Annotated in this window: 104 protein-coding genes and 1 tRNA gene; 30 read left to right on the top strand and 75 right to left on the bottom strand. The window is 66.1% G+C overall.

Annotation, left to right across the window (positions count from 1 at the left end; genetic code table 11):
• The first annotated feature begins 54 nt into the window (after positions 1-54).
• From KHZ24_00775 to KHZ24_00720, 12 genes are all read left to right on the top strand, one after another.
• Entirely contained in the window at positions 55-1,350 is a 1,296-nt protein-coding gene (locus KHZ24_00775; GenBank protein MBS5449739.1) for a phenylacetate--CoA ligase, read from the top strand.
• Between the two features lie 5 nt (positions 1,351-1,355).
• Positions 1,356-1,799: an amino acid-binding protein gene (locus KHZ24_00770; GenBank protein ID MBS5449738.1), complete on the top strand. Its 444-nt coding sequence runs from the start codon at positions 1,356-1,358 to the stop codon at positions 1,797-1,799.
• Positions 1,800-1,803: 4 nt separating this feature from the next.
• Positions 1,804-3,114: a D-alanyl-D-alanine carboxypeptidase gene (locus KHZ24_00765; protein ID MBS5449737.1), complete on the top strand. Its 1,311-nt coding sequence runs from the start codon at positions 1,804-1,806 to the stop codon at positions 3,112-3,114.
• 159 nt (positions 3,115-3,273) lie between these two features.
• Positions 3,274-3,681 (top strand): FHA domain-containing protein, encoded by a 408-nt coding sequence (locus KHZ24_00760; GenBank protein ID MBS5449736.1) that lies wholly within the window; start codon positions 3,274-3,276, stop codon positions 3,679-3,681.
• Positions 3,682-3,687: 6 nt separating this feature from the next.
• Complete coding sequence (locus KHZ24_00755; GenBank protein ID MBS5449735.1) at positions 3,688-4,437, top strand: MerR family transcriptional regulator; 750 nt, start codon at positions 3,688-3,690, stop codon at positions 4,435-4,437.
• Positions 4,438-4,643: 206 nt separating this feature from the next.
• On the top strand, positions 4,644-5,768 hold the full coding sequence (locus KHZ24_00750; protein MBS5449734.1) for a C40 family peptidase: 1,125 nt from the start codon (positions 4,644-4,646) through the stop codon (positions 5,766-5,768).
• Positions 5,769-5,834: 66 nt separating this feature from the next.
• Positions 5,835-7,223 carry a C40 family peptidase gene (locus KHZ24_00745; GenBank protein MBS5449733.1) on the top strand — a complete coding sequence of 463 codons (1,389 nt, stop codon included), beginning with the start codon at positions 5,835-5,837 and terminating at the stop codon, positions 7,221-7,223.
• A 73-nt stretch (positions 7,224-7,296) separates the two neighbouring features.
• Positions 7,297-8,472 (top strand): C40 family peptidase, encoded by a 1,176-nt coding sequence (locus KHZ24_00740; protein MBS5449732.1) that lies wholly within the window; start codon positions 7,297-7,299, stop codon positions 8,470-8,472.
• A gap of 102 nt (positions 8,473-8,574) precedes the next feature.
• Positions 8,575-10,443: an indolepyruvate ferredoxin oxidoreductase subunit alpha gene (locus tag KHZ24_00735; GenBank protein ID MBS5449731.1), complete on the top strand. Its 1,869-nt coding sequence runs from the start codon at positions 8,575-8,577 to the stop codon at positions 10,441-10,443.
• Between the two features lie 6 nt (positions 10,444-10,449).
• Entirely contained in the window at positions 10,450-11,073 is a 624-nt protein-coding gene (locus KHZ24_00730) for an indolepyruvate oxidoreductase subunit beta (GenBank protein MBS5449730.1), read from the top strand.
• An 11-nt stretch (positions 11,074-11,084) separates the two neighbouring features.
• Entirely contained in the window at positions 11,085-11,525 is a 441-nt protein-coding gene (locus KHZ24_00725) for an amino acid-binding protein (protein MBS5449729.1), read from the top strand.
• Between the two features lie 46 nt (positions 11,526-11,571).
• Positions 11,572-12,876 carry a phenylacetate--CoA ligase gene (locus tag KHZ24_00720; GenBank protein MBS5449728.1) on the top strand — a complete coding sequence of 435 codons (1,305 nt, stop codon included), beginning with the start codon at positions 11,572-11,574 and terminating at the stop codon, positions 12,874-12,876.
• Positions 12,877-13,006: 130 nt separating this feature from the next.
• Here the strand turns inward: KHZ24_00720 and KHZ24_00715 are convergent, their stop codons facing one another.
• Positions 13,007-14,911 carry a DHA2 family efflux MFS transporter permease subunit gene (locus tag KHZ24_00715; GenBank protein MBS5449727.1) on the bottom strand — a complete coding sequence of 635 codons (1,905 nt, stop codon included), beginning with the start codon at positions 14,909-14,911 and terminating at the stop codon, positions 13,007-13,009.
• Between the two features lie 150 nt (positions 14,912-15,061).
• Here KHZ24_00715 and KHZ24_00710 point away from each other — a divergent pair, with 150 nt between their 5' ends.
• Both KHZ24_00710 and KHZ24_00705 read left to right on the top strand, forming a co-directional pair.
• Positions 15,062-15,610, top strand: coding sequence for a MarR family transcriptional regulator (locus KHZ24_00710; GenBank protein MBS5449726.1), 549 nt, complete (start codon positions 15,062-15,064; stop codon positions 15,608-15,610).
• A 426-nt stretch (positions 15,611-16,036) separates the two neighbouring features.
• Positions 16,037-16,309, top strand: coding sequence for a hypothetical protein (locus KHZ24_00705; protein ID MBS5449725.1), 273 nt, complete (start codon positions 16,037-16,039; stop codon positions 16,307-16,309).
• Between the two features lie 152 nt (positions 16,310-16,461).
• On the opposite strand, the gene guaA is transcribed toward KHZ24_00705, so the two are convergent.
• The gene (guaA, locus tag KHZ24_00700) at positions 16,462-17,445 is read right to left on the bottom strand and encodes a glutamine-hydrolyzing GMP synthase (protein MBS5449724.1); all 984 of its coding nucleotides are present in this window, start codon (positions 17,443-17,445) and stop codon (positions 16,462-16,464) included.
• A gap of 229 nt (positions 17,446-17,674) precedes the next feature.
• Between guaA and KHZ24_00695 the strand changes: the two genes are divergently transcribed.
• The gene (locus KHZ24_00695; protein ID MBS5449723.1) at positions 17,675-18,454 is read left to right on the top strand and encodes a TVP38/TMEM64 family protein; all 780 of its coding nucleotides are present in this window, start codon (positions 17,675-17,677) and stop codon (positions 18,452-18,454) included.
• Positions 18,455-18,497: 43 nt separating this feature from the next.
• Positions 18,498-18,809: a type II toxin-antitoxin system Phd/YefM family antitoxin gene (locus KHZ24_00690; GenBank protein ID MBS5449722.1), complete on the top strand. Its 312-nt coding sequence runs from the start codon at positions 18,498-18,500 to the stop codon at positions 18,807-18,809.
• A 126-nt stretch (positions 18,810-18,935) separates the two neighbouring features.
• Here the strand turns inward: KHZ24_00690 and KHZ24_00685 are convergent, their stop codons facing one another.
• Positions 18,936-20,477, bottom strand: a complete 1,542-nt coding sequence (locus tag KHZ24_00685) for an FAD-dependent oxidoreductase (protein ID MBS5449721.1) — start codon at positions 20,475-20,477, stop codon at positions 18,936-18,938.
• A 282-nt stretch (positions 20,478-20,759) separates the two neighbouring features.
• Between KHZ24_00685 and KHZ24_00680 the strand changes: the two genes are divergently transcribed.
• The 3 genes from KHZ24_00680 to KHZ24_00670 all read left to right on the top strand — a co-directional run bounded on the left by KHZ24_00680 (position 20,760) and on the right by KHZ24_00670 (position 22,667).
• The gene (locus KHZ24_00680) at positions 20,760-21,731 is read left to right on the top strand and encodes a LysR family transcriptional regulator (protein ID MBS5449720.1); all 972 of its coding nucleotides are present in this window, start codon (positions 20,760-20,762) and stop codon (positions 21,729-21,731) included.
• A gap of 142 nt (positions 21,732-21,873) precedes the next feature.
• The gene (locus KHZ24_00675) at positions 21,874-22,254 is read left to right on the top strand and encodes a winged helix-turn-helix transcriptional regulator (protein MBS5449719.1); all 381 of its coding nucleotides are present in this window, start codon (positions 21,874-21,876) and stop codon (positions 22,252-22,254) included.
• Between the two features lie 50 nt (positions 22,255-22,304).
• Positions 22,305-22,667: a NifB/NifX family molybdenum-iron cluster-binding protein gene (locus KHZ24_00670; GenBank protein ID MBS5449718.1), complete on the top strand. Its 363-nt coding sequence runs from the start codon at positions 22,305-22,307 to the stop codon at positions 22,665-22,667.
• A 696-nt stretch (positions 22,668-23,363) separates the two neighbouring features.
• On the opposite strand, the gene KHZ24_00665 is transcribed toward KHZ24_00670, so the two are convergent.
• Positions 23,364-24,695 carry an IS30 family transposase gene (locus tag KHZ24_00665; protein ID MBS5449717.1) on the bottom strand — a complete coding sequence of 444 codons (1,332 nt, stop codon included), beginning with the start codon at positions 24,693-24,695 and terminating at the stop codon, positions 23,364-23,366.
• A 533-nt stretch (positions 24,696-25,228) separates the two neighbouring features.
• On the opposite strand from KHZ24_00665, the gene KHZ24_00660 reads away from it, so the two are divergent.
• The 5 genes from KHZ24_00660 (at position 25,229) to KHZ24_00640 (ending at position 30,052) form a co-directional block, all read left to right on the top strand.
• The gene (locus KHZ24_00660) at positions 25,229-26,014 is read left to right on the top strand and encodes a hypothetical protein (protein ID MBS5449716.1); all 786 of its coding nucleotides are present in this window, start codon (positions 25,229-25,231) and stop codon (positions 26,012-26,014) included.
• Between the two features lie 21 nt (positions 26,015-26,035).
• The gene (locus tag KHZ24_00655; protein MBS5449715.1) at positions 26,036-27,163 is read left to right on the top strand and encodes an ATP-binding cassette domain-containing protein; all 1,128 of its coding nucleotides are present in this window, start codon (positions 26,036-26,038) and stop codon (positions 27,161-27,163) included.
• 4 nt (positions 27,164-27,167) lie between these two features.
• A complete protein-coding gene (locus KHZ24_00650; GenBank protein ID MBS5449714.1) occupies positions 27,168-27,731 on the top strand; it encodes a sugar ABC transporter permease in 564 nt (187 codons plus the stop codon).
• Between the two features lie 58 nt (positions 27,732-27,789).
• Positions 27,790-28,620 (top strand): carbohydrate ABC transporter permease, encoded by an 831-nt coding sequence (locus KHZ24_00645; GenBank protein ID MBS5449713.1) that lies wholly within the window; start codon positions 27,790-27,792, stop codon positions 28,618-28,620.
• 100 nt (positions 28,621-28,720) lie between these two features.
• A complete protein-coding gene (locus tag KHZ24_00640; GenBank protein MBS5449712.1) occupies positions 28,721-30,052 on the top strand; it encodes an ABC transporter substrate-binding protein in 1,332 nt (443 codons plus the stop codon).
• Between the two features lie 317 nt (positions 30,053-30,369).
• Here the strand turns inward: KHZ24_00640 and KHZ24_00635 are convergent, their stop codons facing one another.
• The 5 genes from KHZ24_00635 to KHZ24_00615 form a co-directional block, all read right to left on the bottom strand.
• On the bottom strand, positions 30,370-31,320 hold the full coding sequence (locus KHZ24_00635; GenBank protein ID MBS5449711.1) for an FAD-dependent oxidoreductase: 951 nt from the start codon (positions 31,318-31,320) through the stop codon (positions 30,370-30,372).
• A 91-nt stretch (positions 31,321-31,411) separates the two neighbouring features.
• Positions 31,412-31,855 (bottom strand): dUTP diphosphatase, encoded by a 444-nt coding sequence (gene dut / locus KHZ24_00630; GenBank protein MBS5449710.1) that lies wholly within the window; start codon positions 31,853-31,855, stop codon positions 31,412-31,414.
• Positions 31,856-31,883: 28 nt separating this feature from the next.
• Positions 31,884-32,345, bottom strand: a complete 462-nt coding sequence (gene nrdR / locus KHZ24_00625) for a transcriptional regulator NrdR (protein MBS5449709.1) — start codon at positions 32,343-32,345, stop codon at positions 31,884-31,886.
• 151 nt (positions 32,346-32,496) lie between these two features.
• Complete coding sequence (locus KHZ24_00620) at positions 32,497-33,681, bottom strand: C40 family peptidase (protein MBS5449708.1); 1,185 nt, start codon at positions 33,679-33,681, stop codon at positions 32,497-32,499.
• Between the two features lie 262 nt (positions 33,682-33,943).
• Positions 33,944-34,438, bottom strand: coding sequence for a LysM peptidoglycan-binding domain-containing protein (locus KHZ24_00615; protein ID MBS5449707.1), 495 nt, complete (start codon positions 34,436-34,438; stop codon positions 33,944-33,946).
• A gap of 213 nt (positions 34,439-34,651) precedes the next feature.
• Between KHZ24_00615 and lexA the strand changes: the two genes are divergently transcribed.
• Positions 34,652-35,314: a transcriptional repressor LexA gene (lexA, locus tag KHZ24_00610; GenBank protein ID MBS5449706.1), complete on the top strand. Its 663-nt coding sequence runs from the start codon at positions 34,652-34,654 to the stop codon at positions 35,312-35,314.
• 169 nt (positions 35,315-35,483) lie between these two features.
• Here lexA and hflX read toward each other — a convergent pair whose 3' ends face one another.
• The 52 genes from hflX to rplS all read right to left on the bottom strand — a co-directional run bounded on the left by hflX (position 35,484) and on the right by rplS (position 93,748).
• Positions 35,484-36,845 carry a GTPase HflX gene (gene hflX, locus KHZ24_00605; protein MBS5449705.1) on the bottom strand — a complete coding sequence of 454 codons (1,362 nt, stop codon included), beginning with the start codon at positions 36,843-36,845 and terminating at the stop codon, positions 35,484-35,486.
• A gap of 63 nt (positions 36,846-36,908) precedes the next feature.
• On the bottom strand, positions 36,909-37,856 hold the full coding sequence (gene miaA / locus KHZ24_00600; protein ID MBS5449704.1) for a tRNA (adenosine(37)-N6)-dimethylallyltransferase MiaA: 948 nt from the start codon (positions 37,854-37,856) through the stop codon (positions 36,909-36,911).
• A gap of 46 nt (positions 37,857-37,902) precedes the next feature.
• Complete coding sequence (gene miaB / locus KHZ24_00595) at positions 37,903-39,285, bottom strand: tRNA (N6-isopentenyl adenosine(37)-C2)-methylthiotransferase MiaB (GenBank protein ID MBS5449703.1); 1,383 nt, start codon at positions 39,283-39,285, stop codon at positions 37,903-37,905.
• Positions 39,286-39,297: 12 nt separating this feature from the next.
• Entirely contained in the window at positions 39,298-39,678 is a 381-nt protein-coding gene (locus tag KHZ24_00590) for a stage V sporulation protein S (protein MBS5449702.1), read from the bottom strand.
• A gap of 87 nt (positions 39,679-39,765) precedes the next feature.
• Positions 39,766-40,836, bottom strand: coding sequence for an ATP-binding protein (locus KHZ24_00585; protein ID MBS5449701.1), 1,071 nt, complete (start codon positions 40,834-40,836; stop codon positions 39,766-39,768).
• Positions 40,837-40,900: 64 nt separating this feature from the next.
• Positions 40,901-42,472, bottom strand: coding sequence for a ribonuclease Y (gene rny, locus KHZ24_00580; protein MBS5449700.1), 1,572 nt, complete (start codon positions 42,470-42,472; stop codon positions 40,901-40,903).
• A 271-nt stretch (positions 42,473-42,743) separates the two neighbouring features.
• A complete protein-coding gene (locus KHZ24_00575) occupies positions 42,744-43,460 on the bottom strand; it encodes a hypothetical protein (GenBank protein ID MBS5449699.1) in 717 nt (238 codons plus the stop codon).
• A gap of 66 nt (positions 43,461-43,526) precedes the next feature.
• Positions 43,527-44,345 carry a Nif3-like dinuclear metal center hexameric protein gene (locus KHZ24_00570; protein ID MBS5449698.1) on the bottom strand — a complete coding sequence of 273 codons (819 nt, stop codon included), beginning with the start codon at positions 44,343-44,345 and terminating at the stop codon, positions 43,527-43,529.
• Positions 44,342-45,151: a PHP domain-containing protein gene (locus tag KHZ24_00565; GenBank protein MBS5449697.1), complete on the bottom strand. Its 810-nt coding sequence runs from the start codon at positions 45,149-45,151 to the stop codon at positions 44,342-44,344. Before KHZ24_00565 ends, KHZ24_00570 begins: the two co-directional genes overlap by 4 nt.
• A 3-nt stretch (positions 45,152-45,154) precedes the next feature.
• Positions 45,155-46,339 carry a cysteine desulfurase gene (locus KHZ24_00560; GenBank protein ID MBS5449696.1) on the bottom strand — a complete coding sequence of 395 codons (1,185 nt, stop codon included), beginning with the start codon at positions 46,337-46,339 and terminating at the stop codon, positions 45,155-45,157.
• Positions 46,340-46,359: 20 nt separating this feature from the next.
• A complete protein-coding gene (rpe, locus tag KHZ24_00555; protein ID MBS5449695.1) occupies positions 46,360-47,049 on the bottom strand; it encodes a ribulose-phosphate 3-epimerase in 690 nt (229 codons plus the stop codon).
• Positions 47,050-47,109: 60 nt separating this feature from the next.
• The gene (locus tag KHZ24_00550; protein MBS5449694.1) at positions 47,110-48,126 is read right to left on the bottom strand and encodes an NAD(P)-dependent glycerol-3-phosphate dehydrogenase; all 1,017 of its coding nucleotides are present in this window, start codon (positions 48,124-48,126) and stop codon (positions 47,110-47,112) included.
• Between the two features lie 92 nt (positions 48,127-48,218).
• Positions 48,219-48,926, bottom strand: coding sequence for a glycerol-3-phosphate 1-O-acyltransferase PlsY (gene plsY / locus KHZ24_00545; GenBank protein MBS5449693.1), 708 nt, complete (start codon positions 48,924-48,926; stop codon positions 48,219-48,221).
• Between the two features lie 6 nt (positions 48,927-48,932).
• Positions 48,933-50,243 carry a ribosome biogenesis GTPase Der gene (gene der / locus KHZ24_00540; protein MBS5449692.1) on the bottom strand — a complete coding sequence of 437 codons (1,311 nt, stop codon included), beginning with the start codon at positions 50,241-50,243 and terminating at the stop codon, positions 48,933-48,935.
• A 174-nt stretch (positions 50,244-50,417) separates the two neighbouring features.
• The gene (locus tag KHZ24_00535; protein MBS5449691.1) at positions 50,418-51,911 is read right to left on the bottom strand and encodes a DUF512 domain-containing protein; all 1,494 of its coding nucleotides are present in this window, start codon (positions 51,909-51,911) and stop codon (positions 50,418-50,420) included.
• 13 nt (positions 51,912-51,924) lie between these two features.
• Positions 51,925-52,794 (bottom strand): 4-hydroxy-3-methylbut-2-enyl diphosphate reductase, encoded by an 870-nt coding sequence (gene ispH, locus KHZ24_00530; protein ID MBS5449690.1) that lies wholly within the window; start codon positions 52,792-52,794, stop codon positions 51,925-51,927.
• A gap of 68 nt (positions 52,795-52,862) precedes the next feature.
• The gene (locus KHZ24_00525) at positions 52,863-53,669 is read right to left on the bottom strand and encodes a 1-acyl-sn-glycerol-3-phosphate acyltransferase (protein ID MBS5449689.1); all 807 of its coding nucleotides are present in this window, start codon (positions 53,667-53,669) and stop codon (positions 52,863-52,865) included.
• A 7-nt stretch (positions 53,670-53,676) separates the two neighbouring features.
• Positions 53,677-54,387: a (d)CMP kinase gene (locus KHZ24_00520; protein MBS5449688.1), complete on the bottom strand. Its 711-nt coding sequence runs from the start codon at positions 54,385-54,387 to the stop codon at positions 53,677-53,679.
• Positions 54,388-54,444: 57 nt separating this feature from the next.
• Entirely contained in the window at positions 54,445-55,233 is a 789-nt protein-coding gene (locus KHZ24_00515) for an rRNA pseudouridine synthase (protein MBS5449687.1), read from the bottom strand.
• A gap of 83 nt (positions 55,234-55,316) precedes the next feature.
• Positions 55,317-56,027 carry an SMC-Scp complex subunit ScpB gene (gene scpB, locus KHZ24_00510; protein MBS5449686.1) on the bottom strand — a complete coding sequence of 237 codons (711 nt, stop codon included), beginning with the start codon at positions 56,025-56,027 and terminating at the stop codon, positions 55,317-55,319.
• Positions 56,027-56,902, bottom strand: coding sequence for a segregation/condensation protein A (locus KHZ24_00505; protein ID MBS5449685.1), 876 nt, complete (start codon positions 56,900-56,902; stop codon positions 56,027-56,029). The genes scpB and KHZ24_00505 overlap by 1 nt, the downstream gene beginning before the upstream one ends.
• 69 nt (positions 56,903-56,971) lie before the next feature.
• A complete protein-coding gene (locus tag KHZ24_00500) occupies positions 56,972-57,622 on the bottom strand; it encodes a site-2 protease family protein (GenBank protein MBS5449684.1) in 651 nt (216 codons plus the stop codon).
• Between the two features lie 26 nt (positions 57,623-57,648).
• Positions 57,649-57,942 carry a hypothetical protein gene (locus KHZ24_00495; protein ID MBS5449683.1) on the bottom strand — a complete coding sequence of 98 codons (294 nt, stop codon included), beginning with the start codon at positions 57,940-57,942 and terminating at the stop codon, positions 57,649-57,651.
• Positions 57,939-59,957, bottom strand: a complete 2,019-nt coding sequence (locus KHZ24_00490) for an ABC-F family ATP-binding cassette domain-containing protein (GenBank protein MBS5449682.1) — start codon at positions 59,955-59,957, stop codon at positions 57,939-57,941. Before KHZ24_00490 ends, KHZ24_00495 begins: the two co-directional genes overlap by 4 nt.
• A 71-nt stretch (positions 59,958-60,028) precedes the next feature.
• A tRNA-Ile gene (locus KHZ24_00485) sits at positions 60,029-60,104 on the bottom strand.
• Positions 60,105-60,217: 113 nt separating this feature from the next.
• The gene (locus KHZ24_00480) at positions 60,218-61,021 is read right to left on the bottom strand and encodes a response regulator (GenBank protein ID MBS5449681.1); all 804 of its coding nucleotides are present in this window, start codon (positions 61,019-61,021) and stop codon (positions 60,218-60,220) included.
• A gap of 54 nt (positions 61,022-61,075) precedes the next feature.
• Positions 61,076-62,542, bottom strand: coding sequence for a radical SAM protein (locus KHZ24_00475; GenBank protein MBS5449680.1), 1,467 nt, complete (start codon positions 62,540-62,542; stop codon positions 61,076-61,078).
• A gap of 190 nt (positions 62,543-62,732) precedes the next feature.
• Positions 62,733-65,729: a DUF4135 domain-containing protein gene (locus KHZ24_00470; GenBank protein ID MBS5449679.1), complete on the bottom strand. Its 2,997-nt coding sequence runs from the start codon at positions 65,727-65,729 to the stop codon at positions 62,733-62,735.
• A gap of 33 nt (positions 65,730-65,762) precedes the next feature.
• A complete protein-coding gene (locus KHZ24_00465) occupies positions 65,763-66,101 on the bottom strand; it encodes a hypothetical protein (GenBank protein ID MBS5449678.1) in 339 nt (112 codons plus the stop codon).
• A 33-nt stretch (positions 66,102-66,134) separates the two neighbouring features.
• Positions 66,135-68,384 carry a hypothetical protein gene (locus tag KHZ24_00460; GenBank protein MBS5449677.1) on the bottom strand — a complete coding sequence of 750 codons (2,250 nt, stop codon included), beginning with the start codon at positions 68,382-68,384 and terminating at the stop codon, positions 66,135-66,137.
• A gap of 210 nt (positions 68,385-68,594) precedes the next feature.
• On the bottom strand, positions 68,595-69,527 hold the full coding sequence (locus tag KHZ24_00455) for a hypothetical protein (GenBank protein ID MBS5449676.1): 933 nt from the start codon (positions 69,525-69,527) through the stop codon (positions 68,595-68,597).
• A 28-nt stretch (positions 69,528-69,555) separates the two neighbouring features.
• Positions 69,556-70,815, bottom strand: coding sequence for a hypothetical protein (locus KHZ24_00450; GenBank protein ID MBS5449675.1), 1,260 nt, complete (start codon positions 70,813-70,815; stop codon positions 69,556-69,558).
• A gap of 88 nt (positions 70,816-70,903) precedes the next feature.
• A complete protein-coding gene (locus tag KHZ24_00445) occupies positions 70,904-73,030 on the bottom strand; it encodes a M13 family metallopeptidase (GenBank protein MBS5449674.1) in 2,127 nt (708 codons plus the stop codon).
• Positions 73,031-73,560: 530 nt separating this feature from the next.
• On the bottom strand, positions 73,561-74,628 hold the full coding sequence (locus KHZ24_00440) for a histidine kinase (protein MBS5449673.1): 1,068 nt from the start codon (positions 74,626-74,628) through the stop codon (positions 73,561-73,563).
• 126 nt (positions 74,629-74,754) lie between these two features.
• The gene (locus KHZ24_00435) at positions 74,755-75,852 is read right to left on the bottom strand and encodes an alpha-hydroxy-acid oxidizing protein (protein ID MBS5449672.1); all 1,098 of its coding nucleotides are present in this window, start codon (positions 75,850-75,852) and stop codon (positions 74,755-74,757) included.
• A 130-nt stretch (positions 75,853-75,982) separates the two neighbouring features.
• On the bottom strand, positions 75,983-77,683 hold the full coding sequence (locus KHZ24_00430; protein ID MBS5449671.1) for a proline--tRNA ligase: 1,701 nt from the start codon (positions 77,681-77,683) through the stop codon (positions 75,983-75,985).
• A 92-nt stretch (positions 77,684-77,775) separates the two neighbouring features.
• Positions 77,776-78,891 carry a flavodoxin-dependent (E)-4-hydroxy-3-methylbut-2-enyl-diphosphate synthase gene (gene ispG / locus KHZ24_00425; protein MBS5449670.1) on the bottom strand — a complete coding sequence of 372 codons (1,116 nt, stop codon included), beginning with the start codon at positions 78,889-78,891 and terminating at the stop codon, positions 77,776-77,778.
• Between the two features lies 1 nt (position 78,892).
• Positions 78,893-80,257 carry a site-2 protease family protein gene (locus KHZ24_00420; GenBank protein MBS5449669.1) on the bottom strand — a complete coding sequence of 455 codons (1,365 nt, stop codon included), beginning with the start codon at positions 80,255-80,257 and terminating at the stop codon, positions 78,893-78,895.
• A 12-nt stretch (positions 80,258-80,269) separates the two neighbouring features.
• The gene (gene dxr / locus KHZ24_00415) at positions 80,270-81,514 is read right to left on the bottom strand and encodes a 1-deoxy-D-xylulose-5-phosphate reductoisomerase (protein ID MBS5449668.1); all 1,245 of its coding nucleotides are present in this window, start codon (positions 81,512-81,514) and stop codon (positions 80,270-80,272) included.
• Between the two features lie 13 nt (positions 81,515-81,527).
• Complete coding sequence (locus KHZ24_00410) at positions 81,528-82,340, bottom strand: phosphatidate cytidylyltransferase (protein MBS5449667.1); 813 nt, start codon at positions 82,338-82,340, stop codon at positions 81,528-81,530.
• A 235-nt stretch (positions 82,341-82,575) separates the two neighbouring features.
• A complete protein-coding gene (locus KHZ24_00405) occupies positions 82,576-83,364 on the bottom strand; it encodes an isoprenyl transferase (protein ID MBS5449666.1) in 789 nt (262 codons plus the stop codon).
• Entirely contained in the window at positions 83,365-83,922 is a 558-nt protein-coding gene (gene frr / locus KHZ24_00400; GenBank protein ID MBS5449665.1) for a ribosome recycling factor, read from the bottom strand.
• Positions 83,919-84,650, bottom strand: coding sequence for a UMP kinase (gene pyrH / locus KHZ24_00395; protein MBS5449664.1), 732 nt, complete (start codon positions 84,648-84,650; stop codon positions 83,919-83,921). The genes frr and pyrH overlap by 4 nt, the downstream gene beginning before the upstream one ends.
• Before the next feature lie 165 nt (positions 84,651-84,815).
• The gene (locus tag KHZ24_00390; protein ID MBS5449663.1) at positions 84,816-85,694 is read right to left on the bottom strand and encodes an elongation factor Ts; all 879 of its coding nucleotides are present in this window, start codon (positions 85,692-85,694) and stop codon (positions 84,816-84,818) included.
• 97 nt (positions 85,695-85,791) lie between these two features.
• Positions 85,792-86,622 (bottom strand): 30S ribosomal protein S2, encoded by an 831-nt coding sequence (gene rpsB / locus KHZ24_00385; GenBank protein ID MBS5449662.1) that lies wholly within the window; start codon positions 86,620-86,622, stop codon positions 85,792-85,794.
• Positions 86,623-86,890: 268 nt separating this feature from the next.
• On the bottom strand, positions 86,891-87,850 hold the full coding sequence (locus tag KHZ24_00380; GenBank protein ID MBS5449661.1) for a tyrosine recombinase: 960 nt from the start codon (positions 87,848-87,850) through the stop codon (positions 86,891-86,893).
• Positions 87,847-89,202 (bottom strand): methylenetetrahydrofolate--tRNA-(uracil(54)-C(5))-methyltransferase (FADH(2)-oxidizing) TrmFO, encoded by a 1,356-nt coding sequence (gene trmFO / locus KHZ24_00375; protein MBS5449660.1) that lies wholly within the window; start codon positions 89,200-89,202, stop codon positions 87,847-87,849. Before trmFO ends, KHZ24_00380 begins: the two co-directional genes overlap by 4 nt.
• Entirely contained in the window at positions 89,199-90,179 is a 981-nt protein-coding gene (locus KHZ24_00370) for a DNA-processing protein DprA (protein ID MBS5449659.1), read from the bottom strand. Before KHZ24_00370 ends, trmFO begins: the two co-directional genes overlap by 4 nt.
• A complete protein-coding gene (locus KHZ24_00365; GenBank protein ID MBS5449658.1) occupies positions 90,176-91,750 on the bottom strand; it encodes a YifB family Mg chelatase-like AAA ATPase in 1,575 nt (524 codons plus the stop codon). Before KHZ24_00365 ends, KHZ24_00370 begins: the two co-directional genes overlap by 4 nt.
• On the bottom strand, positions 91,750-92,166 hold the full coding sequence (locus KHZ24_00360; protein MBS5449657.1) for a YraN family protein: 417 nt from the start codon (positions 92,164-92,166) through the stop codon (positions 91,750-91,752). Before KHZ24_00360 ends, KHZ24_00365 begins: the two co-directional genes overlap by 1 nt.
• A gap of 222 nt (positions 92,167-92,388) precedes the next feature.
• Entirely contained in the window at positions 92,389-93,243 is an 855-nt protein-coding gene (locus KHZ24_00355; protein MBS5449656.1) for a ribonuclease HII, read from the bottom strand.
• A gap of 163 nt (positions 93,244-93,406) precedes the next feature.
• Complete coding sequence (gene rplS, locus KHZ24_00350; protein ID MBS5449655.1) at positions 93,407-93,748, bottom strand: 50S ribosomal protein L19; 342 nt, start codon at positions 93,746-93,748, stop codon at positions 93,407-93,409.
• Between the two features lie 268 nt (positions 93,749-94,016).
• Between rplS and KHZ24_00345 the strand changes: the two genes are divergently transcribed.
• The gene (locus KHZ24_00345; GenBank protein MBS5449654.1) at positions 94,017-95,072 is read left to right on the top strand and encodes a hypothetical protein; all 1,056 of its coding nucleotides are present in this window, start codon (positions 94,017-94,019) and stop codon (positions 95,070-95,072) included.
• 218 nt (positions 95,073-95,290) lie between these two features.
• Here the strand turns inward: KHZ24_00345 and ppdK are convergent, their stop codons facing one another.
• From ppdK to rpsP, 9 genes are all read right to left on the bottom strand, one after another.
• Complete coding sequence (gene ppdK / locus KHZ24_00340) at positions 95,291-98,017, bottom strand: pyruvate, phosphate dikinase (GenBank protein ID MBS5449653.1); 2,727 nt, start codon at positions 98,015-98,017, stop codon at positions 95,291-95,293.
• 326 nt (positions 98,018-98,343) lie between these two features.
• On the bottom strand, positions 98,344-99,264 hold the full coding sequence (locus KHZ24_00335; protein ID MBS5449652.1) for a kinase/pyrophosphorylase: 921 nt from the start codon (positions 99,262-99,264) through the stop codon (positions 98,344-98,346).
• A gap of 90 nt (positions 99,265-99,354) precedes the next feature.
• On the bottom strand, positions 99,355-101,466 hold the full coding sequence (glyS, locus tag KHZ24_00330; protein ID MBS5449651.1) for a glycine--tRNA ligase subunit beta: 2,112 nt from the start codon (positions 101,464-101,466) through the stop codon (positions 99,355-99,357).
• Between the two features lies 1 nt (position 101,467).
• Positions 101,468-102,376 carry a glycine--tRNA ligase subunit alpha gene (glyQ, locus tag KHZ24_00325; protein ID MBS5449650.1) on the bottom strand — a complete coding sequence of 303 codons (909 nt, stop codon included), beginning with the start codon at positions 102,374-102,376 and terminating at the stop codon, positions 101,468-101,470.
• 80 nt (positions 102,377-102,456) lie between these two features.
• Positions 102,457-103,239, bottom strand: a complete 783-nt coding sequence (lepB, locus tag KHZ24_00320; protein MBS5449649.1) for a signal peptidase I — start codon at positions 103,237-103,239, stop codon at positions 102,457-102,459.
• A 7-nt stretch (positions 103,240-103,246) separates the two neighbouring features.
• Positions 103,247-104,122 (bottom strand): tRNA (guanosine(37)-N1)-methyltransferase TrmD, encoded by an 876-nt coding sequence (gene trmD / locus KHZ24_00315; GenBank protein ID MBS5449648.1) that lies wholly within the window; start codon positions 104,120-104,122, stop codon positions 103,247-103,249.
• 8 nt (positions 104,123-104,130) lie between these two features.
• Positions 104,131-104,673, bottom strand: coding sequence for a 16S rRNA processing protein RimM (locus KHZ24_00310; GenBank protein ID MBS5449647.1), 543 nt, complete (start codon positions 104,671-104,673; stop codon positions 104,131-104,133).
• A 3-nt stretch (positions 104,674-104,676) separates the two neighbouring features.
• Complete coding sequence (locus KHZ24_00305; protein ID MBS5449646.1) at positions 104,677-104,985, bottom strand: KH domain-containing protein; 309 nt, start codon at positions 104,983-104,985, stop codon at positions 104,677-104,679.
• 2 nt (positions 104,986-104,987) lie between these two features.
• Positions 104,988-105,311, bottom strand: a complete 324-nt coding sequence (gene rpsP, locus KHZ24_00300) for a 30S ribosomal protein S16 (protein MBS5449645.1) — start codon at positions 105,309-105,311, stop codon at positions 104,988-104,990.
• Between the two features lie 279 nt (positions 105,312-105,590).
• Between rpsP and KHZ24_00295 the strand changes: the two genes are divergently transcribed.
• The 3 genes from KHZ24_00295 (at position 105,591) to dinB (ending at position 108,957) form a co-directional block, all read left to right on the top strand.
• Positions 105,591-106,286, top strand: coding sequence for a response regulator transcription factor (locus tag KHZ24_00295; protein ID MBS5449644.1), 696 nt, complete (start codon positions 105,591-105,593; stop codon positions 106,284-106,286).
• An 81-nt stretch (positions 106,287-106,367) separates the two neighbouring features.
• A complete protein-coding gene (locus tag KHZ24_00290; protein MBS5449643.1) occupies positions 106,368-107,642 on the top strand; it encodes a HAMP domain-containing histidine kinase in 1,275 nt (424 codons plus the stop codon).
• A 49-nt stretch (positions 107,643-107,691) separates the two neighbouring features.
• On the top strand, positions 107,692-108,957 hold the full coding sequence (gene dinB / locus KHZ24_00285; protein ID MBS5449642.1) for a DNA polymerase IV: 1,266 nt from the start codon (positions 107,692-107,694) through the stop codon (positions 108,955-108,957).
• 19 nt (positions 108,958-108,976) lie between these two features.
• On the opposite strand, the gene KHZ24_00280 is transcribed toward dinB, so the two are convergent.
• Positions 108,977-109,897: a LysR family transcriptional regulator gene (locus KHZ24_00280; protein MBS5449641.1), complete on the bottom strand. Its 921-nt coding sequence runs from the start codon at positions 109,895-109,897 to the stop codon at positions 108,977-108,979.
• A 181-nt stretch (positions 109,898-110,078) separates the two neighbouring features.
• On the opposite strand from KHZ24_00280, the gene KHZ24_00275 reads away from it, so the two are divergent.
• Positions 110,079-111,740, top strand: coding sequence for an FAD-binding protein (locus tag KHZ24_00275; protein ID MBS5449640.1), 1,662 nt, complete (start codon positions 110,079-110,081; stop codon positions 111,738-111,740).
• Positions 111,741-111,867: 127 nt separating this feature from the next.
• On the opposite strand, the gene rsfS is transcribed toward KHZ24_00275, so the two are convergent.
• The 4 genes from rsfS to KHZ24_00255 all read right to left on the bottom strand — a co-directional run bounded on the left by rsfS (position 111,868) and on the right by KHZ24_00255 (position 115,221).
• Positions 111,868-112,308: a ribosome silencing factor gene (gene rsfS, locus KHZ24_00270; protein ID MBS5449639.1), complete on the bottom strand. Its 441-nt coding sequence runs from the start codon at positions 112,306-112,308 to the stop codon at positions 111,868-111,870.
• A gap of 136 nt (positions 112,309-112,444) precedes the next feature.
• Positions 112,445-113,230: a bis(5'-nucleosyl)-tetraphosphatase (symmetrical) YqeK gene (yqeK, locus tag KHZ24_00265; GenBank protein ID MBS5449638.1), complete on the bottom strand. Its 786-nt coding sequence runs from the start codon at positions 113,228-113,230 to the stop codon at positions 112,445-112,447.
• Positions 113,231-113,253: 23 nt separating this feature from the next.
• Positions 113,254-113,952, bottom strand: coding sequence for a nicotinate-nucleotide adenylyltransferase (gene nadD / locus KHZ24_00260; protein MBS5449637.1), 699 nt, complete (start codon positions 113,950-113,952; stop codon positions 113,254-113,256).
• On the bottom strand, positions 113,953-115,221 hold the full coding sequence (locus tag KHZ24_00255; GenBank protein ID MBS5449636.1) for a glutamate-5-semialdehyde dehydrogenase: 1,269 nt from the start codon (positions 115,219-115,221) through the stop codon (positions 113,953-113,955).
• Positions 115,222-115,343 lie beyond the last annotated feature (122 nt).

Here is a 115,343-nt window from a genome sequence, read left to right as displayed (position 1 = left end):
ACATCGGACCCGCAACCCCCGTAGCGAAAGGCAGAAAACCGCACTATGGACACGATGTACCAGCCTGAACTGGAGGCCATGCCCCGCGAGCAGCGCGACGAGCTGCAGCTGGAGCGTCTCAAGAAGCTCGTGCGCTACGTGTACGACCGCATCCCGTTCTACAAGAAGAGCTTTGACGAGGCCGGGTTCGATCCGGACACGCTGACGAGCCTCGACGACCTCGAGCGCATCCCGTTCACGTGCAAGCAGGACATGCGCGACGCCTACCCGTTCGGCATGTTCGCCGTGCCGCAGCACGACGCCGTGCGCATCCACGCCTCGTCGGGCACGACTGGCACGGCGACCGTCGTGGGCTACACGCAGCACGACATCGACATCTGGGGCGAGTGCGTCGCTCGCGCCCTCGTCGAGGCAGGCGTCTCCGCCGACGACGTGCTGCAGGTCTCGTACGGCTACGGCCTGTTCACCGGCGGCCTGGGCGCCCACTACGGCGGCGAGAAGCTCGGCTGCACCGTGCTCCCCATGTCGACGGGCAACACGGCACGCCAGATCAAGCTCATGCAGGACTTCGGCAGCGGCGCCATCTGCTGCACCCCGTCCTACCTGCTCTACATGGCCGAGCAGATGGAGAAGATGGGTGTCGACCCCCGCACGCTCAAGATGCACAGCGCCGTGTGCGGCGCCGAGCCCATGTCGCACGAGATGCGCCAGGAGCTCGAGAAGCGCCTCGGCTTCCACGTGTACGACATCTACGGCCTGTCCGAGGTCATGGGCCCTGGCGTGTCGTCGGAGTGCCGCGAGCAGCACGGCACGCACGTGTGCGAGGATCACTTCATCGTCGAGATCATCGACCCGGTCACCGGCAAGCGCCTGCCTGACGGCGAGTGGGGCGAGGTCGTGTTTACGACGCTGTCCAAGGAGTGCTCGCCGCTCGTGCGCTATCGCACGCGCGACATCTCCCGCATCATCCCCGAGCCGTGCCCCTGCGGGCGCACGGAGCGCCGCCTGGACAAGTTCCGCGGCCGCAGCGACGACATGCTCATCATCCGCGGCGTCAACGTGTTCCCGAGCCAGGTCGAGGGCGTGCTTGCCGGCTTTGACGAGCTCACGCCGTACTACCAGATCGTGCTCACGAAGAAGGGCCCGCTCGACGTCGCCACGCTCGAGGTCGAGGTCAAGGAGGACTTCCCCATCGACGAGGTGCGCCGCATCGAGAACCTGCGCGAGCGCATCGCCCACGAGCTGAAGGGCAACCTGCAGATCGCCGTCGTCGTGAAGATCGTCGAGCCCCACACGCTCGAGCGCTCAGAGGGCAAGGCCAAGCACGTCATCGACAAGCGAGGGGAGTAGTCGCCATGATCAACCAGCTCACCGTCTTCCTCGAGAACAAGCCCGGCCGCCTGCTGTCCCTGTGCAGCACGCTCGGCGACGCCGGCATCAACATGCGCGCACTCATGGTGGCGGACACGACGGAGTTCGGCATCGTGCGTATCGTGTGCGACGCCCCCGACCGCGCCCGCGAGCTGCTGCGCGCCCAGGGATACTCCGCCAGCATCACGAAGGTGCTCGCCGTTCAGGTGCCCGACGAGCCCGGAGCCCTCGCCGACATCCTGCGCGCGGCTGACGAGCTCGGCGCCAACATCGAGTACGCCTACTGCTTCCTCGAGCCGACGCGCGGCAGTGCCGTCGACGTGTTCAAGGTCGGCGCCGACGAGGGGGAGAAGGCGGAGCAAGCGCTTCGTGCGGCTGGCTTCGTGACGATCGAGCCCGCCGACATCTATCCCTCTGAGGTCGCGTAGTTCCATGTCGCTGCTGAGCCGCCGCATGCGCGTCACGCCTGCCTCCGCCCCTGCCTTCCCGTCACCCTGCACGATGGGAAGGCAGGGCGTCAGCACGTTTGCGCATGCGGCGCGCACCGCTCTCATTGCGCTCGCGTGCACGCTTGCCGTGCTCATCGGCACCCTGCTCCAGCCGACCCCCGCCTTTGCGGCCGACTGGTCGGCCTACGGAGAGGCAGACGCCCCCGCGCTCAACGCGACGGAGGCCATCGTGGAGGACGGCGACGGAACGGTCCTGTTCACGCGCGACGCGTCGACGTCCATGCCCATGGCGTCGACGACGAAGGTCATGACGGCCGTCGTCGCTCTGGAGAGCGGCGTCTCGCTCGACACGACGTTTCCCATCAGCGAGTATGCCGTCTCCAACCAGGGCACGGTCGCCGGCTTCGTCGCCGGCGAGCAGCACACGCTCTACGACCTGCTGCGCGTCCTGCTCGTGCACTCCGCCGGCGACGCGGCTGTTGCCATCGCCGAGGGCGTCGCCGGCTCCGAGGCCGCGTTCGTCGACATGATGAACGCGAAGGCGGCGGAGCTCGGCCTGACGGGCACGCACTACACGAGCCCGGACGGGCTGTCGGACACCGACCACTACTCCACGCCGTCCGACCTCGTCACGCTGGCCCGCCACGCCATGGGGATAGACCAGTTCCGCAGCATCGTGGGCACGAAGTCCATCACGATCAGCGTGAACGGCGTACCCACGACGTTCACGAACACGAGCCCCATCCTCAACGCCTACCCGGGCGCGCAGGGCATCAAGACAGGCTTCACGTACGGGGCAGGCCGCGCCTTCGTCGGCGTCGTGTCTCGCGGCGACGTCGAGATCTGGTTCAGCATCCTGGGGTGCGAGTCCGAGGAGGCTCGCCGTGCCGACCTGTGGAGCCTGCTCGACTGGGCGTACGGCAAGTACCCCGCCACAACGCTCGTGACGGCCTCGACGCCCGTGCTCGGCTACGTGAACTGCGGTTACCGCTTCGGTCGCATGCTGGGCTCCACGACGTCCGTCGACGCTTCGCTGCGCTCGAGCGCGTCAACGGGCATGACGACGACGCTGATAGCCAACGACGGTGTCGCGTTCGCCATGCCGGGAGAGCGCCTCGGCTCGCTGACGTGGGTGCGCGCCGGCCTTGCCGTGCAGAACCGCGTCGTCACAGCAGACTGGTACTCGTGCCCCGTCCACACGTACGGCCCGTTCGTGTCGCAGCTCTTCTACGAGCTCGACCTCGCCGTACGTCGCGCCCAGCTCAACATGCCTGACGCTCCCGTGCTCCCATAGTCGTACGTCACCATGTCCTTTTAGCGGACAGTCCGCACAATGCGTGCCATAGCGTATATCATGGTCTGATTGAGCGTCTCGTGTCTGTCGTGGGTATCATGACGACATCTGACCACTCCTCGGCTTCATGCCTTCTGACCAGTGAGGTGACATTTCGCTATGACAGACGTTTCCGGTTCGCCCCTGCCGGGCGACGGCGATAAGACGCAGGCGTTCAGCCTCGTCAGCGCCGACGCGACCATACCCAACATCAGCCTCGACGACCGCGGCGGCCTGGCCGAGCTCATCATCGTGCGCGGCCCGCAGGCCGGCGAGGTCTTCGTGCTCGACATCCCCGAGATCACGATCGGCCGTGACCCGAGCTGCGAGGTCTTCCTCAACGACCGCACGGTCTCCCGTCGCCATGCCCACCTGTCGCTGCGCGACGGGCGCGCGTTCGTCGAGGATCTCGGCTCGCTCAACGGCACGTGGGTCGACGGTGCCATCGTCTCGTCCGGCGAGCTCAAGAGCGGCTCGAGCCTGCAGATCGGCACGTTCAAGATGGTCCTGAACATCCACAAGGGGTAAGCCCGTATGGCATCGGCAGACACGTACACCATCGGCAAGGTCGTCAAGCGGCTGCAGCCCGCCTTTCCCGACCTCACGGTCTCGAAGGTCCGCTTCCTCGAGACCGAAGGCCTCGTGAAGCCCAAGCGCACGAAGAGCGGCTACCGCGTCTACACAGAGCGCGACATCCAGCGCCTCGAGGCGGTCCTGCGCCTGCAGAGTACCTGCTTCTACCCCCTGCAGGTCATCAAGGAGAAGCTTGACGCCGCAGACGAGGGCGCGGCCCTGCCCGAGCTCGGCGAGGCAGGCACGACGCTTCCCGAGCAGGACGAGCGCATGCTCGCTGCCCAGCACGTGCTCGAGGAGCTGCCCGATGCCATCTCCGTGCCTGCTGCCTTCATACGGTCGCTCGTCGACGCAGGTATCGTCATGCCCGTGCGCGGCGCCAAGGGGCGCACGCTCATCGACGGCCGAGACATCCCGCTCATCCGCAGCGCCTACGAGCTGAAGCGCTACGGCATGGACCCGCGCTTCCTGCGCCCCTACGTGCAGCAGGCGAACCGTGAGCTCCCCATCTTCAAGCAGATGCTCTCGGCGGGCATCGGCCGTGCAGGCTCGCTCGACGACGCAAAGACGCGCGAGAGCTTCGACCGCATGCTCGCAAGCCTGCTCACGCTGACGAACAGCGTGCGCGACGCCCTCGTGATGCGCGAGGTGCGCCGCGAGTTCAACTACCCGCAGCCCGAGGCTCCCGAGCAGCAGGGGAGCGCACGCTAGCCGTTCCAAACCCACGCTTCACCCAACGGCCCTGCCCGAGCGCGCATGCGTCCGGGCAGGGCCGTTTTCGCATCGCGCTGCAAAGCCGTGCCGCAGCTTTGCGGTTGTGGAGGCTCATTCAGCTATGGGCGTCTTCCGGTTTATGGGGCCTGCTCCCGCCGTCACTGCTAGAATGGTTCAGCGAGAGTAGAAAGGCCCAAACGCATATGGCGATACTGACGCACCCTAACCACACCCGCATCGCAGCGACGGCCGCCCTTCTGATCATGACGCTTGGATGGAGCGGCGCCACCATACCGGCCTTTGCCGACGAATACTCTGCCTCGCCCGAGACCGAGGCAGCCCTTGCTGACGCTCAGGCCCAGGCCGATGCGGCGCAGCAGCAGATCAACGCCCTCAACAACGCGTTCTACGAGGCGCAAACCGCGTATGACCAGACGACGGCCGAGCTCGAGGCCACAAACCAGGCCATCGCCGATCTACAGGTCACGATTGACGAGAAACAGGTCGAGCTCGCAGAGGCGCAGGACGCGCTCGCCAACCGCATGTCGGCCGAATACACGGCCGGACCCACGGGCCTGCTCGACGTCATCCTGTCCGCCGAGGACTTCAACGACTTCGTGAACCGCCTCTACTACGCCGGTAAGCTGACCGACGCAGACGCTCAGGCCATCCAGCAGGTTAAGGACCTCAAGGCCTCGCTGCAGGCAAGCCAGGATGAGCTCGTCGTTCAGCAGCAGGCCCAGCAGGAGCTTCAGGCCCAGCAGGAACAGGACCTTGCGTCGCTCAACGATCAGCTCGCCGCCGCGCAGGAGTACAAGGCCAGCCTCGACGCCCAGGTTGCCGATCTGCTCGCCCAGCGCCAGGCCGAAATCGACGCACAGGCCCAAGCCGCCGCCGAGGCGGCAGCGGCCCAGGCGGCAGCCGCAGCTGCGTCCGGTATGCCGGGCACTTCCGTGGGCGGCGTCGTCGATGCGGCCCTGCAGTATCTCGGCTCGCCCTACGTGTGGGGCGCCGAGGGCCCGGGTGCCTACGACTGCTCCGGCCTCACGACCGTGGCCTATCGCGCCATGGGTATCGAGATCCCGCACCAGTCCGGCTCGCAGTACGCCATCGTCGCCGGCAACGGCCACCTCGTCGGAGCGGGCGGCCTCAACGCCGGAGACCTCGTGTTTTTCGGCTACTACGGCTCCGACGCCGTCTGCCACGTGGGCATCTACATGGGCGGCGGCATGGTCGTGCACTCGCTGCCCGCCTCGGGCGTCACAACGGAGTCGCTCTCGTCCATCTCGAGCTACCTGAACTTCCTTGGCGGCGGCAGTCCCGTATAGCGCCCGCCCACCGCATCACACCGCTCTCACCTCGCAGCAAAAACACCACCGGAGAGAAGGAACGTCATGAACACGCGCACCCCAGCACCACGCACCCAGGCATCCATCGCCGCCCGCCCTCTGGACCGGCGCCTGTTCGTGCGCGTCGCCGCGATGGGCGTTGCCACCTGTGCCCTCGGCCTCGGCATGCAGAACGCCGCCCAGGCCGTTGAGGGCACCTCCGAGCAGACGCAGGCCGCGCTCTCCGACGCTCAGGCAGCCTATAACGAAGCCATGTCACAGCTGAGCTCGCTCACGCAGAAGGCCGAACTCGCCCAGTATTCTCTGAGCCAGACGGAGGCCCAGCTCGACGAGACGAACGCCCAGATCGATGATCTCCAGGTGTCCATCACGCAGAAGCAGGCCGAGCTCTCCGACGCCCAGGACGTCCTGGCCGACCGCGTCGACGCCGCGTACAAGGCCGGTAGCACGGACGTGCTGTCCGTCATCCTCAATGCCACGAGCTTCGAGGATCTCGCTAACCGCCTGTTCTACGCAGGCAAGACCTCCGACGCTGACGCCCAGGCTATCCAGACCGTCAAGGATCTCAAGGCGGAGCTCGAGCAGCAGGAGAGCGACCTGCAGGCAAAGAAGAGCGAGCAGGAGCAGCTCTACAACCAGCAGCTCTCCGACGCACAGTCCCTGCAGGACCAGGTCGACGCCATGCAGAGCTACTCCGGCAGCCTGTCCCAGGACGTCGTCGACCTCATGGGGCAAGCGCAGCAGGAGGCCATGCAGAACCAGGCGTCCCAATATCAGGAGTATCTCGACTCGGTCGTGCAGGACAACCCCGTGGCGAACGGCTCGACAAACGCCGGCACGTCCGAGAGCGGTGGCTCGAGCAACGAGAGCTCGGAAGGCACGACGGGCGGCAGCGCGGACACGACGACTCCCGTCAACCCGACGCCCGATCCGGAGCCCACGCCCGAGCCCGAACCGGAGCCAACCCCGGAGCCTGAGCCTGAGCCGACCCCTGAGCCCGAACCAGAGCCGGAACCCGAACCAGAGCCCGAGCCTGACCCAGAACCGGATTACGAGGAGCCGAGCTACGGCGGCACGGGCAACCACGTCGGAAGCGCCGTCGACGTCGCGTGGAACTACGTCGGCGTCACGCCCTACGTGTGGGGCGGCACAGACCCGAGCGGCTTTGACTGCTCCGGCCTCGCGCAGTACTGCTACGCCATGTGCGGCTACTCCATCGGCCGCACGACGTACGACCAGATCGCCCAGATCCAGGGCCTGGGCAACTGGCGCTACGACATGTCCGAGCTTTCGCCGGGCGACCTCGTGTTCCCGCACGAGGGCCATGTCGGCATCTACTGCGGCGGCGGCATGATGATCCACGCCCCCTACGAGGGCCGCATGGTCGAGTACGCCTCCGTCTACGCCTTCATCGGCGGCGGCAGTCCCGTATAAGCACGCGCCTGACGCAGAGAGAATGGCCTGAGAAACCGCACGCAGCAGAGGCAGGGAGGAGGGGGCAGCACAGATGACACGAACGCTCGACACGACGCTGGACAGCGGGCGCGATCGCACCCTCACTCGGCGTGACGTCATCGCATACGCCGCCGGCCTCTCCCTTGCCCCCGTCGCGCTCGCCGTCGCCAAGGCGTTCGGGTGTGACACACTGCTGGCCCCCCGCGTCGCCCTGGCAGAGCCCGCCGAGCGCGGCGCCGCCGAGACGGAAGCGCTGGCTGCAGCGCAGAAAGAGTACGACGAGGCGCGCAGCCAGCTCGAGCAGATAGGCCGCAAGCTCGAGCAGACGCAGTACGACCTCAGCGAGACAACGAACCAGCTCAACGAGCTGGGCAAGGACATCGCCCAGACGCAGACGGACATCGACGCCACGACGACGGACCTCGACACGGCCCAGAACGCCCTCGCGGCCTACCTCGTCATCGGCTATAAGTCCGGCGCCGTCTCGACGCTCGACCTGCTGCTGCAGTCCGCGGACTTCAACGACTTCGTGACGCGCTCGTTCTACGTCGGGCGCATCCAGGACTCCCAAGTCGACGCCATCGAAGACATCAAGGACCTCAAGGTGAAGCTCGAGCAGCAGGAGCAGACGCTCACGACCCAGCAGGACCAGCAGGCCGAGCTGCAGGCGAGCCTCGAGGCCCAGCAGGCCGAGCTACAGACGCAGCAGGAGGAGTCGAACAAGGTCGTAACAGGCCTGTCCGAGCAGGTTAAGCAGCTCTTTGCTGCCCAGCAGACCGAGCTCCAGGCCGCAGCTGCCGCCCGCCAGAAAGCCGCTGACGCGAGTGCAGCCGGCCAGGCCAACGGCGTCCCGACGCCCGGCAAGTCCATGGGGTCGGTCGTGGAGAACGCCTACGCCTGCATGGGCATCCCCTACGTCTGGGGCGGAGACGACTCGAACTACGCCACGTATGCCGGCTACGACTGCTCGGGCTTCACGCAGCACTGCTACGCCCTGGAGGGCTACGAGATCGGCCGCACGACATGGGACCAGATCGACGACATCAACGCGCTGGGCAACTGGCGGGACAACGTCGACGACCTGCAGCCCGGCGACCTCGTGTTCCCCCACGACGGGCACGTCGGCATCTACATCGGCAACCACCAGATGATCGACGCGCCCTATCCGGGCATGTTCATCCAAATCGACCCCGTCGAGGAGTTTCTCGGGGGCGGCTCCCCGGTATAGGCCGCGCGCTCCCTGCCTCTTCGGCGAAGGTGAGCGGCTGGCGCGCGATACGCTGGACACGTGACGTACAATCTCCCGCAACGCCTGTTCGAGAGGGAGAGGATGCACGTGTCTACCGTTCTTCTTTCCGGCAACGAGGCCATCGCCCGCGGCGCCTGGGAAGCCGGCTGCTCCGCCGGCTTCGGCTACCCCGGCACGCCGTCGACCGAGACGCTCGAGGCCTTTGCCAAGCTGCCCGACACCTATGCCGAGTGGTCCATCAACGAGAAAGTCGCCCTCGAGGCAGCCCTGGGCCTGTCCATGGCGGGCCGCCGCGCCCTCGTGACGATGAAGCACGTCGGCGTCAACGTGGCAGCTGATCCGCTCATGAGCATCTCGCTGGCCGGCTGCTCCGGCGGCCTCGTGCTGCTCGCCGCCGACGACCCCGGCATGTTCTCCTCGCAAAACGAGCAGGACAGCCGCGTGTACGCCTCGTTCGCCCGCGTGCCCATGTTCGAGCCCGCCGACTCCGCAGAGGCGCTCGCCATGACGAAGGAGGCCTTCCGCCTCTCCGAGGAGCTCGGCACGCTCGCCATGGTGCGCTCCACCGTGCGCATCTCGCACACGCGCACGGCCGTCGAGCTGGGCGAGCGCGAGCAGGTCGAGCCGCTGCCCTACGAGACGAAGCAATCCCGCTGGGTCATGATGCCCGCCTACGCCCGTCCGCGCCGGCTCGACGCCGACAAGCGCGTCGAGGTGCTGCGCGCCTACGTCGAGGCGAGCCCGCTCAACGTTGCCGAGCTGCGCGACACGAGCATCGGCTTCGTGTGCTCGGGCGCCGTCTACCAGCACGTCCGCGAGGCGTGCCCGCAGGCGTCCACGCTGAAGCTCGGCCTGTCCTACCCGCTTCCTGCCGCCAAGATCGCCGCGTTCTTCGCGCAGGTCGAGCACGTGTACGTCGTCGAGGAGGCCAACGACTACTACGAGCGCGAGATCCGCGCCATGGGCCTCGAGCCTGCCGCCTGGCCCAATCCGCTGCCCCGCGCGTTCGAGCTGTCGCCCGCCCTCATCGCCGCCGCTCTGGGCGTTCAGGGTGCCGGGGCGTCCGGCTCGCTTCCCGCAACCGAGGCAAGCGATGCACTCGTCGACGCCTGGACGTCGGCCACGCGCATCGCACGCATCGACGAGGCGCTCGGCGAGCTTCCGGCCCGACCGCCGGCACTCTGCCCCGGCTGCCCGCACCGCATCCCGTTCTTCGAGCTCAAGCGCATGCGAGCCATCGTGCTCGGCGACATCGGCTGCTACACACTCGGCGCGCTGCCGCCGCTCGCGACGCTCGAGTCCGCCATCGACATGGGCGCGTCCGTCTCCATGGCGCACGGCTTCGAGGTCGCCCGCGAGCTGGACGCCAGGGCGGGACGCGACGAGTCGACGCGTGCCGGCGGCAAGCGCCCCGTGTTCGCCGTCATCGGCGACAGCACGTTCGCGCATTCGGGCCTGTCGGGCGCCCTGTCGGCGGCATATAACGCCGGCTGCGGCAACATCCTCATCCTCGACAACCGCACGACGGCCATGACCGGCGGCCAGGGCAACCCCGTCTCGGGCATCACGCTGCAGGGGAGGCCCTCGCACGAGCTCGACCTGCCCGCCGTGCTCAAGGCGTCCGGCATCGCCGACGTCACGGTCGTCGACGCGCTCGACGCCGCCGCCGTGCGCGCCGCCCTGCGCGGGGCGGCCAGCCGTACGGACCAGCTCTCCGTCGTCATCTGCCAGTCGCCGTGCATCGTCGAGTACAAGATCCGCGGGACGCAGCGCGTCGTCAGCCTCGCCGCCTGCCGCGCGTGCGGTGCCTGCCTGCGCCTGGGTTGCCCGGCCATTAGCACGGACGCCGAGGGGCATGCGCGCATCGACGCCGGCCTGTGCACGGGCTGCCGCCAGTGCGAGCAGTACTGCGCGTTCAATGCCATCGCGGCCGTCGCGGAAGGGAAGTAGGCCATCATGACAAACGACACGTCCACGGCGGCACAGGCCGCGTCCTTCCCTGATCGCCCCGTCTCGCTCGTGCTGTGCGGCGTGGGCGGCCAGGGAACGATCCTGGCAGCCGATCTGCTGGCACGCGCGGCGCTCGGCTCCGGCTACGACGTCAAGGTATCCGAGATCCACGGCATGGCCCAGCGAGGCGGATCCGTCTCGACGACCGTCCGCTTCGGGCGCGCCGTCTCCTCCATGGTGTGCGGGCCGGCCACGGCAGACGTCGTGCTGTCGCTCGAGGTGCTCGAAGCCATCCGCAACCTGCCGTTCCTCGCGCCGGGTGGCCACCTCGTGTGCGCCGACGTCGTGACGGAGCCCATGAGCGTGCTGTCGGGCATGGCCCAGATGCCGGCCGACCCCCAGGGCCTGCTACGAGAGCTCGGGCGCAACGCCGTTGAGATCGTCGACGCCGACGCGATCGCCCGTGCGGCCGGCAATGCGCGCTGCGCAAACGTCGCGCTGCTCGGCGCGGCGGCGCGCCACCTGCCCATCGAGCTCGACGCCTGGCACGCCGCCATCGAGGGCCGCGTGCCCCCCAAGACGGTCGAGGCAAACCTGCTCGCATTCGACACGGCCTATACGGGCCGGTAGGGGAGGACCCCATGGAAGCCACGGGAAGCGACATCATCCAGATCAGCGTCTTCATCGAGAACCGCGCCGGACGCGCTGCGGAGGTCTGCCGCCTGCTGCAGTCCGCTAACGTCAACGTGTGTGGCTTCATGATCTCCGACACGAACGACTACGGCATCCTGCGCCTCGTCACCGATCGTCCCGACGCCGCGCTCGAGGCCCTCAACGCCGCAGGCTACGCCGCGAAGGCCAAGCCCATACTCGTGGCGCGCCTCGATAACGTGCCCGGCAACCTGAACCGCCTGCTCGACAGCCTGTCCGGCGCGGGCGTGAACCTCGTCTATTCCTATTCGCTCATCTCGACGTTCGTCGCGCTGTGCGTCGAGGACCTCGACGAGGCGCGCAGGCTCGCCCTGGGCGTGGGCATCGACCTCGTCAGCCTCGAGCAGGTCGCCTCCGCCGAGAAGGAATAGCCTCGAACCCGCACGCAATCGCGTTCCAGAAAGGACCGTTCTCGCCATGCCCATCCTGATGCCCCAGATAGAGTGCGCCGATCGCGAGACCATCCGCGCGCTGCAGCTCGAGCGGTTGCAGCACCAGGTTGGCTACGTCTACGAGCGCGTGCCGTGGTACCGCGAGCAGCTCGACGAGCGCGGCGTCAAGCCCTCCGACATCAAGACGCTCGCCGACGTGCGCCTGCTGCCGTTCACGGACAAGAAGGTCATGCGCGACACGTACCCGTTCGGCCTGTTCGCCATCCCCGTCGACGACGCCATCCGCCTGCACGCGTCGAGCGGCACGACCGGCAAGCCTGTCGTCGTGGGATACAACCGCCACGACATGGACGTCTGGGCCGAGTGCATCGGTCGTCTCGCCTCCATGGCCGGCGTCACGGCGAAGGATCGCGTGCAAATGGCGTTCGGCTACGGCATGTTCACGGGCGGCTTTGGCCTGCACCAAGGCCTCGAGAAGCTCGGCTGCCTCATCATCCCGGCCGGCTCGGGCTCCACGGAACGCCACATCATGATGATGCAGGACTACCAGACGACCGTGCTCATCGCCACGCCCACGTACGCCATGCACATTTGCGAGGTTGGCGAGCAGCTCGGCTACGACTGGTCGAAGAGCTCGCTGCGCGTCGGCCTGTTCGGCGGCGAGCCGTGCACGCCTGCGCTCAAGGCCGAGATCGAAAGCCGCATGCACATCACGTGCACGGACAACTACGGCCTGACGGAGGTCATGGGCCCCGGCGTGTCGGGCGAGTGCCTGAGCAGCCGCGACCAGCAGCACATCGCCGAGGACCACTTCCTGTGGGAGGTCGTCGACCCCGAGACGGGAGAGCCTGTCGACGAGGGCGAGGAGGGCGAGCTTGTCCTGACGACGCTCACGAAGGAGTGCATCCCTGTGCTGCGCTACCGTACGCACGACTTCACGCGTGTCACGACGGAGCCGTGCGCCTGCGGAAGGACGCTCGCCCGCATGCAGAAGGTGCGCCGCCGCAGCGACGACATGCTCATCGTGCGCGGGACGAACGTGTTCCCGAGCCAGATCGAAGACGTGCTGGCCCACGTCGAGGGCGCATCAACGAACTACCGCCTCATTCTCGACAACGAGTCGGGCATGGATCGCATGACGCTCATGCTCGAGGTCAAGCCGGCGTACTTCAGCGACGAGGTGGCCAAGATGGATCGCTTCCGCGACCACGTCGCCGCAAAGCTGCGCGAGACGCTGCAGGTCAGCGCTGTGGTCAAGCTCGTGGAGCCCGGCAGCATCGAGCGCACGACCGGCAAGGCCAAGCACGTTGAGGACCGCCGGAAGAAGTAGGCCTCGCCGCACGACACGCATATCTTTAGGAGCTGAAGATTTGCCCCCTACCTGCGGAAACGGAGTACGTCCCAGGTAGGGGGCTTATTTTGAGCACGACAGGCGCGGCCGAAAACACCCGGTTCAGCGGCTAGCTCATTGTTGCTCCATCCGGCATCTCCGCCATCAGGCAGTGGACCACGTTGCGCCGGCTCAGGGCGCCCACAAGCACGCCGTCGCTCGTGACGGGAACCTTCTTGATCTTGCGCTCCGCCAGGACGGTGCACGCCTTGTCCAGCGGCAGGTCGGCGTCGACGGTGATGACGCGCTTCGTTGCGAGCTTCATGACGTCGACGGCGGCCAGCTCAGCCAGGCGGCCGCGCAGGTCATCGTCGTCTTGGATGATCGTGTAGACGTTGGCCGAGGGGTTCATGTAGCTCTTGTCGCTGCGGCCCAAGTAACGAGCAACGTCGCCGTCGCTCACATATCCCACCAGCGCGCCCCGCTCGTCGACAACCGCCACGCCCGATGTTTCGGTGGATGCCATGATGTTGAGGACATCGCCCACCGTCGCACCGACTGTGACGTACGGAGCCGTGGCGTTCATCGCATTGCGAACCGAGAGCCCGCCCGGCCGTGCGGCGCGAACCTCGGCAGTGGAGGCCCCCTTCGCAGCGCCAGCTTCCCGATCACGCACGAACACCACGATGATGACGGCAGCAGCAATCACGATAAGCGCCATCGAGACCAGCGACATGTGGTAGCCAGCGAAAGCCTGCTCTGCACCAGATAGATCAGAGGCAGAAGACGACACGGCCGCCGAGATCGACACGAGTAGGGCGGTGCCGAACGAACCCGCCACCTGGTTGATCGTGTTTGACGTGCCCTGCGCGTGCTGAATGTCCTCGTTTGCCAGCGAGTTGACGCCCCAGGTATTCATGGGTGTCATCGTGAACTGGATGCCCAGCGGCATGCACGCATAAGTGATCGCGACAATCGGGATCGGGGTGTCGACACGCAGCGCGGTGAAGCCCAAGGCAGCGATCACAATAATGACCGAGCCGATGAGCACGGGCCTGCGTACGCCGAGCCGGTCGAACAGGTGGCCGGCAAAATAACCCGTCAGCGCACCAATGAGAGCACCGGGGAGAAGCGTCAGGCCGCTCACCGTTGCAGACTGGCCGAGCACGCCCTGGATGTAGAGCGGCATAATTGTCTCCATGCCGATCAGGCCCATCTGGAACAGGGCGATCACGCAGACCGCGATGCGATAGTTGCGCGTCTTGAGGATCCCCACGCGCAACATAGGCTCGTCGAGCGTGAGCTGCCGGCGCGCATACACGGCCATCAGGATGGCGCCGACGGCGATGAGTGCAATCGGCACGACCAGAGTGGCAGACGAGCTGATAGAGGACAAGCCATAGAGCAGGCACACCAGACCGACCGACGATAGGATGACGGAGACGAGGTCGAACTTCGTGCGCTTGAACTCCCCGAAGTCCTCGAGTGCAAAGAGTGCCACAACGACGATAAGCAGCGAGAGTGCCGTAATGATGGCGAAGATCATTCGCCAGCCGACCAGGTCGACGAGCACGCCCGACAACGACGGGCCAATCGTTGGGGCAAAGCCGATGATGAGACCGATGATGCCCATGGCGCTGCCGCGGCGCTCGCGCGGGAACACCAGCAGGATGACGCTGGACACCATCGGCATGATGGCGCCCGTGGCCGCGGCCTGCATCATGCGACCCGCCAGCAGCACGGCAAAGTTCGGCGAGATGGCCGCAACGAGACTGCCCGCCGCAAACAGGGACATGCCACCCACGAACAGCCTTCGCGTCGAGAAGCGCCCCATCAGATAAGCCGACAGGGGGATCACGATCGCCTCCACCAGCGCGTAGCCCGAGGTGAGCCACTGCACGGTGGTAGACGCCACCCCCATGTCCACCATGATCGTCGGCAGCGCCGGCGTTAGCAAGGTCGCGTTCAGCACTGCGGTGAACGTGCCCGACAACAACACGATGACCATGATCAGCTGCTTCTTTGTAATTCCCAGACTCATACACCCCTCCCGATGCGATATGGTTTGTGACTAGGCAGTATGATTTCCATGATTGATAATAATCAATCATATTCATAGAATCCTCGCTTGGGGAGCTAACGAGCATGCAAGCTGCAACGGCAGGCTGAGGGGAGGAGGACACGCATGGGTGAAAGGGGGCTCGAACGGCAGGCCTCGCGGGAGGACGGTGGGCCCGAGCGTGACGTCATCAGGGCGACGGTGGCTCTCGACCACCTGGCACGTCATCTGGTGATGGCCGGACGCGACACGCTGACCAAAAGTCAGCTCGACGTGATGATGGGGCTCGCCGTCATCGGAAGCATGAGCATGACGCAGATGAGCAGGCACCTCGCCGCTTCGAAAGAGCAGGCGACGAGAGCTGTCGCCCCTCTAGTGGACGAGGGGCTGGTGGCAAGGGAGCGGCAGTCGGCAAACCGTCGCGTCGTTGAGATATCCCTCACCGACAAGGGCAGGGCATGCCTCGCCGAGCATGACGCTCAGGCGCGCACTGCCCTCAAGGCCAGGCTCGACGAGTTCGCTGAGAAGGATCGGGAGCGCCTCGTTGCCGCCTGCCATGAAATAGTCGACATCTTGCAGGCGCAAGGGGAGCGGGAGGGGCTTCTTGGCTCCCACAAACAAGAGGAGCCCCTCGACCAGGGAGGGAACAAGACGGCAAGCCCGGCCAGCATGTAACCTCTTAACATCCGACCTGCATCGTGCAGCGGGCGTCGTACCAAATAATCGAGATGCAACTGGCAGTGAGTATCAGAGGGCCCCTCTCCACATGCGGAGAGGGGCCCTCTTTACCTTTCGCTCATCTTCGTTGCCTTCGTTGCGCCTTCGATATGGCGCATCTACTTACGGAACCAGGAGCAGTCGTCTACAGGCACCTTAAACGCATCGAAGAAATCGAGCGCGAGATGATGGGAGAGCTCGAAGCCCTACAACCTCGCAAAAAGTTAACGATTGGGTTTCCCTCTATTACAGCCCATGACGACGAGTATTTTTCCGCGCTCGTCAACCTCGCCATGCAGGTATATTCCGATACCCAAGTTGATACCGTCTATGTGCCCTCCGCCCGACAATCTGAGCTGTCTGGCGGAGGGCAAAGCCGACATCATGGTAAGCGCCATCGAACCGCTGGCCGAATTCAAAGACGTCCAATTTGCCCGACGGCACCCTATCGCGTTCTACCTCGTCTGTGCACGCGAGCACCCCCTAGCCTCAAAAGACCAGGTGGGGATTGGGGACCTCAACGGCGAGACAATCTATCTGCTCGATGTCCAGCCCAATAGGCACCTCATACGAGAATACAACGTTGGCTTCGTATGGCTCAAAAGCCGTGAGGACGAGCGTCTTCGTACGTTCGTCGAACGCTCGCGGGAAGTGTAGAGGGTCGGCGTGCCCATCCTTTTACAGAATGGACACGCCGACCCTTGGAAAACGCGTATGGATACTTGCGAAATAAAAACAGGGACTTAGGGCAATATGCATAGCAAACAGTCGCCTGATTCACGAAGCCAGCTGCAGCCCAGACAGTCTGCCTACTCGAACTCGATGGTGCCGCAGGGCTTGGGCGTCAGGTCGTACAGCACGCGGCAGATACCGGGCACCTCGGCGGAGATGCGGGCGCCGATCTTCTTGAGCAGGGCCCACTCGAGCTCGGGCACCTCGGCCGTCATGGCGTCGACCGTGTTGACGGCGCGGATGAACGCCGGCCACTCGTAGAGGCGCTTGCCGTCGCACACGCCCGTCACGCGGAAGTCAGGCACGCTCACGAAGTACTGCCACACCTTGCCCTGCAGGCCGGCAGCTGCAAACTCCTCGCGCAGGATGGCGTCGGCCTCGCGTAGGGCCTCGAGACGGTCGCGCGTGATGGCGCCCAGGCAGCGCACGCCCAGGCCGGGGCCAGGGAACGGTTGGCGTTCCACCATGCTCTCGGGCAGGCCGAGCTCGCGGCCGATGACGCGCACCTCGTCCTTGAACAGCAGCTTGACGGGCTCGCACAGCTCGAACTGCAGGTCGTCGGGCAGGCCGCCGACGTTGTGGTGGGCCTTGACGCCGTCGGACTCCAGGATGTCGGGATAGATGGTGCCCTGAGCCAGGAAGCTCACCTCGCTGCCGACCTTGCGCGCCTCCTCCTCAAACACGCGAATGAACTCGGCACCGATGATCTTGCGCTTGGCCTCGGGCTCAGAGACGCCGGCCAGCAGGTTGAGGAAGCGGTCGGTTGCGTCCACGTACACGAGGTTTGCGTCGAGCTGGTTGCGGAACACGTCGACAACTTGCTCGGACTCGCCCTTGCGCATGAGGCCGTGGTTCACGTGCACGCAGATGAGCTGCTTGCCCACGGCCCTGATGAGCAGCGCGGCAACGACAGAGGAGTCCACACCGCCAGAGAGTGCGAGCAGAACCTTTTTATCGCCGATCTGCTCGCGACACGCGGCCACCTGCTGCTCGATGAACGCCTGGGCAAGCTCAGGCGTCGTGATACGAACCATGTCGTCAGGGCGCTTGTTGGGATCCACGGGTTCCTCCTTGGTTATGGGCTGACCGGCATACGAACGAAGAATGCCTCCCTTAACGTGATTGTAACCCCTGATGGACGTCCGATGGATGCACGCCCTATTTTCAAGCAAAGCACGACCCGGCAGAGCAGATCGGAAGTCAACCAGTCTGAACGGGTATACAGTGAGGCAGAGGATGCGCCCACCACATCCCAAGTCAATGCCTCAGCAAAGGAGTGACGCTCGTCCCATGAGCCCCGCCAAAAAGACGAAGAAGCTCGACCTCTCGAAGCTCTCGAAGCGCGCCCGCATCGCCATTTTCGTCGGTGTCATCGTCGCCGTCGTTGCGCTCGCCGTCGCCATCACGATAGCGGTCATGCCGTACATCCGCATGCTTGGCGATCCCGAGACGATGGCGCAGTTCGAGGCATGGGTCGCCAGCTTAGGCCCGCTCGGTTTTCTTCTGCTGCTGGGTATCCAGGTCGCGCAGATCATCATCGCCTTCATCCCAGGCGAGTTCGTGCAGGTGGCAGCCGGCGTAATGTACGGCACGTGGGCCGGACTGGCGCTGTGCCTGCTCGGCTGCTTCATCGCCTCCGCAGGCGTGTTTATCATCGTGCGCAAACTGGGCCACGAGTTCGTCGTCAAGCTGTTCGGCCAAGACAAGCTCGACAGCTTCAGCTTCCTGAACGACAGCTCCAAGCTCGAGACGCTCGTGTTCATCCTGTTCCTCATCCCGGGCATGCCTAAGGACGTGCTGACGTACATCGTACCGCTCACGAAGATCAAGCTCGGCACGTTCATGCTTCTGTCCACCATCGCGCGCATCCCCGGCATGGTGGCCTCGACGCTCATCGGCTCGAGCATCACCGACGCGAACTGGCCGCTCATCATCGGCATCTTCGCCGTCGTCATCGTCGTGGGCGGCCTGTGCATCTGGAAGAAAGACGCCCTCATGGGCTGGGCAAAGCGTTGCGGCGGCGTCAAGCAGGAGCCGTGTGAGAACGAAAAGGATGAGCCCGTGCGCTAGCTAGGAGCGCACAATCCCCGAGCTCATCAAGGAAGGACACGCCATGCCCACCGTCATCTCCAACTCCGAGCTGTGCAATGAGTACGACAAGGTATCCCGCTTTTGCCACAAGCGACCGGAGCCCGTGTACGTGACGAAAGACGGGAGAGAAGACCTCGCCGTCATGAGCATCGAGGCATACGAAGCGCTCGTGCGCAGGGCAGATCTGGGAGCCACGTTCCAACAGGGACATCGCGACTTCAAGGTGGGACGCATCACGCAGACCGACGAGACGCTTTCCAGGCTGCGCGAGCAATGGCGCGCGGGACTGCAAGACGCAGGATCGACTTCCCCAAGCACTCATCCGCGTCCCTAGTCAGCGTCTCGTTACTGGTTCGCAGGAAATAACAGAAAGGGCGCGGGCTAGCCGCCTTCAGGCAAGCTAGCCCGCGCCCCACAAGCAACGCCATCAAACAAAGCTAACGGACCGCCCCAGAAGAGCCTACTTCCCGGCGGCGGCGTTACGTCCGGCGATGCAGCCGAACGTCAGGACGTCAGCCATGGAGCTGCCGCTGCCCACGTACCAGCCGTAGATCGTGCCTGCGTTACGGCCGGCGGCATACAGGCCAGGAATGACGTTGCCGTCAAGGTCGATGACGTGGGACTCCGTGTCGATCTTCAGGCCGCCGAGCGACCCGACGTAGCAGCGGTCCATACCGTAGGCAAACACGTGGAACGGGCCCTGCTCCAGCGGCGTGAGGTACTTGGGATCCTTGCCGAACTCGCGGTCGAGGCCCTGGGCGGCAGACTCGTTGTAGAACGCGACCGTCGAGGCGAGCACCTCGGCGTTCAGGCCGGTCGCCGCGGCGAGCTCATCCATCGTGTCGCACGTCGCCAGGGGCTCGCCGTAGGAGTCCGCAGCCCCGCCCTCCGTCGCGTACTGGTCGTCGATGATCAGGTAGCAGCTGCCCGACGGTGCCATGGCGAGCGCCTTGCCGATGAACGCGTTGTACTCGTCCTCGGCCACGATACGGCGGGCGTTCTCGTCAACCAGGATGCAGTGCGGCAGGGCGTCGTTGAGCGTCGAGATAGTCGCGCCGATCTGGAAGCAGCCCATGCCGCGCGTCGCCGCACCGACGGCCTGGCCCATCAGGATACCCGAGCCGTTCTCGTTGCCAGCGGCGACAAGGCCGGCGCCGCGCCGATTGAGCAGGGCGAAGTTCTCGTCGATCATCGCGGGGTTGTTCGTGAAGCCGCCCGCCGTGAGGATGACGCCCTTCGTGGCCTGGATAGCGAGCTCGCCATCGGGACCCTCGGCGATGACGCCACACACGCGGCCCGTCTCGTCGACGACGAGGCGCTTGGCAGGCGTGCCCATGCGCACGTCGACACCCAGGGACTCAACCGTGTTCGACAGGGCCGTGAACATGTCGAAGCCCGAGGAGTTCGGCTGCGGCATGTGTCCGCGAGGCACGGGGTTGGCGACCGCCGCGAAGTTGCGCGCCATCTCGTTGCCGCTGTAGCCCAGCGAGAACCCGGCGTTGTAACCGCCAAGATGGTGCTCCGTGTCGCACTCGCCGCTCTCGAAGTCCATGCCGCACTCGACGCACCAGTCGTACAGGGCGGGGGAGGCGTCGCACAGGACCTTGATGTGGTCGAGGCACGCGTTGGCACCGGCCGCGGCGGCCATGTAGTTGTAGAAGTTCTCGACGTCGTCCTCCAGGCCGAACTTCTCCTGGAGCTTCGTGCCGCCCATCATGATGAAGCCGCCGTTGGCGATCGTGGAGCCACCTGCGATGTCGAGCATCTCGAGCAGGACGACCCTGGCGCCAGCCTTCGTAGCCTCGATGGCCGCAGCCGCGCCGGCACCGCCGAAGCCCACGACGACGACGTCAGCCTCTTCCGTCCACGCGACGTCGGCGGCATTGAGCGCCGTAACGTCGTCGGCAGCAAATGCCTTCGTGGCGGCAAGACCAACGCCTGCGACAGCCGCGCACGCGCCAGCGGCGAGCAGGGATCGACGAGAAATGGTCGTATCAGACATAGAGAACCCCATCCCCTTTATTTGAATACAGATACCCAGACCATCAGAAAATGCCAAACAGAGGCAGCAATCCTCATGGACAGGTATCATGAGAGCTATCAAATTGTCGCGACATTTTAAGTGTACGAGACTGTGGAGAAAATGTATATATCGAGTATACTAAAGCGCGTATTAGATTTTTTCTAAAGCGATACATCGCGAGCGCCATAAGCTCTGCAAAAGAGATATCAGCACAGGCCACGCGTCGTAACTCTCTGACAGCAGGCCACAGGAGGCAATCCTTTGACCGAAGACCAACTCCGCTCATTTGTCGACGCCGTCGAGCTGGGCAGCCTCAGTGCTGCTGCCCAGGTGAGCTTCCTCTCCGTCCCCTCGCTCTCGCATCGCATCGGTCGACTTGAAGAAGAGGTCGGCTGTTCCCTGCTCACGCGCACGAATCAAGGCGTGCACGCTACCGCCTCCGGGCTCAGGCTCTACGAGGCGGCAAAGCGAGCACTCTCCATTTTGGACGACGGCAAAACACAGGCGCGTGAGGTAGCCCGTGCCGGGGGAGAGGGGAGCGAAGAGCTGGCCGGGGAACGGGTGTCGATCGGCATCTGGTGGCAGGCGAGCCCCTTCGTACTGCAGGCTGCAGGCGCTCTCTCCACACAGGACCGCATCGAGGTGGCGCTCATCGAGACCGACTACGCCCACGCGCCCGAGCGTCTCGAGCGCGGAGAGATCGACGTCTTCCTCACGTGGCGTTCTCGTCGGTTTGACGAGAGGGGGCTTTCGTTCGAGCCCTTCGCCCGCGAACCGTTTTTCTGCACATGCTCGCCAGAAAGCTCCTTTGCTTCGCGAAAGCACCTCGACCTCGCGGCGCTGCACGGCACACTCGTCTACGCTGGCGCCGACTACCGCGACTTGCCTGAGCTTGGTGACAGGGCGCGCCTCTTCGCAGAGGACAGCATCGTGAAGGAGTCCGTCTTCACCGAACAGCTCATCTCCGATTGCCTGCGAGGAAGCGCCGTCTCGCTCTTCACCGGGAGCTCCATCTCAAAGGTGTGCCCGCCGCTCGTCGCCGTCCCTCTTGACCTGCCCCCGGTCACGTGCGGTGCCTATTACCGGACCGAAGCAGAGTGCGAACCTTGCGACGAGTCACCGTGTGCGAGCGGAGTCGCAACGACCCGCCACCCCAAGGCCGTCAAGCGCGTTATAGCGGCCTGTCGAGATGCCTACCACAGCCAGAACAAAGAGCTGCAATCCAAGAGCTGACAAATAGCGCGCAAGCCGTTCCTATGCAAGTACACACAAGTTCGCTAGTTAAGTATTGACTTAAGTCCCACGTTTGCGATGATATACACGTTAAGTGACGGCTTAACTATGGCACTTACGGTAAGAGAGGGGAGGAGAACACATGCCAGACATGCAAAAGCTCTTCAAGGCGCTCTCCGACCCCACGCGCTACCGTATCTTCCTCCTCTTGCTCGAGAGGCATCACTGTTCCCGTTCTCTGGCCCAGGCCCTCGGGATCAGCGAGCCAGCCGTGTCACAGCACATGTCGATACTCAAGGAGTGCGGTCTCGTCGTGGGCGTGCGTCGCTGTCGGCACATTCACTACGCCGTTGATGAGACGACCCTGAGCGAGGCGCTCTCGCAGATGCAGGGCTGGATAGCGGCCTCGCACTCAGCCTGCGACTGCCAGATTCGCAACCGCTGCGCGTTCTGCGAGCGATGCGGACTCGGCGAGCAGCAGGTCTGCCGGACGCAAGGGGAGAGAACGCAATCCCTGCCGTAAGCCGTCTAGGATTCACACGTTGTACGTCACACAGGAAAGGACGAGACACCATGCGCGTTGCCGTACCCAGCGATTCGAACCTTGGCCTGCAAAGCACGAGAAGTGGCCACTTTGGCCACTCCGCTTACTTCACGATCGTCACGATCGAAGGCGGCGAGGTCACGAACGTCGAGGTCTTCAAGAATGTCGATCACGACACCCAGGGCTGCGGCGGCGTTATCCAGTATGCGCTGGGCCTGGGCATCGACGCCATTATCGTGCGTGGCATGGGCCAACCGCCGTTCCGCGCCTTCACGCAAAACGGCGCCTCCGTCTACATCGATGGCGAGGCGGCGACGGTGAGCGAGGTCATCAAGAAGTACATCGATGGCGACCTGCGCCAGATGTCGCTTGACCAGGCCTGCATGCACTAGGACGACAAGCCTTAAAGCAGCGGGAAGCCCGACACCATCTTGAATGATGTCGGACTTCCCGCTATTTTTGACTCGATGGGCATTTCTTTCGGTTGTGCAAGGTTTTGCAAATCCGTAGACTAAAAATGGGCGCGATCGACGGCTGTGCGAGGTTTGCGTGGCGATACAGGCGCCCAAACTGCACGCATCAAAGTCCCCATAGCTCATCTACCTGCAGCTTCTCCATGAGACGTCAAATCTTGCAGCCTCAGCAACTCCCGCAAACCTCACACAGCCGAAGTTTGCGCCCAATTTGAGAGCACAGTTTTACAAAACCTCGCATAACCGCGTTTTGGCGCCATGACGGCACGGCTGCTGTTGCGGCACAGGATGTGAGATGTAATTACGTTACATAAGATATATTATCGGAATAACAGAGGGGAGCAAAGAACCTACCTATACCGCTAGCCTACGTTAAATGACAACCGAAGGTCGGACTTTCGTGGACCCCGAGTGAAGGCACGACCTTTGTCTGACAGGCGCAGGCAGGAGCCCCGCGGGCGTGCGACCTAGCTCCGTCGACGCCGCCGGCACGGCCCTCCCGGGCGCCTCCCGACGCCCCAATCGTACACGATTCCGGGCCCCGGCGCGCGGTCCTGACACGGTTAGGTCGCATCGTCGGCGTCCCGGCCCCGAGCCGTCACATATCCCGTCGCGCTACGCCAGGCCCGCCTCCCTGAGCAGGCTAGACCTGAGGGTCACCTCGGCGGGCTCGACCCTCTTGACGCCGAACTCCTCGAGCAGGCCGGCCGGCAGCAGCGAGGACGCCAGCTCGATCGGCGCCGCGCCGCCCAGGGCCGGCCGGCCGTAGCTGTTCACGTGCGAGCACACCAGCCCCAGCGCCCCGTCGTCGAGCGACGCGAGGCTGCTGCCCTTGGGCAGGACCTTGCGCAGCTCGACGTGTGCCCTCTCGCACCTCGCCTTCTGCTGGCTCCTGAGCGGGTCGCAGTAGTACACCGAGCACCTGCGCTCGCCCTCCACCACCGAGGACTCGATGCCCGCCCAGTCGAGGAACTCCGAGCCCCTGTCGGTCAGCAGCGTCCCCATGCACCTGGCGAAGCCCCCGGCCCCGCAGGCCAGCTCGACGCGGTCCAGGGCCTCCCTGACGGCCTGCTGGGTGTGCCTGGACATCAGCACCATCAGCTGGAAGCAGCTCCTGCGGAAGTACAGCGTCAGGATGGTCTTCGGACACCCCCTGGCGGAAACGACGCAGTCCATCTCCACCGCGGAGGCCTGCTCCTCGGAGGGCAGGGCGAGGAAGTCGGCGCAGGTCCGGCCCAGCAGGCTGGGGCGGAACGGCGGCGGCGCGTCGACCGGCCTGCGCCTGCGCGGCTTGTAGCGCACCTTCCTGGGAAGCTCCAGGTTACAGATCTGCAGGACGCCCAGGTTGACGTAGCGGTAGAACGTGCGGGAGCTCACAGGGAACTCCCCCGCGTGGGTCTGCCAGATCCTCTCCAGGCTCTGCCCCTTGCGCAGCAGGGGCCTGACGACGGCGACCATCTCCCTGAGCTGCTCCTCGGTGCAGTCGATCCCGCTGCGCGAGGAGGTGGCCTCGAGCCTGGCGGCCTCGCCGGCATCCCTGGCGTCGTAGAACCACTGGGGCCAGCCGCACCCCACGGTGAAGCGGGCCCGGCACCCGTTGCATACGTAGGGCGCCCTCTGGGTCCTGGGGCAGTCCGGCCGCTCCTGGAAGCGCTCGCACATCGGGTTGCACGACGCGCTGGCGCACGAGGCGCACCTCTGCGCGCACCCCAGCCCGCACAGGTCCCTCACCTCGCACGTCTCGGAGTGCAGGCAGGTGTTCCTGGGGCCGGCCTGGGCGTAGCGCCGAGACTCCCTGACTCTCCTGCGCCTGATCTCCCTGGCGACGCAGTCCCAGCTGACCCCGAGCCCCCTGGCGATCGACGCCACGCTCTCGCCGGCCCTCAGGCCCCCCTCGATCTCGTTGCGCCCGTCCTGCCTGAGGTGGCGCCCCTTTCCCCTCGTCATGTCTCACTCCCCTTTCCGGGACCGGGACAGACAAGATGATATAGGGCGAAGACAAAGACGGGAGGGGCGTCGCCAGACAAAGAGCTGACGGATGCTATCTACGAATGTCTATTAAGGTAGCTAGCCTACAACTTGAGCTCGCGCCCCTCGCCGTTCGCGAAATCCACCACGAATTGCCGCACCGAGCCGACACACACTAGGGCGAACACCATGCGCAAGCCAAACTCGACTCCCAGCCTGACCCGCAGCGCCATCGTCGATGCCCTCATGGAGCTGCTCAAAGAAATGCCCTATGGCAAAATCAGTATCAGCGCGATATGACAATGAAAACGGACTTCACGGCATCGTATCTGCGCACACGGTAGCGGCGCTCCCCCGCCCCTGCGCCCCCAGAAGTCCGCCGGGGCATATTACGGTTCGCTTACCGTGGGGCCACGGGGCCTTACACGACAGTGCGCTGCGCAAGACGTCGTACTCCTAGAATTCCGAAGTACTTCATCGGAAAGGATCACGCCTTGCTTAACGAAATCTCAATGGCGCAGTTCACCCCCACGCTCTGCGATGCCCTGGGTATCGATGCCCCGGCAGTCTCTGCACAGCCTCACAGTCTGATCCGCACGCTTCTAAATGCTCGCGGCGTGTCCAAGGTTCAGCGCTGCCTTATCTACAACCCCGACGCCACGGGAATGTGGAACTACCAGAAGCACGCCGAATGGTTTGCGCCCGTCATCGCCCACACGCAGCTCGCGTTGCCCGTGCGAACGATGCTCCCCTCGGTGACCCCCGTGTGCTTTGGGACGATGTACACAGGCCTCACTCCTGCAGAGCACGGTATCGAGACATACGAGAAGCATCCCCTTCCCCACAGGTCCCTGTTTGACTGCGTCCACGACGCAGGGATGCGCTGTGCCCTGGTTGCGGTGCAGGACTCGAGCATGGACGTGCTCTATTCCGAAAAGCCCGTCACCCGCTTCATCGAGCCTTACGACGAGCAGGCCACAGAACGCGCCTGCGAGCTCATCGCCTCGGATGACTACGACATGGTCGTCGTCTACAACCAGGAGTTCGACGACGTCATGCACAAGACCTATCCCGAGTCCGCCCCCGCAACAGCGGCGCTTAAGCACCACATCGCCGCCTTCGACCGCCTATGTACACAGGCGGAGCAGTCATGGGCAGGCTACGACTCCCTCGTGTGCTGGGCAACAGACCACGGGACGCACATCGCCGACAACGGGCACGGGCAGCACGGCAGTGATCGAGAGGACGATCTGAACGTGCTGCACTTCTTCGGAGCCTGGGCGTCACGCGCGCAGTAGCGTGCGCAAGGGAGCAAAGTCATGTCAAAGAAGATCGAAGCGATTGACCTCGTAAAGTCCTACGACGGCAAGGCAAACGTGCTGGAAGGCATCAACCTCGCCATAGAGGAGGGCGAGTTCTTCATACTCGTAGGCCCCTCCGGCTGCGGCAAGTCCACGCTGCTGCGCATCATCGCCGGCCTCGAGAGCGTCACCGACGGCGAGCTGCGCATCTCCGGAAAGCTCGCCAACGATCTCGCCCCGGCGGAACGCGACCTCACCATGGTGTTCCAAAGCTACGCGCTCTACCCACACATGAGCGTGCGAGACAACATCCTGTTCGGGCTCGACGTGAAGAAAGTTCCCAAGGCCGAACGAAAGCGTCGCCTGGACGAGGCGGCCGAGCTGCTGGGACTCACCGAGCTACTCAACCGCAAGCCGCGAGAGCTGTCGGGCGGACAGCGCCAGCGCGTCGCCCTGGCACGCAGCGTGTGCAGCCGCTCCCCCATCTGCCTGATGGACGAGCCGCTCTCGAACCTCGACGCCAAGCTGCGCGCCACGATGCGCGTTGAGATCCGACGCCTCCAGCGCAAGCTCGGGCTCACCGTCGTGTACGTGACGCACGACCAGGTCGAGGCCATGACGATGGGCGACCGCATCGCGGTGCTGCACGGCGGCAAGATACAGCAGGTCGGATCGCCGCTCGATCTGTACAACGCGCCAGCGAACACGTTCGTCGCGAGCTTCATCGGCTCTCCCCAGATGAACCTCACCCCCGCCGAACTGGATGGGGACTCTCTAGTTCTTTCCGGCAGCATGCGCCTCCCCTTGAGCGCAGACCAGCGCGGGCGCCTGCCACAGGGCGAGCGCTGGACGGCAGGCATACGTCCCGAACTCGTGAGATGCGCCGCAGCGGGGACGCCGGACACGACCACGGCACCGCTTCTCGCCACGGAGATGCTCGGCAACGAAACCCGGCTCGACTTCACGCTGGGCCAGGAGACGTTCACCGCTCGTTGGCAGGGACAGCACCAGCTCGACGGTCAGTCGGTAGGTATCGCGATCGATGCCGATGACCTGCACCTCTTTGACAGCGAGACCGGAGCCTTGCTGCGTCCCGCCGTGCGCTTAGGCGATCGTGCGAGCTGTCCCGAGAGTGAGGCGTGCTGAGACCATGAAGGAAAAGAACGCCAGGTGCGCGGCGCAACCTCTGCCAGGAAAGCAACGCATCGCGCCAAGCTGGGTCATCTACCTGCTGCCATCTCTGCTCATTTTCGCGATATTCGTCATCTACCCCTTCGGCAAGACGCTCGTCATGAGCCTTTTCGCAACCTCAAACACGGGCGAGCTCGTCAAATTCGTAGGTCTCGGCAACTTCCAGGTCCTCTTCAAGGACGCCACTTACGTGAAGACGCTCGTGAACACGCTCATCTACGTCGTCGTCACCGTGCCGCTGACCGTCGTCATCGCACTGCTACTCGCCGTGCTCACCGCCAAAGATGGGCCAGGCATGGGCCTGTTTCGCACGATATTCTCCTCAACGATGGGCATCTCCGTTGCCTCTGCCGCCGTGTTCTGGAGCCTGCTGTTCAACCCGTCCTCTGGCCTGCTCAACAAGATCGTCAACCTGTTTGGCGCGGAAAACGTGGGGTGGCTCACCGATCAGCACGTTGCGCTAGGCGCGATCTCTGCCGTGACCAAATGGCGGCGGCAGAGGGAACGATTCTCTTCATCCTGATCTTCGCGATCTCCTTCCTCCAGACAAAGCTAACCGAGAGCAAGGTGACCTATCAATGATGCGAGCAAAGACGAGAGAAGCACGCGGAGGGAAAGTGCTCTCCTACGTCATTCTCACGGTGGCGGCGCTCCTGATCTTCATGCCAATGCTCTTTGCCCTCGCGCTCTCGTTCACCCCGTCCTCCGAGATTGCGCGTGGCAACTACCTGCCCACGTCCCTGTACCTCGACAACTATGTGCACGCGTTCACGAACCAGCCATTTGGGCTGTTCATACGCAACTCAGTCATCTCAGGCGTCCTGTCGACGGTGCTCCAGATCCTCTTCTCGCTGCTCGCCGCCTACGCCCTCGTCTTCAAGCGCTTCCGCGCCCGCAGCGCCATCTTTGCCCTCATCATGGCAACGATGATGATCCCCTCGGAAGTGCTCATCGTCTCGAACTTCCAGACGATTCGCAGCTGGAACATGCTCAACACGTTCCAGGGACTCATCATCCCAGGCTTGGCATCCACGTTCGGGATATTCCTGTTTCGCCAGAACATGATGCAGATCCCCAACGAGCTCAAGGAATGCTCCGAGGTCGCCGGGCTGAGCGACTGGCGGTTCTTCTACAAGGTCGTCGTTCCGATGGTGGCGAACACGATCGTGACGCTGGCCATCTACTTCTTCCTGGTCAACTGGAACGCGTACCTCTGGCCCCTGCTCTCTACCACGGACGACTCCGTGCGCACGATACAGATCGGCCTGCGCCGGCTCAACAACACCGACGGGTCTAGCGACTTGGGAATGATGGCGGCAGGCGCCGTTATAGCCTCGATCCCCACGCTTCTGCTCATCTTCGTGGGCCAGAAGCGCCTGCAAGAAGGCATGACAAAGGGCGCGCTCAAATAGGGTTCACGCCGGCTGGGCAAAGGCTCGCCGCTCGCTTTCACCGGCAGACCGACATATCTAAAAGGCAATCGCTTCTTCGTCCATGAAGGGAATGGTACTGATGCTTGACACTTCTCTTTCGCGCCGCTCCTTCCTTGCCACGATGGCAGCCGCGGCCGGTATGGCCACCATCGGCGGCATGCTCGGAACGAGCAAAGCGCAGGCAGCCGACAAGCTTACGATCAACTTTTGGCACTCTATGAACGGCACGAACCAGGAGGCGCTGCAGAAGATCGTCAATGGGTTCAACGACAGCCAGAGCGACTATCAGGTGGTTGAGTCAAACCAGGGCACCTACGACGAGTCCACCGGCAAGTTCTTTAACATGGCAGGTGGCAGCGACGCCCCGGCCATCATCCAGATCGGCGAGCAGAACCTCCAGGCGATGATCGACTCCAAGAAGATCAAGGCGGCAAGCGACCTCATCGACGCGTACAGCTTCGACGCTTCCGACCTCCTCGAGCAGGCAGTAAACTTCTATACCGTCGGCGACAAGATGTACGCGATGCCGTTCAACTCCTCTGCGCCCGTCGTCTACTACAACAAGAAGATGTTCGAGGACGCTGGCGTTACCGACTTCCCTACGACGTTCGAGGGCCTCAAGGACGCTGCCGCCAAAGTTGCGGGGCAGAACGCGGACGTCAAGCCGATGGGCATGTTCGCCTATGGGTATGCACTCGACCAGATGGTCACGAACATGGGCGGCTACGTCCTCAACAACGAGAACGGCCGCAAGGAACGCGCCACGGAGGTTGCCTACCAGGAGCAGATCACGACGATCTTCACCTTCGTCAAGGATCTGATCGACGCAGGCCAGCTCCAGAACTTCGGCACGGATCGCACGAACACGAACACGGCGTTTACGCAGCAGCAGATCGCAATGTACATCGACACCTCGGCGATCGCCCGCTCCGTCATCAACAACGCGAAGGACTTCGAGGTGGGCATCGCTTACCTGCCCATCTCCGAGGGCGCGGAGCGCCAGGGCGTCTATGCGGGCGGCGGTGCGCTATGCACGGCGGACGGCCTGCCCGCTGACGTCGAGAAGGGCGTCATGGCGTTCTACCAGTATGCGACAAGCGCCGACGTCCAGGCCGTGTGGGCAGGCGACACGGGATACTACCCCATCAGCCAGAAGGCGTACGACACCGACTCGATGAAGAGCATCTACGGCGAGTACCCGCAGCTCGAGGTTTCTGCCAAGCAGCTGCAGGAGTCCAAGGTCAACGGCATTACGGCCGGCCCGCTCTGCTCTCAGCTCCCCCAGCTGCGCACCGACCTGCAGTCGGCCCTCGAGAGCGTCTTCAACGGGGGCGACGTCGCCTCCGCCATCGACGGTGCGGCCTCGAGCACGAACTCGGCGATCGAGATCGCGAACATGGGCGTCGCGTAAGCAGGCCGTCCGTAGAACCGACGTATTCCGTTTCGCTAGATGCCCGACGGCTGAATAGCGCGACAATGGCGGTGAGGCTGCACGCGAAGAGGCAGGTTATGGGCAAGAATGCCGCGCGTGTATGGGCCAATGAAGGGCGACTCATCGAAGCCTGAAGAACATGCAGGTCACGGACACGCGTAAGTTCGGGCATGCAACCACCCACGCAAGTACGATATACACGAGTGGGATTCTCAGCCAAAAAGAGCCGCCTCACGTGCGAAATGCACGCGGGGCGGCTCCAAAGTAGGGCGGCAATCTGGACAGACAGGCTCTCTTTACGCGCGAGACTCCAGGTATTTGAGAGCACTCGTAGCAGCAATGGCACCGTCGGAGGCCGCAGTGATGACCTGACGGAGCACAGTGTCGCGCACGTCGCCAGCCACGAACAAGCCAGGCGTCTTCGTTGCCATGAACGCATCCGTCACGATGCCGTTGGGCACAACGTCCACGTAGTCGCGCACGAGATCAACTGCGGGGTCGTGTCCAACGAACACGAAGACGCCAAACGGCTCGGCATGCTCGATGACCTGTGTCGCCCCCGTCTGGGTATCCTCCAGCGTGACGCTCTTGAGCAGAGGCTCGCCGGCAACCGAGACGATGCGAGTGTTATACCGCAGCGTGATGGCCTCGCTTGCCTCGACCTGAGCACGCAGCTTCGGCGTCGTGCGAAGTACGTCACGACGCACGACCATCGTGACGCTGCGCGCTATGCGGGCCAGGAACAGCGCTTCCTCGCAGGCGGCAGTTCCTCCTCCGACAACGTAAACGTCCTTGCCACGGTAGAACATGCCGTCACATGTCGCACAGTAGCTGACGCCGCGCCCCTTATGCTCCAGCTCGCCCTCAAAACCCGCCAGGCGTGGCGTCGCACCAGCCGCGTAAATGACAGCCGGCGCGTTAAGCGTGCCGCTCATGCCTGTCGTGACCGCAAACATCCCGTCATCTCGCACCAAGAGCGACTCCGCCACGTCGTACTTGATAGCACAACCCAGCGCCTCGGCATGATCAGCAAGCTTCATGCCGAGCTCGCCACCAGAAAGATTCGGCAGACCAGGATAGTTGTCCACCTCGTCCGTGATCGCAATCTGGCCACCCGGAGTCGACTGCTCGAGAATGCAGACCGACAGGCCGGAGCGTGCACCATACACACCAGCAGACAGACCAGCGGGTCCGCCACCGATCACGAGAAGATCAAAAGCTACCGTCTGAGTATCCGATTCCGCCATAAAGGCTCCCTTCGCATCAAGAAAAACGCCCCGTCAGTAAAGGCAGGGCGCGTGATTGTCCTCAATGATGTATACCCACCTTGGACGAAGCTTATCTCACGCCGCTTGACCCAAAGCCGTGGGCGCCACGGTCAGTCTCGTCAAGCTCATCAACCTCGACCAGCTCAACGACAGGCACACGCTGGATAACGAGCTGAGCAATGCGGTCGCCACGATCGATGTGTATAGGCTCGACCGGATCGAGATTGATCGCGATGACCTTGAGCTCACCACGATAATGCGCATCGATAAGGCCGGGGGTGTTAACGATGGAGAGGCCCTTCTTCGCGGCAAGGCCGCTACGGGGCTGAACGAAGCCGGCATATCCGTCAGGAATGGCGATTGCGAGACCCGTCGGAATAAGAGCCCGCTCACCTGCAGGGATGTCCACCGATATGGCACTCAGCAGGTCAAGTCCCGCGTCACCTGCGTATGCGTACGCCGGCAGGGGAAGCTCGCGATCAAGGCGCTTGACGCGAAGTGAGACGAGTTCCACCTCGCGCTCCGATTCTCCTGCCATGCATCTACTCCTGCTCGCCGATATGTGCCAACTCGTTATAGAAGCCCTCAAGATCTTTAAAATCACGATAGACAGAGGCAAAACGAACGTACGCAACGCGGTCGAGCAACAGAAGACGACGCAGAACCATGTCTCCCAGCTCGCGCGACGTCACTTCGGTCTTGAAAGCGTTGCGAAGCTCAGACTCAATGCTCGAGATCAACTCGTTGAGCGTCTCGACCGAGACATTACGCTTGACCGTGGCAGTAACGAGGCTCTTCATGAGCTTCTCGCGATCAAAAGCCTCGAGCATCCCATTCTTTTTCCGAACCTGCAAAGGCAGCTCTTCACGACGCTCATACGTCGTAAAACGCTCCTTGCAGGAAGGGTTGAGGCACTCGCGCCGACGGCGGATGGCATCTCCCGATTCAGATGGGCGGGAGTCAATAACGCGAGACTCTTCAAAACCGCACTTTGGGCACCGCATGCATCCTCCTTGGACGAAACATCAGCAGGCAGGATACCATGAAAGACAGAAAAGTGCCCCGTACGAGGCACAGTGTTCCAAACGCAAAAGCGGGCGCCGCAACGCCGGCCAGATAGGCCGGAGCGCAGCGCCCGCCATGAGGCATCGCGAATTAGATGGGGCTTCCGCCACCCATGAAGGCATAAACGGACGCATACTTCACGACGTCGCCCGGCTGAGGGGCATGGATCATCATGCCACCACCACAGTAGATGCCGACATGCCCAGAATGCGGAAACACAAGGTCGCCAGGAGCAAGTGACGACATGTCAGAGCGCCAGTTACCCAGGCTTTGGATCTGGGCGATCTGCCCGTACGTATCACGGGCGATGGAGTACCCGCACATAGCGTAGCAGTACTGCGCGAGGCCAGAGCAGTCAAAACCGCTCGGGTCCGTGCCGCCCCACACGTAGGGGACACCGATGAATCCCCAAGCGGCGTCGACAACACTGCCGGCATGGTTGCCCGTACCGCCCGAAGAAGAGCCACCTCCCGAGTAGTCTCCCCCACCGGTCTCCTCGTCGGAATAGTCACCGCCGCCCGCAGAGCCACCATCGGAGTAATCGCCTCCGCCCGTGGAGCCTCCATTATTGGCCTGCTCCTGTCGAGCCGCCTCCTCGGCAGCCTGCTGGGCAAGATATGCCTGGCGCTGTGCCTCACGAGCGGCCTCAACCTCAGCCTGCGCCTGAGCCATGAGGTCAGTAACCTGCTGAGAAAGGCTGTTCGTATAGTCCTGCATGGCAGCAACCTGGTTTTGCAGGTTCAGAGTATCCTGTTCCTGCTGAGCAAGCAGGGCCTCTTGCTCTGCCTTCTGTGCCTGAAGATCGTTTTGCTGCTGCTCAAGCTCGGCCTTGAGATCCTTCACCGTCTGGATGGCCTGGGCATCGGAGTCCGACACCTTGTTGGCGTAAAACACGCGATTGATAAAGTCCTCGAAGTCGGATGCGTTGAGGATGATGGAGAGCATGTCGGACTTACCGACCTTGTAGCTTGCGGACATGCGATCCGCAAGGACATCCTGAGCAGCCGAGAGCTCACCCTGCTTCTGCTCGATAGAAACCTCAAGATCTGCGATGCGGGCATTCGTCTCGTCCAGCGAGGCCTGTGTCTGGCTCAGTTGATACTGAGCCTCCTCAACCTGCTGGCCAAGCGAAGAAAGCTCAGCCATGGCGGCGTCGTACTCCGCCTGGGCTCCAGAGAGAGCAGCAAGCGTCTCCGCCGAAGCCGTAGGCTCATCGGCAAAGGCAGCGTTTCGCAGGGAGCCGCTCAAGACAGCAAGCCCCGCTCCAAGGGCCATCAGTTTGATAGCCGTCCTCCGGTCAACACGCCGCAGAACATTAGGGACAGATGAGAGCGCACCCGAGGTATCTTCGGTCGTCATGGGATCCTCCCGCCCAGCAATAGATGCAGGTTCGTGGGTTCATGGCATAATTCCAATCGCTCATGATACCCCCAAGAAGCGAGCAGGCTCGGAACATCCGTCGAAAAGCCAAAGGGTGCGACTTAGCGCAGAGAGGCGCACAAGCGCGCTAGTTTTAGCGCATCGTCGTTAATGCAGACTACCTCGAAACAGGAACGAGAATCGTCTGGCCAGGCTGGAGAACCGTACCCGACAGACCGTTGCGCTCGGTTATAAGGGAGATCACGTCTTCGGTGGAAAGACCATCCACGGGATGGGCCGCGGATATAGACCAAAGCGACGCGCCGTTCTCAACGCTGATCGATTCGAACGTTGCATCGCTTGTGGCAGCAGCGTAGGCGCGCTCCCCATCAAGAGCCCATGCAAGAAGAGCGAGAACGCAGAGCGCCACAACAACGACAGCAAGAATGGCCTCGGCCACTCCGCCGCGACGCGAAGAAGCGCTACGGTGTGTAGACCGAACAAGCCTGCGCTGCCCGCAGGCAAGCCCGCCCTCAACGACACGCAAACCACCGCTACGAACATCCCTGCGGACATTGAGCTGGCGAGCCAGATTGTCGTACATGAACGGAACCTCAGCGATGGTCGTCGGAATAATGGCCTCGTCAGTCATTGCGATGTTCTTGGTGTCCATGGTGTCGCCCTCCTTGCCTCACGATTCGTTACATCCCCAGTCTGTGCTGGGGGTGCGACAGAAATGCGGTGGAACGTCTGTTCGGCCTTAGAATAGCCCGAACGAATGTTCTAGGCAAGAGAAAATCGAACAATTGTTTGCGGAACACGTGTTTGCTTTTTGCGGTCGAAGCGCCTATACTGATCGAAACGCAGCGCCGAAAGGGGCAACACCATGGACGCAAAGAAGCTCACGACAAGACAGCAGCAGATTTACGACTTCATTTGCTCCGAAGTTGCCGAAAAGGGCTATCCGCCCAGCGTTCGTGAAATAGCAAACGGCGTTGGACTTAGCAGTCCATCCACTGTGCATACTCATCTTCAAGTCCTCGAAGACAAGGGCTACATCAAGCGAGATCTCTCCAAGCCGCGCGCCCTCGAGATCATGGGTCAAGGAGGCTCCTCTCCTGCGCCGATCATCGCGCACACCGAACAGCCTGACGGCACACCCGCTATCGAAGCAAAGCTTATTGCCCTTCCTCTTGTCGGACGCGTCGCCGCTGGCCAGCCTATTCTGGCGGAACAGAACATTGAAGGCACGCTCACTTTGCCTCAGGCGCTGGTCGGGGATGCAGCATCGTTCGTCCTGCGCGTCAAAGGCGAATCCATGATTCAGGCAGGCATTTTTGATGGCGACTTTGTTGTTGTCCGTGAGCAGAGTGACGCAACTAACGGCCAAATCGTTGTCGCCATGGTCGAAGACGGTGCCACTGTTAAAACGTTCTATCGCGAAGAAGATCGCATTCGTCTTCAGCCCGAAAACCCCACTATGGCTCCGATCTATGCCACTGACCCCGTCATTCTTGGTCGCGTCGTAGCGCTTATTCGCTCGCTGTAGGTTTCCGGAAGTAATCCGCTATGTAAACCTGACGTTTCACGCTGTCTGCTCGCCTAGATACGAATATCTGGGCGAGCAGACAGTTAGGTGAACCGCGATAACTGCATGGATTTCGCGGACCCGCAGGCCTGCTGCAGGATCTCCCCGGCTCACAGGCCTGTTTCTGTATCTAAGCCACGCCCTCGCCGTGTGCCCCGCTTCCTTCGTCTGCCACCCCTTCGGAGGCACCAGCTATCTCGGATGGGGAAACTTGATACCGCTTGAGGCGCGCAGCGAGCACCGGCGGTGCAATAACGGTGAGATGCACACCATCTTCGGCATACTCGCTCGACACCATATGCCCCTTTTCGTGACACGCCTTGATAAGCATGCCCTCGCCGTATGGCACGACGGCTTGTATCGTTTCATCCTGAGAGCTTGCGGCGCGTGCAATGGCAGAGACGAGCCCGCCTACCCCTTCGCCCGTTTGTGCCGAGACAAGCAGCGCTTGGGGATGGCGATGCTGCAGCGCCGCACGTGCCTCCTCATCAAGCAGATCCACCTTGTTGTACACAACGATCAGCGGCACGTGCTCGGCCCCAATCTGGCCAAGCACTTCATCAACGGCGCGGAGCTGCTTGTCGCAATTCTCATCCGTCGCATCCGCCACCTCCAGAATGAGGTGCGCACCGCTCACTTCCGACAACGTCGACTTGAACGACTCAACAAGCGTCGTTGGGAGCTTCTGAATGAAGCCAACCGTGTCCGTCAACGTCACGGCCCTGCCACCCGGCAGCTCAAGCGTGCGCGTTGTGGGGTCAAGCGTCGCAAACAGCTGATCGCGCACGTACACGTTCGCGCCTGTCAACCTATTAAGCAGCGTTGACTTGCCTGCATTCGTGTAGCCGGCAAGAGAGATGCGGAACATCGACGAGCTCCAGCGCTCTTTGCGCTGCACTTCTCGGTTACCCGCAACCTTGCTCAGCTCATGTCGCAGCGTCGACATACGATTGCGAATAAGTCGACGATCGACCTCGAGCTGGCTTTCGCCCTGGCCAAAGCGCGACCCGATGCCGCCGCGCGTCTTGTCCTTTGCAAGGTGAGCCCACATGCCCCTCAGACGCGGGTAGAGATACTGTAGCTGCGCCATCTGAACCTGAAGTTCACCTTCATGCGTACTGGCATGCTGACCAAAGATATCCAGAATGAGCGCGGTTCGATCGATCACCTTAAACTTGAGCCCTACAGCACGCTCGATATTGGACTGCTGCGAGGGACTGAGTTCATCGTCAAATATGATGATGTCAGCCTCGAGGCTCTCAGCGAGCTGTCGAAGCTCCTCAATCTTGCCGCTTCCGATAAATGTGCGTGGTATGGGACGATCAAGGCGCTGCACGAGCCTGCCCACCGTCGTGGCACCATCCGTTTCAGCGAGACGCTCGAGCTCGTCCATGGACGTTTCGATATCCCACTCCCCTACGCCGCGATCAACTCCGACGAGCACAGCTCGCTCGGGCGGCACATACGTCGAAATAGGACGCTCTGCTGGCACAACGCGCTCCCTTCACGCGCCGCACGCCTAAAGCGGCACGAATGACCCAACCTACTGGTCGGCCTACACCCCCGCATGATTTGAAATACCGACCGCCATCCACTGTTCCACGATGTCAGCCATCTGCTCGCATGTATACCCAGAAGCGTCAATCCAGCGCACGCGTGGATCACCACGGAACCACGTGAGCTGGCGTTTTGCGTAGCGTCGCGAGGCACGCTGAATATCATCGACCGCCTGTGCCAAAGAGCACTCCCCTGCCAGATACGCGATAATCTCTCGGTAGCCGATCGCCTGGCGCGACGTCAGTGAATCGGCAAGCCCCTCCGCCACGAGCCCACGCACCTCATCGACGAGGCCTGTCTCCACCATACGCTCAACTCGCGCGTTAATGCGCTCGTAGAGTTGGGCGCGATCCATCTCGAGACCCACCATGAGCGTGGGGTGCCTGTCGACGCGCACGTGAAGTCCCTCATGCTGTACGGCATAGGACGTGCCCTGTTCGAGCAGCTCAAACGCGCGAACAACGCGTCGTACGTTGTTCGCATGAATGAGGGCCGCGCTGGCTGGGTCACGCTGCGCTAGCAAGGCATGGAATGCGTCTGGGCCCAGCTCGGCGGCCAGTGCCTCATAACGGGCGCGCACGGGATTGTCGAGCTGTTCGCCCGAAGGAAAGTCCATGTCCTCGAGCGCCGCCCGCACGTACAGACCCGTCCCGCCGCACACCACGGGAACACGCCCCACCTCTAACGCCGTATCGATTGCATCGTGTGCCTGCGACATAAAGCAGGCAACGGAATACGTCTCATTGGGCTCGGCAAGGTCAATGCACAGCAGCGGCGCCCTGCGCTCGGCAACGGGCGTCTTTGCCGTACCGATGTCCATGCGGCGATACACCTGCATGGCATCCGCAGAAACAACGGGGCCGCCTAGTCGCACAGCAAGCTCGTCAGCCAGTGCCGACTTCCCGCTCGCCGTAGGGCCCACAACAGCAACAACCTGCGGAGCCACCACGTCGCACGCGCCGGCGACGGACAGCCCGCACGTCGAACGAGCGTCAGTTCCGCCCATCAACGAGCTGTCCCTTCAGATACCACGTCCGTGCCTCGTCGACATGGACGGGAAGAATGCGCCCGATGAACTCGTCGGCATGACGGCCGGCAGGGATGGGAGCGTGCACCGTCTGGTTTTTCGGGCTGCGACCCGAGAGCACAGACGAGTCGCGCTTGGAAAGACCCTCGAACAGGACGTCAACCGTCGCGCCGAGTTCAGGCTGGTTTGCCTCAAACGCGCACTGCTGCACGACATCAACCAGACGGTCAAAACGTCCTTGGATGACCTCGCGTGGGGTGTCGTCGACCATTTTTGCCGCCGGCGTGCCCTCGCGCTTGGAGTAGATAAACGTGAACGTTTGGGCATAGCGCACGCGCTCTACGAGTGACAGCGTCTCCAGGAAGTCCTCTTCCGTCTCGCCCGGGAAGCCCACGATGATGTCTGTCGACAGCGCGATATCGGGGATAGCGGCCCGCACGGCATCGATGCGTTCCAGATAGCGATCACGGTCATACGTGCGGTGCATGAGCTTGAGAATGCGCGACGAGCCGGACTGAGCCGGCAGGTGCAGCGCAGGCATAACGGCAGGCGTCTGCGCCATGGCGGCGATCGTATCGTCCGACAGGTCCTTGGGGTGGCTCGTAGCGAAGCGTATGCGCGGAATACCCGTCTGGCCGCAAGCGCGCAGCAGGTCAGCAAAGCGAGGGCTCCCGTAGAGGTCGCGCCCGTACGAGTTGACGTTCTGGCCCAGAAGCGTGATCTCCTGGCAGCCCTCCTGCGCCAGATGGCTCACCTCAGTCACGATCTCGTCAAACGCGCGGCTGCGCTCGCGACCACGCACGTACGGGACGATGCAGTACGTACAGAAGTTGTTGCAGCCAAACGTGATGGGAACCCATGCGTGAAAATCCGTGTCGCGCTGCGTCGGCAAGTCCGTAGACGCCTCTCCCGGAGCGTCGGCATCGAGCAGGGCGGCGAGATGGTCCTGGCCATCCAACACGCGCGTGATGAGCTCCACGACGCGACCGAGCGTGTGCGTTCCGAACACGACGTCGACATTGGGAAGATGCGTGAACAGACCCTCGCCATCGCGCTGGCCGATGCAGCCGCCCACGGCGACAACACGACGCTCGGAGCCCGGGCGCGGGGGAAGGGTGCGCATCGTGGCAACCTGGCCGTACAGACGCGTATCCGCAGCCTCGCGCACACAACACGTAAGGAACACGACGATATCAGCGTCGGCATACTCCTCGACTGGCAACGAGCCAGCCTGTTCAAGCATGCCACGGACGCGCTCAGCGTCGTGCAGGTTCATCTGGCAGCCAAAGGCACGAACGACATACGTTGTGCCGGCGAGCGGTTGAGACGTCTCGTTGGAAGTCAGCATAGCCGATCCTGTCTAGGCGATAGCCGCAGCGGCCGCAAGCGAAGCAACCGGCGCAGGGGAAACAGAACGGGAGGCACTGGAAGAGGAGGCGTCGGACGCCACGTCGAGCTGCGAGAGAGCCGGGGCAGTGAGCGTATGAGGGACGACGGAGAGGCGGATGGCCGTGCGGCATTCCCCGTCGATCTCGATGTCCTGGAACGTCGGAACGCATGCGACATCGATGCCCGCTGGAATGAGGAAGCCGCGCGCGATAGCCACAGCCTTGATGGCCTGGTTGACGGCACCGGCGCCGACGGACTGGATCTCGACAGGCTGCCCGTCTTTGATGAGCCCCGCGATTGCCCCGGCAACGCTCGCCGGCGACGACTTGCTCGATACCTTCAGGTAGTCCATAGATGCTCCGTTTTGCGATTGCGTTTCTGTGGTGCCGCCCGTCAGGCATCCGCGTGAGACGCCAGGCGACCGTACAAGTGTACTGCTTTAATCCTCTTTTGCGAGGTCATACGTGACGGTCACACGATCCCTCGTGACACGGATCTTCGGCTCGCCACGCAGCGTGACGTAATACTTCTCCCCGAGCGCCGCAAAGGCGCGCTCGAGATCGCGCGAGAACTCGGCCAAATCGGCCTTCGTGACTTTGAGACCCCGACGATCACGCAGCAAATCGACGGGCGCAGCCTCGCCGTTGGCAGACGCCACAAGCCGAGAGAGCGCCGGGGCAAGCGCGCCTATCTGACCCGAAAGGATGCGGTGCGCCGTACGCTCCGAAACGTCGAGCCCAATGTCGGCGCAGCAGCGGACAAGCTCTCCCGCATCGCCCGCTGCGCGCAGGCGCGAGCAGACGGGAAGCGCCTCGACGTCACGACAGAACACAAGGTCGCGCACGTCAACGTGAGCGGGATCGTCCGAAAACAGAGTTGCAGCGATCTCCGTGGGCGTGCCGAGATACACACTGACGCGGTCACGCTCCTCAAGAGCAAACTCCAGGAGCGTGCGCACGATATTGTGGGGCCCACGCGCAACGCATGTCACGCCGTCCTCGTCACGCCCCAGCGACGGCCAGCTCGACTGGTCCGTCTTCTCCGCAAGCTTTGCGCAGTCGACGCGTACCGCAAGGGAGGATCCGAGGCCCGGCGCCGACGCGACAACGCGGGCATCCTCAACGTTCTGCGCAATGGAGTACAGCGCCATTCCGCGACCGTGCACACCCCAGCGATCCATCGTCATCGTTTCGAGCTTCGACGTGACGCGGGCGTCGAATATGGCGCGGTGCATGTGCTTCGGGATGCCAGACCCGTCGTCGAGCAGCGTGAGCGTGCGTACGTCGCCCTCACGCGTCGTCGCTACGTAGATGTGACGCGCCCCGGCGTCGCGGGCGTTACGCAGCATCTCGATGACGACGTCCTCGACGCATCGGATGTCGTGCTTTGCCTGACGTCGCTCGGCCTCAGCCACGCGCAAGCGCACGAAGCCGTCACCGAGGCGTTCCTCAACGCGCAGCTGTCCCTCCCCTGACACCTGGGCCACAAAGTCGAGCAGGCTCCCAGACACAGGGCGCGGTGCGGCTCCCTCCTGCTGGGAGCGCGCACCGCCCAAAAGCTCATCTGCCACGGCGTTACTTCGCGATGTCCGTCGCGCGGCTCTCGCGAATGACGACGACCTTCACCTGGCCGGGATACTGCATCTTCTCCTCGATCTCCGTCGCGATGTCGTGCGCGAGCACGACGGAGTCGGCGTCGGAGATCTCTTCCGGGCGCACCATGACGCGGATCTCTCGACCGGCCTGCATGGCGTACGTGCGCTCGACGCCCTTGTGCGCGTTGCTGATCTCCTCGAGCTTCTCGAGGCGCTTCACGTAGCTCTCGGCGGACTCGCGGCGGGCACCGGGGCGGGCCGCGCTCACGGCGTCGCCGGCCTGGACGAGCACGTCGAGCACCGTGGACGGGTCAACGTCGTTGTGGTGCGCCTCGATGGCGTGCACGATGGCCGGGCTCTCACCGTAGCGACGGGCGAGCTCTGCGCCGATGACGGCGTGCGGGCCCTCGACCTGGTGGTCGATAGCCTTGCCGATGTCGTGCAGCAGGCCGGCACGACGAGCCGGTGCCGGGTCGATGCCGAGCTCCGACGCCATGATCTCGCAGAGCTGCGCGACCTCGATGGAGTGCGACAGCACGTTCTGGCCGTACGACGTGCGGTAGCGCAGCGAGCCGAGCGTGCGCACGAGCTCGGGGTGCAGGTCGTGGATGTCGAGGTCGAAGCACGCGGACTCGCCCGCCTCGAGCACCTTCGCGTTCACCTGGTCGGTCGCCTTGTTGAACAGCTCCTCGATGCGTGCCGGGTGGATGCGCCCGTCGGCGATGAGGTTCTCGAGCGTGACGCGGGCGATCTCGCGGCGCACGGGGTCGAAGCTGGAGAGCTGCACGGTCTCGGGCGTGTCGTCGATGATGAGGTTCACGCCCGTCATCTGCTCGAACGTGCGGATGTTGCGGCCCTCACGGCCGATGATGCGGCCCTTGAGGTCGTCGGAGGGGATGTGCACCGTCGTGAGCGTGACCTCGGCAACGTGGTCGGACGCCAGGCGCTGGATGGCGGTCGACAGGATGTCGCGCGCCGTCTTGTCGCACTCGAGGCGCACGCGCTGCTCGGAGTCGCGGATGATGTTCGCAGCCTGCTTCGTCACGTCGTCGCGCACGCGGTCGAGCAGCTCGGCGTGGGCGTCGTCCACCGTCAGGCCGGAGATGCGCTCGAGCTCGGCCTGCTGGCGGCCCAGCATCTCGTCCGCCTCGCGCGTCTTCTTCTCGATGGCGCCCGCCTCGCTTGCCAGCTGGTGCTCGCGCTTGTCAAGCGCGTCGCTGCGGCGGTCGAGCGACTCCTCGCGCTGCATGAGGCGGCTCTCCATGCTGCGGAGCTCGCCCTTGCGCTGGCGCTCGTCTTCCTCAGCGGCCTGCTTCTGGCGCAGGATCTCCTCCTTGGCCCCGATGAGCGCCTCTTTCTTGGCCGTCTCGGCCTCGCTCTTGACGGCCTCGGCCTGCTTGCGCGCATCGTCGATGACGCGGGACGCCTCGGCGCCCGCGCGCTTGATCTTGCCATTGGAAGACGAGGTTGCGAACAGCAGGGCGAGGACGACGCCAACAGCGAGCGCCACGATGGCAGCGATCGCGATCAGAAGTACATCTGGCATGGTCATACCTCCCGGCTACGTTTCAGGTGCTGGCGAACGAACGCCCAGCCGGCAAGGTTCAGCCGGATCAGGACATCCGGCATCGTGGGACCCGCGTCATGCGATCTGAAGTTTTGAGAGACCCGCTTACGTTCAAAGCTCTATCAAAACTCGCGTTAACGAGGTTGTCACACAAATGCTTCTGCGATTGTACGAGACAGAGAGAACGCGGGTCAACCTGAAGGGACAATCTCCGCAGGTCGATCCGCATCCACAGACGAAAATATGCCGCTTGGCGCTAGTTAACGCTCGTGCGCACGACGAGCATGCGGCCGCACACGGGGCACGTGCTGATGTCGGGGCCCGTGCGCAGCGCGTCGATCTGCGACGGCTGGAGCTGCACACGGCAGCCGCTGCACATGCCCTGCTCGAGCTCTGCGACGCCGATCATGCCGTGGGACTTGCAGCTCGCCTCGTACTGCGCAAGCAGCGCCGGAGGCACAGACGCCACGAGGCTCTCGCGCTCCCCCATGAGGCGACGCAGGTCCTCGCGCACCCCCTCGGCCTTGCCTTTGAACGCCTCGACGAGCGCTCGCTCGCTCTCCTCGAGCTTCGTGCGCACGTCCTCCGCCTGCGCCATGAGGCCCTGGAGGCGCTGCGTCTCCTCGTTGAGCTTGCCGGCGATGAAGTCAACCTTCTCGAGGCGCTTGGCAAGGCGGTCGAGCTCGGCGTTATTGTTCTTGACCTTGCGGAAGTCCGTCGTCTCCGCGTTGATGCGGTTGACCTCCTCGACGCGCGAGGAGATGTCGCGACGCTTCTCGTCGTTGTCCTGCGTCTCGATTTCCTGGTCCTTCAGCAGGCCGCGAATCTTCGTCGTGCGGCGGGCGAGCTCCTTGAGCTTGGCGCGCACCTCTTGGACCTGCTTGCCCTCGGGGATGGCCTCGAGCGAGCGGCGGTCGCGGATGATGGCCAGATCGACCTGCTGGAGCTCGAGAAGTGCGCGTGCCTCTTCCATCGTGTTCTCGCTTTCTGTGCGGGCCGATCCGGCGCGTGGCCGAGATGGGCGGCGATATGCGTTTTGTTAGAACCAGCGGCGCGGCTCGGCGAGGACGCTGATGCGGTCCTCAGCAACGCCGCAACTCAGGGCTACCTCATGCAGGCAGGAAACCAGCGGCAGCTCCGAGACGTCATGGCCAAGGATTATAACCGCAGTGCCCCCTGCGACGAGGTCGAGCGCACGATGATAGCCGCATTCGCCACAGACTGCCACGTCAACGGCGGCAGCCACCATATCAGCGCAGCCCTCGCTTCCCATGCTGCCCGTGTAGAAGCCCACGCGACGCACGGAGGCCTCCGGGTCGCCAAAGCACTGCGCGACGCGGCCGAACGTCCGCACACAGCGATCCGCGAGCTCTCGCAGCGTCATGGGCTCACCCACCTCGGCGACCGATCCGAGGCTGCCACAGCCCGCGGGGCGGTTGCGCTCGATACCCGGACGCGCGTCCATGCCCAGCAGGCGCGGCAGCGCGAGCGTGGCCTGCGGAGCGCGATCTAGGTTCGTGTGCAGCGCGATGAGGCCGACGCCCGCCTCGACGGCCTCCCAGATGCTCGACGCCGGCGTAGGGGTGCCCGCGCGCTGGGGGCAGATGCGCCCCGGCATGGCGAGGCAGACGGGGTGGTGCGTCAGCAGGACGTTTGCACCCGCCTCGCGAGCGGCGCAGATGTTCTCGGGCGTGACGTCCAGCGCGCACGCGACGCCCTCAAGCGGCGCAGACGGGTCGCCGACAGACAGGCCCACGCGATCCCACTCCTCGGCGTCACGCCTCGGGATGCGCTCGAGCAGGGCCCGCTCGAGCTCGCCGATCGTTTGGGGTGCCAGGGAAACGTTGGGCTCGCTCATAGCTCGACCTTTCGCCAGCCGCCGTCGGACGTAGGCACGTCGACGCTGCGGTAGCCCGCCGTCCACGCATAGTCGTACAGCTCCGCGACGTGGTCCCCGATGCGCTCGACGCGGTGCGCGTCCGAGCCGACCGTGATAGGCACGCCCGCCTGGCAGAAGCGCGCCAGGAGGGCCGACGTGGGATAGAACGAGTGCGTCACCGTCAGCAGCGCGGCAGATGACACCTCGACGTGCACGCCGGCGTCGCGGGCGGCACAGGCGGCGGCGTCGAACAGGCGCGTCAGCAGCGTGGCGTCGTCGGGGATGCGTCCGAACTTGCGCACGAGATCGGGATGGGCCATGGACGAGAAGCCGACGGGGCAGGCGCAGGCAGCGCACCACGTGTCGAAGTAGCGCTCCCAGACATAGGTCGTGCCGCGCTCATCCCAGTACGACAAGTCGTCGCCGTCGTCGATCCAGCGACGGTCGATCATGTGCACGGAACCGAGCAGAAACGTCGCGTCGCCTCGATAGCGCTCGATGTAGGTCTCGCAGCCGTCGTAATAGTCGCACTCCCAGCCGAGCACGACGTCAACATCGGGATGGGCGGCGCGGGCGGCCGCGACGTCAGCGAAATAGGCGTCCACGTCGCCGGCTGGGACGGACACCTCACAGCGTGGGTCGATGTCGGGCGGCAGCACGAAATGGTCCGTGCAGGCGATCGTCGTCAGGCCGAGCTCGGCGGCACGGGCGACGTTCTCCCCGACCGTGGGCGTCCCATCTGAGTAGCGCGTGTGCGTGTGGCAGTCCACCAGCTCTCGGGGCATGGGCTACCTCCCCTCCCCCAAGCACACCTCGCGCAGGGCCGACGCGAGCGCGCGAGCGTCGTCGCACGTGATGCGCTCGTCAAACGACAGGCGCAGGGCGCACAGCGCGTCGTCGCGCACGATGCCCATGGCAGACAGCACGTGGCTCGGGTCAAGCGAGCCCGACGAGCACGCCGAACCGCCCGCCACAGAGAAGCCAGCGTCGTCGAGCGCGAGGATGAGGCCCTGCGTCTGGTGGCCGGGCACAATGAGCGACAGCGTTCCCGGCAGGTGGGGGACGTCTGCAAGGCCGGGAACCGTCGTGCGCGCGACGGGGGCGTCGCCCTCGCACAGCTCGCTCACGAGGACGTCGGCCACGCGGGACACAGCGGCGCGGCGCTCGTCGAGGTGAGCGAGCGCGTCAGCCGCCACCTGCGCGAACACGCAGGCGCCGCGCACGTCGACCGTGCCGGGGCGCAGGCCGCCCTCCTGACCGCCGCCGAACGTCAGCGGCTCGAACGGCGTGCGCGCACGCAGCCACAGCGCGCCGATCCCGACGGGGCCTCCGAGCTTGTGCGCCGTGACGCTCGCAGCGTCGACGCCCAGCTGGGCAAGCGGCAGCTCAACGTGCCCGAACGCCTGCACGGCGTCCGTGTGCACAGGCACCTTCCAGCCGCGGGCCAGACGCACGACGTCGGAGAGAGGCTGGACGACGCCCGTCTCGTTGTTGGCGGCCATGACGCTGAGGCAGGCGACGTCGGGCCCGAGCTTGCGCTCAAGGTCACCGAGGTCGAGCTCGCCGCGCTTCGTCACGGCAATCGTCTGCAGCGTCAGGCCGTCGCGGGCAAGCGCGCCCTTCAGCTCGAGGATGGACTCGTGTTCGATGGCGCTCACGAGCACGCGAGACCGCTGGCCGCGTGAGCGCTCGCGAGCCGCACGGGCCAGGCCGCGCACCGCCATGTTGTTCGCCTCAGTGCCGCCGCCCGTCAAAACGACCTCGGAGGGGCGATGCGCCCCCAAGCTGCTGGCGAGCGAGGCGCGCGCCTGCTCGAGGGCGCGAAACGCTGCGCGCCCGTCGCTGTGCAGCGAGTTGGGGTTGGCGCCTGCCCACGGCTGGGCGTCGAACGCCGCGGCGGCGGCGCGGGCGACGTCCGTCGTCAGACACGACGCCGCGTTGTCGAAGTAGCGCCGGATCACCTGGTCATTCATGCCCTCGGTCCCCTCCACGACTACAGCGCTCGCTCGGCTGCAGCGCGGATGGCCTCCATGGCGGCGTTGGGGTCGCTCTGCCCGAACACGGCGCTGCCAGCCACGAGCACGCGGGCGCCGGCAGCAGCAACCTCGGGCGCCGTCGCCAGGCCGATGCCGCCATCCACCTCGATGAGCGGACGGGCGCCCAGCTCGTCGCACAGGGCCGTGAGCTCGCGGATGTGTCGTGTTGTGGAGCCGATGAACTTCTGGCCGCCAAAGCCGGGGTTGACGCTCATAAGCAGGATGAGGTCGGCGATCTCGACATACTCGCGCACGGCGGCTATGGGCGTCGCCGGGTTGAGGGCGATGCCGGCCCTCGCACCGCGCTCGTGGATGTGGTGGACGATGCGGTTGCCGTGAACGAGGGCCTCGACGTGCACCGTCGCCAGGTCGGCGCCCGCGTCAAGGTACCAGTCGACCGTCGACTCGGGGTTGTCGACCATCAGGTGGACGTCAAGCGGCGTGTCGAACGTGCCCTTGAGCGCCTTGACAAACGCGGGCCCGATCGTCAGGTTCGGCGTGAAGTGGCCGTCGATGACGTCGACGTGGATGTAGTCGGCGCCCGCTGCCACCCGCGCGACGTCGCGCTGCAGGTTCAGGAAGTCCGCCGACAGGATGGACGGGGCCATGAGCACGCGCTCAGTCTCTCGCGCTTCCACCACAACCATCTCCTCACGGTAGGGCAGGTGCGGCCGGACTGTGCGGCGCACCCGCGTTGCGGATGGCGGCTAGGCGCGCGGCGCGCCGAAGCCGTAGAACTCGTCGCGCGGCGCGCGGGCGAACAGGTCGTCGATGACGTCGTCGAGCGTGGCGCCCTCGTAGAGCAGCCGGTAGACGCTGCGCACGATGGGCAGCTCCACACCGGCGCGCTCCGCGAGCTGCGAGATGCTCGCGCAGGCGTAGTAGCCCTCCACGACCATGTGCGTGCGCTCCATGTACGCCTCGACGCTCTCGCCGCCGGCAAAGCCGAGGCCGAACGTGTAGTTGCGCGAGTGCGTTGACGTGCACGTCGCCACGAGGTCGCCCATTCCGGCAAGGCCCATGCACGTCACGGGGTCGCCGCCCGTCGCGGCCACGAGGCGGCCCATCTCGGCCAGGCCGCGCGTCATGAGCATGGCGGCCGTGTTATCGCCGCCGCCGACGCCGCGGGCGATGCCACAGGCGATGGCCATGACGTTCTTCGAGGCCGCGCACGTCTCGACGCCCACAGGGTCCTCGGAAACGTACGTGCGGAAGCGCGGCGCGTGAAACACGGACTGCAGGCGCAGCGCCACGTCGCGCTCCTGGGACGCGACGACCGCCGCGCTCGGGACGCCGCGGGCGACCTCCGCCGCGAAGTTGGGCCCGCACAGGCAGGCGACGCGCTCGGCGCCGCCCACCTCATCGGCGACGACCTGCGTCATGAGCTCGCACGTACCGGGCTCGATGCCCTTCGTCAGGACGGCGCACGCCGCGTCGGGAGCCAGGAAGGGCGCGCTGAGCCGCGCGATCTCGCGCAGGTTCTTCGACGGCACGACATACGCAACGGCCCGGGCCCCCTCGAGGCACCAGGCGAGGTCACACGAGGCGGTGATCGTCTCGGGCAGATCGACGTCGCTGAGGTAGCGCGGGTTGCGATGCGCCTCGTTCACGCCGTCTGCCACGGCCTGGCCGTGCGACCAGAGCCGCACGTCATGCCCCCGCATTGCTAGGTGGCGGGCGATGGCCGTGCCCCACGAGCCGGCGCCGATAACGCAACAGCGCACGGGATCGGGGCACGCCGCCGCGCTCTCACGCTGCACGTCAACCATGTCTACCTCCCCTTTCGCTCGTCACGGGCCGGCGCCTTCGCGCTGGCCTAGGCAGGCGTGCCAGGGTCGACGGGCACGGGCTCGCCCTTCTTCTTAAACGAGAAGCGGCGCTCCTCGCCGTGCGCGAGGCGCACGATGTTGGCACGATGCGACCAGATGACGAGCGCAGAGACTGCGCACAGGGTGACAATGAACGCCGGCGACGGGCGCTCGATGAGCCAGCTGAGCAGCGGCAGCGACAGGGCCGCCACAATGCTGCCGAGCGACACGTAGCGCGTCAGCACGGCGAACACGAGGAACGGGGCGAGCAGGGACAGGCCGACGGGCCACATGAGCGCCAGGGCGCCTCCGAAGCCGACGGCGATGCCCTTGCCACCTTTGAAGTGCAGGTATGGAGTGAACACGTGGCCGATGATGCCGAAGGCGTACACGAGGGCCATCGCCCAGTCGAGCCTGCCGCCCGGGCGCACGGCATCCAGGTCGCCGACGCCGACAAGCCCGATGAGGCCGTAGCCCACGAACACGGCTACGACGGCCTTGAGCACGTCAAGCAGCAGCGTCAGAGCGGCGGCGCGCTTGCCCACGGCGCGCGCGATGTTCGTCGTGCCGACGTTTCCCGAGCCGACCGTGCGCACGTCGAGGTGAGCCATGCGCTCGCCCACGACATAGGCGCTCGGAAAACCGCAGATGAGATAGGCGAGCACGCATGAGAGCGCACACATCACGTAGGCAAGCACGTCGCCGGATCCCTCCATAGCGCGTTAGTCCTTCTTCTTGTACTTGAGACGGATCGGGGTCCCGCTCAGGTCGAAGCGCTCGCGCAGGCGATTCTCGAGGTAGCGCTCGAAGTTGTTGTTGATCATGTCGGGCGCATTGACGAAGAACGTGAACTGCGGCGGCTCCGTGCCCGTCTGCGTGACGTACGTCATCTTGAGGTGGCGCTTGCCCTGCGTGACCGTGTGGCCGAACTCGCGCATCTCCGTAAGCATGTTGTTGAGCGCCGGCGTCGGGATGCGCTGGGCGCGGTGCGCGACGACAGTGTCGAGCTGGCCCCAGATGCGCTCGACGGAGCGGCCCGTCATGGCGGAGATGCGCAGCGACGGGGCATACGTCACGAAGTGCAGGCGGTCGACGACGTCCTCTTCGAGCTCCTCGCGGCGCTCGGCCGTCGTGACGAGATCCCACTTGTTGAGCAGGATGACAAGGGCGCAGCCGGCCTCGTTCGCCATGCCGGCGAGGCGCTGGTCCTGCTCCGTGACGCCGACGGTGGCGTCTATGACGAGCAGCACGACGTCGGCGCGCTCGATGGCGCGCTCGGAGCGCACGTAGGAGTAGTACTCGAGGTCCTCCGAGATCGTCGTGCGCTTGCGCATGCCGGCCGTGTCGACGAGGCGGTAGCGCTTGCCGTCGTGCTCGACGATGGAGTCCACGAGGTCGCGCGTCGTGCCGGCAACGTCGGAGACGATGGAGCGCTGCACGCCCGTCATGCGGTTGAGCAGCGACGACTTGCCCGCGTTGGGGCGGCCGACGATGGCGACGCGCACCATGTCGTCCGTGTCGTCATCCTCGAAGTCGGGAAGCAGCGCAACGACCTCGTCGAGCAGGTCGCCGACGCCGTTGCCCTGCGTCGCGGAGATGGGGCGGGGGTCGCCAACGCCCAGGCCGTAGAACTCGTAGGCGTAGGCGTCCTGCTTGATGGAGTCGCACTTGTTGACAGCGAGCAGGACGGGGCGCTTTGACTTCTTGAGGATGTCGGCGACGACGGAGTCCTCGTGCGTGATGCCCGTCTTGGAGTCGACGATGAAGATGACGACGTCGGCCTCGTTGATGGCCATGACGGCTTGCTCGCGAATCTTGGGCGAGAAGGCGTCGTCAGACTTGCCCGGCTCGATGCCACCGGTGTCGACGAGCGTGAAGTCGACACCGTTCCAGTTGGCGTCGTGCAGCGTGCGGTCGCGTGTGACGCCCACGGTCTCGTGCACGATGGCCTCGGGGCGCTGGGAAATACGGTTAACAAGGGTGGACTTGCCCACGTTGGGGCGACCCACCACGGCTACGATTGGCTTTGCCACGGTAGTCCTCTCACAGACGTGCTGACGTGAAGTGCGTGCGCCGGGCCGGAGCAGGTGCGGTGGCGTTGCCGACGGCAAGGGCGCACATGCTTGATAGGATAGCATGCTGAAACGTGCCGGGCTGCCAGGCAGGAACGCGGGCACCACATCTGCGCAGGCCCGCGTTGGATGCGATTACAGCGCCTCGACGGCGTCGCAGATGGCTCGGGCCTGGGCGAGCGCCGTCGTCGGGCATACGAACGCCCGGGCGGCCCCGCGGTCCTCCAGGGACGCAAGCAGCTCGGAGGCCGGCACGCCGTCGAGCGTGAGGGCGTCCGCGTTCAGCATGACGTCCGGAACGCTCACGACGCGGCCTGACAGATCTTCCGGAAGCTGACCGAGGACGTCGGTCGCCGTCAGGAGGCCAGCGACGTCGACGTTGCCGCCGAAGTAGCGGTTCTCGACCGCGACGGGACGGGCGGCGCCTCCCAGCCCCAGCCGCTCGGCGAAGCGACCTGCCAGCGGCGCCGCGGCCTCCCCCGCCACCATGAGCAGCGTCAGGCCCCGGCGGCGCAGCTCCTCCGCGCCGCGCGCGAGCCGATCCGCCAGCTTCGCATCGGCGCGCGCCTCGACCATCTCGTCCAGGTAGGAGCGCACCATGCCGATGCCGTCGTAGTACTGCGGGTAGCCGTCGTACTCCTCGGCGGCTGGCGGCTCAACACCTCCCGCAAGATAGAACTCGTCGGCGAGCTGGTAGCGTGTGCGACCCTCCTTCGCGCGGCTGCGCAGCTGATAGGGGCGCACGAGCTCGCATACGGCGCGCGCCGCGGCAGGGTCGCTTGAGTACGAGGCGGAAAACGTGTCCTGGAACCGCGTGAAGCCGAGCGGCACGATGCCCAGCGACGTGATGAGGGGCCGAGCCTCGACGTAGTCGAGCGTTCGACGCAGCTCGTCGCCGTCGTTCTCGCCGGGTACGAGCACGATCTGCGCGTGGACCTCGATGCCGCCCGCGAGTATGCGCTCGAGCACCTCGATGCCACGGGCGGCGTTGCGCCCGATGAGCCGGGCGCGCACGTCGGGCGACACGGCGTGCAGCGAGACGTTGAGCGGCGAGAGGGCCCGCTCGACGATGCGCTCGGCGTCGGCATCGGTCACGTTGGTGAGCGTGACGAAGTTGCCCTGCAAAAACGAGAGGCGATAGTCGTCGTCGCGCAGATAGAGCGTCTTGCGCATGCCTTTGGGCAGCATTTTCATGAAGCAGAACGTGCAGTTGTTGCGACACAGGCGCATGCCGTCGAACACGACGCCATCAAAGCTCAGGCCCCAGTCCTGACCGTAGTCGCGCTCGACGTCGCACGTGAACTCGAACTCATCGGGCGTGCCCTCGTAGGCGACGCCGTCGAGCTCGACGTCGAAGCCATCGGATTCCCAGTCCCAGTCGATGATGTCGCGCAGTTCGACGCCGTTGACGTGCGTGACGCGCATGCCAGGCTCCAGACCCGCCTGCGCCGCGGGCCCGCCGGGCTCGACGGAGGCGATGGTCGCGCCGCGCCATGGGTCACGCCTGCCACGGGGGCGGGAGGCGTCGTCAGAGCCCGTGGGCGTGGGCGGCTCAGGGGTCGCCGCGAACTCGGCGAGCGCTTCGGAGGGCTCGTAGGGGCCCGTCGTGCGCGGGTCATGCGGCGTCATAGGGTAACCTCTCTCATGCGCGCCAGGCACCGGGTAGCGCCTCGAGCACGGCGCAGACGGAGGCGATCTGCTCGGCGGGCGTCGAGGCGCCGGCCGTCACGCCGACGAGACGCGCGCCGGCAAACCACGCTGGGTCCAGCTCGTCCGCCGCCTCGATGTGGTGCGTACGCGGGCAAGCGCCAGAGCAGACCTCGGCGAGCCGGCGCGTGTTGCCGGAGTTCTTGCCGCCGATGACGACCATGACGTCGGCGTCGCGGGCGAGCGTCGTCGCCGCCTGCTGGCGCTTTGCCGTGGCAGAGCAGATCGTGTTGAGTACGCGCGTCTCGCGGGCCCGCGTCGCTACGGCCGCCACGACGGCGCCCAGCAGCGCCGCCGACTGCGTCGTCTGCACGACGATGCCGACGCGCGGGCCGAGCCGCACGCCGTCAAGGGCGGCCGCGTCGTCGACGACGAGCGCATTGGGGCCGGCGTTGCCCAGGATGCCCTCGACCTCGGGATGGCCCGCCTCGCCGACGATGAGCACCTGGTAGCCCTGCTCGGCGAGCTGGCGCGCCGCCTCGTGTGCCTTCTTGACGTGCGGGCACGTCGCGTCCACGACGGAGCAGCCCCGTGCGCGTACGGCGTCGACGACCTCGGGGGACACGCCGTGGCTGCGGATGACGGCCACACCGCCGGCCGGGAGCTCGTCGGGCGAGGCCACGGCCACGACGCCCGAGCTCGCCAGGCGCTCGACGACCTGCGGGTTGTGGATGAGCGGGCCGAGCGTGCGCACCTGAGTGTCGTCCCCGCGGTCCCTCGCCTGCCCGACGGCCTCGTCGACCATGCGCAGCGCCCGCTCGACGCCGTAGCAGGCGCCTGCCTGAGCGGCAACGCGCACCTCCATGCCGAGGCGCGCGCCCTCTTCGTCGGGCTCCGCGACTCCCGGACGATCCCCCTGCCTGCCCGGCCCCATCACCGCGCCCCGTCCTCGTCGGCTCCTGCAGCGCTCCCCTGTTCCTGCGCCTTGCCCGAAGGCAGGGCGGCATCCTTGCCGTGCGCGAGCCGCACCTCGCTGCGCAGTTCGTAGACGCGCTGCATGGCGGCCTGCTCCATGGCGTCGGCCTGCTCGCGGCGGCTACCGCCTCCCACCTGCTCGAACGTCAGGGGCTCGCCGTAGCGCAGACGAACCTTGGCAGGACGTGAGAAGCCCTTGCCGCTCGGGCAGATCTCGTCGCTGCCGTCGATGGCAACGGGCACGACCTGCGCCTTGGCCATCTGCGCGATGATCGCGAAGCCACCGTGCAGCGGCGGGCGGGCGTGGGGGTCGCGGATGCGCGTGCCCTCGGGGAAGATGCAGATGTCCTCGCCGCGCTTCAACGCCGCCACCGCACGCTTGATGGCCTTCATGTCGGCCGTGTCACGCTTGATGGGGATGGCACCGACGCGGCTGAAGAACCACGTCACGAAGCCGCTCTTGTCAAACTCGCTCTTGTAGAGCGGGCGCAGGACGCGCCCGTGTGCCACGGCGTCGAGGATGAGCACGACCGGATCGAACATGGAGCCGTGGTTGGCGACGACGACGCGGCCAGGCGCGTCTTTCGCTACGCCGGCAAAGCCGTTCGGGCCCTCGGACGTCCAGCGCCAGTACAGCTTGCTGAACAGCGTGACAACCGCAACGGCTACGCGCAGCAGGATGCGGCCGGTCAGCGGGAAATCGCGCACCGGGCTCTCGTAGTAGTCATCGAGCGAGGAAAACGCCTTCTTGCTCTCGGCCTCCATCGTCGCATCAGCCCCTTTCAGGCAAGCAGGACGCACCCTCGGCGGCGCGAGCCGCGTCGATGAGGGCACCGATGCGCGAGACGACCTCGTTGATGGTCGCGGCCGACGAGTCGACGTGCACGGCGTCCTCCGCAGGGCGCAGCGGGGCGGTGGCGCGGTTGGAGTCGGCCTCGTCGCGGCGTAGGATCGCCTCGAGCACGGCGCGTTCATCGACAGGCTCCGCCGCCTGGGCCGCGTCGGCTCGACGCTGGTCGGCGCGACGGTGGGCGCGCGTCTCGGGAGACGCCGTCAGGAATACCTTCACCTGTGCCTGCGGGAACACAACGGTGCCGATGTCGCGCCCCTCAGCCACGACGTCGTCCGTGCCGGACAGCGCCCGCTGCTGACGCACCATCTCGCTGCGAACGCCCGGGATGCTCGCGACGCGCGACACGCTTGCGTCGACCTCGGGCGTGCGGATGGCGGCCGTGACGTCCTGGCCCGCGATGGAGACGCTCTGGCCGCCGTCCTCGGCGCGCCCGAAGCTCACGGGCTCCGCCTGGGCGACCGCGATGACGGCATCTTCGTCGTCAAGGTCGATGCCGCGCTGCAGGGCAAGCAGGGCGACGGCGCGGTACATGGCGCCCGTGTCAAGGTACGTGAAACCGCGGTCGCGCGCGATGAGGCGCGCCACGGTGGACTTTCCCGAGCCGGCAGGCCCGTCGATGGCAACGATCATGGGTTGATAACCGTCCCTTGCTCAAAAAGGTTGGCAGGTGAGGAGGTGCGGGAAGACCTATCGGGACGCCGATGAGCCCCACGTCCGGGCGCCCTTGCCGCGCGTCATCTCGCGCAGGGCGTCGACCTCGGCCGTGCTCAGCAGGCGCCACGACCCAAGTTCGAGGCCCTGCGCCGTAATGGGCCCGAAGCTCACGCGGTTCAGCTCGAGCACCGGATGGCCGATGGCGCCGAGCATGCGCTTGACCTCGCGCTTGCGGCCCTCCGTGATGGCGATCTCCACGGCGGACTCGTCGCGCTGCAGGCCGCCGCGCGAGACGTCTTCTGCCTCGCGCTCGCTGAGCGTGCGGGCACGCGCAGGCACGCAGGGGCCGTCGTCGAGTTCGATGCCGTTGCGGATCGGGTCGAGGTCGCGCTCCTCGACGTGGCCGCTCACGACCGCGTGGTACGTCTTTACGACGTGGGAGCTGGGATGGAGCAGTCGCGCGGCCAGATCTCCGTCCGTCGTGAACAAGAGCACGCCCGTCGTGTCCATATCGAGCCGACCCACGGGGAACAGGCCCGGGAAGCGCTGTGTGGGCACATACGGCACGACCGTGTCGCGCCCGTGCGGGTCGTCCATGGTCGTGATGACGCCCTTCGGCTTGTTGAGCACGAGGTAGGCGCTACCGTCGGCGATGCTGACGCGCATGCCGTCCACCTCGACGACGTCGGTGCGCGGGTCGACCTTCGTGCCCAGCTCCGTCGCGACGCGCCCGTTGACGCACACGCGCCCGGCCGTCATGAGATCCTCCGAGCCGCGGCGCGACGCGACGCCTGCCCTGGCGAGGAACTTCTGCAGGCGCATTGGGACGAGGCGATCGCCCTCCGGCCACGTCTGCTCGTCAGAGGCGGCGGACATCCCGCCCCGCCTTTCGTCGCGCTCCTGCATCATCGCGGCTCCCCTTCCTCGTCGGGCCCATCCGTTGGCACGCCCTCGTCTACGCCCGCCTGCTCGCCCGTGGGCTCGGGCCAGTCGTCCTCGTCGGACACGTCCTCGTCCAGCTCGTCGAGCGTCGCCTGCGAGCGCTGGCCCGACAGGCGGTCGCGAATGAGCTGCCGCGTCTCCTCGTCGGGGGCGAACTGCTCGAGCGGCGGCAGCTCGCGCGTCGAGCGCAGGCCGAACTTCTCGAGAAACGCCTGCGTCGTTCCGTACAGGATGGCACCGCTTTCGCTGCGCCCCATCTCGCGCACGAGGCCCTTGTCGACGAGCGACGAGATGGCGCTGTCCGAGTTGACGCCGCGCACGGCGCGCACGCCCTCGCGCGTCGCCGGCTGATTGTATGCCACGACGGCCAGGGTCTCCAGAGCCGCCTGCGTCAGGCGGTGCGTGTCCCATGACTGGATGTATGCCTCGACGAGTTCGTGGTGGGCCGGGTGCGTGTAGAGGCGCCAGCCACCGGCCACCTCGCGCAGCTGGATGCCGCGCCCCGCGTCAGCGTACTCGGCCGACAGACGGGCGAGCGCCTCCTGCGCCTGGCCCGGCGTGACGCCCACGGCCTTTGCCAGCGTCGCGGCGCTCACCGGGTCGACGGACACGAGCAGCATCGCCTCGAGCGCCCCGCGCACGTCATCGGGCCCCAGGGCCTCAAGCTCCTCCATCAGCGTCCCTCCCCTACAAAACCGTCAGTGTCGCCAGCCATCTGCTCCCCCGGTGCGTCTCCCCCGTCCGCAGCGACCTCTCCGGCGCTCGATAGCTCGCCGGCGTTCTCCGCGGCGATGAACGCCCGCGCCCCCTCAACGGGATCGATGAGGATGGCGCCGAACAGCTCCTCCTGCGTCAGGCGCACGGAGTTGCGCTTATACAGCTCAAGCAGGGCAAGGAAGTTTACGACGCGCCCCTCCACAGAGACGTCACCGTCGAGGAGCTCGGTAAACGTCATGTGGCCACGGCTGCGGATGATGCGGTCGACCTGCTCGACGCGCACCTCGAGCGGGATGCGCTTCGCGGCGATGTGCTCGCTCTCGAGCAGAAACGTCTCGCGGCGCGCCAGGAACTTCGCACAGATCGTCGCGAGCGTCGGCAGGGGAACGCCCTCGAGGTAATCCGGCATGAGCCCGGAGAACTCGGGGCCGGGCCCGGCAGTGCGCGCGTGCATGTGGCCCTCGGCCTCGGCGCGCGCGCCCAGCGACAGGGCAGCGCCACGAAACGTGCGGTACGCGACGAGGCGGGCAACGAGCACATCGCGCAGCTCGTCGGCCGAGAGCTCCCCAAGCTCGTCGTCGTCCGCACGCGCCGTGGGCTCGTCTGAGGGCGCCAGCGAGACGGCCTTAAGGTAGAGAAGCGTCGATGCCACGAGCACGAAGTCGCTCGCGACCTCGAGGTCGAGATCGCCCATGCGCCGGACCTCGTCGAGATACTGCCCTGCGATGTCGGAGACGGAGACAGCGCCTATGTCGACCTTTTGACGCGCAACGAGCTGCAGCAGCAGGTCAAAGGGTCCCTCAAACCCCTGAGTCGATACGCTGTAGCCCAAGTCTCCACCTCCACTCGACCTTTATCTCATGACGAAACAACCAGCGAATCAAAACCCTCACTCTCACGTTTACGCTATGAGCGTGAACGTGAGAGCGTAGGCGGTGTGCCGCATATACCAGCCCAGGGGATCCCAGGGCGTGATCATGGGAACGAGGAACAGCAGGACAAGCAGGATGAACATCGAGTACGACTTCACCTTGTAGTACGTGTTCATGTAGCGCTCGGGAAGAACGGCACCGATGATGGACGAGCCATCAAGCGGCGGCAGCGGGATGATGTTGAAGAACAGCAGCACCATGTTGACGAGGCAGATGACGTAGCCAACCGTGTAGATCCAGCTCAGCACGTCGACAAACCCGTAGCTCACGTGGGGGGCGAGCAGCTGGACGCCCTGGGCGATGCCGACGCCCACGAACGCCATGAGCAGGTTGGAGGCCGGGCCGGCAAAAGCAACGAACAGCTCGTCGCGCTTGCGTCGCTTGAAGTACACAGGGTTGTACGGCACAGGCTTAGCGTAGGCGAACACGGGTCCGCCCGCAAAGGACATGAGCAGGGGCAGCAGCACGGAGCCGAACGGGTCGAGGTGCTTCGTGGGGTTGAGCGTCAGACGACCCGCCCGCTTGGCGGTGGGGTCGCCAAGACGGTACGCCATGTACCCGTGAGACACCTCGTGCACCATGATGGAGAACACCACGACGACGAGCTGGATGAGGATCATGAGGATGTTCTCGAGCGAGAGGTTGTTCATGAGAGCCCCTTTGCTAGGCGATGGGCAATCTTGGCGGCAACGAGCAGGACGACGGCCACGATGAGGAAGTCGGTGCGGAACACGCCGCCAAACGGCGACGCGACGACGCCGAACATGGCAAGCGATGCCGGGATCGCCCGCGTAATCTCAATGGCGAGCGGCGTGATGCCCAGCGTGAGCGCAACGCCCGCAAACAGCAGCGTGACAACGAGCAGCAGCATGAGGAGGCTGCCCACGAGCAGGGCGCAGGCGAGCACGTACAGCGCAACCGACAGCGCGTGTCTCATCATATCTTGGCCTGCTCCTCCTCGATGAGCGCGGACAGCTCGAGCCACTCCTCCTCGAGCTTGGCAAGGCGCGGCTTGAGCGTCGAATACTCCGCCATGGCCTTGTCGAACGCAGCCTTGTCCTCGTAGAGCTGCTCCGAGGCCATGAGGGCAACGAGCTCGTCGTAGCGTGCCTGAGCCGCAGCCATATCCTTCTCAAGCTTGGCGAGCTTGCGCTTCTCCGTGCCCAGGCGCTTGTTGATCTCGGCGCGCGCCTGCGCCTCGGCCCGGCGCTGCTCCTTTGACTTGTGGCCCGAGCGATCCTCGGAGAGCACGGCAGACGCCGACGTGGGCGCAGGGGCGGCGCCCTTGCCCTGACCCGGGCGAGCCTTGCCAGGGGCGTCGGGAGCGTCGTCCTGGGCCGCGGCGAGCTGCTCCGACTTCCACAGGTAGTAGTCGTAGTCTCCCTCGTAGACCGTCACGCCACCGTCCTTGACCTCGACGATGACGTTCGCGACGGCGCGGATGAGGTGACGGTCGTGCGTGATGAGGACGATGGTGCCGTCAAACGAGCGCAGTGCGTCCTCGAGCACGTCGACGGAGTTGATGTCCAGGTGGTTCGTCGGCTCGTCGAGGCACAACAGGGGCGTGGGCGCCACGAGCATCTTTGCCAGGGCGAGGCGCGCCTTCTCGCCACCGGACAGCACGGAGACCTTCTTGTCGATGTCATCGCCCTTGAACAGGAAGGCACCGAGCAGCTGCCGCTCCTCGGAGGACGTCCAGCCCGTCGCCGAGCGGTCCATCTCCTGCATAACCGTATTCTTGAGGTTAAGCTCTTCGAGCTGGTGCTGCGCGTAGTACGCAACACTCACGTTCGTCCCGAGCGTTCGGGTTCCCGTATCCGGCTCGATGTCATGGGCAATGATCTTCATGAGCGTCGACTTGCCAGCGCCGTTGGGGCCGACGAGCGCAACCCTCATGCCTCGGTAGAGCTTGAGGTCAACGTCCTTGTACACATGCTTTTCGCCGTAGCTCTTTGACACACCCTTAAGCTCGATGACAAGGTCAGATGTACGCGGCGGCTGGGGAAAGCGGAAGTGCACCTTCTTCTGCTCCTCAGGAAGCACGATGCGCTCGGCCTGCAGCTTTTCAAGCTTCTTGAGACGATCCTGTGCCTGACGGGCCTTCGTGGCTTTGTAGCGGAACTTCTCGACGAACTCCTCCAGGTGGGCGATCTCGCGGTCCTGCTCGGCCTTTGCCGCCCTGAGCTGCTCGATATGCTCCTCACGCTGGCGTATGTAGGCGGAGTAGTTGCCGACGTACGTTGTGAGCCGCCCGTGCTCGAGCGCGGCGACGTGGTTAACCATGCCGTCGAGGAAGGCGCGGTCGTGGCTCACGATGAGGATGGCGCCGTCGTAGCTCGTAAGGAAGCTCTCGAGCCACTTGACGCTGGCGAGGTCGAGGTGGTTTGTCGGCTCATCGAGCAGTATGAGGTCGGGGTGGCGCAGCAGCAGCTTCGAGAGCTGGATGCGCATCTGCCAGCCGCCGGAGAACTCGGCGACGTCGCGCGAGAGGTCGTCCATCGGAAAGCCGAGGCCCGTGAGGATCGTCTTGGCGCGCGTCTCAATCTCGTAGCCGCCAGCCGCCTCGAAGCGCTCGTGAACGCGGCCGTACTCCTCGAGCAGCTGCTCGTGATCGGCTTCGTTCGCCGGGTCGGACAGGGCGTGCTCCAGCTCAGAGACACGCTTCTCAAGCGCACGGATCTCCTTGGCGGACGAGAGCACCTCCTCGAGCACAGAGCGCCCCTTGATCTCGATGGCCTCCTGCTCGAGGTACCCGACGCTCACTCCCTTGGCAAAGTAGACGTTGCCCTCGTCGGGCGATTCCTTCCCCATGATGATCTTGAGCATCGTCGACTTGCCGGCACCGTTGGGGCCGACGAGGGCGTAGCGCTCGCGCGCGTTGATCTGAAACGACGCGTTCGAGAAGAGATCCTGCGCGCCGAACGACTTGGCGAGCCTATCTGCCTGAACGATCATGGGAGGCACACGCCCTTCATACGAAAAAGGCCGAAACGCTCGAGAGCGCCCCGGCCTATACTACGAAAACATGGTGGGCCCAGAGGGATTCGAACCCCCAACCCAGGGATTATGAGTCCCCTGCGCTAACCGTTGCGCCATGGGCCCGTGGGGCTGCCGACACGCGGCGAACGCGCACATGCCAGCCACCCGGACATGATACCGAAGGCCGGGCCCCTTCTGTCGCACGTATCGTACCTGCAAGAAAGACGCACGAGCCGTTATCCGTGCTCGCGGCGAGCGGCGTCGAAGCGTGCGACGGAGAACTCGGACCAGGGATACTCCGGCAGGTAGTCGTTGTGGTAGGAGTTCACCGCTATGGGGTCGCCCTCCAGGAATCGGTACGAGTCGCAGTCGAGCAGTCCCGGCGCGATGGCCAGGCTGTTCCACGACTTCACGAGCACGTCGCCCGCACCGGCCTCCTGCAGCGTCGTCCGCAGGTCGGAGACGATGTTCTGGTAGTAGCTCCGCTGTGACTTCGTGAAAGGCTCGTCCTCCCACAGGTAGGCGCACGCGTCGCGCAGCGTCAGGGCCCCGCCCCGGCGATCGACGAGCAGCGCGAGCAGTTCCTTCGCCTTCGATCGGCGAAACACGAGCGGCACGCCGCCCGCACTCACGGCAAACCCGCCGAACGTCTTGACCTCAAGCAGGGCGCCCGGCGCGGCGACGAGCCTTCCGTACACGAACGTCAGCTCGCGCGCCAGCTCCTCGCGGCGCACCGGCTTGAGCAAGTAGCCCGTCGCGTGCAGCGCGAACGCGTCGACCGCGTAGTTTTCGTAGCTCGTCGCAAATATGATGTGGACGTCGGGCCAGAGGTCTTTCAGGCGCTTTGCCAGCTCCAAGCCGTTCATGCCGGGCATTTCGATGTCGAGGAACGCGACGTCGACCTTGGTATCTTGCGCAAAAGCGAGCACATCGCGCGGAAGCGCAAACCCCTGAACCTCGCACCCGGGGTCAACCACCTCGAGCGTCCGCATGAGGTCCTGACGTGCCAGCTCCTCGTCGTCGACCACGATGACCGTCATGACGCGCGTCCCTCTCCCCCGTGTCTCATCGCACCCTCCGCACACGAAGGGACATCATGCGTAGGGCCCGAGCTGCTTTACGACACGCTCCATCAGCGCTGCATCGCCCGAACGAGGCAGGTCACCCAGGTCGTTGATGCAGCGATAGGCCCGCGGCGCCCGGGCGAACAGCTCGTCGAACTGGGCGATGTACCCACCGGCAAAAAACGCGCACTTCGCCGGGTCGAAGCGACGGTAGTCCTTCGTGAACGCAAGGGCGATAGCCCGGCATCCCCCGCCGCAGACGCGCCACCACGGACAGGCGCTGCACGGCGCCTCGTTGTGCGCGCGGATCTCGCTGACGGGCAGCATCACCGTGTCATAGTACTCCCCGCCGGACAACAGCTTGCGCAGGGGTGTCGTGTGGACGTTGCCGAAGCTCTTCCCCATGGCCGCGAACGTGCCCGACGTCTGGTTGCACGGGTAGATCTCGCCGTTGAACGACACCGCCACGTCGCCGCGGGCCCCCTTGCACGCCGGTATCTCATCGCGATATCTGCTGCAAGCTATCTGCGCAGGATGGAAGGCATACGTGCCCCGTCGCGGGTTCCAATAGGCGAACTGCCACACGTCGACGGCGATGGACAGGTCATCGGCGAGCAGCTGGGCTGTCAAGTCGCGCATCGCATCGTAGTACTCGATGATGCCGAGCGTTGCGTCGTCGCTGTTCTCGCGCCAGCGTGGCGTCTCCGTCGTGCGGATGATGCGCACCTCGTCGACGCCCATATCGTCGAGCAGGCGCACGGTATCGCGCATGGCGTCAAGGTTGCCGTGATGGACGTTCGTCTGGGAGCGAACCTTGAAGCCGCGCTCCTTGGCCAGACGCATCGCGGACAGCGCCTCGTCCTCAGCGCCGTCGACGCCGCGCAGCCAGTCGTGGTGGCCGATGCCGTCGAAGCTGACCTTTATCTCGGGGTCCTGACCGAGCGCGTGTATCTCGTCGAGCATCTCGGCCGTGAGCAGGCTGCCGTTCGTGTTTATCTCTCCCACGGTGATGCGACGCCGCGCACACTCGCGGATCAGGTCCATGAAGTGCGGGTGGAGCAGCGGCTCGCCACCGGTCAGCGTCAGCGACTGGATGCCGACGGCCTCGCACTCGTCGAGCAGCGCCAGACACTCATCCCACGTGAACTGGCCAAGCATGGGGCCGTTGTCCGCCGCCATGAAGCAGTGCCGGCAGCGGTAGTTGCAGCGGCCCGTGATGGCCCAGTTCAGGCTGTGGAACAGGCGGTTCTTGTACGAGCGCGGCGCGCACCACGAGTCCCACGTCTCCCCCCTGGCCGCCTCATGGACGATTCCCTGTGCAATCAGGGCATCGAGCTGCGGAGAGGGGTCGAGATCGTGCGTACCGTCGCAGCTCGACAGCAGCTCAAACATCTCGGGTTCGAGACGCTGGGGGACCGTATGACCCCAGACGTAGCACGACCACGGTATGCGCTCCCACGAGCGCAGGGCGATGCCCTTGTTCAGCACGCACTTCATGTGAGCCCCTCCCCCATGCGAGCCTTATGAGCAGCGATTACTTAAACCTTATATAGCTCATGGCAACAGAAGTACAACACGGCAGGCAGCTACCCCTGCGTTCGAACCGCATGACAGCACGTTCGGACCGCTTTCCGGCGCCGGCAGGTCGATGGGAGCCGCCCTCTCTGGGCAAGGTATTCGGCACGCGTCAAAACAGAAGGGGCGGCAGTGTCGGCTCAGCAAGGCGCAGCAGCTCGTACCCCACACCAGAGCGGCCATACAGCAGGCTCATATCAGGAATGTCGCGATAGCCACGCGGCAGTAGGCGCCAGCCTCGCGCCCGGCCGACGGCAAGCAACTCCGCAGCTCGGGCCCGGCACGATTCCACGCGACTGGCAAGGCCCGGCACTCCCCCGCCGGTCGCGGCGCCGCCTCCAATGCGCGCGACCTCTAGCAGGAATTCGACGGAGGCGGCATTCCCGCAGCAGAGGTGGTCGCGCTCCATCGCCTCGTGCGACAGGCAGGCCTCAACGGCGCGCGAGATGTCCTCGCCCAGGAAGGCAGTTGCCTCGGGATCGCCCAGAGAGGCTGGATCCGCCAGACGAGCGAGGCGATCACGGCAGAACAGCAGCGCCAACCCCTCACCGGGAGCACCGGAGCACAGACCGTGCATCGCGGAGCTGGGATGCGCCAAAACGCGGAAGTCCGGCCAGGTACCCAACTTCTCGGAGTACGTGCGATGCTCGAACGCCAGCGCGTCCAGGGCAGGACCCGCAAGCGTCGAGTCGCCCGTCAGATCGGAAGCTGCAAGAAGGGCCGCTGCGATGCCGATCATGCCGTGCGCCGCCCCGCCAGCGGGGCGCCCCTTGCCCAACGTGTCCCACAGCAGGGGTGCCTCGGCAGACGGGCCGTCCGCGGCCGTGGGATCGGGCAGCGCGCGCAGCTCGAGCAGGCGTGCCGACGCGCGCCGAGTGGCCTCGCGCGCCCCGCGCAGGGCGAGCTCCGCCTCCGGCGCGACGCGGGCGTCGCCGGCATCGCCAACCATAAACAGCGGGATACAGGCGTCGATGCCGAGGATGAGCCCCGCCAGGCCCGCGTAGGCGTCGGGCTGCTTCGCGCCCTCGATGTCGGCGCGATCCAGCAGGGCGAATATGCGCGCTGCCAGCTCCCGGGCGCGGCCGTCGCGCAGGCGGCGCTCCATGTGCGCCAGCGACACGAGCGCGCCTCCCAGCCCGTCGGTCACGCCGAAGGGGATGGCCGTCTCGGCGATGATGCGCGCCCGTCCCAAGCCCTCGAGCGTGAGCTCCAGCCGGTCGAGGCACAGCTCGGCCAGCTCTCGAGCCCGTCGGCGCACGTCGGCGGAGACGCCCCGGGCGCCAACCAGCGCGGCGAACAGCACGCCGTAGCCACCCGTGCCCTGCGCCAGGCCCGGCCGCGCGATCGCAAGCGCCTCCAGCTCGCCGTTGCGCGCGATCCAGCCCCGCGTTCCGCTGGGACCCGTGAGCAGGCGCGCCTCGATGTCCTCGAACAGCGTGACAGCCTCGGCCAGCGCTTCCCCAGCTTCCAGCGCGCACGGCGCATCAGCAGACGTGGAAGGCGCACCCTCGCTCTCGGGCACGTGCACGAGCGCCATACGCAGCGACTCGCGCAGGATGCCTGCCTCGAAGTCTCGCTCCGCCTCGCTCAGCCGGTCGATGCGCTCGAGCGCAGCTTCGACAGCGCTGCGCTCGAAGAAATCCGGCATGACAACGCCGCCTTCGCTCGCGTCATCCCCGCATAGGTCGAGTCCGTCGGCGCGGGTGCAGAAGTACGGCACATCGCCGCGCATCATGCACTTCTCTTCGAAGCGCGCAATGGGCAGCATGTGCCGAGCCCCATGGCGCACGAAGAACTCCTCGACGCGTGCGGCAATGCCCTCCTGCTCCTCGCGCGACGTCAGGGCCCGCCGTCCTTGCATCCGGGTGAGCACCTGGGCGTAGAAGTTCGTGTTGCGCACGAGTCGCCGGATCGTCGTGCCGGAGAAGTCTTGCACGGCAGCGCGGAGCCCGTCGCGCGCTGCACGACAGCGATCGTAGCCCTCGGAAAATCCCTTGATGAGCACGTCTTCGTATCCCAGCACGCTCACGCGCCGGCCGTCGAGCTCGGGAAGGCATGTCTGTCCCTCGCCGTCAGCAAGCATCACGCTGAACTCCACGCCTCCTGCCGAGCTGGGCAGAAGGCAACTCGGAATGAGCGACAGGTTGAGATCCCTCAGGAAGTCGTCCTCGGCTGAGCCGGACGCATCGGGCGACACCGTCTCGTCGTTGAACACGCGAGGCACGGGCGACAGAATCGTCTCGAGGTCGACGAGGGCCGGGCGTGCCCCACAGGCGAGCCAGTTGTCAACGTGCAGGTCCGCCGAGCCGAGCGCCTGCAAGAGCGCAAACGAACGGCCGAGTCGAAGGAAGTACGCGCGCACGTCAGCCTCACTCGAGGCAGGGGCGCACTTGACGAACTCGCACCAGCCGTAGCCGCCACGCGCCAGGGTGCGCGGCACGACGAGGTCATCGGTGAGCACGCGCGACGCGAGGCTGGCAAACAGCACGTCCGGCATGCAGTCGTGCGGCTTATAGAAGCACCGACGCCCGTCCCGGAACGTCAGCACGAGCGCCACGTGCCCGTGGCGGTGCGCGTCAGCACCATCTGAGGAGACGGCCGTGACAGGCCCGGGGTCGACACCGCCGAACAGGGCTTCGACGATCGCCACCCTGTCGCACGCGAGCCGCCCCGCCAGTTCCAGCGCCATGTCGACGAACTGCGCGACCAGCCGGTCGAGCAGCGGGGCGAGCAAAGGCACGCGCGCGAGAGGCCCGTCCTCGGCGCCCACCTCGAGGTCTGAGAGCAGCTCCTGGGCCACCCGGGAACGCTGCTCGGATGTCGCGAGTCGCACGTCGTAGACAAGCAGGCCACCAAGCGCGCGTAGGCGCTCGTCGATCTCCGCTCCAAGTGCGGGGGTCGCGGCAGAAATGAGGCGGCGGAACAGCACGAACAGGAGCAGCCTACGACCGGATGGGGCGAATTGGCTCGTCAGGACCCGCGTGGCGTCGCGCCGGGCCAGCTCACGCTCCGCAGACTGCGTCCACCTCAGCAGGTAGCGCGTCCATGCCTGGCCAGCCGGGATCGTCAGATGCTCCTCAAGCAGGTCAAACGTCCCTTTGACATCCATCGCCCGTCTCCTCCGCCGCTCTCCCGCGCGCCCCTAGCCCGAGAAGCGAACGCCGTTTTCCGGAACCCCCTTGTCATACACCTCGCGCGTCACCGCCAGTCCCTTGCAGATCAGCGTCGACGCGAGCAGGGAGACAAGCGATTCGCCAACGCTGCACCCGCCGGCGACGGCATCGAGCTCTGCGTCGGACATCTCGCCCTGCTCGGAGCGCTTCTCCGCAAGGAAGGCAGCGACCTGCTCGGGCGTCGCCTCGCAGCCGCGCTGAGCCAGAAAGGACGCGAGCCCCTCCTCCGTAGCGCTTGCCTCGACAAACGCCGCGCGCTGCGCCTCGTTTGCCACCACGCTCTCGTATACCTCGTCAAGCATCGCCATGTTCGGGCACTCCCCCCTCAGAGTCTCGTCCTGCTATGCACGCCGCCTGCGCCGAGAGGCGAGCGCCGCACCGGCACCGGCGAGGCTCGCCGCCCCGGCAACGCCCAGCGCGACAGCCGACGCCCCGGGCGTCTCGTCGCTAGTCCGCGGCAGCTCGTCGCCCTTCGAAGGCGTCGTCGTGGAGCCCGAGCCGCCTGTCGGCTTCTGGTCGTCGCCGCCCGTCCCCGGCGTCGGGTCGGGATCAGGCGTCGGGTCGGGATCCGGGTCGGGCGTTGGATCAGGATCAGGATCGGGATCAGGCGTCGGGTCGGGATCAGGATCGGGATCCGGATCGACCGTCTCCTCACGGGGCATCGTGAGACCCTTGACGCTCACGCCCGTCACGCAGAAGCTGTCGCCTGAGCCCAGCGCCACGTCGCGCCCGTAGCCGACCGGGTTTCTCCACGTCGCGCCGTCGGAGGACACGTAGCACAGCTCAGGCTCCTCATCGTCGTCGACGGTCATGTACGTCGGCATGGCAGCGCCAAGCTCGGGGTCGGGGTTGAACGCCTCGACGGCAACCGGGTAGGGGTAGCCCGCATTCTGCACCTGTACGACGATGGAGAACTTGTCGCCCGCAGACAGGTCGATCGGGGTGTCCAGCCAGACCGTGTGGTGGCCCGGCGACGCCTCATAGCCGGACTGAGATGAGACGAGGGTGCCGGACGTAGGGTCGGTAGGGTCAGTCAGATCGCGGTAGACGGAGATGTCGTAGCTCGCCGAGTAGCCCGTCGTCGCGAACATGACGCGGTCGAGCGTCTCAGCGCGGTCACTCGTGTAGGCAGCAGCCATGTACGCGCCGGTGCTGCCGTCGACGCTGATGGAGTTCTCCCAGCCCACGACGTCGGTCTGGTACGTCTTCTCGCCCGCGCGCGCCAGCTCACCCATCAGCACGCTCTCCGGCACCATCTGGTCCTCGTAGGAGACCCAGAAGTAGCCTTCCTCGCCCTGGTCAGGGCCCCACGAATTCTTGATGAGCCACGCGCCGTCGGCCTGCGGGCGCAGTGCCTCGTTGAAGTTCTCGCGCGGGTAGTCGTCATCCCAGCCCACGATGACGACCTGGTGGTTGAAGGCGTAGCCCGCGTTTGCCGGCGCGTAGAAGCAGTTGTGCTCTGCGTTGAAGTTGTCGAGCTGGTCGGCGCACATCGAGGCCGTGACGGGGCCGACGTTGCGCACGAGGTCCTGGACGACGGCGATCTTGGAGGAAGCGTCGGGCTCCTCCCAGTAGGGCACGAGCGAGTAGAGTGGGATCGTGCCCGTCAGGCGCACGTCGCTCGCGTAGCGCAGCGACTCGTCGAAGTCGGGGTCGCCCCAGTCGTTGACGCCGTACTCCACGACGGCCGCCCCCTTGCCCGCGGCCAGGCTGCCGGCGAGCACGAGCGGCGAGCCGTTGCCACTGTAAGGCGTGGGCGTGGCGTAGGGGTTGCCGTTGCTCGCGTGCTCCCACTCGGCGTCGCCCGTCGTCATGAAGTAAGCGCCCTGGAACGGCGAGAGCTCCAGCGAGACGCCCGTCGTGCGCAGCACGGAGGACTCGAGCGACGCCATGGCCGCAAACGCCCAGCACATGTCGTAGCCGTACTGGTTGCGCACCGGCGTGAGCAGGCCCTCGTCGAGCAAGCTGAAGCGCGTACCCGTGCGTGGCTGTTCGACAGCGTCGACCTGGGCGGAGTCAGCAGGCCCGGCCGCGTCAGTTGGGGCAACGGGAGTCTCCGACGTCGCGCCGTCCGCCGCGGTGGAGCCGTCGGGGGTAGTCGGGGCGTCTTCCGCAGGGACGTCAGGCTCGATTGGGACGTCGGGCTCAGCGGGGACGTCAGGCTCGCCCGCGTCACCGGAAGCATCCTGCGAGCCATCATCCGGCGCAGGGTCGACAGGGGGCTCCGGCTCAGTGGGACCAGCGGGATCAACAGGGTCGCTGACATCCGGATCTTCGCCATCAGGCGACGCACCGTCCTCGGGCACGGCCTCGTCGGGAGCGTCGCTCGCCTCGTCCTCATCCGTGGGCGTCAGGCCAGTGTCCACTTCCGCCGGCAGAGGCGCATCCCCCTGCTGCGTGCCCTCTGCAGCGAGGGCGACGCCCGCGCGGGCCGGGCCCGTCGGCGCAGGCGAGCCAGACGCGACAAAGACCAGCGAGCCGCCCGCCAGGACGGCGGACAGCGCAAGCCCGGCAACGGCGGCGCGGCGGCCCCTGCCCCGCAGCAGCGCGCATCGTCCCACCCGCGTGCCCGTCTCCACGTCGATCCCCATGCTCCATGCCCTCCTCATATAGGCTTCAGCTCCGCGTCGATCATATGTGCCCTCGCATCGCGCGCTGGCATGCAACGCCCCAAACGGCATGCGGCGTGCGCTCTGCGGCAAGCTCGACACCACAACGGTGCACGCCCCGGTATGCGATAGAACCAACGTTAGCCGCGCGACGCCAACAAAAGGACAACACGCGCGGGGTCGCGTCGCGCCTCAGCGGCCCGTACCGCGCAGCAGGCGCATGCGCTCGCGCAGCCAGGCAGAGAACTCCCCGATGCGCTCGGCCGCGGCGTCGGGGTCGCTCGCACACAGCTCGCGCACCTCGTCGAGCTGTCTGTAGATATCGTCGGGCTGAATGCGGTTCGCGATGAGTGCCAACCGCTCGGAGGCTATGGCGCGCTCGCGCCGCGCCATCTCGACGTCGCGCCGCGTCTGGATGAACATGAGCATCGCGACGAGTGACACGAGCACGCCCAGGTTCACGAGGGCGAGGCCGAAGTTCGCCAGCTGCACGACCTCTGCCAGCGCCGGCACGAGCACGTAGCTCGCCAGGGTCCACGCCTCGGAGCGGCGCAGTGCCCGCCGGTTCAAGACGATGACGAAAAAGCTGTACGCGTAGAGCGCCACGACGAACACCTGCGCAAGCCAGAACAGCTCGCCACGATAGAACCGCGTGTCGGAGGCGACGCCAAAGAACATGTGGTTGTGCAGGGAGACGGCGCAGCCCACGAAGTACACGGCGGCCACGGCGCGCATGAGCCGCACGGCGGGAAAGCGCCCCTGCCCAGAGACGACCCCGCGCGCGGCGGGGCCGTCGCCCGTCCCGGCCCGCTCCTCGATACGCTCGGCGAGAAACGCCCGCACGTAGCGCGCAAAGAACAGGAACAGAAACGCGACGGCCCCGTTGAAGACGAAGTTGCCGACGAGCACGAGCGCGGCCTGGCCCTCGCTCAGCGGCAGGGGGAACACCCATGAGACAAGGTCGGCCAGCGCCATGGCGGCGTTCGTGACGCACAGCGCGGCAAACGTGTGCGTCGTGGCCCGGTTGCGCCGGCGCGTGAAGTGCGGGTAGAGCGCGAGCACAAGGCTCACGAGCGCGACGCTCGCGTCTATGCCCACGTTGAACTGGTCGGGATCAAACCCCACGTCACGCCTCCCTGCGGCCGTGCCACAGCTACTCGGCGGCCACGATCTCGCTGCTCACGAACATGCTCTGAGACGTGCCGTCCTTGAAGAAGAACTCGATGTCGCAGATGAGCGTTCCCTCCTTGGCCGGCGTGAACGTCACCGTGCCCGTCTTCGTCAGCTCACCGGTAGACGCCGTGCCCATCTCCGGGTCGCGCACCGCTACGGTCACCCGTTCCACGGTGTCGTCAAGCACGATCTCCCGCGTCCAGCTCTCGCCCACCTTTGGCCTGTGGAGTCCGCTCATGCTCCTTTCACCCAAGCCGTAACCGAGGACATTCATCTCCCACGTCGTGCCGGGAAACTCCGCGTCGGCGCAGACGAACGCGCCCGAAGGCACCTCGACCGTGTACGACTCACCCGGCTTGATAGTATCCCAGTCGGCGAACTCGAAATAGAAGTACGAGGCCGTTCGCAGGTTCGCTGAGCCAATCCACTGCTCGTTTGCCTCACCGTGCACAATCTGCGTCGGGTCACCCACGTCGAAGCTCGTCACGACCTCGCCCGACGAGTCCTTCAGCGTGATGATGCCTTGTCCAGCCTCCACATCGTCGCGCGCGAACGTCAGCGACAGCGAGGCCATGCCAGCTGGGATAGAACCAACCGGGTCGACGAAGAACAGGCCCATGTCGCCCTCGGGGGCCACGTAGTCGATGATGTAGCTTGCGTCGACCCAGGGCTGCCAGGTGAAGTACGGCGAGACATAGAAGTCGTACCCACCGTTTGAGAAGTCGAGCGCACCGCCATCGAATGCAACGAAGTGTACCTTGGCACCGACGATGTTGTCGCTGATAGAAGTGGCCACGCTGTTCAAGACGCTGAACACAAAGTCCTTGGCGTCAAAGACATGGTAGGCGTCCTTCTGTTGCTCGGGTGGCGCGCCGAAGATGGCGCTATTTTCAGAGAGCGTCACCGTGACGTCGTTGCCCGCGACGGCGATGTCGGCGACCGCGATGTCCCAGCCCGTTTCGGCCTCAAGCGCAGCGACGATGCCCTCGGGCGTGCACTCGGCGTCGGGAACCTCGACGTAGGCGAGCTCTCCGCTCTCGGCCGTTTGGCCTCCGATGGCAAGCGTCACGCCGTACTCGACGGCGTCAGTCGCCTGTGACGACGCCGGCTTGTCGGAGGCGGACGAGGCGGGCACGCCAGCCGCCAGGGCGAGCGAACCGCCGGCGCCCAAGGTCAGGGCGAGGGCGGCGCCAACGAGGGCGGCGCGGGTGCGCAGCGTAATGGTGGCGGAGGCGTTCATGGGATCCCCTTTCGTCGTCTTCCCCCTAGCGTATGAGCCCGACTACCAGAGCCCCGGGCGTGCCCCTTGCAGGCCCGGGGCGCACGTCCTACCAGACGCTCAGTCGCTTTTCGGGCGCAAGCCACATGCCATCGCCCCCGACGACGCCGAACGTCTCGTAGAACTCCTCGAACTGCTGCACCGTCACGTTCGTGCGCAGGTATCCCGGCGCGTGCACGTCGCTCTGCAGCACGTAGGCGCTCGTCCCCTCGCTCTGCTGGCAGCGCCACACCCGCGCGTAGCTCTCGAAGAACTCCTCGTAGTCGAAGCCCTCGATGCCCCGGGCAATCTGCAGCATGCACGACATGCCGCCCAGGTCGGCCACGGTCTCGCCCACGGTCTTCCTCGGCTGGATGTACTGGCCGGGCAGCACCTCGATAGCGGTGTAGTACGCGTCGACGGCCTGCGTGCGCTCCTCGAACGTCGCGCGGTCCTCGTCGGTCCACCAGTTGGCGACGTTGCCGTCGGCGTCGTACTGGCTGCCGCTGCTGTCGAAGCCGTGCGTGATCTCGTGGCCGATGATCGTGCCGATGGCGCCCATCTGCGAGGCGCGCGAGCCCGCCGGGTCGAAGAAGTCGCCGCCCAGGATACCGGCCGGCACGTTGATGGAGTTGTCGGCCAGGTAGTTGTTCGCGTTGACGTCCTGCGGGTTGATGACCCACACGTTGGCGTCGATCGGCGTGACGGCGAGGCGCACCTTCTCCGCCAGGCCGCGCTTCGTCAGCGCGATCGTGTCGGCGTAGATGCCGCCCTCCTCGGGGAAGTCGAACTCGTCGTAGCCGTAGAGCGACCAGTCGTCCGGCGCGCCGACGCGCACCTTGAGCGCGTCAAGCTTCTCGATAGCCCGCGCCCGCGTCTGCTCGCCCAGCCACTCGTTGGTCTGCAGGCGCTCGCGGAACACGGCGACGGCCTCGTCGATGATGTCGGTGACGGCCGCCTTCGTCTCATCCGACACGTAGGCCTCGGCGTACATCTTGCCCATGGCCATGCCCAGCGCCGTGCTAACGTAGGTGAAGCCCAGCAGCTCGACGGGGAAGGCGCTCGCCTGCGTCCCCGTGACCGTCGCCTGGTAGGCCATGACGTCGTCGTAGGCCTGCTGGTCGAGCAGCAGGCTCGTGCCCTGGACGGTCTGCAGCGTCAGCAGCGCCTTGAAGCCCTCGACGTTGTCCTGCGTGTATATCTCGTTCAGGCGCTCGAGCCACGTCGGCTCGTAGACGATGACGCAATCGACGCCGGCGTCGACGTACTCCTGGATCATGCCGACGATGGGGAAGTCGGGCGAGGCCGCGCGCAGCTCGTCGATCGTGTAGGGGTTGTAGATGTAGTCGCGCAGGCTCGACAGCGCGTAGGCCTCCTCGTCGCTCATACAGCCCGCGGCGATCTGCGTCTCGATGTCGAACAGGCCGGCGACGATCGCGTCGATGTCCTGCTCGGCGTAGCCGACGCGCCCCAGGCTGGCATGCAGCAGCGTCTCGATGGCCCCGCGCGTCAGCTCGCTCATCTCGGTGGGCTCCTCGTAGGCGCCCGCGTCGGAGAGCGTGAGCGAGTGGCAGTTCAGGTAGACGGCGTTGCGCGTACTGTCCTTGGCATCGGGCTGCACGACGACGGACAGCGGACCCGCGGCGATGTGGTCGGCCCCGGCAAGTAGGTAGGCCGTCAGGTCGTCGAGCGTCTCGATGGCGCGAATCTCCTCGAGGCTGGCCGCGAGCGGTTCGACGCCCAGCGCGTTGCGCGCGTCCATGTCGAGGAAGTCGGCGTAGAGCCGGCGCACGAGTTGGGCCTCGTGGCCCGTCTGGCCCTCTTCGTCGAGGATGAGGTCGACGATCTGGGCCGTCACCTCGTCGGAGCGCTGTGTGAACGTCGAGACCTGCACCGAGGCGGACAGGTCGACGGAGCCCACCCACTCGCGCAGCAGGCTGGCGTTAAAGTCGTCGCGCAGGTCGATGTCGGCGTCGGAGCTCACCGCGCCGTAGATGTCGGAGTTCACCCAGTCGGCCCCGGGCACGTCAGAGGCCTCGTCGGCCCATGCGGGAAGCGAGAACGAGCCGGCAAGGCCCGTCCCGGCGAACAGGGCGGCAAGCAGCCGAGCAAAGCGCCGACGCGTGAGTGCCGGGGGAACGGGCGAAGAGATCGTACCGGAAGTGCCGGTCATAGAGCTGGCAGAGAGTTTGGCCATGGGGTCTCCTTCTTCGTGCTGTTCGGGCCGCGCGAACCGCGTGCCAGGCCGAAGCTGGCCATCCGAGGTGGCGCTTATGCGAGAACCATATGCCTCTCATGCCAACAAATGTGCAACAGAGCCGCTCAGCACCGCAGCGCGACCGCCGACGTGCGCCCCGGCGCAGCACGCGCTTTGCTGCCAGGCGCCGGAGCTCACGGCTCGTCGGAGCACCACGGGCAGTCGGGATGTGTCGGCGTCGCGCCGTACCACTGGCCGCATATCGGGCAGCGGCGAACGCCCGTCACCCCGACGGCGCGCCCTGACGGATGGTCCGGTCCTCCCGAACCCGCGCCCGACGCGGCAAGGTCGTCGTCTTTTAGCGCACCGGCGCTCCGGCACGCGTCGGCAGAACGTGCCGCAGGACCACGCCCGTCCCTGCCACGCTGTGTCCTTCCCCTCGTGTCAGACCGATCAAAGAGCCACAGTCCCATGGCGCCCTCCTTCCCGTCATGCCTCTTGCCCGCCACACCGCGCGGCAAGCCCTTGGCCTAGCGCGCCGGGGAGCCGTCCTCGACGGGTATCGCGATCGAGACGCACGTACCCCTGCCCGGGACGCTGTTGACGTCGAGCGTGCCGCCGCACATGCGGCGCAGGCGCAGGCGCGCGGCGGCGACTCCCACGTGCTCGTCGTCCAAGCCCTTGAGCGTCTTCACATCGAAACCGACGCCGTCGTCCTCGATGGTGACGCGGTGCATGCCGTCATCCAGGCACGTCGAGATGCGCAGCGTACCGCCGTCGGGGCGCTTGCTGATGCCGTGACGCACCGCGTTCTCGGCGAGCGTCTGGATCGTGAGCGCCGGCAGCTCGAACGCCGTATCGCGCACGTCATACTCCACGTTCAGGCGATCGCCCAGGCGCAGGTGTTCGAGCTCGAGGTACTTTTCGGTGTGGCGGAGCTCGTCGCGCAACGGAATGGGAAGGCGCTGCTCGAGAGAGGACATGTTTCCGCGCAGGTAGGCGGAGAAGTCTCCGAGCGTGTCCGCCGCCCGCTTCGGGTCGCTACGGCACAGGCCCCGGATGGCGGTGAGCGTGTTGTAGAGGAAATGCGGCTGGATCTGGCTGAGCACGGCGTCGGCGCGGGCGCGGGCCACCCTGGCCTCGCTCTCGGCAAGCTCCGCCTCGCGGCGGGAGCGCAGATCCATGAACACGAGCAGCAGAGCGCAGGCGCACACAACGCCGAGGAGCTCGTGGAACGGGAGCCTCGCGACGCACGCGATGCCATAGGCCATCATGGCGAGGCCCAGGATGGCGCTCGTGTGCCAGCTGCGCGTCTGGCGAAACCTCAGCAGCAAATAGGCAACGAGCACGCAGAGCAGCGCCACCAGCAGCACGCAGAGCGCGACGACGAGGGCCGTCCCCATCGCACCGCCCGTCGCGGCGGCGCCCGTCAGCTCCATGCTGACGTCGAGCAGGGACAGGGCCCCCAGCAAGAACGCCATAGCAGCAAAGAACAGGTTGAGCAGGTCGCGCACGCGCGGATCGACGACCATGCGCAGCGCAAGCGCAAGCGACAGGGTTGTCGTGCACAGAGAGCACGCCATCCCCATCGAGTCCACCGTCGCCCTCCTGTCCCATATCCCACCGCAGCAGTATGACCATGTCAACATCTTAGGACACGATGAACAACGCGAGAGCAACAGCATCAACTTTGCGTTGAGGAGCCGCGCTGGGCAGCGGGGGCCCTAGACGCGCGGCGCGTTCCAGAGCATGTCGGGGCCGATGTCGGCGATGGAGCGCGCACCACACATCTCCATGACGTCAGCGAGCTCGCCGCGCATCTTGTGCAGCAGGAAGCTGATGCCCGCCTCGCCGGCGCCATAGGCCGCCACGACAAACGGGCGGCACACGAGCACGCCGTCGGCGCCGAGCGCCAGCGCGCGGAACACGTCGAGGCCCGTGCGGATGCCGCCGTCCACGAGCACGCGGCAGGCGCCGTCGACGGCGCGCACGATGGACGGCAGCACCTCCGCCGTGGCGGGGCAGCCGTCGAGCACACGCCCGCCGTGGTTGGACACGACGATGGCGTCCGCGCCCGCCTCACACGCCCTCTCGGCGCTGCGGGGTGTCATGACGCCCTTGACGATGAACGGCGCGTGGGCCATGGCGGCGATGGCGCGCAGCTCCTCGACCGACTTCGGGCCGGCGGGAGGCTGCTGGCCCTTGAGGAAGGGCAAGCCGGCGGCGTCGACGTCCATGGCGATGGCGAAGGCCCCGCTCGCGTTGGCAAGCTCCATCTTCGCGGCGATCTTCTCGAGGCTCCAAGGCTTGATCGTCGGGACGCCCACGCCTCCGACCTCGCCGATGGCCATGCACGACTGCCCCATGAGCTCGTCTGGCACGCCGTCGCCCGTGAACGCCGCCACGCCAAAGTCGCGCGCGGCGCGCAGCGACATGCGGTTGTAGCCGAGCGTGTCGAGGGCGGGGCCGTAGTGGCGGTTCACGTCACCGACGGGGCCGATGAACAGCGGCATGGTCAGGTCGAGGCCGAACAGCTCGGAGTTCGTGTCGATCACCCCTGCCGGGCGCAGGGCGTCGAGGTTGACGCGCAGCTCGGACCAGGCGGCGTAGTTGCGGATGGCGACGTCGCCGACGCCCTTTGCGCCCGGGCCGGGCACGGCGTTCTTGCATGCGCGCCCGTCGCACGTCGGGCATGCCTTGCAGAACGAGCCGATGTGGGGCCGCGCCGCGGCGACGACCTCGGCCCATGACGTCGGCTCGTGCCCCAGCGCGCCGTAGCGCTCGCCCAGCGACTGTCCCGCGCCCTCGTTGGCTTCACCCATGTCAGCGCTCCCCTCTCGTCCGGTCGGCACGCGCCGACCCCTCATATGCGCGCGGGGCGCCGAGAGTCAGACCGCTCTGACCACCGGCGCCCCGCCATGCTAGCGCGTCTCTTGCGGGCAACCCGCTCTGCTATCGGCGGCCAGCACGCACGAGCTGCGCGAGCTGCGCCACGACGTCGTCGACGCTCACGACGCTGCGCTCGCCCGTCTCGCGCACCTTGAGCTCGACGTTGCCCTCGGCCGCGCTCTTCTTGCCGATGACGACCTGGAACGGGAAGCCCATGAGGTCGTTGTCGGCGAACTTGACGCCGGGACGCTCGGCGCGGTCGTCGAGCACGACCTCGACGCCAGCCGCGGCCAGCTCGCCGGCGATGCGCTCGGCCAGCGGCTCGAGGACGTCGTCGCCCACAGACAGCGGGATGACGGCCACCTCGTAGGGAGCGACCGACACGGGCCAGCTGATGCCGTGCTCGTCGAAGTGCTGCTCGACGATGGCGGCGAGGCTGCGGCTCACGCCCACGCCGTAGCAGCCCATGAGCAGGGGTTGCTCGTTGCCGTCGACGTCGGCGAACGTCGCGCCCATGGCCTGCGAGTACTTCGTTCCGAGCTGGAACGTCTGGCCGCACTCGATGCCGCGCGCGCCGTGCAGGTGCTTGCCACACGTCGGGCACAGGTCGCCCTCGCGCACGGAGATGAGGTCAGCGAACTCGGGCTCGTCGAAGTCGACGCCCATCTGCGCGCCGACGAAGTGGTAGCCCTCGTCGTTTGCGCCGCAGATCCAGCTCTTCTGGGCGCGCAGCGAGGCGTCGGCGAGCACGCCCACGCCCTGCGGCAGGCCCTTGGGGCCGATGAAGCCCTTGACGAGGCCGGCCGCGACCAGCTCCTCGTCCGTCGCCAAGTGCCACGCGCCAAAGCGGTGGTCGAGCTTGACCTCGTTGACCTCGTGGTCGCCCGGGACGAACAGCACCCACGTCTTGCCGTCGCCGTCAACGACGACGAACGCCTTCTCGCAGGCGGAGGGGTCAGCCTTGAGGAACGCCGCGACGTCGGCGATCGTAGAGCAGCCCGGCGTCGAGACCTTCTCGCAGCTCGTGGCGTCGCAGCTCGCGAGCACGGGCGCGGCCTCGGCCACCTCGACGTCCGCGGAGTAGCCGCAGTCGCAGTACACGAGCTCAGCCTCGCCCGAGGGGGCCAGCGCCATGAACTCCGTCGTCACCTTGCCGCCGATCTGGCCGGAGTCGGCCTCGACGGCACGATAGTCGATGCCGCAGCGCTCGCAGATGCGGCCGTACGCGCCGTTCATGTCCTCGTACGTCTTCTGCAGGCTGTCGTGGTCGGCGTGGAACGAGTACGCGTCCTTCATGATGAACTCGCGACCGCGAAGCAGGCCGAAGCGCGGGCGCATCTCGTCGCGGAACTTCGTCTGGATCTGGTAGAGCGTCACGGGCAGCTGCTTGTAGCTGCGCAGCTCGTTGCGCACGAGCGACGTGAACGTCTCCTCGTGCGTCGGGCCGAGGCAGAATTCGCGCTCGTGGCGGTCGGAGATGCGCATGAGCTCGGGGCCGTAGTCGTCCCAGCGGCCGCTCTCATGCCACAGCTCGGCCGGCGTCAGGATGGGAAGCAGGCACTCCTGGGAGCCAATGCCGTCCATCTCCTCGCGCACGATGTTCTCGATCTTGTGTAGGCTGCGCCAGGCCAGCGGCAGGTAGCTATAGATGCCCGAGGCCGTCTTGCGGATGAAGCCGGCGCGCAGCAGAAGGCGGTGGCTCGCGATGTCGGCCTCCTGTGGGTCCTCGCGCAGCGTCGGCGCGTAGAGGGCGGACATCCTCATGTACGAGTCACTCATGGTGGAACGCTCCAATCGGCTGAGCTTTGGTGGTGAAGGCCGCGCGCGCGATATGGCCTGCGCGCGGCCGGCCTATTCTAGCGGGTGGGAGCCTCCGTGGGGCCCTCGTGCCCGAAGCGCGATTCAATCTCCCGGAACAGCGCGTCGACGATGCCGTCGGCCGGCGCGCGCGCAACGATCTTGCCCTGGGCGAACAGGGCGCCGCCGCCCCTGCCGCACGCCACGCCGATATCGGCGTCGCGCGCCTCACCCGGACCGTTGACCTCACAGCCCATGACGGCGACGGAGATGGGCAGGCGCACGTCGGCCAGGCGGCGCTCCACCTCGCGCGCGATGGGGATCATGTCCACCTGGCAGCGCGCGCACGTGGGGCAGCTCACGAGCTCGGGCGTGCGGCGGCGCAGCCCCAGGGCAGACAGAATGCCCCAGGCGACGGGCATCTCCTCGACTGGGTCGGCCGTCAGCGAGACGCGCATCGTGTCGCCGATGCCCTCGTGCAGCAGGATGCCCAGGCCAGCCGCGCTCTTGATCGTCCCCTGCAGCGGCGTGCCCGCCTCGGTGACGCCAAGGTGCAGCGGCACGTCCGGCAGCGCCTGCGACAGCCGGCGATACGTCTCGACCGTCACGTTGACGTCGTGGGCCTTGGCCGACAGCACGACGTCGGAAAAGCCCCGCTCCTCGAAGTGCGCGACGAAGCCCCGCACGCTCTCGACCATCTTGTCCGGCAGGCTCAGGTCGTCGCGCTCGTCGAGCGCGCGGTCGATGGAACCGGCGTTGACGCCGATGCGGATAGGGATGCCCGCCTCTCCCGCTGCGTCGATGACGGCGTCCACGCGGTCCCACGAGCCGATGTTGCCGGGGTTGATGCGCAGCGCCGCAGCCCCGAGCCGAGCGGCCTCAATGGCGAGTCGGTGGTCGAAGTGGATGTCCGCCACGACGGGCACCGGGCTCTCGGCGCACAGCCGCTCGAAGCCCGGCAGGGCCGAGGCGCGCGGGATGGCGGCGCGCACGATCTCGCAGCCAGCGTCGACGAGGGCACGCGTCTGCGCGAGGCAGGCATCGGGGTCGTCCGTCGGCGCCGTCAGCATCGACTGCACGCGCACGGGGGCGCCGCCGCCCAGCGTGACGCCGCCAACGCTCACCTGTCGCGTGCGCTGCCGGGGCAGCAGTCCTGCTTCGTCGCTGAGTCCCATGCTAGAAGCCCCCTCCCACGAGGCGTGCCGTGTCGTTGAACAGCAGGACGAAGAACAGCATCGTGAACGCTGCCATCGTCGCCATGGATATGATGCCCTGCACGCGCAGTGATATGGGCCGCCCGATGATCTTCTGGACGATCTCGATGGCGAACTTGCCGCCGTCCATCGGGGGCAGCGGCAGCAGGTTCATCCACCCGAGAGAAAGGCTGAGCGCGGCGACGAGCGTCAGAACGGCCCAACCGCCCTGCTGCGCGGCCTGGCCCATGACGGACACGACGCCGACGATGCCCGAGACCTCGCCCATCGTCTGGGCGCTCGTCTGCGGCATGAACAGCGACAGCAGGGCCGCGCCCGTCTGGCCCGCGTAGGACAGGGCCCCGCGCAGCGCGTCGACAGGGCCGAGGCGCACCTGATCGTAGCCGTAGTACACGCCAAGCTGTTCGTCGGCCCCCAGGCTGATCGTCGCGCTCTGCACGTCTTGACTGTCGCGGTGGCGATACTGCAGCTCAACGTCGCCTGCGCCGCGGGCCTGCTCCAAGGCGTTCGAGAGCGCCGTGTAGTCGGTCGTCGTGTCCACGCCGTCCACAGACGTGATGACGTCGCCCTCGACCATGCCCGCCTGCTCGGCGACGGAGTCCGGCTTGACCTGCACGATGTTGGGCGAGATGACGTCGACGCCGCGGAACAGGAAAAACGCCGTGACAAGCAGGATGGCGGTCAGCAGGTTGGCGGCGATGCCCGCAAGCAACACGAACGAGCGCGCCGCAAAGCCCTTGCCCGCATAGGTGCGGCCCACCTCGAGCCGCAGGAACTCGTCGGGCCCCTGCTTGGGGAAGAACGGCTTGCCAGCCTGCGTCCCGCCCGGAAGCGAGAAGTCGTGGTGGCGGTCATAGATCGTGAGTCCCAGCGCGTCGCGCCTCGGCGTGCGCCAGGCATACGTCGGCGTGCCCGCAGATGCCGGGGTGCCGTCTTCGCCCAGTGGCTCGATGCTGCCGATCTCGGCCAGCTCGCCGAGCAGGTCGGCCGCTTCGTCGTCGGGACACGACAGCACGAGGGAGAGCTCTGACGCCTCGAGCCTGCCGCGGGCGTTCACGAGCGCGAGCGCCAGCGCGTGGCGGTCATCGGGGCGCCAGGCCATGCCCGAGATGCGCGTATATCCGCCCAGCAGGGCGAGCGTCGCGCCGTAGCGAATGCCCGAGCGCGGGCTCTGCCGATAGACGCGCGGGCCAAACGGCATGCCGATAGCAAGCTCGGTCACGCGCATGCCGACGGCGCGCGCCGCAAGAGCGTGGGCCGCCTCGTGGATGAGAACGATGGCCGTGAGCGCCACGAGGCACAGCACAATGCCCATGAGTGCTTCCAAGCGAGGAACCTCCTACCGCGTACGGGCTTTCACCAGCTCTTCTGCCCGCACGCGTGCTTCGGCATCCACGGACTCCAGCTGCTCCAGAGACTCCACAGAGTCAGGTGCGCACGCCTCGAGCACGCCGCCGACGACTGCCTCGATGTCGAGGTAGCCGATGCGTCCGGCAAGAAACGCCGCGACGGCGACCTCGTCCGCCGCGTTCATGGCGCACGGAAGCACGCCGCCGACGCGCCCCGCGTGCAGGGCAAGGTTAAGGCAGCCGAACGTCGCAGGGTCGGGGTCGGCGAAGTCCACGTGCCCGAGCTCGGGCCACGTCGTCGGCGCGCACGGGGCGGCCCAGCGGTCAGGAAACGACAGGGCGTACTGGATGGGCACGCGCATGTCCGCGGCGCCCAGGTGCGCCTTCACCGTGCCGTCGTCGAACTCCACCATGGAATGGACGGCGCTCTGGCGCTGCACGACGACACGGATGTCGTCGTAGTCGACATCGAACAGGTGGTGCGCCTCGATGACCTCAAGCCCCTTGTTCATGAGCGTCGAGGAGTCAACCGTGATGCGCGGGCCCATATGCCAGTTCGGGTGGTGCAGCGCGTCGGCGGCCGTCACGGACGCCAGCTCCGCGCGCGTGCGCCCGAAGAACGGGCCGCCCGAGGCCGTAAGCCAGATGAGACGCATGCGCCAGGGATCCTCGCCCAGCAGGCATTGGAATATTGCGGAGTGTTCCGAGTCGACGGGCAACAGCGTGCCGGGACGAGCCAGCGGCATGAGCAGGTCGCCGGCCGCAACGAGCGACTCCTTGTTCGCCAGCGCGAGCTCCTTGCCACCCGCCAGCGCCGTCGCGCTTGCCCGCATGCCCGCAAAGCCGGACAGCGCGTTGAGCACGCAGTCCACTTCGGGCAGCTCCGCGAGATCGCTGACGGCGCGCGGACCGCGCGTCAGCTCGCAACCGGCCGGCAGGCCCTCCACGGTCGCGGCCTCGTCAGCGAGCGCGACGTGAGAGATCGTGGGAAACTCCCGTGCCAGCGCAACGAGGGCGTCGGCCGAGCGGTGGGCCGCCACGGCGACAACCTGCACCTTGTCCGGGTGTTGGCGACACACGTCCATCGTCTGGCGCCCGATGGAGCCCGTGGCGCCCAGAACAGCGATGCGCAGCGGGGCGGGGCGGGCAAACGAGACGCCGGGCGCGGGAACAACGCCGCGAGCGCGACCGACGGAGGCCCCGCTCGTCGAGGCCTCCGCGCGACCGGCAGACATATCGGTGGACATGCTAGATGACCCCCATAAGACGAAGAATGAAGTACGCTGCTATGGAGACGAACAGCATGGAGTCGCTGCGGTCGAGCAGGCCGCCGTGGCCCGGGATGAGGTTGCCGGAGTCCTTGACGCCCGCCCCGCGCTTGATGCGCGACTCGACGAGGTCGCCGACGACGCCCGTGACGCCGCATGCCGCACCGGCGACGAGGGCGACGGGCCACGTGACATGCGTCGCCGGAATGAGCGCGAGCACGCCCCAGACGAGAATGGAGCCCACGATGCCACCCGCAAGGCCCTCCCAGCTCTTTTTGGGCGAGATCTTCGGCACAAGCGGGTGCCTGCCGAAGCTCGAGCCCACGAGATAGGCGAACGAGTCGTTTGCCCACACGGACATCATGACGCCTATCGTCAGGATCGCGGCACCCCAGCCGGGCAGGTTTGCCGCGCGGATCATGACGATGGCGCACAGCGTCAGGCTCGTGTACAGGACGCCGAACAGCGTGATGGCGACGTCGGTGATGCGTACGCGCAGGCTGCCGACATACCAGATCCCGAGCGCCATGATGAGCAGGAAAACGATGCCGATGAGGTAGACGGGGCTCGTAAGCGCGAACGAAGGCATCGCAAATGCAAAAAGGACGCCAAGAGCCTGGTTGGGCAGCTTGGCGTCGGCGCGCATGAGACGAAAGAACTCCCAGCACGCGATCGCCGCCGTCACGGCCATGACGATGGCCGTAGGCACCTTGCCCCACAGCAGCGCCGCGATGTTTATGGCGACGTAGACAGCACCGGAGCACAGGCGAACGAGCAGCGTGCGCGGGTTCATGACGGGAACGTGAACCTCGGGCGCGACGGGCTGAGGGGCGCGACCCTCGGACACGAACGGCTCACTCTCTTCCGCGACCTCGCGCTGCGTCTGCTCCACGCGGGCCTGCGTGCGCTCGTTTGCCTTTTGCACGGCCTGGGCGACGCGGCGGGCGGACACCCGCAGCTTCGCCGATCCACCCTGCGTGCCACCGGGCTCCACGGCAGGAGACTGCGGCTTCTCGCCGTCCGTCTCGTTAGCCATCGTCCTCAACCCCTCCGAAGCGGCGATGGCGGCCCTGGTAGTCGACGATGGCGTCGACGAGATCCCAGCGGCCGTAGTCGGGCCAGAGAACGTCGGAGAACACGAACTCCGTGTAGCACAGCTGCCACAGCAGGAAATTGGAGAGGCGATACTCGCCAGACGTCCTGATGAGCAGCTCGGGGTCGGGCAGCGGCCAGGTATACAGCTCGCGACCGATCGCCTCGGGCGTCACGCCGGAGACGTCCATCTCGCCGTCCGCCACGCGCTGGGCGAGCGTTCGCGCGGCGCGGGCGATCTCGGCGCGGCTACCGTAGTTCACGGCGACGGCCAACACCATGCCGTCGTTGTCGGCCGTCTCGCGCAGGCCCCGCTCAAACGTCTCGCGTGTGTCGTCGGGCAGCTCGTCCATGTCGCCGAGGTACTGCAGGCGCACATGCTCGCGCATGAGCAGCGGCAGCTCGTCAATGAGCGTCGAGGCGAACAGGGCCATGAGCAGCTCGACCTCGTCGGTGGGTCGCGTCCAGTTCTCCGTCGAGAACGCATAGACGGTCAGCGCCTTGACGTCCAGGCGAACGCAGGCCGTGATGACCTCCTTGAGCGCCTCGACGCCCGCCGCGTGGCCAACGCCGCGCGACTTGCCGCGCAGTTTGGCCCATCGGCCGTTGCCGTCCATGATGACGGCTATGTGCGCAGGCATGCGTGTAAGGTCGAGCTCGGAAAAGCGCGACCCCTCGGGCACGTCCGCGAAGTATGCGTCGAAAGCGCTGCGGTCGAAGGACACCTAGACCTCCATGACCTCGGACTCTTTTTCCTTCAGGACCTTGTCGATCGTCGCGACGTGGGCGTCGGTGTCCTTCTGAACGGCAGCCTGCCCGCGACGGGCGTCGTCCTCGGAGATCTCGCCGTCCTTCGAGAGGCGATCGTAGCGGTTGTTTGCGTCGCGGCGGGCGTTGCGCACGGAGACGCGCGCCTGCTCGGCGAGCTCGCGGCACTGCTTCACGAGCTCCTTGCGGCCCTCCTCCGAGGGGGCGGGGAACGGAAGACGGATGACAACGCCGTCGTTCGTGGGCGTGATGCCCAGATCGGAGGCCATGATAGCCTTCTCGATGGCGTTGAGGCTCTTCTTATCCCACGGGTCGATGACGAGCGTGCGGCCGTCAGAGGCCTTGACACCGGCGATCTGCAGCACGGGCGTGGGGACGCCATAGTAGTCGACGCGCAGGTCGCTCAGGATGGCGGGGTTGGCGCGACCGGTGCGAACCTTGCCGAACTCGGTTTTCATGGCCTCAATGGCCTTGTCCATCAGCTTGATGGCGTCGCTCTGGATCTGGTCGCTCATCGGTTGTTGTCCTCTCTGTAAACCACGGTGCCAACGTTCTCGCCGCGCAGGCAGGCGGCGATGTTGCCGTCGATCTCCGCGTTGAACACGATGATGGGCATGCTGTTGTCGTTGCACAGCGTAATGGCCGTCGAGTCCATCACGTTGAGCTGCTTGCCAATGACGTCGAGGTACGTGATGCGGTCGAAGCGCTTCGCGTCGGCAAACTTCTTGGGATCCTTGTCGTAGATGCCGTCGACCTTCGTGGCCTTCATGAGGCACTCGGCACCGATCTCGCACGCACGCAGCGCGGCGGTCGTGTCCGTCGTGAAGTAAGGGTTGCCCGTGCCGGCAGCGAAAATGACGACGCGGCCCTTCTCGAGGTGGCGGATGGCGCGGCGGCGGATGTACGTCTCGCACACCTGGTGCATCTCGATGGCGCTCATGACGCGGGCCGTGAGGCCGTTGCGCTCGAAGGCGTCCTGGAGCGCCAGCGCGTTCATGACGGTGGCGAGCATGCCGATGTAGTCGGCCTGCGCGCGGTCCATGCCGTTGGCCGACCCCGCCAGGCCGCGGAAGATGTTGCCGCCGCCCACGGTAACGGCAACCTGGACGCCGTTGTTGGCGATCGTCGCGATCTCGGCCGCCATGCGGTCGGCGACAGCCGGATCGATGCCGTAGCCGCGATCGCCCATGAGGGCCTCGCCGGACAGCTTGAGCAGGACGCGGTGGTATTGGTAGTCGCTCAAAGGGCCCTCCTTCTCGACGCGCCCGAACGGGGCGCTTTCGATGCTCGATTCTAGCAGACCTGGAAGCAATTGCCCCGGTAAAGTGGGGCTCGTGCCCCGGACACGAAAAGACGCCGCCGCGCAACGTGCGCGCGACGGCGTCTGGGAATAGCGAGTGTGGGGAACTTAGTCCTCGTCACCCAGCACGAAGCAGGAGAACGCCTTGATGGCGATAGTGTCGCCCAGCTCCTTGGCGACACCGTTGACATACTGCTGGATCGTCTTCTCGGGATCCTTGACGAACAGCTGGTCAACGAGCGTGGACTCCTTGTAGAACTTCTCCAGACGGCCGAGGGCCATCTTCTCCTGGATGGCCTCGGGCTTGCCGGACTCGGCAGCCTGGGCACGGTAGATCTCCATCTCGTGGTCGATGACGCTCTGCGGCATCTCCTCACGCACGGCGCACAGCGGCTTGGCCGCAGCGACCTGCATGGCGACGTCGTGGGCCATGACCTTGAACGCCTCGGCCTGAGCCGTCTCGGCCTTGCCCAGAGCGAACTCCACGATGGTGCCGATCTTGCCACCCATGTGGATGTAGCTCGAGAACGTGCCACCAGTCGTGGCGCGGCGAGCGAAGCGAGCGATCTTCATGTTCTCGCCGATGACGTGGATCATCTCGGTGAGAGCCTCGGAGACCGTCTCGTTCTCGTTGATCTTGCACTCCATGAGGGCATCCATGTCCGCCGGGTCGTTGGCGGCGGCAGCCTTGGCGATGCTGGCGGCGAAGTCGGTGAACTTCGGGTTGGCGCTCACGAAGTCCGTCTCGCACTTGAGCTCGACCAGGGAGGCGACGGAGCCGTCCTCGGACACGTAGGCGGCAACGGCGCCCTCGGTCGTGGCGCGGCCGGCCTTCTTAGCGGCCTTGGCGATACCGCTCTTACGCAGGACGTCGACGGCCTTGTCGATGTCGCCCTCGGCCTCGACGAGCGCTTTCTTGCACTCCATCATCGGGGAGTCAGTCATCTCGCGGAGCTGCTTGACCATCGCGGCAGTGATCTGAGCCATGCTGGTTCCTTCCTCTGCGTAAAGGTGCGGGCCGGCGTCTTTGTGGCGCTCGACCCGCACGGTCTCTCGGCGAATGTGCGCTAGGCGCGGGCGGAAACTAGTTCTGGGCCGGCTGGGCCAGAACCTCCTGCAGCGTCATGGCGCGAGGCTTGTCGCCCTTGGCCGGCTCGGCGGCGGGCTTGGGCTCCTCGGCCTTCTTCTCCTCAGCGGGAGCGGTGCCAGCCATCTCGGCAGCCGTGATCTCGACCTTGCCGGCGCCGGCGATGATGGCGTCAGCCATGATGGACGTCATCAGGTTGATAGAACGAATGGCGTCGTCGTTGGCCGGGACGCCGTACTCGACGACGTCGGGGTCGGAGTTCGTGTCGATGAGGCCGACGACCGGGATGTGCAGGCGGTTGGCCTCGCGGATCGCGATCTCCTCGCGACGCGTATCAACGACGAACAGGGCCTGCGGCAGAGCGGTCATGTCGCGGATGCCGTCGAGGTTCTCGACGAGCTTGTCGAGCTCCTTCTGCAGGACGGACTGCTCCTTCTTGGGCAGGACGGCGAAACGGCCGTCCTCCTTCATGGCCTCGATCTCCTCCATGCGCTGGACGCGGGAGCGGATCGTGACGAAGTTCGTGAGCATGCCACCCAGCCAACGGTTGCAGACGTAGGGCTGGCCAGCGCGCTTCGCCTCGTTGACGATGGCCTCCTGAGCCTGCTTCTTCGTGCCGACGAACAGCACCTTGCCACCCTTGGCGGCCGTCTCGGACAGGAAGGAGTACGCCTTGTCCGCCTCGATGATCGTCTTCTTGAGATCGAGGATGTAGATGCCGTTGCGCTCGCCGAAGATGTACGGCTTCATCTTGGGGCACCAACGACGCGTCTGGTGACCGAAGTGAACGCCGGCCTCGAGCAGGGTGGAGATGGTGATCTTTGCCATGTGCGTGAAACCTCCGTATGGTTGGTCGTCCGCGTGATGTCATCCCCCGTGCGCAACCCGGCAGGCAAAGCCGAGCACCACTGCGTCGAAGTCGTCACGCGTGATTGATTGGATACTGCCCGGACGGGCAGCCTTCGAAGTATAGCAGCCGCGCAGAAACCACAGGCTGAGAATGGGCGCGCCTCGGAGACGCGGGGGAACCTCCGCCGGAAATCCACGGGATGTGCCCGATAGGTTCGCCTTCGCGAGCGTACAGGGGGCCGCGGCGCTACCCCTCCCCGCGGGGATGGGCCTGGCGGGCTGCGGCGCGCAGGCGCTCGGGCGTCAGGTGCGTGTAGATCTGCGTCGTCGACAGGCTGGCGTGGCCGAGCATCTCCTGTACGCTGCGTAGATCCGCGCCGCCGGAGAGCAGGTCCGTCGCAAACGTGTGGCGCATGGCGTGCGGCGAGATGCCGGCAGGCAGGCCCGCAGCCGCGCACAGCCGCTCGAAGCGCTTGCGGATGTCGTCGGTCGTCATACGGCGGCCGTGGACGGTGAGCAGCAGGGCGGAGGCGTCGTCGCGCCCGTCGTCCGGCGCCTCGCCACTCGGAGGACGGCGAGCGGCGAGCACCGGCCGCCCGTCTCGCAGGTAGGCCTCCAGCGCCGCGACGCACGTGTCGTGCAGCGGAACGATGCGGGCCTTTCGCCCCTTGCCGAACAGGTGCGCCAGCCTGCCGCGCGCGTCAACGTCGGCGACATCGAGGCCCGAGAGCTCGGCTATGCGGCAGCCTGCGGCGTAGAACGTCTCGAGCATGGCCTGGTCGCGCAGGCCTTCGGGTGTGGACGTGTCGCTGACGGACAGCAGGCGGGCCATCTCGGCGCCCGTGATCGTGCGTGGCAGCGTGCGACCGACCTTGGGGCTCGCCACGGCTTCGGCGGGGTTCTCCCCCACCTCGCCGGCGCGCACGAGCCAGCCGTAGAACGAGCGCACGGCCGAGAGCCGCCGGTTGACCGTACGCCGCGCGTAGGAAGCCTCAGACAGCGACGCGAGGTAACGGCGCAGGTCGCGGTGGGACGGAGCGAGCACGTCCACGCCGTGGGAAGCCGCCCACGACAGGTACGAGCGGAGGTCGACCTCGTAGGCGGCCACCGTGTGGGGCGAGTAGTTGCACGTGAGCTCGAGATAGTCGAGGAAGGCCGCCAGCTCGGCGGCGCAGGGCGGCTCCCCGGCGTCGAGCGCGTCGCTCACGACGCCGCCCCGATGCCCGCGACGCGTGCGTTGCGGGCGAGCCACGCCTCGAGGCTCGCGTGGGCTCGGGCGGCGTAGGCCTGGTAGCGCTCCTGCTTGCGCATGCGCTTCGTCGTCTCGAGCGGCGGCATGAGGCCGAAGTTCACGTGCATGGGCTGGTAGCCGCTCGTCTCGGGCGACGTGGCGTAGGCGACGAGCGCGCCGAGCGCCGTGTCGGCCGGCAACGGCTCGAGCGGCTCGCCCGCGAGGTCGGCTGCGACGTTAAGCGCGGCAAGCAGCCCGGATGCCATCGCCTCGACGTAGCCCTCCGTGCCCGTGATCTGCCCGGCGAGGCGCACGCGGCGCTCCCCGCGCACCGCAAACGTCCCGTCAAGCGTGTGTGGAGCGTCGACGAACGTGTTGCGATGCATGACGCCGTAGCGGAAGAACTCGGCCTGCTCCAGGCCCGGCACCATGCAGAAGACGCGACGCTGCTCGGGAAACGTCAGGTTCGTCTGGAAGCCGACGAGGTTGTAAGCCGTGAGCTCCCGATTCTCGGCGCGCAGCTGCACGACAGCCCACGGGCGGCGGCCCGTGGCCGGGTCGGTGATGCCCACGGGCTTGAACGCCCCGAAGCGCAGCGCGTCGTGGCCGGTGCGCGCGACCTCCTCGAGCGGCTGGCACGCCTGGAACAGCTCGCGGCGCTCAAAGTCCTTCGCGATGACGCGCTCGGCAGCGAGCAGCTCCCCTATGAACGTGTCATACTGCTCGCGGTCCATGGGGGCGTTGAGGTAGTCGCCCGTGCCGCCCTCCTCGTAGCGCGACTGCGAGAACAGAACGGTGAGATCGAGGCTCGCCGCGTCGACGATGGGAGCAGCCGCGTCGAAGAACGCAAGGTGGTCGCCGCCAACGAGTGCCGTGACGCGCTCGGCGAGCGCGTCGGAGCACATGGGGCCAGCCGCGATGACGACGGGCCCCTGCGCGGGGATGTCCGTAACCTCCTGCCGCACGACTTCGATGAGCGGGCGCGCCGCGATCTGCTCCTCGACGGCCCGCGAGAACGCATCGCGGTCGACGGCGAGAGCGCCACCCGCCGGGACGTCGCACGAGCGCGCCGTCGCAAGCAGGTGGCACCCCAGCAGGTCGAGCTCGTGCTTGAGCAGGCCCGCCGCCGAATCGGGCTTCGTCGACTTCAGCGAGTTCGAGCACACGAGCTCGGCCAGGCCGGCGCCTCGGTGCACGGGAGTCATGACGAGAGGACGCATCTCGTACAGCGTGACCGGGATGCCCCGGTCCGCTAGCGCCAGGGCGCACTCGCAGCCGGCCAGGCCTCCCCCGATCACGCTCACACGCGTCGTCTCGTCATCCGTCATGCCCCATCCCCTCTCCGATCGTCCCACGTTCGCCCCTCGCCCAGCAGGGCACTCTGTGTCGGAGAGTATCGGCCATCGACGAGCCGCGCGACAAGGCCGCGCGCGCCCAGGCCACCAAGAACGCGCATTGTCGCCACGGCGTCCACGCCGAGCGCTCGCGCAACCTGCTCGGGGCGCGCCGGGCACGCCTCGAGCGCCGCGAGCACCCTCTGCTGCTCCCGCGTGAGGCTGCCCTGGCCACGCCACGCCCCGTCGTTCCCCGGGGCAGCGTCGGGCGCGCCCGGGCGGCGCAGCGTCCCGTAGATGGCGCACAGTGCCTCCTGGAGCGCATCGCGATCCCACAAAGGCAGAAAGCCGCTCTGGCTCAGCAGGTAGTTTGATCCGCGCGAGTTCGGGGAGAAGAACGAGCCCGGGAACACGAGCACGTCGCGCCCCGCCTCGTCGGCGGCCTCCGCCGTGGAGAACGTCCCCGACGGCAAGCCCGCCTCGCAGATGACGAGCGCGCGGGACAGCCCGGCGATGACGGCGTTGCGGCGCACGAACGACCAGCGCGCCGGAGGAGCGCCCCACCTCTGCAGCGACACGACGGCACCGCCTCGGGCGACGATGCCCTCGAGCAGGTCGCGCGCGCTGCGCGGGTAGACAACGTCGGCGCCACCGCCGAGCACGGCCACTGTCGACCCCCCGCGCTCAAGCGCCTCGCGCTGGCCGGCCTGGTCGCAGCCCACGGCCGCCCCCGAGACAATCGTGAGGCCGAGCTCGACGCCGCAGCGCGCTGCGAGCCGCGCGCACGCAAGGCCGTAGGGCGTCGCCCGGCGCGCGCCGATGACGGCGAGCCCCTGCCTGGACAGGGATGTCGGGTCGCCGACGACGTACAGTTCGCGCGGGGGCTCGGGCATGTCCTCGAGCTGGGAGGGATAGCCCAGCTCGCCGCGCCTGAGCACGCTGCGGGGCCCCGCGAGCCCGGCCGTCGTCATGGCGTCACCGTCCCGTCGCGATAGCCCACGGCCTCGAGCACGTGATCGACCTCGACGCACTCGCTCGCCTCCATGTCGGCGATGACGCGGGAGACGCGCAGGCACGACGCGACGGCTCGGGCCGACAGGCAGCCCCGCTCGGCGAGGTCGCCCAGGCAGCGCAGGGCGTCGTCGCGCAGCCGGTCCTGCTCGACTGCCCGGGCGATGCTTCCCGGTCGCGCGGCATCCGGCGCCTCCTCGACCGTATCGCCCGCGCCATCGCGTACGCGCTCCCGCCACGCCGCGAACTCGCGCGCGCCGAGCACAAGCTGGCGCAGCTCAGCCGTCGAGCTGCCGCCGCTGGCCGCCATCATTTCCCCCACGCGCGGACGCTCGAGCGCGCACACGATGTCAATGCGGTCGACGAGCGGGCCCACGAGCTTGGCCCGGTAGGACTCTATGGCCGTCGGCGTGCACGTGCACGGGCGCCCCGCGTCCCCCAGGTGGCCGCACGGGCACGGATTCGACGCGGCGACGAGCTGGAAGTCACAGGGAAACTCGTACGTCCCCTCGACGCGCGCTATGCGCACGCGACGCTCTTCGAGGGGCTGTCGCAACGTCTGCAGGGCAACCCGGGAAAACTCGCCCAGCTCGTCGAGGAAGAGCACGCCGCCGTGGGCCAGCGATATCTCGCCGGGCCGCACGGGCCGTCCCCCTCCCACAAGGCCGCCAACACTCGCGCTATGATGCGGCTGGCGAAACGGTCGCCGGCGCGCCTCGAGGCGCCGCTCGCGAACGCCCGCGACGGAGTGGACGAGCATGGCCTCGTGGTACTCGTCGTCGGTGATGTCGGGCAGGATCCCCGGGACGCAGCGCGACAGCATCGTCTTGCCCACGCCAGGCGGGCCGATCATGAGCACGCCGAGGTGGCCTGCCGCCGCCACGGCGAGAGCCCTCTTCGCGACCTCCTGGCCCGCGACGTCGGAGAAGTCCGGGTCGGGTTCGGCCTCTCCGTCGGGGTCGCACGCGCGCAGCGGCACCCCTGCCTTCTCGACTCCCTCGGAAAACTCGTAGAGACAGCTGACGAAGCGGCCCTCGTATGGGCGGGCGTCGCACGGCAGCGCTCCCTCCGGCGCCACGAGCGCCAGCCCCATCGACCGCGCCAGGTCGGCATAGGCGAGCAGGCCGCGTACCGGGCGCACCTCCCCCTGCAGGGACAGCTCGCCGACGACGAGGCAGCGCTCGAGCCCCCTGGCGGGAATCTGGCCGCTCGCCGCCAGGATGGCCAGGGCCATGGGCAGGTCGAACGCCGTGCCGCTCTTGGGCGCGTCGCTTGGCGACAGGTTGATCGTCATGGATGCTCGCGGAACCTCGAGGCCCACGGCGCGTATGGCGCAACGCACACGCGAGCGCGCCTCGGCGACGCTGGCATCGGGGCGTCCCACGATGGCGATGCCCGGCAGCCCGGCCGCGAGGTTCACCTCGACGCGCACGGGCTGGGCGTGCATGCCCCACAGCATAGCCGAGGTCACGCACGCCGAGCCCGTGGTGCGCACGCGGGCGCTCCGAGAGGGCACACCCTGCTCCGGCATCAGCTGTCCCATGAGCACGCACCCATCAGGTGACGGACGTGGGCGCCACCCGGCCCGCTCACGGACACGGCGATGACGTCGAAGCGCAGCGCCCGCGTGTCCGGGTGCTCGTTCAGATAGCTCAGGCTGAGCCTGCGATAGCGCTCGCACTTACCGGCGTCGACGGCAAGCTCGGGCGCTGCCAGACCACCGCGACGTGTCTTGACCTCGACGAGGATGGTCTGGTCGTCGTCGCATGCCACGACGTCAACCTCGCCGTGCGGACAGCGCCAGTTCCTCTCGACGACGGCGAGCCCGAAGGCCTCGAGGTAGCGCGTCGCCACCTCCTCGCCCAGCTTACCCAGCTCGTGGGGGTCGCCGATGTTATAGGACGACAGTGTTCCATCGTCGTCTATCCACAGCTCCCCGCAGTACATCTCCTCGTCGACGAGCACCTCGCCCCTCGCCATGGCATGTGGTCCCATGCGCTCCCCTTTCCGTTGTCCGTGCCGCGGGCGTGCGGCGAAGGACAGCGTTGCGCAGGGGAGCTGTCCCATGTCTGACGGCAATCTACCGGCCATCTGACGTAAGACATACACCCGCCTGACAGAGCAGCTCACGGGACGTGTGAGCAGGCCAGAACGCCCCTCCTGACGGGCTTATTCCTCAGCCTGCTCGAAAAGTCCGCCAAGAGCCGCTTCGCCGCCACTCGGCAGAAAGTGGGTGCAGAAGCTGGCGCGATGGTAGTCGGTGATGCCGCGCCGGCGGATTGACTCGATGTGCTCAGGCGAGGCGTAGCCCTTGGAGGCGGCAAAGCCGTAGCCGGGGTAGCGTTGCTCGGCTTGCACCATGATGGCGTCACGCTCGACCTTGGCGACGATGGACGCCGCGGCGATGCAGGCGACGCGCGCGTCGCCGTGCGGCAGCGTCACCTCTCGCGGGTGCACGTGCACGGGCAGGCCGTCGATGAGCACGGCAGCAGCGTCGACGCCGGATGCCTCTATGGCGCGCCGCATGGCCATGCGTAGGCAGGCCGCCATGCCGCAGGCGTCGATCTCTTCGGGAGAGGCGTGGCCAATACCCACAGCGAGCGCGACGTCGCGAATGCGGACCGCCAGCTCTTCGCGGCGCTCGGGCGTCAGCTGTTTGGAGTCGTTGACGCCCCACACGATCGGCTCGTCAGGAAGGGCGACGGCGCCCACGGTGAGCGGGCCGGCGATGGACCCACGCCCGACCTCGTCGACGCCGAGCAGAACGCCCGGCCCCCCGAGCTCGCGCTGGAGTCGGTACATCTCGCGCACGCGGTCTCGCTCGGCACGCTGGCGATCAAGGCGGCGGCGCGTCGAGCGCACGAGCGCCGCAACCCGTGCGCGGGCGTCGTCGTCAAAGCGCGCGGCGAGCCGCTCCTGGGCAGCACCGTCCGAAGCGTCGTCGGCCTCGTCGCGCAGGCGGGCTTCGTCGAACAGAGCGCGCACCTGCACGACCGTCAGGCGCCCCCCTCGAGCGCGCGCCATCCCCTCCCGGCTCTCGTCCTCCCCAGCCATTGCGGCACCCCTTTCTCGTCCCGATGCGCAGCTATCACAAGACGGGCATTCACGAAAAAACGCCGCCCCGCATAGCGCGGAACGGCGTTTCATGCAAAAGGATAGAACGCACGCGCTGCCCGAAAGCAGACGACTAGCGAACCTCACGCAGACGGGCAGCCTTGCCGACCCTGTTGCGCAGGTAGTACAGCTTGGCGCGACGGACGTGGCCGTGACGCACAACCTCGAGCTTCGCGATCTTCGGCGAGTGCACCGGGTAGGTGCGCTCAACGCCGACGCCGTAGGAAACCTTGCGAACGGTGAACGTCTCGCGCGCGCCAGGGCCGGACTTGCGGATGACATCGCCCTGGAACACCTGGATGCGCTCGCGGTCGCCTTCCTTGATGCGATAGTGCACCTTGACGTTATCGCCAACCCTGACCTCGGGGAGGTCCTCACGAATCTGCTGGCGCTCGATTGCGCGGATGTAATCCATGTTCGTAATCCGTTCCTAGTAGTCGCGCCCGGATCGTGCCGCGAGCGCCCGTTCATTCAGCAAGAAAGGAGTATACGCAAAACTCCCTCGACGTGGCAAGGAGATTGGCCGGGTGTATGATGGAGATATAGCGAAGCCAGCCTCGCCCTTTTGACGGATACTCGTGCGCGTCGCGGTACGCCGTTCGCACAACGGGTATCCTTGCCATCATATTACGGCACATGCGGGCGTGCACGCCCGACAGATACGTCACACCCCGGGAGGCCCCATGAGGGAAGACCGAACGCCCGCCACGTCGCGCGGCGCAAATCAGCCTACAGACGACGCACAGCAGACCGACAGGTCCGTGGGCTTCCGTCGGCACACGTCTGGCAACGCGCGGCGCTCCGGCTCCGCCCGCACGCGCACCCCGCGCCCCCAGCAGGCAGCCGAGGCTGCCGAGCCGCAGGCCGAACGTCCCGAGGACGTCTCCCCCTCGCCCCGGGCCGTCTCTCGCGGCGGCGACTACCTCGGCACGGGGCGCCCCTGCCGCGTGTGCGGCAAGCCGGTCGACCCCTCCCAGACGCGCTGCCCGCACTGCGGCGCATTCCAGAAGCCGCTGTACGCAAACCCGCCCTTCATCGCGGCGGCCGTCGCCGGCGTCGCGCTGGTCGCGCTCCTAAGCGTCGGCATCAACTCGTGCGCGTCAAATGGCACCGGTACGGACGGCGGTTCCTCGACGCCCAACGCGGCAGCAAACCAGGAGGACAAGACCGCCCTGACCGGCGCCATGGCAAGCGCGCAGGCCTATGTCGACGAGAACACCGCGAGCCCGACGTACACGGCCGCAAGCATCGCCGCGCTGCAGAGCGCCATGGCAAGCGCGCAGACCGTCGTCGATGACGCAGGCGCCTCCGCCGAGCAGATCGCGCAGGCCGCAAGCGATGTCACGACGGCGCAGGGTAACCTCGTGCTGCGCCCTGTCGCGTTCGGTAACAGCTACGACTGGCCCTGGTACGACCCGCTCGTTGAAACGCTGACGACCGACCCGTCCTACGTCGGCACCCAGATCGCCATGGAGGGCGTCATCACGTCGGTTCAGTCCGGAACGGACGGCTCCGTTGCGCTGATGGCGAGCTCGGGCGACGTCACCTGCCTCATCCAGGTCACGAGCACGAACTTCACAGACCTCACCGGTGTTGACGGCGCGCTCGCCCAGGACTCGCACGTCGAGGTCGCAGGCACGGTGACGGGGCTCGTCGAGCACGACAACGGCGACGGCACCACGTCTCAGATCCCCGCCATCACCGCCGACTTCATCCAGTACTACACCCCGGTCGAGTAGCCCCGACCCACACGCCACACAAAAGAGGCCCCGCCCTCCCTCCAGGAGCGCGGGGCCTCTTCGCTTATTCCCCTCTCTTTCTTCGAGAGGAGCCATGCACGGGCTCGACGGCCCATCCCCTGGCGCAGTTCTGCAGCCGCGCGCCCTACGCGCGGCGAAGCTGTTTGAGCACAGGGGATGGGCCGTCGAGGCCCCGGGTGAATGCGAACTCTCGAGCGCTACCGAACTTTCGAGCGCAGCGTTGCCTGGGCCGCGGCGAGGCGCGCGACGGGCACGCGATACGGCGAGCAGCTCACGTAGTCGAGACCCGTGTCATAGAACTTCTGGATGGACTCGGGGTCGCCGCCATGCTCGCCGCACACGCCGAGCTCGAGGCCCGGGTTCGTCTGGCGACCGAGCTCGCAGGCCATCTTGACAAGGCGGATGACGCCGTCGTCCACCGTCTCGAACGGGTTGCGCGTCACGATCTTGCGCTTGAGGTAGATGGGCATGAACTTGCCCTCGACGTCGTCACGCGAGAAGCCGAACGTCGTCTGCGTCAGGTCGTTCGTGCCGAAGCTGTAGAAGTCGGCGTACTTGGCGACCTGGTCGGACGTCACGGCAGCGCGCGGCAGCTCGATCATCGTGCCGACAGGCATGCCGGACAGATCGACACCCGTGGCCTGGGAGACCTCGGCGATAGTCTGCTCGATCGTCTCGCGCATGGCCTTGAGCTCCGTGTCGACGGCCACGAGCGGCACCATGATGTGCGGGCGCGGGTCGAAGCCCTCCTTCTTGAGCTGGGCCGTGGCGTTGGCGATGGCGCGCACCTGCAGCACCGGCAGCTCGGGATAGACAAAGCCCAGGCGGCAGCCGCGCAGGCCGAGCATGGGGTTGGCCTCGATCATGCCGTCGATCTGGGCGAGCAGCTTGCGCTTGGCCGCGATCTCCTCGGCATCGGCGCCCTCGCACTCCATGCGCGTGATCTCGACCTCAAGGCGACGCGGGTCGTCGAGGAACTCGTGCAGCGGCGGGTCGAGCAGACGCACGGTGACGGGCAGGCCGTCCATGGCCTTGAGCATGCCGTAGAAGTCACCCGTCTGGGCGGCGGACAGGTCGTCGCACGCCTTCTGGCGCACGGCCGGATCCTCCGTGAGGATGTAGCTCTGGATGATCTGCTTGCGCTCGCCCAGGAACATGTGCTCCGTGCGGTCGAGGCCGATGCCTTCGGCACCGAAGCTGCGGGACAGCTCGGCGTCGGCGGGGTTGTCCGCGTTGGCGCGCACGCCAAGCTTGCGCACCTCGTCGGCCCACGTCAGGATCGTCTCGAGGTCACCGGAGAGCGTCGGGCTCACGAGCTTGACGGCGCCGAGCACGACCGTGCCCGTCGAGCCGTCGATGGAGATGACGTCGCCCTCGTGCAGGACGATGTCCGTGCCGCTGACGGTGACTTCCTTCTTGGAGGCGTCGATGCGCAGGGCGTCAGCACCGCAGACGCACGGAGCGCCCATGCCGCGGGCAATGACGGCCGCATGGCTCGTCTTGCCGCCGTGGCTCGTGAGGATGCCCTTAGCCGCAACCATGCCTGCCAGGTCGTCGGGGTTCGTCTCCCAGCGGACGAGAATAACGTCCTTGCCCTCCTCGTGCGCCTTGACGGCGTCAGCCGAGGAGAACACGATGCCGCCCACCGCGGCGCCCGGGGAGGCGTTGAGGCCCTTGCAGAGCACCTGGTAGTCGGCCTTCGTGTCGAACTGCGGGTGGAGCAGCTGGTCGAGCTGGCTCGGGTCGACGCGCAGCAGGGCCTCCTGCTTCGTGATGAGGCCCTCCGACTCCATGTCGATGGCGACCTTGAGTGCAGCGGCGGCCGTGCGCTTGCCAACACGCGTCTGCAGCATGAACAGCTTGCCCTGCTCGATGGTGAACTCGATGTCCATCATGTCGCGGTAGTGGTTCTCGAGGATGCCGAACACGCGCTCGAGCTCCTCGCCCGCTTCCTCGAGGCCCGGCGTGTGCTTGAGCGTCTCGATGGGCTCCGTGTTGCGGATGCCGGCCACGACGTCCTCGCCCTGGGCGTTCACGAGGTAGTCGCCGTAGAACTCCTTCGTGCCGTCAGCGGGGTTGCGCGTGAAGGCGACGCCGGTGGCCGACGTGTTGCCCTTGTTGCCGAACACCATGCTCATGACGTTGACGGCCGTACCCAGATCGTCGGCGATCTTGTTCTGCTTGCGGTACAGGATGGCGCGGCTGTTGTTCCAGCTGCCGAACACGGCCTGGATGGCGAGGACCATCTGCACGTCGGGATCCTGCGGGAACTCGACCTCTCCCGAAGCTCCCACGAGGTCGGGATGCTCGGTGGCACTGACGTTATCAGAAAAGATCTTCTTGTAGTCGCCCACGAGCTCGCGCAGGTCGTCGGCGGACAGCTCCGTGTCGACGCGCACGCCGGCCATCATCTTGCGCGACGTCAGCGCGTTCTCGAACAGGTCGGAGTCGACGCCCATGACGACGTTGCCGAACATCTGGATGAAGCGGCGGTACGAGTCCCAGGCAAAGCGAGGGTTCTCGGTCTGCTTGATGACGCCCTGGACGGACTGGTCGTTCATGCCGAGGTTGAGCACCGTGTCCATCATGCCGGGCATCGACATGGGGGCACCGGAGCGCACGGAGACGAGCAGCGGATCCTCGGGGTCGCCCAGGCGCTTGCCGGCGCGCTCCTCGAGGTCACGACGGGCCTCCTCGATGAGGTCAAGCACGCCCTCGGGCCACGTGTTGCCGCCGTTGGCGTACTCCATGCACGTCTGGCACGTGATCGTGAAGCCGGGCGGGACAGGCAGGCCGATCTTCGCCATCTCAGCGAGGTTGGCGCCCTTGCCGCCGAGGATGTAGTTTTCGGAGGCGGAGCCGTCGGTCACGTCGTGGCCCTGGGCGTCCTTACCGAACCGGTAGATGCGCTTGATCTCGGACACTCTGTTGTCTCCTTCGTCGCGCGGCGCCGCAATCGGGCGGCGCCCATACGGGTGAGAGCGGGGCTTGCCCGCACGAGTGAAGTACCCGCAAATGGTATCGCGCAAGGAGGCAGTACGGCGAGGGGTCAGTCCTTGAACGGTCGAAACAGGGCAGAAATACCGCGAGGTAGATAGGGGTATCGCCACTCAGCGTCCCCAGCGGGCCGCTCAGCGGACGGCGTTCACCGAACCGTCAAACTAGCGAGCTGCGAGCGGCGCGGGCGCAGCGGCAACAGGCGGTCAACAGACCCGCCTGTTGCCGCCGAACAGATGGCCTTTGCCTCAGGCTAGTCCTGCTGCGTGCGACGGCGCGCCTCCCACAGGGCCTCGGCGCGGTCGAAGTACCCGAGGATGACCTGGGCAGTCTCCTCGACAGCGCGCCCGTCCGTGTGGATGACGATGCAGCCGAGCCGGCGCATGAGCGCACGCGCCTCGTCGAGCTCGTCGGCGATGGCGCAGGGATCGGCATAGGCGCCCGCCACCTCACGTACCCGGTCGGAGCCGAGCCGCTCGTTGCGGATCGTCGAGAGCACCTCCGGCGTGCTCATGAGGCCGAACACGCGGAACGGCTCGACGTCGAACAGCTCGTGGGGCGGCTCGGAGCCCTTGGCGAGCGGGATGTTGGCCACCTTGTAGCCGTGGAACGACAGGTACATGGACAGCGGCGTCTTGCTCGTGCGAGACACGCCGACGAGCACGATGTCGGCCTTCGTGAGGTCCTGCGGGTTGCGGCCATCGTCGTGCGAGACGAAGAACTCCATGGCCTCGATGCGGCGGAAGTAGCGCTCGTCCGTGCGGCGGATGACGCCCGCCTGGCCGTGGGGCTGCTCGCCCGTCAGCTGCGCGATGGCGTCGAGCGCCGGACCGAGCACGTCGATGTGCGGAACCTTGCGACGCACGAGCTCGGCCTCGAGCGCCGTGCGCAGCTCGCGGTTCGCGATCGTGTGGAACACGAGGAAGTGCTCGGGGCCGTCCTGGGCGAGGTGGGCGTCAAGGTACTCGGAGATCTGTCGCAGCGACGACGCCTTGGGCAGGCGCTCGATGTGCACGATGCCGGCATCGAACTGCGCGGCGGCGGCAAGGGCAACGTCCGCCGCCGTGTCGCCGAGCGAGTCAGAGATGACGTGGATCGTGGGGACGGACTGCGCGCCGTGGAAGTCGAGCGGCTGGTCGATGGTGCCGGACGATACGGGCGTGGGCGTCTGCATGGGCGAAGACCTCTCCTCGGCGGAAACGGGCGGGGCGCCGCCCGATGTGCCGGGTGGCGCCCCTGACGTGAGAACGGCGCGAGTGCTTTCCTACCTCTTGTCCTTCTTCTCCATCTTGCCCACGTCGGCGACACGCGCGAACGCGGAGACGAAGCGGTTTAGCAGGCGCAGGCGGTTCTCCCGCAGCGCCTCGTCGGGATCCATGACCATGACATCAGCGAAGAACGCGTCGATGGGCGCGCGCAGCTGGGCGAGCGCCTCGATGGCAGCCGGGTAGCCGCCCTCGCCCGCCAGCGCTGCTTCGACGCCGGCGACGGCCTCGTCCACGCTCGCGAGCAGGTTGCGCTCTTCGTCGCCCGCGAGCGCGAGGTCGACGTCGTCGCCCAACTCCGCGACGCGCAGGTGGTCGGCGCGCACGTAGGCACTCGCCAGGTCGTCGAACAGCTCGGGCGACTCGCGGCGCGCGTGCTCGAGAGCTGCGGTGCGCGCGAGGAACTCGACCGGTTCGATGACGCCGACGGCCTTGACCGCCTCGACCGTGTCGGGCGAGGCGCCCTCGTCCTTGGCGATCGTCGCGAGGCGGCCGACGAAGAAGGCCTCGACGGCCTGCTGCACGGCGGCACGGTCAAACGCGATACCCTGGGACGCGAGGCCATCGAGCGCAGCGGCGATGGCGGCAACGAGCGAGATCTGGGGCTCGGCACGGCAGATGTTGATGATGCCGATGGCCGCGCGACGGACAGCAAACGGGTCGGACGAGCCGGTGGGCGCCTCGTCGATGGCAAAAATGCCGCACACGGTGTCCAGCTTGTCAGCCAGGGCGACGAAGCGCCCCGCGAGGCCGTCAGGCAGCTCGTCGCCGGCGAAGCGCGGGCGATACTGCTGGGCAATGGCGAGCGCGACCTGCGGGTCCTCGCCACACGCCGTGGCATAATAGCCGCCCATGACGCCCTGCTGGCTTGTGAACTCAACGACGGCGCTCGTCACGAGGTCTGCCTTGGCGAGATGTGCCGCACGCTGAGCGAGGGCGCACGTCTGCTCGTCGGCGCCGCTCGCCTGGGCCGTGGCGAGAGCGAGCGCCTCGACGCGCTGCGTCTTTTGCAGCATCGTGCCGAGCTTCTCCTGGAAGCCGACGACGGCGAGGCGGTCGACGTAGTGCTCGAGCGGGTGCTTGAGGTCCTCGTCGTAGAAGAACTTCGCGTCAGACAGGCGGGCGCGCACGACGCGCTCGTTTCCGCTCGCGATGACGTCGCTGCGCGCCGGGTCGCCGTTGGAGACGAGCAGGAAGTGATTCGTCAGCGCGCCCGTGTTCGCGTCGTACAGCGGGAAGTAGCGCTGGTTGGACAGCATGGACTCGCAGATGATCTCGTGCGGGACCTGAAGGAACTCCTCGTCGAAGTCCGCCTGCACGACCGTGGGCCACTCGACGAGGTTCACGACCTCGTCGAACGTGCGCTTCGGCGTGTCGGCGCGCAGTCCCTCGCGCTCGGCGATCTCGGCGATGCCGGCGCGGATGATCTCGGCGCGACGCTCCCCCGAGACGATGACGTGCACGGACTCCATCGCGGAGAGGTAATCCTGGGCGGAGGCGATCTCGATGTCGCCCGGGTTCATGAGGCGATGACCGCGGCTTGTGCGTCCAGCAACGAGGTCGCAGAACTCGACGGGCACAACGTCGGCGTCGAGCAGGCACACGAGCCAGCGCACGGGGCGCGAGAAGCGGCAGGTGTGCGTGCCCCAGCGCTGAGTGCGCAGGCCGGTCAGCTTGTCGTTGACCTTGCCGGCGGCCGTGGCGAGCACCTCGCGCACAATGTCGGCAGCCGGGCGGGCCGGCGTCGACACGTCGATCCACACGTAATCGCGACCGTCCTGCTCGCGCACGACGAGCTGAGAGGCGTCGGCGCCCTTGCCGCGCGCGAAGCCCTGGGCGGCCTTCGTGGGGTTGCCGTCAGCGTCAAACGCCTGGGCGGCGGCCGGGCCGCGGAAGTGCTGCTCGACGGCCTTCGTCTGCGGCTCGAGGCCGTGCACGAACGTCGTGACGCGACGCGGCGTGCCCAGGCACTCGACCGCCTCGTAACCCAGGTGCGCAGCGCCCAAGCCCTCCTCGACGAGCGCCTTCATGTGTTCGAGGATCTTCGTGAGCGCCGCGGAGGGCAGCTCCTCCGTACCGATCTCGAAGACGAGCTCCTTCGTCTGTGCCATGCTAGGCAACCTCCCCGGCGTTGTTCTGTGCGGCGACAGCGTCCTCGTGAGCCTGCCACGCCTCGCAGCATGCCTTGGCGATGGCGCGGACGCGCAGGATGTAGGCAGCACGCTCCGTGGCGCTGATAGCGCCGCGAGAGTCGAGCAGGTTGAACGAGTGTGAGCACTTCATGACGCAGTCGTAGGCCGGGAGCGGCTGGCCTGCCTCGAGGCAGTGCATGCACTCAGCCTCGTACTCGTCGAACTTGCGGCGCATGAGGTCCACGTTAGCGAGCTCGAAGTTGTACGTCGAGAACTCGCGTTCGTTCTCGAGGTAGACGTCGCCATACGTAAACGTGCCGCCGTCGGGCGTGCGCGTCCACACCAGGTCGTACACAGAGTCGACGCCCTGGATGTACATGGCGAGGCGCTCGAGACCGTACGTGATCTCGACGGGCACAGGGCCGACCTCGATGCCGCCCACCTGCTGGAAGTAGGTGAACTGCGTCACCTCCATGCCATTGAGCCACACCTCCCAGCCCAGGCCCCAGGCACCGAGCGTCGGGCTCTCCCAGTCGTCCTCGACAAAGCGCACGTCGTGCTCGGACGGCTCGATGCCGATGGCACGCAGAGAGTCGAGGTACAGCTCCTGGGGGTTGTCGGGCGACGGCTTCATGAGCACCTGGAACTGGTAGTAGTGCTGCAGGCGGTTAGGGTTCTCGCCATAGCGGCCATCAGCCGGGCGGCGGCACGGCTGGACATAGCACGTGCGCCACGGCTTGTCACCCAGCGAGCGCAGCGCCGTCGCCCAGTGGAACGTGCCGGCGCCCACCTCGCTGTCATAGGGCTGCAGCACGACGCAGCCCTGCCTCGCCCAGTAGTTCTGCAGGGCGAGGATGATCTCCTGGAACGTCAAGGCGTCCGGGTTCATGCACGCACTTCCTTTCGCTTCGGCGCAGACGCACGGACGCCAGCGCACGATAGTAAACGACGATGGGGCAAGGCAAGGCGCTACGAGGCGTCGCCCGAGCCCAGGGACTTCTGGGGGTTGTCCTCGGCCGACGTGTAGTCGAGCGGGCCGAGGTTCACGATGAGCGGGCGCGCCTCGAACGAGAACCAGCCGAGGTCGATCGTCTGCGGATCCCCGAAGCGCACGATGGGCCAGTAGCGGAACACGGCGTGGCCCGTGATGTTGTCGACAGGCACGGCGCCGAACACGCGCGAGTCGCCCGAGTTACCACGGTTGTCGCCCATGGCCCAGAAGCAGTCCTCGGGCACGGTATAGGGATAGGTGACGCCGGCCGTCGAACGCATCGCCTCGGACTTCTGTCCGTGGGTGTAAGGCTCGTCGAGCTTGACGCCGTCGACGTAGACATAACCGTCGCGCAGATCGACGACCTGGCCTTCCGTGGCGATGACACGCTTGATGAGCGTCTCGGAGGGGTCTTCGGGGTTGATGAACGTGTAGACCTGGCCCGGCGTTGGGTTAAAGTCGGCGGCCTTGATGGAGATCTTTTCGGCATAGACGGAGTCGTCCGGCACGATCGTCGGCACCATGGAGCGCGTGGGAATGGTGAACGGCTCGATGATGAAGAGGCGCATGAGCCAGATGGCCAAGGCCATGATGGCAAACGCGATGACGAACTCGCCGACGCCGGCCAAGAAGCCTCCCCTGCGCTGGGGCTCGCCCTGTCCCTCTGGGCCGCTCTCCCCCGCCTGCGCTACGGAAGCGTCGGCGCTTGCCTGCGGCGCCGGAGCGTCAGCCGTCTCGCCGGGCCGCGACGCGCGCGTCATATCTTCATCAGTCATGGGGCAGGGCCTCCTGGGCAGTGGGCGTATCAGTCTTCCCATTGTAGGCCAGCTTGCCCCGCGGAGACCGGCGGCGCTTCGGCTTCCTCTGAAGTTCGGCAAACGCAAACGGCACGAGATCGGCAACGTCGTCGGAAGCGATGCGAGCGGCGACAAGATCGGCGACCTCGCGTTCGCGCTGCGTGAGACGTGCGCTGGGGATGAGATCGGGGCGGCGCTCGCACGTGCGAACGATGGCATCGGCGCGCCGCCACAGCGCGATAAGCGCGTGGTTGCCCGACAGCAGCACGTCGGGGACGCCCATACCCCGGAAGTTGGCAGGACGGGTGTACTGCGCGTACTCGAGCAGGCCGTCGTCAGAGAACGACTCGTCCGCCGCGCTCATCTCGTCGCCAAGGGCTCCGGGCAGCAGACGCACGACGGCGTCGCACACAACGAGCGCCGCGAGTTCCCCGCCCGTGAGCACGTAGTCTCCCAGGGAGACGCAGCGCGTCGCCCGGGCATACACGCGCTCATCCATACCCTCGTAGTGGCCACACACGAAGAGAAGTCGGCGCTCCTGCGACAGCTCGGCAGCCATAGCCTGCGAGAACGGCTCGCCCGTCGGAGTGAAGAACACGACGCATGCCGGGTCGTCGGGCGGGCACAGCTCGTCAAGGGCCTCGTAGATGGGCTCACACTTCATGAGCATGCCCTGGCCGCCGCCGAACGGTGCGTCGTCGACGGTGCGGTGGCGATCGTGCGTCCAGTCGCGCAGGTCGTGCGCCGCGAACTCGAAGAGGCCCGCGCGGCGCGCACGCCCCATGATGGACGTCGACATGATGGGCTCGAACATCTCGGGAAACACCGTGAGCGCCTCGAGCCTCAGCGGAGCGCTCACCGCTGCGCCTCGTCAGGGACGATACCATCGAGCAGGTGAACCTCGATGGGCCCGTGGGCAGGGATGGCGTCCTCGTCGACGACGTCGGGGATGACGGGAACAAGGAGCTCGCCAAACGGGCCCTCAACGCGCCAGACGTCGTTGGCGGGAAGCTGCATAACCTCCTCGACGACGCCGATGTCGCCATGGCGCGTGTCGACGAGAGAGCGTCCGACGCACGATAGCACGGACTGCTCGCGCACGACGTCGGGCACGTCGGCACGAGAAGCGAGCACGAGCTTGCCGACGAGGGCCTCCGCGTCGGATATCGATGCCACGCCGGAGAACGCGATGAGGTCCGCCGGTCCGCGGTCGTTGACGCTCAAGACGGTACGGAAGCGCTCGCCCTCGAGATCGGGCGGCGTCAGGCAGACGCGCATACCGGGCTCAAGACAGAAAGGGAGGCCGTCGAGCGGAGCTACGACGACCTCCCCCTTCTTACCATGGGCCCGAACGATGCGCGCGACGTTGATGTAGGGCGTCACGGCATTCGTAGGCATGAGTTACTCCACAACCTCCACGTCAACGGAGATGTTCTGACGTGCGCCACAGGCACGTGCGAGCGTGCGCACGGCCTTGATGACACGCCCATGGCGCCCGATAACGCGTCCCACGTCATCAGAGGCAACGTGCACCTCGATGAGCGAGGACTCGGGACCATCCGTCACCTCGATGGAGATGGCGTCGGGATCACTGGCAAGAGAGACGACGAGATACTCGACCAGATCGGCGACACGATCGCTGGGAAGCTCCTGCTCACCGTCGTCGGCGTCGACGTCGACGTCCTCGTCGAGAACCTCTGCGTCAGCCATGGTTACTCGGCAGCCTCAGCAGCGGCGGCAGCGGCCTTGGCGGCAGCCTTCTTGCTCATCTTCTTGGGCTTCTCGACCGCAGGCTTCGGCTCGCGGAACTCCTTGATGAGGCGAGCGACCGTATCGGTGGGCTGGGCGCCCTTGGCGATCCAGGCGTCGATCTTCTCGAGATCCATCTTCACCATCGAGGGCTCGACCATGGGGTTGTAGCGGCCGACCTCCTCGATCGCACGGCCGTCGCGCTGGACGCGGCCGTCAGCAACGACGATGCGGTAGTAGGGGTTCTTCTTGGAACCGTGGCGCGCGAGGCGAATCTTGACAGACAATGAAAGCTCCTTGGTACACGTCGGGCCGAAGCCCGTGGGACGATATACAGCGAGAAAGCATGATACCTCATTACGCGACCGTACAGCGTGATGATTTCATGCTCACGAATTACGTGGAATCGCTCCCGACAGGGCGCCGTGTTGTGGAGAGCCCGGGAGAATCGGGACGTCGCGCTTCACTTTCAGGACGACTTCAGAGCGACCTCGTAGCATACCGCGCATGGATCGTAGTGCCCAGGCCGACCCCAAGTGGCGCGACGCGCGAGAGAAGGGACCGTCATGAACGTACTAGTTGTCGAAGACGAGAACAACCTGGCCGAAGCCCTCGCGCACATCATGCGCGAACAGCACTGGGGCGTCGACGTCGTAAACGACGGGCGTCAGGGCTTTGACTACGGCAAGACGGGCATGTACGACGTCATCGTGCTCGACGTCATGCTGCCCGAGATGGACGGATTCGAGGTCGCTCGCAAGCTGCGCGCGCAGAGCGTCTCGACGCCCATCCTCATGCTGACGGCGCGCAGCGAGGTCAAGGACAAGGTCGACGGCCTGGACTGTGGCGCCGACGACTACATGACAAAGCCGTTCAACCCCGAGGAGCTTCTCGCCCGCCTACGCGCGCTGTCTCGGCGGACGGGCGACGTCGTGCTGAACACGCTGAGCTTCGGCGACCTGACGCTCGACCTGTCCGACATGAACCTGTCGTGCGGGTCGAACAGCGTGCACCTGTCGTGGCGCGAGAGCGAGGTCATGAAGCTCCTCATGAGCAACCCGCAGACGACGCTGGCGAAGTCGACGCTGCTCACCCGCGTCTGGGGCACGCAGGGTGACGCCGGCGCCAACAACGTGGAGGCCTACATCTCCTTCCTGCGCAAGAAGCTGTCGCTTCTCGGCTCGACGGTCTCCATCCGCACCATCCGCATGCTAGGCTACCGGCTCGACACGCCCGATGCGCAGGCTCCCGACTTCGCATAAGGTGCCAGGCAGGCGCACACGGCGGCATACCACGGCAGGCGCGCCCGGAGAGGCTCGCCGAGAAGCGCAGGGGGCACGCCCATGTTGAAGCGGCTGCGTCGCAAGATCGTCCTTATCACGATGTCGCTCGTCGGCCTCGTGACCATCGTTGCGTTCCTCGTTGTGCTCGCCTTCGTGTGGCACACGGAGTACCAGGACATCCACACGGCCCTGAAGCGCGCCACGACGAACGGCCCCGAGGACGTGCTCGTGCTGAGCGTCGGCAGCCGCCACCCCTACGCGCGCTCCGGCTCGGCGACGCAGGAGATCGTCGACAGCTCAGGCACGACGCTGCCCATCACCGCCGTCTTCCTCGTGGACTCCTCGTCCGGCGACATCATCGACTCCAACGAGGACCTTGTCACGATGAACGAGAACATCCGCGACGCCGCCATAGCGCAGGCGCTCACGGCGGAGGACGACGAGGGCCAGCTCAAGGACTTCGGCGTGTTTTACATGCGCAAGACCGAGCTGGGCGACACGATGCTCGCCTTCACGGACGCGACTCAGTTTAACAGGCAGATCACGACAACTGCGGAGCTCACGGGTTGCGTCTGCCTTGTTGTGCTCGCCGTGCTGCTGCTGGCGAGCACGCTGCTGGCCCGCTTCGCGACACGCCCCGTCGAGCGCACGTGGGAGCAGCAGCGCCGCTTCGTGGCAGACGCATCACACGAGCTTAAGACGCCGCTCACCGTCATCATCGCGAACAACGACATCCTGCGTGCACATCCCGAGCAGACCGTGGGCCAGCAGATGCGCTGGGTCGAGGGAACATCCGCCGAGGCGACGCGCATGCGCGGTCTCATCGAGGACATGCTGACGCTCGCGCGCGACGAGGACAGCGGAGCTCGGGCAAAGCTCGACCTGGCAGACGTCGACCTGTCAGCGCTCGTGGCCCAAGCCTCGCTCGCCTTTGACGCCGTGGCGTTCGAGGCTGGCGTCGAGGTAAAGGAGAGCGTCGCGCCCAAGCTCGTCGTGCGCGGAGACAAAGCATCGCTCGAGCGGCTCGTCAAGACGCTCATCGACAACGCCGTGAAGTACGCGGGAATGGGGGGCACCGTCGACGTCAAGCTCGCCGCGAGCCACAAGGGCAGGCCCGTGCTCAGCGTGCACAACACGGGGCCTGCCATCCCCAAAGAAGAGTTGCCCCACGTGTTCGACCGCTTCTGGCGCTCGGACGCAGCGCGCACGCACCAGGCCGGCGGCGGCTACGGGCTGGGCCTCGCCATCGCCAAGAGCATCGCGGAGAGCCACGGAGCGCGCATAGCAGTGGCGAGCGCCGAGGGAGAGGGCACGACGTTCACCGTCACGTTCTAGATCCGGCGGTTCGCGCCCACAACACGAACACGTGTACTATACTGCCAGTATGGATGAGACGCATCACATAGAGAGCGGCCAATGGGTCGGGCCCGCCGTGGGCCTGCTCGACCTCGATGCGTTCTTTGCCTCGGTCGAACAGCTCGACCATCCCGAGTGGCGAGGCAAGCCCGTCATCGTGGGCGGTGACGCTGAGCGGCGCGGCGTCGTGTCGACCGCCTCCTACGAGGCGCGCCGGTTCGGCGTCCACTCCGCCATGCCCTCCGCCCAGGCGCGCCGCCTGTGCCCCGACGCCATCTGGACGAATGGCCACTTCGACCGCTACCGAGAGATGTCTGCCCGCGTCATGGCTATATTGGGGGACGAGACCCCCTATGTCGAGCAGGTCTCCATCGACGAGGCGTTCTTTGACGTGACGCCGGGACGCTTCGCAGGAGAAGGTCCCGTGGACATAGTGCGCCGCGTGTGCTCGCGCGTCGCCGAGCTGGGCGTCACGTGCTCCGTCGGGCTGTCCACGAACAAGACATGCGCCAAGATCGCCTCGGAGCGCAACAAGCCCAACGGCATCACCGTCGTCTACCCCGGCACAGAGGCGGCGTTTCTCGCACCGATGAGCGTGCGCGCCATGAGCGGCGTCGGGCCGAGCACGGAGGCAACGCTCGCAAAGCTCGGCATCCACACGCTGGGCCAGCTCGCCGCCGCCGACCCGCACGAGCTCGAGTCCCGCCTGGGCGTGCTCGGCCCGCGCCTCGTCGTGCGCGCATCGGGACGAGAGGTCTCGCACGTCGCAGAGCGAGCGGCGCCCGACGACGTGAAGTCCGTCTCCAACGAACGCACGTTTTCCGAAGACCTCACCGACGAGGGCGACATCAGCGCTGCCATCAGCTACCTGAGCTCCGTCGTGGCCCGCAGGCTACGCCGCAAGGGGCTGCGCGGCCACGTCGTAACGCTCAAGGTGACCTACCGCGTCGGCGAGTCGCGCACGGCCCGCCACGGCGTCACGGGGCTGACCGACGATGAGCACGTCATCGCGAGCTGTGCCCGCTCTCTGCTGCCCGGGCTGTGGGCCCCCGGCATGCCCATACGCCTCATGGGCGTGGGAGTCTCGCAGTTCGAGGCACACGACACGGTGCAGCCCAGCCTGTTCGACGACGTGGAGGCCCAGGAAGGCGCCCGACAGCGCAGCGACGCCCTGGCCCGCGCGACGGACAGCCTGCGCGAGCGCTTCGGGGACGCGGCGCTCATGTACGGCAGCGAGCTGCGCTTTCGCGAACGCGTGTCCAATACGGCGCCCCAGCACAAGGACGACGCGTAACGAGAAAGGGGCTTCACGCCTAAGACGTCTTCCCAACACGAGCCGTCCCGTCCACGAACGCCCGCGCAAAGCGGCCCACCGCTCCCCCGTCATCCTCAAGATCGGCCGCACGACACACCAGCGCCGTCGGAAACATAATGGGCCTGCCATCGAGTGCATCGAAAACGACCACGTCCTCCCTACGTTCGAGGACGGGGCGAGACGAGCTCGAACCGCAGATATAGATGGCATCTCCAAAGTCCGCAAGGGCGGCATCGCCATAACTCCCGACTTGGTTAAGACGAAACTTCAAGCGTATCTCTGGGCCAATAATATGCTGGATCGCTTTAGACCATCGATCGAGGTGCATTCCACTGTTGACAACAACTGTCTGTCCGTCGAGGTCAGCACGCCTGAGTTCACTTTTTTCGGCAAGTGGATGACTTCGCATCATTGCAAGGAAGTTGGATCCTTGACCCACAGGAAGATACGTAATGCCCAATCTACTCGCTTCGTCGCAGAGGACAGGTATGCATGAATAGTCCGATTCAACGGCCAAGTCGATCTGGCCCAACGCAACCGCGTCAACGGCAGGCGAGTTAATGTCGAGCTCTATTATCCTAAAAGGCATCTCAGCAGAACTCGGCAGAGCCCGAGCAAGGTCCGTCGAAAGATCAACAGCAATCCTGACCGTTTCCACTCCCCGGGCGAGACGCGCTTTCCGTACTCCTTCTTCGTATAGGGTGACAAGTCTCTGGGCATGGTCAAGAAACACGCGACCCGACTCGTTAAGCTCAAGACCATTATTCGAGCGCTCGAACAACGGGCAGCCAATCTCCTTCTCGATCGACGAAATGCGCATGCTCAACGATGGCTGCGACGTATGCAGCTCAGCAGCGGATCGCGTGATATTCCGTCTCTTCGCAACGACGATGTAGTCCTTAAGCTGCTCGATCTTCATGTCTTCCCCCTTGGCATCCGAACGCCTCTCGTTGTCCAAGGACGCCATATCGAAAAGCTTATGCTACATCGACAGTATACGTATTACCGCGATAACCGGGCATCGCGTTATTCTCGCCTGGACATGCCGCGCAAGGGGCACGGCAGCACGCTGTATATCCGGAGCGAGAAGGGGGATTCGCATGGTAACTCCCAGCAGCAATGCGTCACTCACCAGAAGGGACGCCCTCAAGGGAGCCGCGCTCGTCAGCATGGCCACCGCGGCATCAACATGCGGCGTAATTGCTCAGGCAAGCGAGGCAACCACAGAAGATGAGACATGGGACAAAGAAGTTGAGGTAATCGTCGCCGGAACGGGCACGGCCGTCCACGCCGCCATCGCATGCGCAGAGTTTGGCGCGACATCCGTCCTGGTGGTAGAGAAGAGCGACTCCATCTTCGGCGGCACCTCGGGTGTCTCTGGCGGCGGCTATGCGCTTGCGATGCTTGACTACGGCGAGTCGGAAGGCATCTCCGACACACGTGACAGCGTGCTTGAGTACATGAGGGGCGTTGGCGACGGACGCATGGACGAAAACGTCCAGGCCTCCTTCGTCGATACCTGCAACGAGTTCGCCCACTTCGTTGTCGATACATTCGACTGGGATCGCTGGGGACACATCAACCAGGCATTTGGCGACTATTACGAGCTGTACGAGGCGTCGTTGCCCAACGCGTTTGGGCACGGCAGCTGGTATCCGTTCGATAAGGAGGGCAATCAACTCTCCGCGCCGAAGCAGTGGCCGGCATACCAGGAGTACCTGGAGTCCCACGATAACGTCGAGCTCGTGATGGGCGTCTCCGTCAACGACCTGGTAACCGACGATGCAGGCGTCGTCATAGGCGTGATCCTGTCAGACGGGACACGCGTCAAGGCGCGCGCCGTAATTCTGGGCACGGGTGGCTTTGAGTACAGCGAAAAAATGCGGAAGCTGTATCTGCCCTTCCCCTATATGCGGTCCAACGGCATGGTCACGAATACGGGCGATGGGCAACGCATGGGCGCAAAGATCGGTGGCGAGCTCGCCTATATGGACACGACGTTTGGGTGTCCGTACTTTGTCACCACGCCTGACTTCGATCCAACGGTCTTTGAGTCCAACCAGCTCGGTTCAGATGCCTTTGCGCCTCGTGGTCTGCCCCATTCCGTGATCGTCAACCACAAGGGCAGGCGCTTCTGTGACGAGAGCACGATGTATGACACCATGAACCGCGCGTTCGGAACGTATGACACCGGAACAATGGAGTACGTAAACATCCCCGGTTATTGGATTGCCGACGCACAGTATGCTTCGCTCTATCTGATGCCAGGCTACTCGACAACAGACAACCTGCCCGATTATGTCTTCGCGTTCGACACGCTCGAGGAACTGGCAGATAGCATGGGCATCGACAAGGAGGCCTTGCTGCAGGAAATGGCCGCATTCAATGAAAATGCGGCCCAGGGCAAGGATCCTGTTTGGCACCGCGGCGAGAAGGTCGTCTCAGCCAACACGCTTGCCATGATGGGTGCCATGCTCCAGCTCGACCCGGCTGCAGAACCCCAGACCAGCGTTTTGGGCACCGTAGAACAGGGGCCGTTCTACTGCGTTCGCTACGTGCCCGGCATGATGGGCGGCACGCGTGGCGGCCTGCACATCAATGAGAACGCCCAGGTTCTCAACGTCGACGGCGAGGAGATACCTGGCCTATATGCCACGGGCAATTGCTCGTCAGGCGTAGCTGGCTACTGGGCAGGCGGCGCAACGTTGGGCCAAGGTGCCGTCATGGGCTATATCGCCGCAAAACACATCATGGGAAAGTAGGGCATCCCTCAGTTTGAGGCACAAAATATGACGGGGGTGAATCCGGCGAGTAATCTCGTTCGGATCCACCCCCGTCTTGATTAAAAGCCGTAGGCCACGTCACTCGGCTCTTTGACGTGGGACGTCTTTAGTCGTCGGCGTGCACCTTCGTGCCGGCGCTGTCCGTGCCGACGCCTACGCGCGCCTTGGGGGCCTCGCCCTCGAAAGCGCCCAGCTCGCCGTCGACAACCGTGGCACGCGGAGCGTCGCCCCACAGGCGCTCGAGGCGGTAGAACGCGCGCGCCTCGGGCTGGAACAGGTGGACGAGCACGGAGCCGAAGTCCATGAGCACCCAGGTGCACTCCTCGCGGCCCTCGATGGCGAAGGCGCGCTCGCCCAGCGGGCGCAGGCTGTTCTCGATCTCGTCGGCGATGGCGTCGACGAGGCGATTGTTCGCCGCGCTAGCGATGACGAAGTACTCCGTGATGTCAGACAGGCCGCGCAGGTCCTGCACGACGACGTCGCTGCCCTGCTTTTCGTCAATGATGCGGCAGATATTGCTTACAAGCTCAAGGGGTTCCACGTACACATTCCTTTCTCAGCGCAGGCTACCTTCCGGCAACGTCGCGCTTTCCTATCCACGTTGCGTGCCGTCCTCTCACGACCGTCCAAGTACGGGCGCGTCGAGTGCGGCATGTCAGGGCAAGTATAAGGGCTCTACGCCGCTACCAACCCCGCCGCAGGGCGTCGGGAAGGTACGGCTCGTAGGCATTCCACACGCGAATGGCCTCGGGGTAGAGATAGCGGCCGCTCTCGATGACCCACAGGCAGCTCTGGCGCGCGCAGGCCGCGAACAGCGCGCGCAGGTCGCCCTGCGCGAGACGACGCAGCTCCCAGTACTCGGCGTCGTCTCCCCGCAGCGGCTCAAGCATGTCCGCGACGTATACGACGATGTCGAGATCACTCATGTCCGTCGCGCCGATCGTATGGCGAGAGATGGCCTGAAACACTTCGGCCGGTAGGTCCCACGTCTCGGGCAGACTCGCCGCCGCCGTCCAGCCGTGCAGGATGGGCGCCATGCGGGGATCGCGCTCCCCCTCCACCAGGCCGTAGCGCTCGGCCTTCGCCCACAGGTCATCGGTCGTGAGCTGCTTTGTCTTGTCCCAGTCGTGCAGCAAGCCTGCCGCCGTCGCCAGGAACGGGTCGACGCCGTGCGCGGCTGCGAGGCGACCCGCCGTGCGCGCAACGGACAGACTGTGGCGCAGGCGATGGCCCGTGAGATGGCGCTCGACCTCGGTCCGAAGGACGCTGAGGTACGTGCGCAGCGCGGCGTCCGCGATGAGTGGCTCGGGGCCCGCCCAGGCATAACCCTTCTCGGTGGGAAGGCCGTCCGGCCCCATAGCGGGCGCTTCGAAAGCGACGGTCGGGCTTTTTTCCGTGCCTGCCAACAGCGTCTCGCACGCCTTTTTAGCCGCCTTTTTGCCCTGCTTCTTTTTCTTCTTCTTGCCCATGGGACGTCCTTTCTCACACATGTTCATCGCTGCGAAGAGCGATAGAGGCCATGATCGGCGATGTAGGCCGCCACTTGCGAGCCCACGAGATCCGCGACGTCTCCGCCCTCCCTGACGCGCGAGCGGACGAGCGTCGAAGAGACATCGGGTAGAACGCGCTCGAGCACGGCAACGTCGAAGTCCAGGCCGCTCGCGTCGAGCGCGGCAAGGGCGCACGTCACGTCATGGCCGGCCCGCCGCGCCACGGCGATGCGGGCAAGCCGCGCGATAGCGGGCGCATCATGCCACAACGGCAACGTCTCGAGCGAGTCGGCGCCTAGCACGAATGTCAGGCACGTGCCCTCAGGGCAGAGCTGCGCGAGCTCGACAAGGGTGTCAGACGTGTACGTGATGCCGGGGCGCGCCGTCTCGCGCTCGCTCACGCCAACGGCGCCGGCCAGGCACGCCGTAGCGATGCGCACCATGGCAAGGCGGTCTTTCGTGGAGGCAAGATGCGCGTCGCGCTTGAACGACGGAACGCCGGCGGGCATGAACAGCAGCGCGTCGAGACCAAGCTCGTCGCGGGCAGCCAGCCCCATCTCAACGTGCCCGAGGTGGATCGGGTCGAACGTTCCGCCGACGATGCCGAGCTGGGGCTTGCGGCCCCCCGCAGCGCGCGCCCGCAGACACTCAATGACGGCGCCCTCCCCCGGTGCAAGCGCGCGAAACCGGTCGTCGGCCATCTACGGCCGCACCTGTCCGGCGCCGCGGCACAGGTACTTCGTCGTCACGAGCGCCTCGACGCCCATGGGACCGCGTGCGTGTAGCTTCTGCGTCGAGATGCCGATCTCGGCCCCCAGGCCAAACATGCCACCGTCCGTGAAGCGCGTCGAAGCGTTGACGTAAACGGCCGCGGCGTCCACCTCGTTCAGGAAGCGCTCTGCCGCCGCATAGTCGCTCGTGACGATGCACTCGGAGTGGCCCGTGCCGTAGCGATTGACGTGCACGATAGCCTCGTCCAAGTCGTGGACCCGTCGCACGGACAGCTCCATTGCCAGGTACTCGCGGCCCCAGTCGTCCTCGGTCGCCTCGACGCACGCGTCAGCGGCAATGCCCGCACGGCGGGCTGCCGAGACGGTTTTCTCGTCCCCGTGAACGAGCACGCCCCACTGAGCGCAGGCGCTCAGGAGGCTCGGAAGGAACGCTTCGCAGATCTGCTCGTCCACGAGCACGGACTCGCAGGCGTTGCACACGCCAGGCCGCTGCGTCTTGGCGTTGCGGATGATGTCGAGCGCCATGCGCTCGTCCGCCGCGGCGTGCACGTAGACGTGGCAATTGCCCGTGCCCGTCTCGATGACCGGAACCTTGGCGCTCTCTACGCAGTGGCGGATGAGACCGGCGCCGCCGCGCGGGATGAGTACGTCGACGAGGCCCACGAGGCCCATGAGCTCGTCAGTCTCGCTGCGATCCGTCGACTCGATGAGGCCGATCGCCCCGCGGGGAAGACCGGAGCGCTCGATGGCGCCCTGCAGCGCCCGGGCGATGGCGACGTTGGAGCGCGCCGCCATGGAGCCACCGCGCAGGACACAGGCGTTGCCTGCCTTGAGGCACAGGCCGGCCGCGTCGGACGTCACGTTGGGACGCGCCTCGTAGATCATCGCGACGACGCCGAGCGGCACCGTGACGCGCTCGATAGCAAGCCCGTTGGCGAGGCGCTGGCCCGACGTCACACGCCCGAGCGGGTCGGGCTGGTCAGCGATGGCCTCGAGGCCACGCGCCATGGCATCGACACGGCCCTCGTCGAGGCACAGACGATCGATGAGGGCATCCGACGTGCCCGCCGAGCGAGCCACGGCGACGTCAGAGGCGTTTGCCGCAAGAATGGCCGGGGTCTCGTCGCGCAGCGCCCGCGCCATGGCCCGCAACGCCTCATTGCGCACGCTCGACCCGCACCGGGCAAGCTCGCGCGCCGCTCCCCGCGCCGCCTCCGCCCTCTCCCGCGCCTCAGACATAGGATCCCTCCGTAACGTTTGACGTGATCTACAACGTCAGGAGGCGTCGCGGTGCGTCAGATGCAAGATGGAACGGGGCGAAGCGTATGAAGATACGTGAACCCCGGTCCAGCGCAGCAGAT

It is taken from the genome of Coriobacteriia bacterium, from assembly GCA_018368455.1.
Lineage (GTDB): Bacteria > Actinomycetota > Coriobacteriia > Coriobacteriales > UMGS124 > JAGZEG01.
Note: the sequence above shows the minus strand (reverse complement) of the source record. Positions and strands in the feature narration are given on the sequence as shown.

What these genes read in the sequence shown, in the direction of transcription:
- KHZ24_00775 (MBS5449739.1), top strand. Translation starts at nt 55, where the DNA reads ATGTACCAGCCTGAACTGGAGGCCATGCCCCGCGAGCAGCGCGACGAG.
- KHZ24_00770 (MBS5449738.1), top strand. Translation starts at nt 1,356, where the DNA reads ATGATCAACCAGCTCACCGTCTTCCTCGAGAACAAGCCCGGCCGCCTG.
- KHZ24_00765 (MBS5449737.1), top strand. Translation starts at nt 1,804, where the DNA reads ATGTCGCTGCTGAGCCGCCGCATGCGCGTCACGCCTGCCTCCGCCCCT.
- KHZ24_00760 (MBS5449736.1), top strand. Translation starts at nt 3,274, where the DNA reads ATGACAGACGTTTCCGGTTCGCCCCTGCCGGGCGACGGCGATAAGACG.
- KHZ24_00755 (MBS5449735.1), top strand. Translation starts at nt 3,688, where the DNA reads ATGGCATCGGCAGACACGTACACCATCGGCAAGGTCGTCAAGCGGCTG.
- KHZ24_00750 (MBS5449734.1), top strand. Translation starts at nt 4,644, where the DNA reads ATGGCGATACTGACGCACCCTAACCACACCCGCATCGCAGCGACGGCC.
- KHZ24_00745 (MBS5449733.1), top strand. Translation starts at nt 5,835, where the DNA reads ATGAACACGCGCACCCCAGCACCACGCACCCAGGCATCCATCGCCGCC.
- KHZ24_00740 (MBS5449732.1), top strand. Translation starts at nt 7,297, where the DNA reads ATGACACGAACGCTCGACACGACGCTGGACAGCGGGCGCGATCGCACC.
- KHZ24_00735 (MBS5449731.1), top strand. Translation starts at nt 8,575, where the DNA reads ATGCACGTGTCTACCGTTCTTCTTTCCGGCAACGAGGCCATCGCCCGC.
- KHZ24_00730 (MBS5449730.1), top strand. Translation starts at nt 10,450, where the DNA reads ATGACAAACGACACGTCCACGGCGGCACAGGCCGCGTCCTTCCCTGAT.
- KHZ24_00725 (MBS5449729.1), top strand. Translation starts at nt 11,085, where the DNA reads ATGGAAGCCACGGGAAGCGACATCATCCAGATCAGCGTCTTCATCGAG.
- KHZ24_00720 (MBS5449728.1), top strand. Translation starts at nt 11,572, where the DNA reads ATGCCCATCCTGATGCCCCAGATAGAGTGCGCCGATCGCGAGACCATC.
- KHZ24_00710 (MBS5449726.1), top strand. Translation starts at nt 15,062, where the DNA reads ATGGGTGAAAGGGGGCTCGAACGGCAGGCCTCGCGGGAGGACGGTGGG.
- KHZ24_00705 (MBS5449725.1), top strand. Translation starts at nt 16,037, where the DNA reads ATGGTAAGCGCCATCGAACCGCTGGCCGAATTCAAAGACGTCCAATTT.
- KHZ24_00695 (MBS5449723.1), top strand. Translation starts at nt 17,675, where the DNA reads ATGAGCCCCGCCAAAAAGACGAAGAAGCTCGACCTCTCGAAGCTCTCG.
- KHZ24_00690 (MBS5449722.1), top strand. Translation starts at nt 18,498, where the DNA reads ATGCCCACCGTCATCTCCAACTCCGAGCTGTGCAATGAGTACGACAAG.
- KHZ24_00685 (MBS5449721.1), bottom strand. Translation starts at nt 20,477, where the DNA reads ATGTCTGATACGACCATTTCTCGTCGATCCCTGCTCGCCGCTGGCGCG.
- KHZ24_00675 (MBS5449719.1), top strand. Translation starts at nt 21,874, where the DNA reads ATGCCAGACATGCAAAAGCTCTTCAAGGCGCTCTCCGACCCCACGCGC.
- KHZ24_00670 (MBS5449718.1), top strand. Translation starts at nt 22,305, where the DNA reads ATGCGCGTTGCCGTACCCAGCGATTCGAACCTTGGCCTGCAAAGCACG.
- KHZ24_00665 (MBS5449717.1), bottom strand. Translation starts at nt 24,695, where the DNA reads ATGACGAGGGGAAAGGGGCGCCACCTCAGGCAGGACGGGCGCAACGAG.
- KHZ24_00660 (MBS5449716.1), top strand. Translation starts at nt 25,229, where the DNA reads ATGGCGCAGTTCACCCCCACGCTCTGCGATGCCCTGGGTATCGATGCC.
- KHZ24_00655 (MBS5449715.1), top strand. Translation starts at nt 26,036, where the DNA reads ATGTCAAAGAAGATCGAAGCGATTGACCTCGTAAAGTCCTACGACGGC.
- KHZ24_00650 (MBS5449714.1), top strand. Translation starts at nt 27,168, where the DNA reads ATGAAGGAAAAGAACGCCAGGTGCGCGGCGCAACCTCTGCCAGGAAAG.
- KHZ24_00645 (MBS5449713.1), top strand. Translation starts at nt 27,790, where the DNA reads ATGCGAGCAAAGACGAGAGAAGCACGCGGAGGGAAAGTGCTCTCCTAC.
- KHZ24_00640 (MBS5449712.1), top strand. Translation starts at nt 28,721, where the DNA reads ATGCTTGACACTTCTCTTTCGCGCCGCTCCTTCCTTGCCACGATGGCA.
- KHZ24_00635 (MBS5449711.1), bottom strand. Translation starts at nt 31,320, where the DNA reads ATGGCGGAATCGGATACTCAGACGGTAGCTTTTGATCTTCTCGTGATC.
- nrdR (MBS5449709.1), bottom strand. Translation starts at nt 32,345, where the DNA reads ATGCGGTGCCCAAAGTGCGGTTTTGAAGAGTCTCGCGTTATTGACTCC.
- KHZ24_00620 (MBS5449708.1), bottom strand. Translation starts at nt 33,681, where the DNA reads ATGGCCCTTGGAGCGGGGCTTGCTGTCTTGAGCGGCTCCCTGCGAAAC.
- KHZ24_00615 (MBS5449707.1), bottom strand. Translation starts at nt 34,438, where the DNA reads ATGGACACCAAGAACATCGCAATGACTGACGAGGCCATTATTCCGACG.
- lexA (MBS5449706.1), top strand. Translation starts at nt 34,652, where the DNA reads ATGGACGCAAAGAAGCTCACGACAAGACAGCAGCAGATTTACGACTTC.
- miaB (MBS5449703.1), bottom strand. Translation starts at nt 39,285, where the DNA reads ATGCTGACTTCCAACGAGACGTCTCAACCGCTCGCCGGCACAACGTAT.
- KHZ24_00590 (MBS5449702.1), bottom strand. Translation starts at nt 39,678, where the DNA reads ATGGACTACCTGAAGGTATCGAGCAAGTCGTCGCCGGCGAGCGTTGCC.
- rny (MBS5449700.1), bottom strand. Translation starts at nt 42,472, where the DNA reads ATGACCATGCCAGATGTACTTCTGATCGCGATCGCTGCCATCGTGGCG.
- KHZ24_00575 (MBS5449699.1), bottom strand. Translation starts at nt 43,460, where the DNA reads ATGGAAGAGGCACGCGCACTTCTCGAGCTCCAGCAGGTCGATCTGGCC.
- KHZ24_00570 (MBS5449698.1), bottom strand. Translation starts at nt 44,345, where the DNA reads ATGAGCGAGCCCAACGTTTCCCTGGCACCCCAAACGATCGGCGAGCTC.
- KHZ24_00565 (MBS5449697.1), bottom strand. Translation starts at nt 45,151, where the DNA reads ATGCCCCGAGAGCTGGTGGACTGCCACACGCACACGCGCTACTCAGAT.
- KHZ24_00560 (MBS5449696.1), bottom strand. Translation starts at nt 46,339, where the DNA reads ATGAATGACCAGGTGATCCGGCGCTACTTCGACAACGCGGCGTCGTGT.
- rpe (MBS5449695.1), bottom strand. Translation starts at nt 47,049, where the DNA reads ATGGTTGTGGTGGAAGCGCGAGAGACTGAGCGCGTGCTCATGGCCCCG.
- plsY (MBS5449693.1), bottom strand. Translation starts at nt 48,926, where the DNA reads ATGGAGGGATCCGGCGACGTGCTTGCCTACGTGATGTGTGCGCTCTCA.
- KHZ24_00535 (MBS5449691.1), bottom strand. Translation starts at nt 51,911, where the DNA reads ATGACGCCGCATGACCCGCGCACGACGGGCCCCTACGAGCCCTCCGAA.
- ispH (MBS5449690.1), bottom strand. Translation starts at nt 52,794, where the DNA reads ATGGAGGTGCGCGTTGCCGCTCAGGCAGGCGCCTGCTACGGCGTCGAG.
- KHZ24_00525 (MBS5449689.1), bottom strand. Translation starts at nt 53,669, where the DNA reads ATGGAGGCCGAGAGCAAGAAGGCGTTTTCCTCGCTCGATGACTACTAC.
- KHZ24_00520 (MBS5449688.1), bottom strand. Translation starts at nt 54,387, where the DNA reads ATGATCGTTGCCATCGACGGGCCTGCCGGCTCGGGAAAGTCCACCGTG.
- KHZ24_00515 (MBS5449687.1), bottom strand. Translation starts at nt 55,233, where the DNA reads ATGCGCCTGCAGAAGTTCCTCGCCAGGGCAGGCGTCGCGTCGCGCCGC.
- scpB (MBS5449686.1), bottom strand. Translation starts at nt 56,027, where the DNA reads ATGGAGGAGCTTGAGGCCCTGGGGCCCGATGACGTGCGCGGGGCGCTC.
- KHZ24_00500 (MBS5449684.1), bottom strand. Translation starts at nt 57,622, where the DNA reads ATGATCCTCATCCAGCTCGTCGTCGTGGTGTTCTCCATCATGGTGCAC.
- KHZ24_00495 (MBS5449683.1), bottom strand. Translation starts at nt 57,942, where the DNA reads ATGATGAGACACGCGCTGTCGGTTGCGCTGTACGTGCTCGCCTGCGCC.
- KHZ24_00490 (MBS5449682.1), bottom strand. Translation starts at nt 59,957, where the DNA reads ATGATCGTTCAGGCAGATAGGCTCGCCAAGTCGTTCGGCGCGCAGGAT.
- KHZ24_00480 (MBS5449681.1), bottom strand. Translation starts at nt 61,021, where the DNA reads ATGACGGTCATCGTGGTCGACGACGAGGAGCTGGCACGTCAGGACCTC.
- KHZ24_00475 (MBS5449680.1), bottom strand. Translation starts at nt 62,542, where the DNA reads ATGAAGTGCGTGCTGAACAAGGGCATCGCCCTGCGCTCGTGGGAGCGC.
- KHZ24_00470 (MBS5449679.1), bottom strand. Translation starts at nt 65,729, where the DNA reads ATGGATGTCAAAGGGACGTTTGACCTGCTTGAGGAGCATCTGACGATC.
- KHZ24_00465 (MBS5449678.1), bottom strand. Translation starts at nt 66,101, where the DNA reads ATGGCGATGCTTGACGAGGTATACGAGAGCGTGGTGGCAAACGAGGCG.
- KHZ24_00460 (MBS5449677.1), bottom strand. Translation starts at nt 68,384, where the DNA reads ATGGGGATCGACGTGGAGACGGGCACGCGGGTGGGACGATGCGCGCTG.
- KHZ24_00450 (MBS5449675.1), bottom strand. Translation starts at nt 70,815, where the DNA reads ATGAACGCCTCCGCCACCATTACGCTGCGCACCCGCGCCGCCCTCGTT.
- KHZ24_00445 (MBS5449674.1), bottom strand. Translation starts at nt 73,030, where the DNA reads ATGGCCAAACTCTCTGCCAGCTCTATGACCGGCACTTCCGGTACGATC.
- KHZ24_00435 (MBS5449672.1), bottom strand. Translation starts at nt 75,852, where the DNA reads ATGGGTGAAGCCAACGAGGGCGCGGGACAGTCGCTGGGCGAGCGCTAC.
- KHZ24_00430 (MBS5449671.1), bottom strand. Translation starts at nt 77,683, where the DNA reads ATGAGGATGTCCGCCCTCTACGCGCCGACGCTGCGCGAGGACCCACAG.
- ispG (MBS5449670.1), bottom strand. Translation starts at nt 78,891, where the DNA reads ATGGGACTCAGCGACGAAGCAGGACTGCTGCCCCGGCAGCGCACGCGA.
- dxr (MBS5449668.1), bottom strand. Translation starts at nt 81,514, where the DNA reads ATGTCTGCCGGTCGCGCGGAGGCCTCGACGAGCGGGGCCTCCGTCGGT.
- KHZ24_00410 (MBS5449667.1), bottom strand. Translation starts at nt 82,340, where the DNA reads ATGAACCCGCGCACGCTGCTCGTTCGCCTGTGCTCCGGTGCTGTCTAC.
- frr (MBS5449665.1), bottom strand. Translation starts at nt 83,922, where the DNA reads ATGAGCGACCAGATCCAGAGCGACGCCATCAAGCTGATGGACAAGGCC.
- KHZ24_00390 (MBS5449663.1), bottom strand. Translation starts at nt 85,694, where the DNA reads ATGGCTCAGATCACTGCCGCGATGGTCAAGCAGCTCCGCGAGATGACT.
- rpsB (MBS5449662.1), bottom strand. Translation starts at nt 86,622, where the DNA reads ATGGCAAAGATCACCATCTCCACCCTGCTCGAGGCCGGCGTTCACTTC.
- trmFO (MBS5449660.1), bottom strand. Translation starts at nt 89,202, where the DNA reads ATGACGGATGACGAGACGACGCGTGTGAGCGTGATCGGGGGAGGCCTG.
- KHZ24_00370 (MBS5449659.1), bottom strand. Translation starts at nt 90,179, where the DNA reads ATGACGACGGCCGGGCTCGCGGGGCCCCGCAGCGTGCTCAGGCGCGGC.
- KHZ24_00365 (MBS5449658.1), bottom strand. Translation starts at nt 91,750, where the DNA reads ATGCCGGAGCAGGGTGTGCCCTCTCGGAGCGCCCGCGTGCGCACCACG.
- KHZ24_00360 (MBS5449657.1), bottom strand. Translation starts at nt 92,166, where the DNA reads ATGTACTGCGGGGAGCTGTGGATAGACGACGATGGAACACTGTCGTCC.
- KHZ24_00355 (MBS5449656.1), bottom strand. Translation starts at nt 93,243, where the DNA reads ATGGCGCGCGCTCGAGGGGGGCGCCTGACGGTCGTGCAGGTGCGCGCT.
- rplS (MBS5449655.1), bottom strand. Translation starts at nt 93,748, where the DNA reads ATGGATTACATCCGCGCAATCGAGCGCCAGCAGATTCGTGAGGACCTC.
- KHZ24_00345 (MBS5449654.1), top strand. Translation starts at nt 94,017, where the DNA reads ATGAGGGAAGACCGAACGCCCGCCACGTCGCGCGGCGCAAATCAGCCT.
- KHZ24_00335 (MBS5449652.1), bottom strand. Translation starts at nt 99,264, where the DNA reads ATGCAGACGCCCACGCCCGTATCGTCCGGCACCATCGACCAGCCGCTC.
- glyS (MBS5449651.1), bottom strand. Translation starts at nt 101,466, where the DNA reads ATGGCACAGACGAAGGAGCTCGTCTTCGAGATCGGTACGGAGGAGCTG.
- glyQ (MBS5449650.1), bottom strand. Translation starts at nt 102,376, where the DNA reads ATGAACCCGGACGCCTTGACGTTCCAGGAGATCATCCTCGCCCTGCAG.
- lepB (MBS5449649.1), bottom strand. Translation starts at nt 103,239, where the DNA reads ATGACGCGCGCGTCGCGGCCCGGCGAGACGGCTGACGCTCCGGCGCCG.
- KHZ24_00310 (MBS5449647.1), bottom strand. Translation starts at nt 104,673, where the DNA reads ATGCCTACGAATGCCGTGACGCCCTACATCAACGTCGCGCGCATCGTT.
- KHZ24_00305 (MBS5449646.1), bottom strand. Translation starts at nt 104,985, where the DNA reads ATGGCTGACGCAGAGGTTCTCGACGAGGACGTCGACGTCGACGCCGAC.
- KHZ24_00295 (MBS5449644.1), top strand. Translation starts at nt 105,591, where the DNA reads ATGAACGTACTAGTTGTCGAAGACGAGAACAACCTGGCCGAAGCCCTC.
- KHZ24_00290 (MBS5449643.1), top strand. Translation starts at nt 106,368, where the DNA reads ATGTTGAAGCGGCTGCGTCGCAAGATCGTCCTTATCACGATGTCGCTC.
- dinB (MBS5449642.1), top strand. Translation starts at nt 107,692, where the DNA reads ATGGATGAGACGCATCACATAGAGAGCGGCCAATGGGTCGGGCCCGCC.
- KHZ24_00280 (MBS5449641.1), bottom strand. Translation starts at nt 109,897, where the DNA reads ATGAAGATCGAGCAGCTTAAGGACTACATCGTCGTTGCGAAGAGACGG.
- KHZ24_00275 (MBS5449640.1), top strand. Translation starts at nt 110,079, where the DNA reads ATGGTAACTCCCAGCAGCAATGCGTCACTCACCAGAAGGGACGCCCTC.
- yqeK (MBS5449638.1), bottom strand. Translation starts at nt 113,230, where the DNA reads ATGGGCAAGAAGAAGAAAAAGAAGCAGGGCAAAAAGGCGGCTAAAAAG.
- nadD (MBS5449637.1), bottom strand. Translation starts at nt 113,952, where the DNA reads ATGGCCGACGACCGGTTTCGCGCGCTTGCACCGGGGGAGGGCGCCGTC.
- KHZ24_00255 (MBS5449636.1), bottom strand. Translation starts at nt 115,221, where the DNA reads ATGTCTGAGGCGCGGGAGAGGGCGGAGGCGGCGCGGGGAGCGGCGCGC.